107 protein-coding genes (2 of these 107 only partly in view) are annotated in these 114,447 nt (G+C 68.5%); 49 read left to right on the top strand and 58 right to left on the bottom strand.

Annotation, left to right across the window (positions count from 1 at the left end; genetic code table 11):
* The 3 genes from OG555_RS27045 to OG555_RS27035 all read left to right on the top strand — a co-directional run.
* Positions 1-41: the 3' end of a MerR family transcriptional regulator gene (locus OG555_RS27045; RefSeq protein WP_329475357.1), read on the top strand. Its footprint begins 397 nt before the window's first position; only the last 41 of its 438 coding nucleotides appear in the window; its start codon lies beyond the left edge, outside the window; its stop codon occupies positions 39-41.
* 77 nt (positions 42-118) lie between these two features.
* A complete protein-coding gene (locus OG555_RS27040) occupies positions 119-1,093 on the top strand; it encodes an aldo/keto reductase (RefSeq protein ID WP_329475356.1) in 975 nt (324 codons plus the stop codon).
* Between the two features lie 85 nt (positions 1,094-1,178).
* The gene (locus tag OG555_RS27035) at positions 1,179-1,691 is read left to right on the top strand and encodes a GNAT family N-acetyltransferase (protein WP_329475355.1); all 513 of its coding nucleotides are present in this window, start codon (positions 1,179-1,181) and stop codon (positions 1,689-1,691) included.
* On the opposite strand, the gene OG555_RS27030 is transcribed toward OG555_RS27035, so the two are convergent.
* Positions 1,655-2,749, bottom strand: a complete 1,095-nt coding sequence (locus OG555_RS27030) for an S-(hydroxymethyl)mycothiol dehydrogenase (protein ID WP_329475354.1) — start codon at positions 2,747-2,749, stop codon at positions 1,655-1,657. The two genes, OG555_RS27035 and OG555_RS27030, sit on opposite strands and share 37 nt — an antisense overlap.
* 238 nt (positions 2,750-2,987) lie before the next feature.
* Here OG555_RS27030 and OG555_RS27025 point away from each other — a divergent pair, with 238 nt between their 5' ends.
* Genes OG555_RS27025 through OG555_RS27010 form a run of 4 tightly spaced genes read left to right on the top strand, consistent with a single transcriptional unit; the run spans position 2,988 to position 6,665 of the window.
* Positions 2,988-3,878, top strand: coding sequence for an ABC transporter ATP-binding protein (locus tag OG555_RS27025; RefSeq protein WP_329475353.1), 891 nt, complete (start codon positions 2,988-2,990; stop codon positions 3,876-3,878).
* Positions 3,878-4,696, top strand: coding sequence for an ABC transporter permease (locus tag OG555_RS27020; protein ID WP_329475352.1), 819 nt, complete (start codon positions 3,878-3,880; stop codon positions 4,694-4,696). Before OG555_RS27025 ends, OG555_RS27020 begins: the two co-directional genes overlap by 1 nt.
* Positions 4,696-6,024, top strand: coding sequence for a sensor histidine kinase (locus OG555_RS27015; protein WP_329475351.1), 1,329 nt, complete (start codon positions 4,696-4,698; stop codon positions 6,022-6,024). The genes OG555_RS27020 and OG555_RS27015 overlap by 1 nt, the downstream gene beginning before the upstream one ends.
* Complete coding sequence (locus OG555_RS27010) at positions 6,021-6,665, top strand: response regulator transcription factor (protein WP_328522291.1); 645 nt, start codon at positions 6,021-6,023, stop codon at positions 6,663-6,665. The genes OG555_RS27015 and OG555_RS27010 overlap by 4 nt, the downstream gene beginning before the upstream one ends.
* Here the strand turns inward: OG555_RS27010 and OG555_RS27005 are convergent.
* The gene (locus OG555_RS27005; RefSeq protein WP_329475350.1) at positions 6,659-7,492 is read right to left on the bottom strand and encodes an isoprenyl transferase; all 834 of its coding nucleotides are present in this window, start codon (positions 7,490-7,492) and stop codon (positions 6,659-6,661) included. The genes OG555_RS27010 and OG555_RS27005 overlap by 7 nt on opposite strands.
* 435 nt (positions 7,493-7,927) lie before the next feature.
* Between OG555_RS27005 and OG555_RS27000 the strand changes: the two genes are divergently transcribed.
* The 5 genes from OG555_RS27000 to OG555_RS26980 all read left to right on the top strand — a co-directional run bounded on the left by OG555_RS27000 (position 7,928) and on the right by OG555_RS26980 (position 10,856).
* Complete coding sequence (locus tag OG555_RS27000) at positions 7,928-8,239, top strand: hypothetical protein (protein WP_329475349.1); 312 nt, start codon at positions 7,928-7,930, stop codon at positions 8,237-8,239.
* 302 nt (positions 8,240-8,541) lie between these two features.
* Complete coding sequence (locus OG555_RS26995; RefSeq protein ID WP_329475348.1) at positions 8,542-9,228, top strand: hypothetical protein; 687 nt, start codon at positions 8,542-8,544, stop codon at positions 9,226-9,228.
* 74 nt (positions 9,229-9,302) lie between these two features.
* Complete coding sequence (locus tag OG555_RS26990; protein WP_329475347.1) at positions 9,303-9,722, top strand: hypothetical protein; 420 nt, start codon at positions 9,303-9,305, stop codon at positions 9,720-9,722.
* Positions 9,719-10,540: a PIN domain-containing protein gene (locus OG555_RS26985; RefSeq protein ID WP_329475346.1), complete on the top strand. Its 822-nt coding sequence runs from the start codon at positions 9,719-9,721 to the stop codon at positions 10,538-10,540. The genes OG555_RS26990 and OG555_RS26985 overlap by 4 nt, the downstream gene beginning before the upstream one ends.
* Positions 10,524-10,856: a hypothetical protein gene (locus tag OG555_RS26980; RefSeq protein ID WP_329475345.1), complete on the top strand. Its 333-nt coding sequence runs from the start codon at positions 10,524-10,526 to the stop codon at positions 10,854-10,856. The genes OG555_RS26985 and OG555_RS26980 overlap by 17 nt, the downstream gene beginning before the upstream one ends.
* 237 nt (positions 10,857-11,093) lie before the next feature.
* On the opposite strand, the gene OG555_RS26975 is transcribed toward OG555_RS26980, so the two are convergent.
* Genes OG555_RS26975 through OG555_RS26960 form a run of 4 tightly spaced genes read right to left on the bottom strand, consistent with a single transcriptional unit; the run spans position 11,094 to position 14,816 of the window.
* Positions 11,094-12,182: an IS630 family transposase gene (locus OG555_RS26975; RefSeq protein WP_329474876.1), complete on the bottom strand. Its 1,089-nt coding sequence runs from the start codon at positions 12,180-12,182 to the stop codon at positions 11,094-11,096.
* 57 nt (positions 12,183-12,239) lie between these two features.
* A complete protein-coding gene (gene recO / locus OG555_RS26970; RefSeq protein ID WP_329475344.1) occupies positions 12,240-12,989 on the bottom strand; it encodes a DNA repair protein RecO in 750 nt (249 codons plus the stop codon).
* Positions 12,970-13,830 carry an NAD(P)H-binding protein gene (locus OG555_RS26965; RefSeq protein ID WP_329475343.1) on the bottom strand — a complete coding sequence of 287 codons (861 nt, stop codon included), beginning with the start codon at positions 13,828-13,830 and terminating at the stop codon, positions 12,970-12,972. The genes recO and OG555_RS26965 overlap by 20 nt, the downstream gene beginning before the upstream one ends.
* Positions 13,827-14,816 (bottom strand): aldo/keto reductase, encoded by a 990-nt coding sequence (locus OG555_RS26960; RefSeq protein WP_329475342.1) that lies wholly within the window; start codon positions 14,814-14,816, stop codon positions 13,827-13,829. Before OG555_RS26960 ends, OG555_RS26965 begins: the two co-directional genes overlap by 4 nt.
* 168 nt (positions 14,817-14,984) lie before the next feature.
* Between OG555_RS26960 and OG555_RS26955 the strand changes: the two genes are divergently transcribed.
* From OG555_RS26955 to OG555_RS26945, 3 genes are read left to right on the top strand one after another with little or no spacing between them, the layout of a single operon-like run.
* Positions 14,985-18,074: an FtsX-like permease family protein gene (locus OG555_RS26955; RefSeq protein WP_329475341.1), complete on the top strand. Its 3,090-nt coding sequence runs from the start codon at positions 14,985-14,987 to the stop codon at positions 18,072-18,074.
* On the top strand, positions 18,071-18,934 hold the full coding sequence (locus OG555_RS26950) for an ABC transporter ATP-binding protein (RefSeq protein WP_329475340.1): 864 nt from the start codon (positions 18,071-18,073) through the stop codon (positions 18,932-18,934). The genes OG555_RS26955 and OG555_RS26950 overlap by 4 nt, the downstream gene beginning before the upstream one ends.
* Positions 18,931-19,593: an ABC transporter ATP-binding protein gene (locus OG555_RS26945; RefSeq protein WP_329475339.1), complete on the top strand. Its 663-nt coding sequence runs from the start codon at positions 18,931-18,933 to the stop codon at positions 19,591-19,593. The genes OG555_RS26950 and OG555_RS26945 overlap by 4 nt, the downstream gene beginning before the upstream one ends.
* Here the strand turns inward: OG555_RS26945 and OG555_RS26940 are convergent.
* From OG555_RS26940 to leuA, 9 genes are all read right to left on the bottom strand, one after another.
* Positions 19,552-19,857, bottom strand: coding sequence for an SAV_915 family protein (locus OG555_RS26940; protein WP_329475338.1), 306 nt, complete (start codon positions 19,855-19,857; stop codon positions 19,552-19,554). The genes OG555_RS26945 and OG555_RS26940 overlap by 42 nt on opposite strands.
* 75 nt (positions 19,858-19,932) lie before the next feature.
* Positions 19,933-21,390, bottom strand: a complete 1,458-nt coding sequence (locus tag OG555_RS26935) for a GNAT family N-acetyltransferase (protein ID WP_329475337.1) — start codon at positions 21,388-21,390, stop codon at positions 19,933-19,935.
* Between the two features lie 46 nt (positions 21,391-21,436).
* Positions 21,437-23,278 (bottom strand): ABC transporter substrate-binding protein, encoded by a 1,842-nt coding sequence (locus OG555_RS26930; protein WP_329475336.1) that lies wholly within the window; start codon positions 23,276-23,278, stop codon positions 21,437-21,439.
* Between the two features lie 60 nt (positions 23,279-23,338).
* On the bottom strand, positions 23,339-23,542 hold the full coding sequence (locus tag OG555_RS26925) for a hypothetical protein (RefSeq protein WP_329475335.1): 204 nt from the start codon (positions 23,540-23,542) through the stop codon (positions 23,339-23,341).
* The gene (locus tag OG555_RS26920) at positions 23,542-24,615 is read right to left on the bottom strand and encodes an ABC transporter ATP-binding protein (RefSeq protein WP_329475334.1); all 1,074 of its coding nucleotides are present in this window, start codon (positions 24,613-24,615) and stop codon (positions 23,542-23,544) included. The genes OG555_RS26925 and OG555_RS26920 overlap by 1 nt, the downstream gene beginning before the upstream one ends.
* Positions 24,612-25,697, bottom strand: coding sequence for an ABC transporter ATP-binding protein (locus OG555_RS26915; RefSeq protein ID WP_329475333.1), 1,086 nt, complete (start codon positions 25,695-25,697; stop codon positions 24,612-24,614). The genes OG555_RS26920 and OG555_RS26915 overlap by 4 nt, the downstream gene beginning before the upstream one ends.
* A 2-nt stretch (positions 25,698-25,699) precedes the next feature.
* The gene (locus OG555_RS26910) at positions 25,700-26,602 is read right to left on the bottom strand and encodes an ABC transporter permease (RefSeq protein WP_329475332.1); all 903 of its coding nucleotides are present in this window, start codon (positions 26,600-26,602) and stop codon (positions 25,700-25,702) included.
* Between the two features lie 13 nt (positions 26,603-26,615).
* Positions 26,616-27,593 carry an ABC transporter permease gene (locus OG555_RS26905; protein ID WP_329475331.1) on the bottom strand — a complete coding sequence of 326 codons (978 nt, stop codon included), beginning with the start codon at positions 27,591-27,593 and terminating at the stop codon, positions 26,616-26,618.
* 361 nt (positions 27,594-27,954) lie between these two features.
* Positions 27,955-29,628 carry a 2-isopropylmalate synthase gene (leuA, locus tag OG555_RS26900; RefSeq protein WP_329484876.1) on the bottom strand — a complete coding sequence of 558 codons (1,674 nt, stop codon included), beginning with the start codon at positions 29,626-29,628 and terminating at the stop codon, positions 27,955-27,957.
* Between the two features lie 373 nt (positions 29,629-30,001).
* Between leuA and OG555_RS26895 the strand changes: the two genes are divergently transcribed.
* The 3 genes from OG555_RS26895 to OG555_RS26885 all read left to right on the top strand — a co-directional run bounded on the left by OG555_RS26895 (position 30,002) and on the right by OG555_RS26885 (position 32,298).
* On the top strand, positions 30,002-30,751 hold the full coding sequence (locus tag OG555_RS26895; protein WP_329475330.1) for a DMT family transporter: 750 nt from the start codon (positions 30,002-30,004) through the stop codon (positions 30,749-30,751).
* A gap of 59 nt (positions 30,752-30,810) precedes the next feature.
* Complete coding sequence (locus OG555_RS26890; protein ID WP_329475329.1) at positions 30,811-31,230, top strand: PPOX class F420-dependent oxidoreductase; 420 nt, start codon at positions 30,811-30,813, stop codon at positions 31,228-31,230.
* A gap of 78 nt (positions 31,231-31,308) precedes the next feature.
* Positions 31,309-32,298 (top strand): GNAT family N-acetyltransferase, encoded by a 990-nt coding sequence (locus tag OG555_RS26885; protein WP_329475328.1) that lies wholly within the window; start codon positions 31,309-31,311, stop codon positions 32,296-32,298.
* Here OG555_RS26885 and OG555_RS26880 read toward each other — a convergent pair.
* The 7 genes from OG555_RS26880 to OG555_RS26850 all read right to left on the bottom strand — a co-directional run bounded on the left by OG555_RS26880 (position 32,295) and on the right by OG555_RS26850 (position 40,033).
* On the bottom strand, positions 32,295-35,030 hold the full coding sequence (locus OG555_RS26880; RefSeq protein WP_329475327.1) for an ATP-binding protein: 2,736 nt from the start codon (positions 35,028-35,030) through the stop codon (positions 32,295-32,297). The two genes, OG555_RS26885 and OG555_RS26880, sit on opposite strands and share 4 nt — an antisense overlap.
* A gap of 316 nt (positions 35,031-35,346) precedes the next feature.
* Complete coding sequence (locus tag OG555_RS26875) at positions 35,347-36,012, bottom strand: GNAT family N-acetyltransferase (RefSeq protein WP_329475326.1); 666 nt, start codon at positions 36,010-36,012, stop codon at positions 35,347-35,349.
* A gap of 19 nt (positions 36,013-36,031) precedes the next feature.
* Positions 36,032-36,961: a GTPase Era gene (era, locus tag OG555_RS26870; protein ID WP_329475325.1), complete on the bottom strand. Its 930-nt coding sequence runs from the start codon at positions 36,959-36,961 to the stop codon at positions 36,032-36,034.
* Positions 36,945-37,277: a cytidine deaminase gene (locus OG555_RS26865; RefSeq protein ID WP_329475324.1), complete on the bottom strand. Its 333-nt coding sequence runs from the start codon at positions 37,275-37,277 to the stop codon at positions 36,945-36,947. Before OG555_RS26865 ends, era begins: the two co-directional genes overlap by 17 nt.
* A gap of 23 nt (positions 37,278-37,300) precedes the next feature.
* Positions 37,301-38,605: a hemolysin family protein gene (locus tag OG555_RS26860; protein ID WP_329475323.1), complete on the bottom strand. Its 1,305-nt coding sequence runs from the start codon at positions 38,603-38,605 to the stop codon at positions 37,301-37,303.
* Positions 38,606-38,635: 30 nt separating this feature from the next.
* The gene (gene ybeY / locus OG555_RS26855; protein WP_329475322.1) at positions 38,636-39,109 is read right to left on the bottom strand and encodes an rRNA maturation RNase YbeY; all 474 of its coding nucleotides are present in this window, start codon (positions 39,107-39,109) and stop codon (positions 38,636-38,638) included.
* A gap of 9 nt (positions 39,110-39,118) precedes the next feature.
* Positions 39,119-40,033, bottom strand: a complete 915-nt coding sequence (locus OG555_RS26850) for a PhoH family protein (protein ID WP_329484875.1) — start codon at positions 40,031-40,033, stop codon at positions 39,119-39,121.
* 524 nt (positions 40,034-40,557) lie between these two features.
* Between OG555_RS26850 and OG555_RS26845 the strand changes: the two genes are divergently transcribed.
* Positions 40,558-41,067, top strand: coding sequence for a SigE family RNA polymerase sigma factor (locus tag OG555_RS26845; protein ID WP_329475321.1), 510 nt, complete (start codon positions 40,558-40,560; stop codon positions 41,065-41,067).
* Between the two features lie 76 nt (positions 41,068-41,143).
* Positions 41,144-42,298, top strand: coding sequence for a Gmad2 immunoglobulin-like domain-containing protein (locus OG555_RS26840; protein ID WP_329475320.1), 1,155 nt, complete (start codon positions 41,144-41,146; stop codon positions 42,296-42,298).
* 21 nt (positions 42,299-42,319) lie between these two features.
* Here OG555_RS26840 and OG555_RS26835 read toward each other — a convergent pair whose 3' ends face one another.
* The 10 genes from OG555_RS26835 to OG555_RS26790 form a co-directional block, all read right to left on the bottom strand.
* Positions 42,320-43,735 carry a sensor histidine kinase gene (locus tag OG555_RS26835; protein WP_329475319.1) on the bottom strand — a complete coding sequence of 472 codons (1,416 nt, stop codon included), beginning with the start codon at positions 43,733-43,735 and terminating at the stop codon, positions 42,320-42,322.
* Positions 43,735-44,475, bottom strand: a complete 741-nt coding sequence (locus tag OG555_RS26830; protein ID WP_329475318.1) for a response regulator transcription factor — start codon at positions 44,473-44,475, stop codon at positions 43,735-43,737. The genes OG555_RS26835 and OG555_RS26830 overlap by 1 nt, the downstream gene beginning before the upstream one ends.
* The gene (locus OG555_RS26825; RefSeq protein ID WP_329475317.1) at positions 44,444-44,665 is read right to left on the bottom strand and encodes a hypothetical protein; all 222 of its coding nucleotides are present in this window, start codon (positions 44,663-44,665) and stop codon (positions 44,444-44,446) included. Before OG555_RS26825 ends, OG555_RS26830 begins: the two co-directional genes overlap by 32 nt.
* Positions 44,665-45,081, bottom strand: coding sequence for a hypothetical protein (locus OG555_RS26820; RefSeq protein WP_329475316.1), 417 nt, complete (start codon positions 45,079-45,081; stop codon positions 44,665-44,667). The genes OG555_RS26825 and OG555_RS26820 overlap by 1 nt, the downstream gene beginning before the upstream one ends.
* Before the next feature lie 527 nt (positions 45,082-45,608).
* On the bottom strand, positions 45,609-45,938 hold the full coding sequence (locus OG555_RS26815; RefSeq protein ID WP_329475315.1) for an ArsR/SmtB family transcription factor: 330 nt from the start codon (positions 45,936-45,938) through the stop codon (positions 45,609-45,611).
* Positions 45,939-46,020: 82 nt separating this feature from the next.
* The gene (locus tag OG555_RS26810; protein ID WP_329475314.1) at positions 46,021-46,737 is read right to left on the bottom strand and encodes a 16S rRNA (uracil(1498)-N(3))-methyltransferase; all 717 of its coding nucleotides are present in this window, start codon (positions 46,735-46,737) and stop codon (positions 46,021-46,023) included.
* The gene (gene dnaJ / locus OG555_RS26805) at positions 46,738-47,880 is read right to left on the bottom strand and encodes a molecular chaperone DnaJ (RefSeq protein ID WP_329475313.1); all 1,143 of its coding nucleotides are present in this window, start codon (positions 47,878-47,880) and stop codon (positions 46,738-46,740) included.
* Positions 47,881-47,908: 28 nt separating this feature from the next.
* Positions 47,909-48,931, bottom strand: a complete 1,023-nt coding sequence (hrcA, locus tag OG555_RS26800) for a heat-inducible transcriptional repressor HrcA (protein WP_329475312.1) — start codon at positions 48,929-48,931, stop codon at positions 47,909-47,911.
* 106 nt (positions 48,932-49,037) lie between these two features.
* Positions 49,038-50,141: a Gfo/Idh/MocA family protein gene (locus OG555_RS26795; RefSeq protein ID WP_329475311.1), complete on the bottom strand. Its 1,104-nt coding sequence runs from the start codon at positions 50,139-50,141 to the stop codon at positions 49,038-49,040.
* A complete protein-coding gene (locus OG555_RS26790) occupies positions 50,126-50,767 on the bottom strand; it encodes a ThuA domain-containing protein (RefSeq protein ID WP_329475310.1) in 642 nt (213 codons plus the stop codon). Before OG555_RS26790 ends, OG555_RS26795 begins: the two co-directional genes overlap by 16 nt.
* A gap of 155 nt (positions 50,768-50,922) precedes the next feature.
* Here OG555_RS26790 and OG555_RS26785 point away from each other — a divergent pair, with 155 nt between their 5' ends.
* The 3 genes from OG555_RS26785 to OG555_RS26775 all read left to right on the top strand — a co-directional run bounded on the left by OG555_RS26785 (position 50,923) and on the right by OG555_RS26775 (position 54,927).
* The gene (locus OG555_RS26785) at positions 50,923-51,693 is read left to right on the top strand and encodes an MBL fold metallo-hydrolase (RefSeq protein ID WP_329475308.1); all 771 of its coding nucleotides are present in this window, start codon (positions 50,923-50,925) and stop codon (positions 51,691-51,693) included.
* Between the two features lie 104 nt (positions 51,694-51,797).
* On the top strand, positions 51,798-53,333 hold the full coding sequence (locus tag OG555_RS26780; protein ID WP_329475307.1) for an NCS1 family nucleobase:cation symporter-1: 1,536 nt from the start codon (positions 51,798-51,800) through the stop codon (positions 53,331-53,333).
* A 769-nt stretch (positions 53,334-54,102) separates the two neighbouring features.
* Positions 54,103-54,927 carry a DUF3097 domain-containing protein gene (locus tag OG555_RS26775; RefSeq protein ID WP_329475306.1) on the top strand — a complete coding sequence of 275 codons (825 nt, stop codon included), beginning with the start codon at positions 54,103-54,105 and terminating at the stop codon, positions 54,925-54,927.
* Here OG555_RS26775 and OG555_RS26770 read toward each other — a convergent pair.
* Positions 54,902-57,481 (bottom strand): DUF3376 domain-containing protein, encoded by a 2,580-nt coding sequence (locus OG555_RS26770; protein ID WP_329475305.1) that lies wholly within the window; start codon positions 57,479-57,481, stop codon positions 54,902-54,904. The two genes, OG555_RS26775 and OG555_RS26770, sit on opposite strands and share 26 nt — an antisense overlap.
* Positions 57,482-57,607: 126 nt before the next feature.
* Here OG555_RS26770 and OG555_RS26765 point away from each other — a divergent pair, with 126 nt between their 5' ends.
* The 6 genes from OG555_RS26765 (at position 57,608) to OG555_RS26740 (ending at position 63,019) form a co-directional block, all read left to right on the top strand.
* A complete protein-coding gene (locus tag OG555_RS26765; RefSeq protein ID WP_329475304.1) occupies positions 57,608-58,198 on the top strand; it encodes a hypothetical protein in 591 nt (196 codons plus the stop codon).
* A gap of 11 nt (positions 58,199-58,209) precedes the next feature.
* Positions 58,210-58,989: a hypothetical protein gene (locus tag OG555_RS26760; RefSeq protein ID WP_329475303.1), complete on the top strand. Its 780-nt coding sequence runs from the start codon at positions 58,210-58,212 to the stop codon at positions 58,987-58,989.
* A gap of 3 nt (positions 58,990-58,992) precedes the next feature.
* Positions 58,993-59,829 carry a hypothetical protein gene (locus OG555_RS26755; protein WP_329475302.1) on the top strand — a complete coding sequence of 279 codons (837 nt, stop codon included), beginning with the start codon at positions 58,993-58,995 and terminating at the stop codon, positions 59,827-59,829.
* Positions 59,830-59,906: 77 nt separating this feature from the next.
* Positions 59,907-60,221: a hypothetical protein gene (locus tag OG555_RS26750; protein ID WP_329475301.1), complete on the top strand. Its 315-nt coding sequence runs from the start codon at positions 59,907-59,909 to the stop codon at positions 60,219-60,221.
* Positions 60,218-62,212 (top strand): TOMM precursor leader peptide-binding protein, encoded by a 1,995-nt coding sequence (locus OG555_RS26745; RefSeq protein ID WP_329475300.1) that lies wholly within the window; start codon positions 60,218-60,220, stop codon positions 62,210-62,212. Before OG555_RS26750 ends, OG555_RS26745 begins: the two co-directional genes overlap by 4 nt.
* Positions 62,213-62,221: 9 nt before the next feature.
* Positions 62,222-63,019: a SagB/ThcOx family dehydrogenase gene (locus tag OG555_RS26740; protein WP_329475299.1), complete on the top strand. Its 798-nt coding sequence runs from the start codon at positions 62,222-62,224 to the stop codon at positions 63,017-63,019.
* A 5-nt stretch (positions 63,020-63,024) separates the two neighbouring features.
* Here OG555_RS26740 and OG555_RS26735 read toward each other — a convergent pair whose 3' ends face one another.
* From OG555_RS26735 to OG555_RS26710, 6 genes are all read right to left on the bottom strand, one after another.
* Positions 63,025-66,000, bottom strand: a complete 2,976-nt coding sequence (locus OG555_RS26735; protein WP_329475298.1) for a helix-turn-helix transcriptional regulator — start codon at positions 65,998-66,000, stop codon at positions 63,025-63,027.
* A gap of 19 nt (positions 66,001-66,019) precedes the next feature.
* Positions 66,020-66,376 carry a hypothetical protein gene (locus OG555_RS26730; RefSeq protein WP_329475297.1) on the bottom strand — a complete coding sequence of 119 codons (357 nt, stop codon included), beginning with the start codon at positions 66,374-66,376 and terminating at the stop codon, positions 66,020-66,022.
* 40 nt (positions 66,377-66,416) lie between these two features.
* On the bottom strand, positions 66,417-66,803 hold the full coding sequence (locus tag OG555_RS26725) for a hypothetical protein (protein WP_329475296.1): 387 nt from the start codon (positions 66,801-66,803) through the stop codon (positions 66,417-66,419).
* A 130-nt stretch (positions 66,804-66,933) separates the two neighbouring features.
* Entirely contained in the window at positions 66,934-67,941 is a 1,008-nt protein-coding gene (locus OG555_RS26720; protein WP_329475295.1) for a LacI family DNA-binding transcriptional regulator, read from the bottom strand.
* 69 nt (positions 67,942-68,010) lie between these two features.
* The gene (locus OG555_RS26715; RefSeq protein ID WP_329475294.1) at positions 68,011-69,333 is read right to left on the bottom strand and encodes an ABC transporter substrate-binding protein; all 1,323 of its coding nucleotides are present in this window, start codon (positions 69,331-69,333) and stop codon (positions 68,011-68,013) included.
* A gap of 187 nt (positions 69,334-69,520) precedes the next feature.
* On the bottom strand, positions 69,521-70,378 hold the full coding sequence (locus OG555_RS26710; RefSeq protein ID WP_329475293.1) for a LacI family DNA-binding transcriptional regulator: 858 nt from the start codon (positions 70,376-70,378) through the stop codon (positions 69,521-69,523).
* Between the two features lie 72 nt (positions 70,379-70,450).
* Between OG555_RS26710 and OG555_RS26705 the strand changes: the two genes are divergently transcribed.
* The 6 genes from OG555_RS26705 (at position 70,451) to OG555_RS26680 (ending at position 77,228) form a co-directional block, all read left to right on the top strand.
* Positions 70,451-71,665: an ROK family transcriptional regulator gene (locus tag OG555_RS26705; protein WP_329475292.1), complete on the top strand. Its 1,215-nt coding sequence runs from the start codon at positions 70,451-70,453 to the stop codon at positions 71,663-71,665.
* Between the two features lie 165 nt (positions 71,666-71,830).
* Positions 71,831-73,525: an ABC transporter substrate-binding protein gene (locus OG555_RS26700; RefSeq protein ID WP_329475291.1), complete on the top strand. Its 1,695-nt coding sequence runs from the start codon at positions 71,831-71,833 to the stop codon at positions 73,523-73,525.
* 13 nt (positions 73,526-73,538) lie between these two features.
* Positions 73,539-74,528, top strand: a complete 990-nt coding sequence (locus OG555_RS26695; protein WP_329475290.1) for an ABC transporter permease — start codon at positions 73,539-73,541, stop codon at positions 74,526-74,528.
* 14 nt (positions 74,529-74,542) lie between these two features.
* Positions 74,543-75,505, top strand: a complete 963-nt coding sequence (locus OG555_RS26690; RefSeq protein ID WP_329475289.1) for an ABC transporter permease — start codon at positions 74,543-74,545, stop codon at positions 75,503-75,505.
* On the top strand, positions 75,502-76,413 hold the full coding sequence (locus tag OG555_RS26685) for an ABC transporter ATP-binding protein (RefSeq protein ID WP_329475288.1): 912 nt from the start codon (positions 75,502-75,504) through the stop codon (positions 76,411-76,413). The genes OG555_RS26690 and OG555_RS26685 overlap by 4 nt, the downstream gene beginning before the upstream one ends.
* Positions 76,410-77,228 carry an ABC transporter ATP-binding protein gene (locus OG555_RS26680; RefSeq protein ID WP_329475287.1) on the top strand — a complete coding sequence of 273 codons (819 nt, stop codon included), beginning with the start codon at positions 76,410-76,412 and terminating at the stop codon, positions 77,226-77,228. Before OG555_RS26685 ends, OG555_RS26680 begins: the two co-directional genes overlap by 4 nt.
* A gap of 26 nt (positions 77,229-77,254) precedes the next feature.
* Here OG555_RS26680 and hemW read toward each other — a convergent pair whose 3' ends face one another.
* Positions 77,255-78,475: a radical SAM family heme chaperone HemW gene (gene hemW / locus OG555_RS26675; RefSeq protein WP_329475286.1), complete on the bottom strand. Its 1,221-nt coding sequence runs from the start codon at positions 78,473-78,475 to the stop codon at positions 77,255-77,257.
* Between the two features lie 107 nt (positions 78,476-78,582).
* On the opposite strand from hemW, the gene OG555_RS26670 reads away from it, so the two are divergent.
* Positions 78,583-80,604, top strand: coding sequence for an MDR family MFS transporter (locus OG555_RS26670; protein WP_329475285.1), 2,022 nt, complete (start codon positions 78,583-78,585; stop codon positions 80,602-80,604).
* Positions 80,605-80,645: 41 nt separating this feature from the next.
* Here OG555_RS26670 and OG555_RS26665 read toward each other — a convergent pair whose 3' ends face one another.
* On the bottom strand, positions 80,646-82,067 hold the full coding sequence (locus OG555_RS26665; RefSeq protein ID WP_329475284.1) for a DUF2252 domain-containing protein: 1,422 nt from the start codon (positions 82,065-82,067) through the stop codon (positions 80,646-80,648).
* A gap of 109 nt (positions 82,068-82,176) precedes the next feature.
* Between OG555_RS26665 and OG555_RS26660 the strand changes: the two genes are divergently transcribed.
* The 3 genes from OG555_RS26660 to OG555_RS26650 all read left to right on the top strand — a co-directional run bounded on the left by OG555_RS26660 (position 82,177) and on the right by OG555_RS26650 (position 84,296).
* Positions 82,177-82,863, top strand: a complete 687-nt coding sequence (locus tag OG555_RS26660) for a Crp/Fnr family transcriptional regulator (protein WP_329475283.1) — start codon at positions 82,177-82,179, stop codon at positions 82,861-82,863.
* A 111-nt stretch (positions 82,864-82,974) separates the two neighbouring features.
* A complete protein-coding gene (locus OG555_RS26655; protein WP_329475282.1) occupies positions 82,975-83,871 on the top strand; it encodes an MBL fold metallo-hydrolase in 897 nt (298 codons plus the stop codon).
* Positions 83,868-84,296, top strand: coding sequence for an SRPBCC family protein (locus OG555_RS26650; protein WP_329475281.1), 429 nt, complete (start codon positions 83,868-83,870; stop codon positions 84,294-84,296). The genes OG555_RS26655 and OG555_RS26650 overlap by 4 nt, the downstream gene beginning before the upstream one ends.
* A gap of 149 nt (positions 84,297-84,445) precedes the next feature.
* Here the strand turns inward: OG555_RS26650 and OG555_RS26645 are convergent, their stop codons facing one another.
* Positions 84,446-86,281, bottom strand: a complete 1,836-nt coding sequence (locus OG555_RS26645) for an AMP-dependent synthetase/ligase (protein WP_329475280.1) — start codon at positions 86,279-86,281, stop codon at positions 84,446-84,448.
* Between the two features lie 108 nt (positions 86,282-86,389).
* Between OG555_RS26645 and OG555_RS26640 the strand changes: the two genes are divergently transcribed.
* A complete protein-coding gene (locus OG555_RS26640; protein ID WP_329475279.1) occupies positions 86,390-88,018 on the top strand; it encodes a peptide-N4-asparagine amidase in 1,629 nt (542 codons plus the stop codon).
* A 129-nt stretch (positions 88,019-88,147) separates the two neighbouring features.
* Here OG555_RS26640 and OG555_RS26635 read toward each other — a convergent pair whose 3' ends face one another.
* Together OG555_RS26635 and OG555_RS26630 are read right to left on the bottom strand one after the other, a co-directional pair.
* Positions 88,148-89,173: an aspartate-semialdehyde dehydrogenase gene (locus OG555_RS26635; RefSeq protein WP_442914447.1), complete on the bottom strand. Its 1,026-nt coding sequence runs from the start codon at positions 89,171-89,173 to the stop codon at positions 88,148-88,150.
* A gap of 132 nt (positions 89,174-89,305) precedes the next feature.
* The gene (locus OG555_RS26630) at positions 89,306-89,491 is read right to left on the bottom strand and encodes a tautomerase family protein (protein WP_131497191.1); all 186 of its coding nucleotides are present in this window, start codon (positions 89,489-89,491) and stop codon (positions 89,306-89,308) included.
* A gap of 184 nt (positions 89,492-89,675) precedes the next feature.
* On the opposite strand from OG555_RS26630, the gene kduI reads away from it, so the two are divergent.
* Positions 89,676-90,665, top strand: a complete 990-nt coding sequence (gene kduI, locus OG555_RS26625; RefSeq protein WP_329475278.1) for a 5-dehydro-4-deoxy-D-glucuronate isomerase — start codon at positions 89,676-89,678, stop codon at positions 90,663-90,665.
* 10 nt (positions 90,666-90,675) lie between these two features.
* Positions 90,676-91,440, top strand: coding sequence for an IclR family transcriptional regulator (locus OG555_RS26620; protein WP_329475277.1), 765 nt, complete (start codon positions 90,676-90,678; stop codon positions 91,438-91,440).
* Between the two features lie 7 nt (positions 91,441-91,447).
* Here OG555_RS26620 and OG555_RS26615 read toward each other — a convergent pair whose 3' ends face one another.
* The 6 genes from OG555_RS26615 to lepA all read right to left on the bottom strand — a co-directional run bounded on the left by OG555_RS26615 (position 91,448) and on the right by lepA (position 98,210).
* The gene (locus tag OG555_RS26615) at positions 91,448-92,683 is read right to left on the bottom strand and encodes an MFS transporter (RefSeq protein WP_329475276.1); all 1,236 of its coding nucleotides are present in this window, start codon (positions 92,681-92,683) and stop codon (positions 91,448-91,450) included.
* A complete protein-coding gene (locus OG555_RS26610) occupies positions 92,680-93,306 on the bottom strand; it encodes an MOSC domain-containing protein (protein ID WP_329475275.1) in 627 nt (208 codons plus the stop codon). The genes OG555_RS26615 and OG555_RS26610 overlap by 4 nt, the downstream gene beginning before the upstream one ends.
* Positions 93,307-93,348: 42 nt before the next feature.
* Entirely contained in the window at positions 93,349-94,761 is a 1,413-nt protein-coding gene (locus OG555_RS26605) for an MFS transporter (protein ID WP_329475274.1), read from the bottom strand.
* Entirely contained in the window at positions 94,758-95,339 is a 582-nt protein-coding gene (locus OG555_RS26600) for a TetR/AcrR family transcriptional regulator (protein ID WP_329475273.1), read from the bottom strand. The genes OG555_RS26605 and OG555_RS26600 overlap by 4 nt, the downstream gene beginning before the upstream one ends.
* A gap of 72 nt (positions 95,340-95,411) precedes the next feature.
* Entirely contained in the window at positions 95,412-96,323 is a 912-nt protein-coding gene (locus OG555_RS26595) for an aminoglycoside phosphotransferase family protein (protein WP_329475272.1), read from the bottom strand.
* Positions 96,324-98,210 carry a translation elongation factor 4 gene (gene lepA / locus OG555_RS26590; RefSeq protein WP_329475271.1) on the bottom strand — a complete coding sequence of 629 codons (1,887 nt, stop codon included), beginning with the start codon at positions 98,208-98,210 and terminating at the stop codon, positions 96,324-96,326.
* Between the two features lie 117 nt (positions 98,211-98,327).
* Between lepA and OG555_RS26585 the strand changes: the two genes are divergently transcribed.
* The 5 genes from OG555_RS26585 to rpsT all read left to right on the top strand — a co-directional run bounded on the left by OG555_RS26585 (position 98,328) and on the right by rpsT (position 102,312).
* The gene (locus tag OG555_RS26585; protein WP_329475270.1) at positions 98,328-99,227 is read left to right on the top strand and encodes an aminoglycoside phosphotransferase family protein; all 900 of its coding nucleotides are present in this window, start codon (positions 98,328-98,330) and stop codon (positions 99,225-99,227) included.
* 47 nt (positions 99,228-99,274) lie between these two features.
* Entirely contained in the window at positions 99,275-99,802 is a 528-nt protein-coding gene (locus OG555_RS26580; protein WP_329475269.1) for a sigma-70 family RNA polymerase sigma factor, read from the top strand.
* Complete coding sequence (locus OG555_RS26575; RefSeq protein WP_329475268.1) at positions 99,799-100,962, top strand: hypothetical protein; 1,164 nt, start codon at positions 99,799-99,801, stop codon at positions 100,960-100,962. The genes OG555_RS26580 and OG555_RS26575 overlap by 4 nt, the downstream gene beginning before the upstream one ends.
* A gap of 282 nt (positions 100,963-101,244) precedes the next feature.
* Positions 101,245-101,886, top strand: a complete 642-nt coding sequence (locus OG555_RS26570; RefSeq protein WP_329475267.1) for an SRPBCC family protein — start codon at positions 101,245-101,247, stop codon at positions 101,884-101,886.
* Positions 101,887-102,051: 165 nt separating this feature from the next.
* Entirely contained in the window at positions 102,052-102,312 is a 261-nt protein-coding gene (gene rpsT / locus OG555_RS26565) for a 30S ribosomal protein S20 (RefSeq protein ID WP_328522369.1), read from the top strand.
* 246 nt (positions 102,313-102,558) lie between these two features.
* Here rpsT and holA read toward each other — a convergent pair whose 3' ends face one another.
* Positions 102,559-103,557, bottom strand: coding sequence for a DNA polymerase III subunit delta (gene holA / locus OG555_RS26560; protein ID WP_329475266.1), 999 nt, complete (start codon positions 103,555-103,557; stop codon positions 102,559-102,561).
* A gap of 87 nt (positions 103,558-103,644) precedes the next feature.
* Here holA and OG555_RS26555 point away from each other — a divergent pair, with 87 nt between their 5' ends.
* Entirely contained in the window at positions 103,645-104,262 is a 618-nt protein-coding gene (locus OG555_RS26555; protein ID WP_329475265.1) for a cysteine hydrolase family protein, read from the top strand.
* Between the two features lie 147 nt (positions 104,263-104,409).
* On the opposite strand, the gene OG555_RS26550 is transcribed toward OG555_RS26555, so the two are convergent.
* The 3 genes from OG555_RS26550 to OG555_RS26540 all read right to left on the bottom strand — a co-directional run bounded on the left by OG555_RS26550 (position 104,410) and on the right by OG555_RS26540 (position 109,359).
* Positions 104,410-106,980: a ComEC/Rec2 family competence protein gene (locus tag OG555_RS26550; RefSeq protein ID WP_329475264.1), complete on the bottom strand. Its 2,571-nt coding sequence runs from the start codon at positions 106,978-106,980 to the stop codon at positions 104,410-104,412.
* Between the two features lie 283 nt (positions 106,981-107,263).
* Entirely contained in the window at positions 107,264-108,169 is a 906-nt protein-coding gene (locus OG555_RS26545; protein WP_329475263.1) for a ComEA family DNA-binding protein, read from the bottom strand.
* Between the two features lie 347 nt (positions 108,170-108,516).
* Positions 108,517-109,359, bottom strand: a complete 843-nt coding sequence (locus OG555_RS26540) for a DegV family protein (protein WP_329475262.1) — start codon at positions 109,357-109,359, stop codon at positions 108,517-108,519.
* A 113-nt stretch (positions 109,360-109,472) separates the two neighbouring features.
* Here OG555_RS26540 and OG555_RS26535 point away from each other — a divergent pair, with 113 nt between their 5' ends.
* Positions 109,473-110,012, top strand: a complete 540-nt coding sequence (locus OG555_RS26535) for a pyridoxamine 5'-phosphate oxidase family protein (protein ID WP_329475261.1) — start codon at positions 109,473-109,475, stop codon at positions 110,010-110,012.
* A gap of 724 nt (positions 110,013-110,736) precedes the next feature.
* On the opposite strand, the gene OG555_RS26530 is transcribed toward OG555_RS26535, so the two are convergent.
* From OG555_RS26530 to OG555_RS26515, 4 genes are all read right to left on the bottom strand, one after another.
* Complete coding sequence (locus OG555_RS26530; RefSeq protein WP_329475260.1) at positions 110,737-113,301, bottom strand: ATP-binding protein; 2,565 nt, start codon at positions 113,299-113,301, stop codon at positions 110,737-110,739.
* Positions 113,302-113,493: 192 nt separating this feature from the next.
* Entirely contained in the window at positions 113,494-113,700 is a 207-nt protein-coding gene (locus OG555_RS26525) for a hypothetical protein (RefSeq protein ID WP_328522377.1), read from the bottom strand.
* A 101-nt stretch (positions 113,701-113,801) separates the two neighbouring features.
* Positions 113,802-114,221: a YjbQ family protein gene (locus tag OG555_RS26520; protein ID WP_329475259.1), complete on the bottom strand. Its 420-nt coding sequence runs from the start codon at positions 114,219-114,221 to the stop codon at positions 113,802-113,804.
* A 48-nt stretch (positions 114,222-114,269) separates the two neighbouring features.
* Positions 114,270-114,447: the end of a class I SAM-dependent methyltransferase gene (locus OG555_RS26515; RefSeq protein WP_329475258.1), read on the bottom strand. It continues 602 nt past the right edge of the window; 178 of the gene's 780 nt are visible here — the last part of the coding sequence; its start codon lies beyond the right edge, outside the window — the gene reads right to left on this strand; its stop codon occupies positions 114,270-114,272.

Genomic DNA, 114,447 nt, shown 5'->3' with positions numbered 1-114,447 from the left:
AGTACAAGATCACCGTGTACGGCGGAAACGCCACTCCGTAATCCGTTCATCGCTCAGCCGAGGAGCCCTTGCGCGGTCCGCCGGCGGGCAGAGCCATGCCAACTTCTGGGAGATTCTGATGAAACTGGGTAGCAACGGCGCCGAGGTCAGCCGCCTCGGACTGGGCTGTATGGGAATGAGCTTCGCCTACGGCACGACCGACGACACCGAGTCGATCGCGACGCTGCACCGGGCGCTCGACCTCGGCATCACCTTCCTCGACACCGCCGACATGTACGGGTACGGCGCCAACGAGGAACTGGTCGGCCGGGCGATCGCCGATCGCCGGGACGAGGTGTTCCTGGCGACCAAGTTCGGCATCGTCATGGATCCGCGGGACGCCACGAAGCGCGGTGTGAACGGGGCACCCGGCTACGTCCGGTCGTCGATCGACGCTTCGCTGCGGCGGCTCGGCCTCGACCACGTCGACCTGTACTACCAGCACCGCGCGGATCCCGACGTACCGGTCGAGGAGACGGTCGGGGCGATGGCGGAACTGGTGGAGGCCGGGAAGGTCCGGTATCTCGGGTTGTCAGAGGCGTCGGCGGACACCATCCGGCGCGCGCACGCCGTACACCCGATCACGGCGGTGCAGAGCGAGTGGTCGCTGTTCAGCCGGGACATCGAGGAGTCGGTACTGCCGACCTGCCGTGAGCTCGGCATCGGGATCGTGCCGTACTCCCCGCTCGGTCGCGGCATGCTGACCGGCGCGGCGCCGAAGAACCTCGCCGCCGACGACTTCCGGCGTACTCTGCCGCGCTTCAACGACGAGAACCTCGAGGCGAATCTCGCGCTGGTCGACGAGATCCGCGCCGTCGCCTCCCGGTACGACGCGACGCCCGGGCAGGTCGCCCTGGCCTGGGTGCTTGCTCAGGGCAACGACGTGGCGCCGATCCCGGGAACGAAGCGACGCAAGTACCTCGAGGAGAACGCAGCGGCGCTGGAGCTGCAACTGTCGGCGGACGACCTGGCCGCGCTCGCCAAGTTGACGCCGGCGGGCGCGCGCTACCCGGACATGACCTGGGTCGACCGGAGTACTGCCGCGCTGGACTGATAAACTGACCGCAGTAAGCCTTCCGTACCGGATCTCCTTCCGGCGGGAGGCTTTTCTGCGTTCTCAGATCCTTATGAGGAGACCTATGTTCGTACGACGAGCCGACGCGGGGGACCGTGTCGTCCTGGAGCGGTTCTGGCTGATGTTCCGGCACGACATGTCGGAGTTCCAGGGCCAACTGCCGCGGCCGGACGGCAGTTACCGGACCGAGTGGCTGGAGAAGGTGCTCACCGGGGACCCGAACTGGGCCGGGTACTTGTTCTACAGCGGCGAGAGTCCGGTCGGCTTCTGCTTCATGCGGGCGCTCTCGCAACCGGTGCGGGTGCTGAACGCGTTCTTCATGGTTCGACCGGTGCGGCGCAACGGACTAGGGCTGCGGGCGGTGCGCGAAGTCCTCGCACACCACCCCGGCCCGATTGACGTCGCATTCCAGGAGAACAACCCGAAGGCCGTCCGGTTCTGGCACCGGGTCGCCACCGAGGTCTCCGGCGACCTGTGGACGTCGGAACGCCGCCCGATCGCCGGGAAGCCCGACGCGACACCCGATGTCTGGATCTCCTTTCAGAACACCACGACCGAGCGCAGCACATCGCCGTGATGCATCTTGGTGAACGCGGCCTCCACGTCGTCGAGGCCGATCGTCTCGGAGACGAAGCGATCCAGCGGTAGCCGACCCTGGAGATGCAGGTCGATCAGCAGCGGGAAGTCCCGGGTCGGCAGGCAGTCGCCGTACCAGCTCGACTTCAGCGAACCGCCGCGGCCGAAGAAGTCGAGCAGCGGCATCTCCAATGTCATGTCCGGCGTCGGTACGCCGACCAGGACGACGGTGCCGGCCAGGTCACGGGCGTAGAACGCCTGCTTCCACGTCTCCGGACGGCCGACCGCGTCGATCACCACATCCGCACCGAACCCGCCGGTCAGCTCCTGGACCGCCGCGACGACTCCGTCGTGGTCGAGGCCCTTGGAGTTGATCGTGTGGGTGGCGCCGAGCTCCTGGGCCACCGTGAGCTTGCGGTCGTCGATGTCGATGGCAATCACTTTCGCCGCCCCGGCCAGGCGGGCTCCGACGACAGCCGCCGTGCCGACTCCGCCCGAGCCGATCACGGCGACGCTGTCACCGCGTCCGACGTTGCCGGTGTTGATGGCGGCACCGAGCCCGGCCATCACACCACAGCCGAGCAGGCCTGCGACCTCCGGCTTGGCGGCCGGGTCGACCTTGGTGCACTGGCCGGCCGCGACCAGGGTCTTGTCGGCGAAGGCGCCGATGCCGAGGGCCGGGCTCAGCTCGGTGCCGTCGGTCAGCGTCATCTTCTGCTTGGCGTTGTGGGTGTTGAAGCAGTACCAGGGACGGCCGCGCAGGCAGGCCCGGCAGTTGCCGCAGACGGCCCGCCAGTTCAGGACGACGAAGTCGCCCGGCTGAACGTCCGTGACGCCGTCGCCGACCGACTCCACGATGCCGGCCGCCTCGTGACCTAGCAGGAAGGGGAAATCGTCGTTGATGCCGCCCTCGCGATAGTGCAGGTCCGTGTGGCAGACGCCGCACGCCTGGATCTTCACCACCGCCTCCCCCGGACCGGGATCCGGGATCGTGATCTCCTCGATCGACACCGGTTGGCCTTTGCCCTTCGCCACCACACCACGCACCGTCTGAACCATTCCCCGACGCTATCCGCCACCGGGCGATCCCGTCATCCTTCGCGGGCGTGGCGGCGTGCGTAACGACAGGACGTAGTCGTGTGCGTACATGCCCGCGCCCGCATGAGCAACCACCGGCGACCCCTCGCCGAGCCGACTACCACCTATTCTTACGTACGCCTCTGTCCACCGGTCGGGGGACACCGAGTCCATCGGGCGGTGCTCCCGGGGGACGGTGCCGGAACGGGAAGGTTGAGGCATGCAGACAGACAACGCAGTGCGGGTGCGGGGCCTGGTGAAGCGATACCCCGACAAGGTCGCGGTCGACGGCGTCGAGCTGGACATCCATCGGGGTGAGGTGTTCGCCCTGCTCGGGCCGAACGGGGCCGGCAAGACGACGACCACGGAGATCCTGGAGGGGTATCGCCGGGCCGACGAGGGTGAGATCAGCGTGCTCGGCACCGACCCGGGGCACGGCGACCGGCAATGGCGCAGCCGGCTCGGGATCGTGCTGCAGACGTCGCGCGACGAGGCCGAGTCCACGGTGGCCGAGCTGGTCAACCACTACGCCGGCTACTATCCCAACCCGCGCGACCCGGACGAGGTGATCGCCTCGGTCGGGCTGGAGGAGAAGCGCAAGACCCGGCCGCGCAAGCTGTCCGGCGGACAACGCCGGCGGCTCGATGTGGCCCTCGGTGTGATCGGCAACCCGGAGCTGCTGTTCCTGGACGAACCGACGACCGGGTTCGACCCCGAGGCGCGGCGGCAGTTCTGGACGCTGATCGATGGCCTGCGGACGAGCGGTACGACGATCCTGCTGACCACCCACTACCTGGACGAGGCTGAGCATCTGGCCGACCGGGTCGGGGTGATCGCCGACGGCCGGATGCTCGAGATCGCAACACCGGAGACGCTCGGCGGACGCGGAGCCCGGACCGCGCGGGTCTCCTGGAGCGACGCCGACGGCCCGCACGAGCTGCGCACCGACCAGCCGACGGCCGAGGTCACCGCGCTGATGCAGCGCTTCGGCGGCGAAGTACCGGAGCTCGAAGTACGGCGCCCGAGCCTGGAAGACATCTACCTGGACCTGATCGGCAACGTCACCGCCGCCGACCCGGCCGCTGTTGCGATCGAAGCTGGAGCACTCTGATGGCCGACACGTCCGCCAAGCCGCTGCCGTCGACGCTGTCGATCGGCCTGGCCCGCACCAAGCTCGAGGTCCGCGAGTTCTTCCGGGAGCGGGAGGCGCTGATCTTCACCTTCTTCTTCCCGATCATCTTCCTCGGCATCTTCTCCGCCGTCTTCGGCAGCACCGACTTCAACGGCGTCAACGCCGCGACCTACTTCACGCCCGGGATGATCGCCTCCGGCATCTTCCTGAGCAGCTTCCAGTCGCTCGCGGTCAGCATCGCGCTGGAGCGCGACGACGGCCTGCTGAAGCGGCTGCGCGGTATGCCGATGCCCCCACAGTCCTACTTCGTCGGCAAGATCGGCCTGGTCCTGATCACCTCGATCGCGCAGATCGCGTTGCTGCTGACGATCTCCGGGGTGCTGCTCGGCGTCGACCTGCCGACCGACCCGGCCAAGTGGGCGAACTTCGTGTGGATCTTCGTTCTCGGTACCGCGTCGGGGTCGGCGCTGGGGATCGCGTTCAGCGTCGTACCGAGATCCGGCAAGGCGGCGTCCGCGGTCGTCGCTCCGGTGGTCCTGCTGCTGCAGTTCATGTCCGGCGTGTACTTCGTCTACAGCAGCCTGCCGCCCTGGATGCGCGGCGTCGCCTCGGCATTCCCGCTGAAGTGGCTGGCCCAGGGCATGCGGTCGGTGTTCCTGCCGGACGGGTTCGAGGTGAACGAGCCGGGTGGCTCGTGGCAGCTGGGCACCTGCGCGATCGTGCTCACAGTCTGGCTGATTGTGGGCCTGTTCGTCGCCCAGCGCGTCTTCCGCTGGACCCGGCGGGACGCGGGCTGATGAACGAGCTCTCCGGGACGACGCCGGCCGCATCGGCTCGGCGTCGTCCCGTGCCGGCCGCCTGGAGCGCGCCGCGAGCGTGGGTCCTGCTGTGGAGGAAGATGGTGGCCGTGGAGAGCTCTGGCAGTGGGGTCGACCAGCCCGTGTGGACGCGGACGCTGGTCGGCTGGCACATCGTGTTCTGGGTGCTGCTGGCGATGACGCTGGCGCTGTCCTTCTCCGGGGACCTGAACCCGACGCGGCAGGCGGGGTTCGTCGGGGCGGCGGTGGTGCTCGGGGCGGCGTACCAGTTCATCGGGATGCCCGCGATCCGGTCCCGCCGGGCGCTTCCGTCGTACGCCTATCGGCTGGTGCTGATCGCCTGCCTGGTGGTGCTGGTCGCGCTGCATCCGCAGTCGGTGTTCCTGATGTTCATCGCGTCGGCGCAGATCTGGCTGCTCTGCGAGGACGTGCGCGAGGGCGCGGCGCTCAGCCTGCTGCTAGTGGTCGGCGTCGGCGCGGCGCAGCTGTGGAACGTCGGATGGGGCTGGGGCGCGTTCTGGGACATCCTGCCGTGGATGCTGGTTAGCTTGGTCGTAAGCCTGCTGTTCGGGATCTGGATCGAGAAGGTGATCACGCAGAGCCAGCAACGGGCCGAGCTGATCGAGCAACTCGAGTCGGCCCGGGACGAGCTCAACGAAGCGCATCACAGCGCCGGTGTGATGGCCGAGCGGGAGCGAATGGCGCGGGAGATCCACGACACGCTCGCGCAGGGGATGACGAGCATCGTCATGCTGGCCCAGACCGCCGCGGTCGAACTGCAGCGCGGCGGGACCGACGGCGCCGCGGCCCGGCTGGCGGCGATCGAAGACACCGCCCGGGAGAACCTGGCCGAGGCCCGCGCGCTGGTTGCCGCGTTCACCCCGGTTGCGTTGTCGGAGGCAACATTGTCCGAGGTGCTGCGGCGGCAGGCCGAACGGTTCGCGGCCGAGACGGGCGTCGACGTACAGGTGTCGCTGGACCTACCGGACGAGGAGGTCGCCGCGCTGCCGCAGGCGCAGCAGGTGGTGTTGCTGCGATCCGCTCAGGAGGCGCTGGCAAATGTGCGCAAGCACGCCCGGGCGACGCAGGTACGGATCACGCTGGGGCTGTCGGACGGCGGGGTGTGGATCGAGATCCGGGACGACGGGTCCGGGTTCACGCCGGCCGCGGTGTCCGGTGGCTTCGGGCTGACCGCGATGCGCGGGCGGGTCGAGGAGTCGGGTGGTTCGGTGCAGGTGGAGAGCGCGCCGGGGCGGGGTACTCGCGTTCAGGTGCTGATACCGGCTACGGCGCAGGAGGATGCGTGATTCGGGTTCTGGTGGTCGACGATCATCCGGTGGTGCGGTCCGGGCTGATCGGCATGCTCGCGGTGACCGACGACATCGCGGTGGTCGGCGAGGCCGGTGACGGCGCGGAGGCTCTCGCGCTGGTCGAGTCGACGCGGCCTGACGTCGTACTGATGGATCTGCGGATGCCTGGGCGCGACGGGGTGTGGGCTACTGGTGGGATCGTGGCCCGGTACCCGTCGACGCGGGTGCTCGTGCTGACGACGTACGACACCGACACCGACATCCTGCACGCGGTCGAGGCGGGCGCGGCGGGGTATCTGCTGAAGGACACTCCGCACGCTGAGTTGTTGGATGGGATTCGCTCCGCGGCCCGTGGTGAGACCGTCCTCGCGCCGCCGGTCGCGGCGCGCCTGATGAACCGCCTGCGTACGCCGGCCGCGCCCGCCGCGGCCCAGCCGTCACCTCGCGAGCTCGAGGTCCTCGCGGCGGTGGCTCGCGGCCTCAGTAACGCGGAGATCGGCCGGGAGCTCTTCATCGGCGAGGCGACTGTGAAGACGCATCTCCAGCGGCTGTTCACGAAGCTGGATGTGGACGACCGCACCCGAGCCGTCACTGTTGCGATGGAGCGGGGCCTACTTCCGAATCCCCGCGCTCACTGAGACACCTCGTTGGGGATGGCGCCGCCGTACCGGCGATCGCGCTGGGCGTAGAGCTCGATCGCGCGCCACAGGTCACGACGGTCGAAGTCCGGCCAGAGTGTGTCGAGGAAGACCATCTCGGCGTACGCGAGCTGCCAGACCAGGAAGTTGCTGGTCCGCTGCTCACCGGAGGACCGGACGAACAGGTCCACCTCGGGGATGTCCGGCGCATAGAGATGCCGCGCGATCGTCTGCTCGGTGATCCGGTCCGGCTTGAGCTTGCCTGCGGCAACATCCCGCGCGATCGCCTTCATCGCGTCGGCGATCTCCGCGCGACCGCCGTAGTTCACGCAGAACTGCAAGGTGATCGTGTCGTTGTCCTTGGTCCGCTCCTGCGCGTACTCCAGCTCGTCGATCACGGTCTTCCACAACCGCGGCCGCCGCCCGGACCACACCACCCGGACCCCCATCGCGTCCAGCTCGTCCCGCCGACGGTGGATCACCTCGCGGTTGAACCCCATCAGGAACCGCACCTCTTCCGGCGACCGCGCCCAGTTCTCCGTCGAGAACGCGTACGCCGAGATGTACTTCACCCCGATCTCGATCCCACCTTTGATCACATCCAGCAGCGAAGCCTCCCCCGCCTTGTGCCCCTCGGTCCGGGGCAGCCCCCGCTGCTTGGCCCACCGCCCGTTCCCATCCATAACAATCGCCACATGCTTCGGGACAAGGTCCACCGGTATCCCCGGCGCACGAGCCCCCGACGGATGCGGCTCAGGCGCCACCACCGCCTTCTTCTCCCCCACCCGAGCGCTACCCCAACCCCGACGACGACCAATAGGCGACATACCCAAATCCTCCCGCACTCCCCGCCGAAGCCCCGCGCAGACCCCCGATGCAACTTCCTGCAACCTGTGGATAACTGCCCCGGACGAACACCCTCCGTATGACACTCTTACACCAACCGCACACAGATCGGAGCCCGAATGACCCGCCGACCGGCCCTCGGCCGCGCCACCGCAGCCCTCTGCGCCCTCCTAGCGCTGACGGCCTGCCAAGGCTCCCCCGAAGCCGGCCGCCCCAACACCACCCCCAAGACCCCTAGCCCAACCTCGACACCCACCAGCCCCTCCACTCCAACCTGGACCCCAGAAGAAGCAACCGCCATAACTGCCGCGAAAGCTCGCTACGTCGCAGCGAGAGCAGCTGTCGACAAGACCTTGTCGGCGCCGACCAAGGCCGATCGGACAGCATTGGAGAAGGCGGGTAACGGTGGCGCGTGGATGCTGACCGTCCTCGAGGACGTCACCAACTATCAGGACTACGGCTGGTATCAGACCGGACAGACGAAGATCACGGACACCGTTGTGACGTCGGTCAAGTTGAACCTCGAGCAGCCGGAGGTGCGGCTGACGAGTTGCGTCGACAGCTCGGCCATCGTCATCCGGTTCCAGAAGGACGGCAAGCCGGTTCCGCTTGGCCCCGGCAACGGCAGGCGGCACAAGGTCGCATCACAGCTGGTCTACGCGCCGGCGTCTGCCGGAGGGACCAAGATGTGGTGGCTGATGACGGACAAGGCGTCAGGCACATGCTGACACGGGGCCTGCGCGTCGTCATCGCGTTGCTCGGCGCGTTGACATTCATGACTCTTGCGCTGACAGCGAATGCCGATGAGAAGCGACCGCCCAAGCCCGGACCTGACTATGTCTGGGCATGCGTCGGGAGCGGTCCGTACTGCATGTGGGTTCTCAAGAGCTACGTGCACAAGCCGGGGACGACACAGCCTAAAGGCGGATCGAAACCCACGAGGGCAGGCAAACGGGTATGCCAGCACGGAGGTGCGGCACAGGCATGCACCTCGACCCTTGGCAACTGGTCGAACAGTCAGCAGTGCTACATGAAGCGCGAGGCGCCGCAACCGCCATTCAGCGATCCTCGGTGGAAAGGGCATACGGACGGATCCATCTGGGCTTGTCTGACAGAGCAGGGATACGACCAGGGGCAGCATCTGGTGACGAAGTGGGTCTGGCTGCCTGGGGAACCTGACATCGTCGTGATTGACCCGGTGACGCTGGCCTATCGGGCAGTGGCGTTGATGCAGCTCGCGCCGCCGTTGGTTAAGTCGGCGCCGGGGGTTGGGCAGGTCGGGCTCGTGAATATGCCGGTGTGGTTCTGGGTGGACAAGACGGAGAACACCTGGGGACCGATCGTGCGGAGTGCGAGTGTGCCGGGGTTGTCGGTGACGGCTACTGCTCATGTGAAGGCCGTCAACTGGTCAATGGGTGACGGGAACACCATCAGGTGTGAAGGGCCGGGTACGCCGTACACGCAGGCCAGGGGAGTTAAGGACTCGCCTGATTGTGGGCATCGGTACAAGAAGACGTCTCGGGAGTTGCCGAAGTGTGTGTATCCGGTGACGGCTACGGCGCAGTGGGACATTACGTGGCAGAGCACGTTGGGTGATACGGGGCAGATTTCTTTGACGCAGGAGGCAGGCACTCAGCTGCGGATCGGGGAGGCGGTGCCGGTTCTTGTGGATCCTGACGGGTCGGAGGTCGCGGCGCCGGCGAAAGTCGGGTGCTGAAGGTGTTGGTGTCGCAGCGCCGGGGGCGCGCAGCTTCGGGGGACGTGAGGGCGGCCTTGACTAGACTTCGGGATATGCCAGGACCTACGACCGACGCGCGGATCTACCTGCTGGATGCTGACGAGCGTCAGGTCTCGCCCGGTGGGCCTGCTGTCGTCGGGCCGGACGGCACGCTGGAGGAGATACCGCTCGCGGTGTATCGCGCGGTTCAGCATGTGCTCGAAGCCATGCGCGCCGGGCGGGGTGTCAAGATCGTTCCGTTACGGGCCGAGCTGCCGATCGACGAAGCGGCGGATGCGATCGCGATGGGGCGGGACGATCTGCGGAAGTATGTGGCCGAAGGCGCGGTTCCGTTCCGGTCGTCGGAGTACGTCGACTGGGTCCGGCTCGCCGACGTGATCGCCTGGGACAACCAGCGCCGGGAGGAGCGGAGTGCAGCCCTCGACGAACTGATGGGCGACGACTCCTCAGACGATGACGAGCAGCGGTTGTGACCGAGTCCCGCTCACCCAGCGCGACCCGCCCTGAGCGCGCCTTCCTCGACGCCAATGTGATCCGTGGGCAGCAGACCACCGACATCATCCTGTCGCTGGCGCACCGCGACGTCTTCGAGCCGCGCTGGACCCAGAACGTCATCGACGAGATGCGCCGGAACCGACCTCCGGAGCTGTCCGAAGCGGACATCGACCGACGCATCCGGACCATGAACAAGGCGTTTCCACGCGCGATGACGAGCGAGCCTCCGCAAGAACTGCAAGACCAGATGCGGGCCGACCCGAAGGACAAGCACGTCCTCGCAGGAGCCGTCCACAGCAACTCGGACGTGCTAGTGACTGACAACCTCAAGGACTTCGACCCGCCGTCCGCCGGTCCGAATGCCATGCGAGTCCAGAGCCTGAACCAGTTCCTCAGCCGCAAACTGGAAGAGGACCCGGAGCACGTCCAAGCAGCCCTCCAGGAGATGCTTCAGCGCTACAAGCGCGACCCGCGCACTATGTCCGCGCTGATCGACACGATGGCCGAGGGGCAGGAACTCCGGGGCTTCGCGCACAAGCTCAACACAATGGTGCCACCTGAGCAGCGCGGCACGTCCGAGGCGCTGACCGCCAACCAGCAGGGCTCGGCCAAGTCCGTCGCTTTGGACGGCGTAGCTGACGCCGGCGGCGGCTCTCAAACCACACCGAAGGCGACCGAATCCCAGAGTGCGCACACTCCCAAAGGCCCCAGCCGCGGCCAGGGGAGCGAGCGAGCTCTGATCCGCCATGGAAATCCTGCCGAGCCAGTCAGAAGTCTTCGTGCTCTCAGAGGATAGGGCCGAGCACGATCTCCCGCCCGCGGGCTTCGCGGCGATGAAGTTCGTCGAGGATGCGATGCGTCAGGGCTTCGCAGTTCAGATCACCGCGCTGCGGCACGAGTTGCCGATCGACGAGGCAGCCGGCGTGGTCGGGATGGGGGCGGACGAGCTACGCAGGTACGCCGCCCAGGACGCGATCCCGGTCCGGGCCAGTGAATACACCGACTGGGTACGGTTCACCGACGTACTCGCGCTGGACGAGCGCCTACGCGTCCAGCGCCGAGAGGCCCTCGACGCCATGCTGGCCGAGTCGGACTACGACGAACTGCCCTGACGGCTGTGGACAACCCGCTGGGCGGGTGGACTCGCGAGCATCGATGTGACGCCGGGAGAGCCTGCAGTCTTTCTATTGGGCGACGGAGAGGGGAAGGTTGTGCGTGGCAGGCCCGGGCTGGTCGACGCCACGGGAGGTCCCGGCACCCTGAACGCCCGCGTCAACGCCGCCCGCGAACAGCCCTCCAGGACATCTGAGGCTGGCTTCTTCCGTCAGGTTGTTAGGTCTAGTGCCTCGTCAAGCAACGTTGGGTAGGTAATCGGGGCGGCGGATCTTGGAGTCGATGGCGAAGTGTCGTTTGGGTTGGGCGTGCTTGTTGCGCCAGCGGACGTAGCCGGCGATCGCGGTTTCCTGGGCGGTGTGGCTGGGGTAGTCGCTGCCGTCGAGGGTGAAGTACCGCAGCGCGGTGAACTCGCACTCGATCCAGTTCAACCACGACGCGTTGCTCGGGGTGAACACCAACTCGACGTCGTTCAGACCGCACCAGTCGACGACCTCGGCCTTCTTGTGCGGCCCGTAGTTGTCACACACGACATACAGCTTCCCGGCCGGGAACCGGTCCCGGAGTTGCTTGAGGAACCCGAGGAACTCCCGCCACCGCTTGCGGTCGCGGAACCGGTAGAACATCTGCCCGGTGGCCAGGTCCAGCGCGGCGAACATGTGCCGCACCCCGCCGGTGCGGTTATAGGTGGCCCGCAGCCGCGCCGGACCAGTGGCGGGGAACCAGCCCCGGCCCGGCCTGGGCTGAAGGTTCAGCGGGCCGAACTCGTCGGCACAGATCACGTGCCCATCGGCTGGTGGATCGTCGTACAGGTTAAGAACGCGGGCCATCTTCTGGGCGAAGTCCGGGTCCTTGCTGGCCTTCCACGTCTTGGTCGCCTGCCACCTGATCCCCGCCGCACGGAGGATCTGGCGCACAGACTCCCCGCTGATGCTGATGTGCTTGTAGTCGGCCAGGTATTCGACCAGCTTCGACAGGCTCCACGTCGTGAACGGGAGCCCCAGTTGCTGCGGCGGGGTCTTCGCGACCCGGCAGACGGTCTCACGAACTGGGGGGCCGAACCTCTTCGGTCGGCCCCCGCTCCATTTTGGGTCCAACGCCGCGAACCCCTGCTCGTTGAACGCGTGGATCACCTCCCGCGCGTACTGCGGCTTCATCGCGAACATGCCCGCCGCCTCCACAGCACTCCGCCCTTGGGCCGACGCCAGCACGATCCCCGCCCGGCGAAGCCGAACCCGATCCCTCGTCGTCCGAGTGATCCGCACCAGACGCTGCGCCTCCTCAGGTTCCAGCGAGCGCACGAACACCTCAGGCTGTCGAGCCATCACCACCTCCGCCAGCAAGCCTCCAGACTCACCACCAGACCGGTCAACCCGACACGGCTACAACCCCAACGTTTCTTGACGAGGCACTAGGTGCGGAAGGGAGCGGAGTTGGTGGTCCTGGTGGTAGGTGAAGAAGGCGGCGGTGAGGCTGGTGGCTTCTCGGCGGGTTCGAGGGTCGGCTTGGAGGGCGGTGGGCCAGTCGCCGGTGAGGAGGGCGGCCAGGTGGGTGACGGTGGCCGGGGAGGGCATGGCTGAGGCTGGGGGGCGGCAGGAGGAGCAGACCATGCCGCCGGCAGCGGGGTTGAAGGCTCGGTGGGGGCCCGGTTCGCCGCAGCGGGCGCAGTCGCCGAAGGACGGGGCGTAGCCGGAGATCGCCAGGGAACGGAGCAGGAAGGAGTCGAGGACCAGGCCTGGTTCGCGTTCGCCGGTGGACAGGACGCGGAGGGCGCCGGCCAGTAGCAGGTGATGCTGGGTGGCGGGTTCCTTCTCCTCGACGACGAGGCGGTCGGCGGTCTCCAGGAGTACCGTGCCGGTGGTGTACCGCGCGTAGTCGCCGACGATCCCCTCGCCGTACGCCGCGATCGACTCGGCCTGGGTGACGACGTCGAGGGTGCGGCCGGTAGCGAGTTGCAGGTCGACGTGGCTGAACGGCTCGAGCCGCGCGCCGAACCGGGACGACGTACGGCGGACTCCCTTGGCGACCGCGCGGACCTTGCCGCGCCCGCGCGTCAGCAGCGTGGCGATCCGGTCCGCCTCACCCAGCTTCTGGGTGCGCAGCACGATCGCCTCATCCCGGTAGAGCGGCACGCGGCCAGTCTCTCACCCGCGACCGACATACTCCTCGAGGCTGATGGGCCGAGCACCCGTGATGTCCTCGACGGCCGTGGAGAGGTGACTGAGCTCGCCGCTCGCGATCGCGGCGTACGACGTGACCCACCCGGCGACCTCCCACGCCGGAGCGCCGAAGCACTCGCGGGAGCGGTACGCCTCGTCCAGCGTCTCGGGCTCGTAGCGGACCTTCCGCCCCCACGCCTCCGTGAGTACGGCGGCCGCCTCGGCGAGCGTGAACGCGGCCGGCCCGGTCAGGTCGTACGTCGCCCCGGAGTGCCCCGGAGTCCACCAGCACCCGGGCCGCTACTGCCGCCACGTCATCGCGCGCGACCGCGGCCGTCCGCCCGTCTCCGGCCGGACCGCGAATCACCCCGTCCTCGCCCGCGAACCCAGGCACGAAGTCGATATACAAGTTGTCCCGCAGGAACGTGAAGCCGACACCGGTCGACCGGATGTGCTGCTCCGTGTGCCAATGGTCCCGCGCGAACGTGAACGTCGCCCCTGGCGCCGCGCCGGCGAACGACGTGTAGACGATCCGCCTGACTCCCGCCGCCACCGCCGCGTCAACCGTTGCCTTGTGCAACGCGACCCGATCCGCCGATTCCGTTGCACTGAGCAACATCAACGTGTCGACCCCGTCGAGCGCGTTCAGCAGCGCGGCGTGCTCGCCGTACGCCGCCTGCGCCACCTCGGTGTCCGGCAACGACGGAGCCCGTCCGGGATCCCGGACGATCAGCCGCTGGCGTACGCCGGAATCCGCCAGCCGCCGCGCGATCCGGGACCCGAGGCCGCCGGTCGCAGCGGTGACGCCGATCACTTCCCCACCAGGTCCATTCCACCGTCGGTGTATCGCTGCCCGGACACCGCCTCCGCCGGGAACGCCTCGTCGAGCGCGGCCAGTTCGGACGCCGTCAGCGTGACGTCGACCGCACCGAGATTCTCGGCCAGGTACTTGCGCCGCTTCGTCCCCGGGATCGGCGCCACATCGTTGCCCTGAGCAAGCAGCCAGGCGAGCGCCAGCTGGCCGGGCGTGATCCCCTTGGCCGCCGCCAACTCCTGCACCTTGGCGACCAGGTCGAGGTTGCGCTGGAAGTTCTCGCCCTGGAACCGCGGCAGCCCGCGCCGCATGTCGTCCGGCTCGAAGTCCTCCGGCGACTTGAGCTGCCCGGTCAGGAACCCGCGCCCGAGCGGGCTGAACGGCACGAACCCGATCCCGAGCTCCCGAAGCGTCGGCAGTACGACGGTCTCCGGGTCGCGCGTCCACAGCGACCACTCACTCTGGACGGCGCTGATCGGGTGCACCGCGTGCGCGGCCCGGACCGTGTCACCGTTCACCTCGGACAGCCCCAGGTACCGCACCTTGCCGGCCTGGACCTGCGAAGCCATCGCACCGACCGTCTCCTCGATCGGCACCTGCGGGTCACGCCGGTGCAGGTACCACAGGTCGACGTGGTCCACGCCCAGCCGGCGCAACGATGCGTCCAAGGCCTGTACGGCGTACTCCGGCGAACCGTCGACCTGGTTCGCGAGGCCGAGGCCGGCCCCAGGCTTCTTGAAGCCGAACTTGGTGGCGAGTACCACCTCGTCGCGACGGCCGGCCAGGGCGCGGCCGACGAGTTCCTCGTTCTGGCCGGCGCCGTACACGTCGGCGGTGTCGAGGAAGGTGCAGCCCGCGTCGATCGCCGCGTGCAGGGTGGCGACGGACTCGGCCTCGTCCGAGGTCACGCCGTACGACTGGGACATCCCCATGCAGCCGAGGCCGAGGCAGGAAACGGTCAGATCGCCGAGTTGGGATTCACGCATGCCCCGAACCTACCGCCGTCACTCGATGCACCGGGCAACCCCCTCCCGCTCAGTCACCGTCCGTGATCCGGATTGCTGCCTAGACAACAACTCTGTGACATTTCGGCACGGTCCGGTACAGCCATCGGCCGGTTCCGTATCTTCGGGCGGGCGGGCGAGACGCTGGGGGTGGCTGAACAGATGTTCCTACGACGGGCGCTGCGGTACCGGTGGTCCCAGGCGCTGGTGCTGGCCGGTATCAGTCTGCTGATCGGGACCTGCGCTGTGTTCGGGCCCTGGTTCGCGCGCGCCGTCGAGCAGACCGTGATGACCGAGACCCTGACCGGGCAGCGCCTGTCGGCCGCGTGGCAGCTCGAGACGAGCCCGACCCGGAGTTCCGCCGGCACCCAGTCCCGACCCGAGGACCTCAGCAAGCTGGTACCGGCCGACCTCGCGCCTCTCTTCACCAAGCCCGTACTCGGCATTCACAGCGACGTCGTCTGGCGCGACGCGGACCCGTCGATCGTCAGCCGGCTGCTGTGGCGCGAGGGGTACTGCGACCAGATCGTCGTGGTCGCGGGCCGGTGCCCGCACGGACCGAACGAGGTGATCGCGTCGACGGTGGACCAGGCGACCTGGGGTGTCCAGCTCGGCGCGAGGGTCAACGCCGTACCGGACACGTACGCCGGTGGCGGCACGCTCACCGTGGTCGGGTTGTACCGCCCCAAGGACGTCGGCGCGGACTACTGGTTCGGCCGGCCGCCGATCGGTCATTCCAAGCCGCCGGGAGACAAGGCGCCGGGCGAGACCGACTATCTGCTGACCGACCGTACGACGTTCACACCCGACATCTGGAATCAGCACACGACGCTGGACACCCGGCCGGCCCCCGGGCTGGCGAGGCTCGACGACCTGGACCGGCTGGAGGCGGCATCGACTGCCGTGAAGAGCCAAGCCACCGAACTCGGCGCCGACAACACCTCCGGGCTGATCGGCGTGATCGACCGGATCCGCGACGAGCGTCAGCAGGCCGCGACGATCATCCCGCTCGTGATGGTCCAGGTCGCTCTGTTCGGACTGGTCGTCCTCGCCTTGGCCCTCGCCGTAGTGGTCGACCAGCGCCGGCCCGAGATCGCGGTCGCCCGCCTCCGCGGATCCACCGCACGCCGTACCAGCCGGTTGTTGTCGGTTGAGCTGGGCGTGCCGGTGCTGGCCGGAACGCTCGGGGGTGCACCGGTCGGCTTCGCGCTCCTGCTGATCGTCCGAGCGACCTGGCTGCACCGAGGCTCTCCCATCGAGCTGCCGTGGACGGTGCCCGTCGCGCTGCTGGCGGTTGCGGTGGTTGCTCTCGGCGTCGTGGTGCCTCAGGTCCGCGGCGTCGTACGGCAGCATATCTCCGCGCTGCTGCGGCGAGTGGCGCCACACCGGGGCGGCAGGACGCTCGGCATGGTGGACCTGGCGATCATCGTGCTCGCCGTCGCGGGACTCGTCTCGGCGCTGACCGGTTCGGGCCGAGGCCCGTTGCCCGTTCTCGCGCCCGCCCTCCTGGCGCTGGCAGTCGGGCTTACGTTCGCCCACCTACTCCTGCCGGTCGCGGGATTCATCAGCCGGCGAGCCTTGCGTCGGGGACGTCTGGGTCTGGCACTCGGAGCTTTGCAAGTCTCGCGCCGACCAGCTGTCACCCGCATCGTCGCGGCGGTCGCGGTAGCGGCCGGGCTGGTCGCCTTCGCCGGCCAGGCCGCGTCGGTCGGCGAACACAACCGGCAGTCCCGCGCCGGCTACGAGACCGGCGCCGAGGGTGTGCTGCGGGTGAACGCCGGTAGCCTCGGCGCCTTCACCCAGGCGATCAACCGGATCGACCCGGACCGGCAGTGGTTCACACCGGTCGTCGTGGCCCGTCCGCCGTCGCCCGACGCGCTGCAGACGATGATGATCGAACCGGACAGCTTCCGGCGGATCGCGTACCGCGGCGATCGGCTCACCGACGCCCAGGGATTCGGCAGGCTCGCGGCACCAAGCGTCCCGCCGATCGAGTTCCGCAGTACTCAGCTGACCATCACCGCCTCCCCCGGCCCGATGACGCCGGTGCGGGCGAAGACCACGAACGGCGAGGAGCCGGCGACTCAGCCGGCCGCGAAGTCCGTCCTCCTGGTGGCGAACCTCGTCAGCCTGCGCAATGGTGCACGCACCGACATCACCTTCCCGCGGCTGCCACTGATCCCCGGACGGCAGACCGAGCTACAGGCCAAGGTCGACTGCACGGACGGCTGCCAACTACTCCGGCTCGGCGTCACCCGCGACCTGAACGACCAGGCCGGGATCCGCGGCGACATCCAGCTCGGCAAACTGTCGAGCGACGATCACCCGTCGATCCCACTCGGCGACCCCGACGACTGGCAGCCCATCAAGCAACTCGAGTCAAGTCAGGACTCCATCAAAGCGGCCGGCGGCGGAGCACTCACCCTGGTGGTGACGAACCTGGGCGGCGACCAGTACCTGCAGTACGCGACCGTGCCACAGGTGACACCTGCGCTGGTGACGCCGGACTACCGGTACGACGCCTCCGCCACGAGCCCCGCGCTCGACGGCACCCCGATACCGCTGGCCAAGCTCGACCGGCTGGGCGGTCCGGTCAACCGTTTCCCGCTCCGCACCGCAGTCGTCGATCTGGAGACGGTACGGCGACTGGCCGGGACCGTGGACGAAGCGTCGACCGAGTTCGAGCTCTGGCTCGACGCCGACGGACTGGCGAAGGCCGACACGATCATCGACCAGCTCACCAAGGCTGGGTACGCGGCCGAGGTCGTGGACCGCAGGGCCGATCGGATCGCGTCGTACGGGCGATCGGCGAGTGCACTGGCGTTGCAACTGACACCAGTGGTCGGGATCGCGGGCTGGGCGCTGGCGATCGTCGTACTGCTGCTCACCGTGGTGACCTCGTGGCGGTCGCGGGCCCAGGACTACGCGAGCCTGCGGATCACCGGCGTACCGGCCAACACCACCGGTCGGGCGGCACGGTGGGAGCAGACCGGTCCGGTGGCGCTGGCGGTGCTACTGGGATCGGTGTGTGGTGTGGTCGGGGCACAGATCGCGTTGCCACTGATACCGCTGTTCGCTGACACCGGTGGGCCGATACCTCTGGAGCTCAGCACCAACTGGCCAGTCGCACTGCTGCTCTGGCTCGCAGGTACGGCGGTACTCGCGGCCGCGACCCTGTTGCTGGGTACCGGGGTCAACAGGCGAGCCGGGTTCGCCCGCATCCGCGAGGAGCTCACATGACGGTGTCATTGCCGCGCCTCCGGCGCGGCGGGCTGGCGATCAGTACGACGGGACTCGTGCATATCTACCGTGCACACGGGCACGACGTCGCCGCGTTGTCCGGCATCGGGATCACTGTGCGTCCAGGTGAACTGGTCGGGCTGCTCGGACCATCTGGTGCGGGAAAGTCGACGCTACTGCAGTTGTGTGGCGGTCTGCTGACTCCGAGCGCGGGCCGGTTGCAGATCGGTGAGCACAACGTGGCCACGATGACCGAGGCCGAGCTCGACCGGATGCGGGCCGGTGACGTCGGCATCGTGCTGCAAGGTGCCGGACGCAACCTCATCCCCTACCTGACGCCGGTGGACAACGTCCGCTACGCACAAGGAGCCGCATCGCGCGACCGCGACCTCCCACCACCGGAGTCCGTACTAGAGCTCGTGGGACTTCGAGAACACGCCACCTCGCCCCTGTCCTCGCTGACGCCGGGTCAGATCCAGCTGTGTGCGGTGGCCGTGGGCATTGCGACGTACCCAGGACTGTTGCTGGCCGACGAGCCGACCAGTCAGCTCGATCACCAGGCGCGCGACGAGATCCTCGCGGCGATCCGGACGATCAACGCGGAGACCGGGATGACGGTGCTGCTGATCACCCACGACCCCGAGGTGGCGGCGACGCTGCCGCGGACGATCACGATCCGGGACGGACGCATCGCCTCGGAAGGACGCTCGGGCGAGGAGTACGCCGTGGTCGCGACGGACGGGTCGTTGCCCCTGCCACCACACGTCGCCGAACTGCTGCCGGCCGGGACGCTCGTGCAGGTCACCACCGAAGACGGCGAGATCCGGCTCACCCCGGTGGACCAGGAGGGATCGCGATGATCGAGGTCGATCAGGTGACAGTCAGCTACGGCGAGCTCATCGCGGTGTCCGACGTGTCGTTCCGGGTCCCCCCGGGCTTCGTGCTCGCGATCAGCGGGCCGTCCGGCGCCGGCAAAAGTTCGTTGCTCTGGGCAATCGCCGGCGCGGTGCCGGTGAAATCCGGTCAGGTCGAGATCGACGGGCTGGTGATCACCGACCGACCGTCGGCCGCCGCGCACGGCGTCGTACTCATCCCCCAGGGCAACGGCCTGGCGCGCGTCCTGACCGCGCGGGAGAACCTGTCGATGCCGCTGCTCGCAGACCGCAGGCCGGCCGACGACGAGGCACTGGAGGAACTCGATCGCGCGATCGAGCAGGCACTCTCCCAGGTCGGCCTCGAGGAGAGCGGCGACCACCTGGTCGAGGAGCTGTCCGGTGGTGAACAGCAACGGGTCGCGGTCGCTCGCGGCATCGCCCAGCAGGGCCGGGTGATCCTGGCCGACGAGTCCACCAGCGAACTCGACAGCACCAACCGCGAGCGCGTCCTCGACCTGCTCCGGGCCGAGGCTGACCGGGGCGCCGCCGTCGTCATCGCCACCCACGACCCCAATGTCGCGGACAGCGCCGACGGTCACGCCTTAATGGACGAAGGCCGGCTGACCTGGGTACGGCGTCTTTGACGGACGGCTGCTGACATCGGGACCGACCAGGACCGGGTCGAGCTGGATCCTGGTGACGCCGAGCGGAGCGAGCGTCTCGCGCAAGGCGGCCTCGGTGAGGCGCATCCACTCCTGGCGCGGACCTGTTGCCGCCCGCAACTGCGCGAGAGTCGTGAACGCGATGCCGACCCGGCGACCATCGGGCAGGCGCCCGGTCTGCAGTGCCGCTGCGGCACCGGTCGAATGAACAGGGACAAACCAGTCAAGGCTATGTCGAGGCTTCACACTTCGACGTTAAGTCGCCGGCCTGGCCCCGATCATCCTTCCTCACACACCTCCCACAACCTCCACACGCACTTCTCACAGACCCAGTCGGGTCGGCGTGGTCGGTGGGCCGCTCTCCAACAGAACCCGGACCAGCTCGGGGAGATCCCGAGGGGCGAAGCGGCCTTCGTGGGAGCGGAGTTCGTCGAGGGTCCACCAGCGGTGGCCGTACAGATTCTCTGCCTGGAGCTCGGCCTCGGTGAGCGTCCCACCGACGGTGAACGACTCGGTGCGGACCAGGAAGTAGTCGTTGATGACGCCGTCGTACCCGGGAGCGTGGCCCTCGGCAACGACCTCCTGGTGCCAGAGCTGCGGTGGGTCGTCGGGACAGTCCAGCCCGATCTCCTCGATGAGCTCGCGGCGCAGGCCCTCGACCGCCGACTCGCCGTCCTCGATGCCGCCGCCGGGAGTCGCCCAGAGCGGGCCGGAGTCGAACTCGAAGCGGACCAGCAGGATGCGGTCGTCGTGATCAACGACGACGCCACGGGCGGCCGGCCGCAGGCGCGGGTAGGTCAGCTCGAGCTCGCGGTGTTCCTCGACCGGACGGAAGCCGAAGCGGGCGTTGACCTTGCGCATCGGCGCGTTCGACAGCGCCGTCCACGTGTGCAGGAAGCGCTGCGTGGTCCGGTGCTTGTCCAGTTGTGCGAGATTGGCCAGCTTCAGATGTGTGCCCAGGTTGTGCCCGCGATGATCCCGCAGTACGAGCGTGTCGTCCTGCTGGGCATGCTCGGCGTCGGCGCGCGGCAGATACAGCAACGTGTAGCCGGCCGGCTCCCCGGACAGCGTGTGCGCCATCGTCACGAGCGCGAGATAGTTGCGGTCGATCCGCTGCTCACTCGCCTGCAATTTCTCGACGGTCCACGGCACAACCTCCCGCGTCATGCCACCCGTCGGTACGTCGTGATCCATCGCCGTGTGCAGGTCGGCGTACGCCTGCTGGTGCTCCGGGGGACACACGCCCGCCCACGACATGAGCTGGTAGCCATCCAGCGGACCCGCCTCGAGCAGCAACTCGTCCAGCCGGAGCGCGTCGTACGGCAGCGGTACGACGAGTTGTTCCTCGACATGCTCGACCGTGAAACCGAGCCGAGCGGCGAACTCTGCACCCGGCCACGGCTCCGACGGCACGCCGAGCCCGGTCTGGAAGATGGTCCGCCCGAGCTGTGCCGCCCGCGTCACCGCCCACTGCCACAGCGCCGTACCGATCCCCCGCCGCCGGTGCTGCGGGGGTACGTCGATCTCGACCTCGACCGTGTCGAGGTTGTCGGTCAACCGGTACTCGAACAGCATCGCGCCGAGCACGCGATCGTCCTCGAACGCACCGACCGCGAGGCGTTGCTTCAACGGCCCCGGATTGCGCAGGGAGTACCCGAGCGCCTCCTGGCCGACCACGAGCGCGGCCGTCCGGCCCGCGACCGCACCGGCACGGAGCGCGTCGTACCACTCGTCGAACAGGGCCAGGTCGGCCGGGTCGATCTCGCGAACGCTGATCACCCGGCCGACCCAACCAAACAATCGGGTCAGTCCGCCAGTGGATAACCTAAACCGGCGCGACCTTGCCCTGGTACATGTACATGATCACGAAGTTGTCCGCGTACGGCGCGTTCTTCAGGATCGGGTCGTCGTCCGCCGGGAACTTGGCGACTCGGACCCCTTCCAGCGCCGGGTTGTTACCGTAGCGCTCCCAGAGCGGCATGATCGGGAGCAGTTCGTTGAACGCCAGCGCCGCGGCGGTGACGTTCTTCTTCTGCTCGTCGACGTTCAGGCCCTGGGCGGACTTGTCGACGACGGCCTGCAGGTCGATCGGACCCGCGGACGTCGTCTGCTTGAGCGGGAAGTTCATTCCCTTGCCGCCGGAGTTCGCCGCGGTCACGTAGTTGAACGTGTAGAGGTCCTGGACGAACGAGAAGTACGGGTGCGGGTGCGACGACGCGCCCCAGCTCTGGATCGCCATGTCGAACTTGCCGGCCAGGACGTCCGGGTTCAGCTGGGTGAAGGTGATGCCCCGCTTGGTGATGTTGAACCCGAACTTGTTCAGCTGGTCGGCCGCGTTGGTGGCAGCCGGGTTCCAGTCGGCGAACTCGGTCGGGAACTTGATGTCGTACGCCGCAGGCTTGCCCGACGGCAGCTGCCACTTGTCGCCGGCCTTCTTCCAGCCCGCCGCCTGCAGCAGCTGGGTGGCCTTCGCCTCGTCCTTCTCGTAGGCCTGCAGCTTCTTCTGGTCGGCGTCGGAGATCCAGTCCGGTACGGCGATGTCGGAGAAACCGGCCATGAACTTGCAGGCCTTGCCGGAGTCGCCGAGCGCGACGGTGCCGTTCTCGTTGCGGTCGATGATGTAGGCGATCGCCTGCCGCACCCGGACGTCGCTGAACTCCGGGTGGGTGGTGAAGTTGTACACCAGGGCCGGACCCGAGTACACCGGCGGACGGAGGATCCGGAAGCCGGTGGACAGGAAGGTCTTCTCGCTGGCCACCGCGAAGCCGTGGGTGGCGTAGTCGACGTCCTTGTTCATTACCGTCGGGGTGATGTCCGAGGTCTCACCGTTGTACAGCAGGACCTTGCTGAAGCCGATCTTGTCGGCGAACAGGCCCTTGTCGTTCTTGACCAGGCTCATCTGGGAGTTGGTCATGGTCTTCGTGTCGTAGTTGAACGGGCCTGACACGACCGGGTTCTCCGGGCGGAACTTCTGGAAGTCGCCGTTCAGCGCCTTGCCTTCGGCGCTGTCCAGGCTGGTCTTGGCCTTGCGCATCGTCTCGGCCTTGGTGGCCCACTGACCGTAGACGGAGTCCGGCAGGATCGGCGCCCGGAGAATGTAGCGCTCGAGCACCGTCGACGGCGTGCCGATGGTGAACAGGACGGTGGTGTCGTCCTGCGCCTTGACGTCGGACAGGAACGTCCACGACTGCTGGCGCATCAGCCAGTGCAGGTTGAACGTGGAGACGACGTCCTTGGCGGTCACGGGTGAACCGTCACTCCAGGTCAGGCCGGACCGGAGCTTCATCGTGTAGGTGTTGGCCGCCTCGTCCAGCTTGCTGGACTCGGCCATCATGTATTCCCACTTCTTGTCCTGCCAGTAGTACAGACCGCCGCTGGGGTAGATCAGATCGAGATACGGGCTCTGCTGCTGGATGCCGTCGGTGACGCCGGCGGCCAGGTTGAAGTGACCCTTGGGTGGCAGCTGGTAGGGGTACGCGCCGTGGAACTCCTTGTTGCCACCCGACTTGCTGCTCTCCGCGGTCGGAGAGCTCGGTGAACACGCCTCCAGCGACCCGACGCCGGCGATGCCGACGCCGGCGATGCCGAACAGCTGGAGCACGTGCCGGCGAGAGACCGCGTTGGTCCGGTCGCTAGCGCCGGATTCGTTGGTGCCGGTGGGACTCATCCTTCGTCCTTTCCTGAACTGACCGCACGCCCGCGTGGTCAGGCACTACTACTGGTGTTACTAACCGTCCTCGCGTTTCTCCCGGCGCCTGGTCAGGACGACCCCGGCGACGACGATCAGGCCCAAGAGCAGGCCCAAACACAAGGTGAACAGGGTGATCACGAACTCCGGTGTCCCCGGCGTCAGCGTGAACAGCAGAACCACGCTGGCCAGGACCAGGAACGTCGCCCAGCCGAGAGCAACTCGGCCGATCTCGGGCGGCATCAGCCGGCCGGTTCATCCGGCCGGAGCTTCTCGACCGGCCGGAGCTCGTCGGCGCCGTCGCGGGCCACCACGTGGCACGCGGCCGACTGACCAGAACGTACTTCGACCAGACCGGGCACCTCGCCGTCACACAGGCCGCCCTCGAACCGGCCGCAGCGCGGATGGAATGCACACCCGGGTGGCAGGTGCGCCAGACTCGGGATCTCCAGGCTGCGCAGCGAGCCGGCGCCCTTGGTCTTGGTCAGGTCGGGATCAGGCTCCGGGATCGCGTCGATCAGCGCCTGGGTGTACGGATGCGTGGGCGCGTTGATGATCTGCCGGGTCGGCCCGAACTCGACGATCCGGCCCAGGTACATCACCGCGGTCTTGCCGTTCCAGCCGAAGTACTTCGCGATTGCCAGGTCGTGGGTGATGAAGAGGAACCCAACGCCGAGGTCGTCGCGCAGCCGGCCGAGCATCGCCAGCACGCTGATCCGGATCGAGACGTCGAGCATCGAGGTCGACTCGTCGGCGATGATGAGCTTCGGGTCCAGCGTCAGCGCCCGGGCGACCGACGCCCGCTGCCGCTGGCCGCCGGACAGCTGGTGCGGGTACTTCTGCAGGAAGTTCTCCGGTGGCGTCAGGTCGACCTTCTTCAGCAGCTCGGCCGCGTGCGCAGCCGCGGCCTTCGAGCCTTTGACCACCCCGTGCTTGAGCAGCGGCGCGGTCAGCGTCTGCTGGATGGTCCGGGTCGGGTTCAGCGAGGCGTACGGATCCTGGTGAACGTACTGGACGCTGCGCCGGAAGCGGCCGAACTCCTGCCGCTTCATCGACCAGATGTCGGTGCCGTCGAAGGCCACCTGCCCGTCGGTCGGCCGGGCCAGACCGGCCGCCATCCGGGCGGCCGTGGTCTTGCCGGAGCCGCTCTCGCCGACCAGGCAGAGCACCTCACCGGGATTCACGGACAGGTCGACGTGATCGACCGCGCGGATCGGGCCGGCCTTGGTGTCGAACACCTGACTGACCCCCGCGAGCGTCATCAGTGGCTTGCGCCCCTCAGCCGTCGCGTCCGGGGCCGTCTCCGTCGCGGTCATGCGGGCGTCTCCAAGTCGTCGCTTCGCACCCGTCGATCGAGGTGCACCTCACCGGAATGGATGCAGGCGACCTCGTGCGCGTCGCCCGACTGGTCGGTCACCGCAAGCAGCGGCGGGTCGGCCGCCTTGCACTCCTCCGTGGCGAACTTGCAGCGCGGGTGGAACGTGCAGCCCCGCGGCAACGCGGCCAGACTCGGCGGACCGCCCGGGATCGACTCGAGATCCGGCAGGTCGCCGACGATCGGCGGCACGGCGTTGATCAGGGCGAGCGTGTACGGATGCCGTGGCTGGTAGAACAGGTCCCGGACGCCACCGGTCTCGACGATGCGACCGGCGTACATGGTGGCGACCCGGTCGGCGAGCTCCGCGGCCAGCGACAGGTCGTGCGAGATGAAGATCATCGAGAAGCCGAGCCGCTCCCGGACCTCGTGCAGTACGTCGACGATCGAACGCTGCGTGAGGATGTCCAGGGCCGTGGTCGGCTCGTCCAGGATCAGGACCTCAGGCTCGAGCAGCAGGCTCATCGCGATCAGCACCCGCTGCCGCATGCCGCCGGACAGTTCGTGCGGGTAGCTGTCCATCACCCGGGCCGGCTCGAGCCGGACCAGTCGCAGCAGCTCCCCGGCCCGGTCCTCGATCTCCTGCCTGCTGGCCTTGGTGTGCGCCCGCATCGTGTCGTGCATGTGCCCGCGGATCTTCAGCAACGGGTTGAAGGCGTTCATCGCGCCCTGGAAGACCATCGCCGCGTCCCGCCAGCGGAACTGCCGCAGGTCGCGGCCGTCGAGACCGAGGATGTCGATCTCGGCGCCGTCGCCGCGGTTGAACGTCACTGTTCCGGAGGCGTGGCCGAGGCGGGGCAGCAACCGCAGCAGACCGAGCCCGAAGGTCGTCTTGCCACAGCCGCTCTCCCCCACCAGCGCGAGGCTTTCGCCGGGGTAGAGATCCAGGTCGATTCCCCGGACGGCGTGCACCGTGGCGCCGGCTCCGGTCCGGTACTCGACCTTGAAGTCGCGGATGGACAGCAGTGGCTTGCCCTGGCCGCCGCGCACCGCGCGGGTCGCTCCCGCTGTGCTGGTCACCATGCTCACCGGTCCCGGAGACGCGGGTTGAGGATTTCTTCGAGCGATCTCGTCATCATCACCAATCCGAGCAGCAGGAGGACGATCGCCACGATCGGGGCCAGGATGAACGCCAGGCTCGCGTCGTTGAAGATGGCGCCGGCGATCCAGGCGCGGTTGAGCATGATGCCCCAGTTCGATCCGGTCAACGGCGCCAGACCCAGCAGGTAGAGGCCGACCAGCGCGTAGATCGCGTTGGTGACGGCGATCATGAAGTTCATCAGGATGAAGCTGGCCATGTTCGGCAGGATCTCGACGAAGATCACCCGGGGCGTGCCGAGGTCGAGCAGCCGGGCCGCCTCGACGAACTCACGTTCCTTCAGTGAGAGCACCAGCGACCGCACCGCCCGAGTCAGCACCGGCCACGCCAGAGCGCCGACCAGCAGGGCGAGCAGGAGCGGCGAGTCGAGCTTGAACATCGCACCGAGCACCGCGAGCAGGACGATCGTCGGGATCGTGAGCGCGACGTCGGCGGCGGTGACCACCACCGAGTCGACCCACCCGCCGAGGTAGGCGGCCAGCGACCCGAGGACGATCGCGATGACTGTCGAGATCGCCGCGGCGAGGAATCCGATGAAGATGACGGCCCGGCCGCCGTCGATCATCTGGATCAGCACATCTTTGCCCTCGTTGTCGGTGCCGAGCAGGTGCCCGGGCGAACCTGCGGGCAGCATGATCGACTTCACGTCGGGCACCACGTCCGGGGTGAAGAACGGCCCGATCGCGGTGATCAGCACCAGCAGCGCCACGATCACGAAGCCGATGAAACCGGCCGGGCTGCGCCGCAGCCCCCGGAGGATGCTGGAGAATTTCCCGATGCTCGTCGTACCGATCGCGGTGTCGGTATCGCCGATCACTGTGTCAGTCATGTCGGACATCTCGTCACCCCTTCGACTTGCCGCCGACGCGGATCCGCGGATCCAGCCGGCTGTAGAGGATGTCGGCGACCAGGTTGGCCAGCACCACCGAGATGGTCAGGACGAGGAAGATCCCCTGCAGGACCGCGTAGTCGCGGCCGTTGAGCGCGGTGAAGAGGCTGTAGCCGATGCCCTGGTAGCCGAAGATCTTCTCGACGAAGATCGCGCCGCCGACGACGAATCCGAGCGACACCGCGAGCGCGCTGAACAACGGCAGTACCGCGTTGCGTCCGACGTACCCGGTGCGGATGCGCCCGTCGGTCAGGCCGCGGGCCCGGGCAACGGTCACGTAGTCCTCGCCCAGGGTCTCCACCGTCGACGACTTCATCACCAGCGCCCAGGACCCGACCGTGGTCAGTGTGTAGGCGAGGATCGGCAGCGTCGCGTGGTACAGCGCATCGTTCAGGAAGCTCAGGCTGAACGACGGCTCCACGCCGGGCGAGAACGAGCCGCGGGCCTTGGTCAGGTCGAACAGCTGCAGCTTCACGCCGAGGAAGACCACGATCAGGATCGCGAGGATGTAGTTTGGGATCGCGTGCAGCAGCGCCCCGACCGAGGTCAGCAGGTGGTCGATCCAGCTCTCCCGGCGGTAGGCCATCACCATCCCGGAGATGATGCCGATGATGAAGGCGAGGGTCGTGGCGATGCCGACGGAGAACAGCGTCCAGGGCAGGTAGGTCTTGATGACCTCGGCCACCGTGGTGCCGGGTGACAGCAGCGAGTTCCCGAAGTCACCGTGCAGCATGTTGAGCATGTACTGGAGGTACTGCTGGATCAGCGGCTGGTCCGGATCGAGCGAGAACAGGCTCTGCGCCTGCGCGGCGGCGTCGGCGTAGGAGACACCGGTCTGCGCGATCTGGGTCGAGATGAAGGTGTCGACCGGGTTCCCCGGCAGCAGCCGGACCAGGAAGAACGTCATCGTCGTGACCAGAAAGATGGTCAAGATCGCCTTCGCGAATCTTCGGACCAGCCAGGCACTTGTGAAGCGTCGAACGACTGTCGGTCTCGGTTGTTCGGCCGGACCTTCGATCAGTTTCGACGCGGGTGTCTCGACCGCACCGCTCACTGCTCACCTCCACGCGACTGCCAGGGAAAGTCGGTGGCGCAGACCCCTCAGACCACAAGACTTAGTAATGCTGTCTTGCAAGGATCTGCGCATAGTGACGACAGTGTGCGCAACCCCAGTCATCGAGTCAACGTCTTGAGGCAACGTTGAGACAACGTTGCGAACCGTGACGCAACGGTATCGGGGAGTGCTGGAATCGCACGCCTCCGACACGGGGAGACGGGCGATACCTGATTGCTCAGCGAGTGGCGCGGTTGATGGCGGACACGACCGCCTTGAGCGAGGCGGTCAGGATGTTGGCGTCCCGCCCGACGCCCCAGAAGACCTCGTCGCCGACCTCGCACTCGACGTACGCCGCGGCCAGCGCGTCACCGCCCGCGGACAGCGCGTGCTCGTGATAGTCCAGTACGCGGATGTCGTACTTGAGCGGCTTGATAGCGTCGACGAAAGCCGAGACCGGGCCGTTGCCTTCGCCAACCAACTCGTGTGGGACCCCATTGGAATAGACCTGAACGCGCAGCTGATCGCCTTGGCCCTCGCCGGATGTCGAGTTGACCGTGAGCAGTGACAGCTTGCCAGGGGCCAGGTACTCGGCCGCGAAGATGTCCCACATCTGCTGCGGGCCGACCTCGCCGCCCTCGGAGTCGGTGTGCTGCTGGATCACCCGGCTGAACTCGATCTGCAGCCGGCGCGGCAGGTCGAGCCGGTGCTCGGACTTCATGATGTACGCGACGCCGCCCTTGCCGGACTGCGAGTTGACCCGGATGACCGCCTCGTACGACCGGCCGACGTCCTTCGGGTCGATCGGCAGGTACGGCGCCTCCCAGGCGATCTCGCCGACCGGCCTGCCCTCGGCCGCCGCCTGCTTGTCCAGCGCCTCCAGGCCCTTCTTGATCGCGTCCTGGTGCGATCCGGAGAATGCGGTGTAGACCAGGTCACCGGCGTACGGCTGCCGCTCGGGAACGCGCATCTGCGTGCAGTACTCGACCGTGCGGCGGATCTCGTCGATGTCCGAGAAGTCGATCTGCGGGTCGATGCCCTGGCTGAACAGGTTCATCCCCAGCGTGACCAGGTCCACGTTGCCCGTCCGCTCACCGTGGCCGAACAGGCAGCCCTCGACCCGGTCCGCGCCGGCCATCAGGGCCAGCTCGGTGGCGGCCACCGCCGTCCCGCGGTCGTTGTGCGGGTGCAGGCTGATCGTGCTGTGCTCGCGCCGGGTCAGGTTGCGGCCGAACCACTCGATCTGGTCGGCGTACACGTTCGGGGTGGACATCTCGACGGTGGCCGGCAGGTTCAGGATGATCTCCCGGCCCTCGGCGGGCTGCCAGACGTCGGAGACCGCCTCGCACACCTCCAGCGCGAACTCCAGCTCGGTGCCGGTGAAGATCTCCGGGCTGTACTGGTAGCCGAACTCGCAGTCGCCCAGGATCTCGTCGGCGTACTTCATCACAGTCTCGGTGCCGCGGACCGCGATGGTGCGGCACTCCGCCTTGTCCACGGCGAAGACGACCCGGCGGAACAGCGGCGCGGTCGCGTTATAGAGGTGGATGGTGGCCTTCGGCGAGCCCTGCAGTGACTGCACGGTCCGCTCGATCAGCTCGTCGCGGGCCTGGGTCAGCACCGAGATCGTCACGTCGTCGGGGATGACGTCGTCCTCGATCAGGCTGCGGACGAAGTCGAAGTCGTACTGGCTGGCGCTCGGGAAGCCGACCTCGATCTCCTTGTAGCCCATCGACACCAGCAGGTCGAACATCCGCCGCTTCCGGGCCGGCGACATCGGCTCGACCAGCGCCTGGTTACCGTCGCGGAGGTCGGTGGACAGCCAGCGCGGGGTCCGGTCGACGGTTTTGGTGGGCCAGGTGCGGTCCGGCAGGTCGATCGGCGGGAACGCGCGGTAGCGCTGGATCGGCATGCCGGAGGACTGCTGGACAGGCTTGGGCTGGTTCTTGGGTGCCACGGGGGTTCTCCTCGGGAGGGTGTACTGCGGGTGTCGTGAGGGACGACCGGCGTACGACGAGACTCCGCGGCGAGGGAACCGGCCTGGTCAGGCCTCGCCGCGGCAGCGAAGGAGGAGAAGCTGGTGCCGCATGATGCCAGGGAGTCTATGCACAACCCGGTTACCCCGTCGAACCCGGGGTCTCGATCGCCGAGACACAGAGGGTGATGGGCGCGCCGCGGAATGGTTGGTAGACAACGTCTAGACCGATCCTGTAGACACTGTCTACGTGATCGCCCTGGGCCTTCTGACGGCATCCGCGTGCTGCCATGCCGCGTGGAATCTACTCATGAAGACGTCCCGTGCGGGAGGTCCGGCGTTCGTGTGGCTGTGCGGTCTGGTGACCCTGCCGGTATCGCTCGTACTGCTGGTCCACTCGGCGACCCGCGGCGCTCTCACGGGGACCTGGTGGGCCGGACTGGTGAGCATGGTCCTGCACACCGCGTACGCCGTCACACTGCAGAAGGCCTATGCCGCTGGGGAGTTCTCGACGGTTTATCCGGTCAGTCGGGGGACGGCTCCGGTACTGGTGACCGTGGCGGCGATTCCGTGGCTGGGCGGATCCGGTCCGTGGGTGTTCGTCGGTGCCGCGCTGGTGCTGGGCGGCGTACTGCTCATGGACGGGGTGCACTCGCGCCGGTTGGGGCGCGGGATTGCCCTGGGCCTGGCCGTGGCGAGCTGTACTGCTGCTTACACCCTGTGGGACGGCTTCTCCGTCACGTCGCTCGGCGTCGGCGTCCTGACGTATCTCGCCGTGGCGAATGTGGCTCAGGTTGTCGTGTTGTCGGCACTGGTCCGGAAGCTGGACTGCACTCAGTGGCGGCGCGCGGTGCCGATCGCTGTCCTGACGCCGGCGAGCTATGGCCTTGTTTTGCTGGCGTTGTCGGTCGCATCGGTCGACACGGTGGCGATCGGCCGCACGCTGAACGTCGTACTCGGCGCCTTGCTCGGTGCGGTCGTGCTGCACGAGCGGCTCACTCCAACCCGCATCGCCGGCCTCACCACGATCATCGCCGGCGTCTTGCTTGTCAGCACCTGAAGACGTTGTTCCTGGTCTGAGGTTGCCTTCAAGGGGGCTTGAATATTTAGGCTTCAATCATGACTGATTCCCTCAGCGACCGGATCGGCAGCCACGGACTCGGCGTCCTGGTCACGATCAAGCGGGACGGACGACCCCAACTGTCGAACGTCACCTATGTTTACGACGGCACCCGGATCCGGGTCTCACTCACCGACGACCGGGCCAAGACGAAGAACTTGCGCCGCGATCCGCGAGCCAGCCTGTACGTCGGTGACCCGCGCGGCCGCTCGTACGTCGTACTGGAAGGGAAGGCCGAGCTCAGCCCGGTCGCCGCCGACCCGCACGACGCGGTCGTCGAGGATCTTGTGGATTACTACCGGACCGCTTCGGGTGAGCACCCGGACTGGGACGAGTACCGCGCGGTCATGGTGCAGGACAAACGGCTGATGTTCTCGATGACCGTTGACCACGCGTATGGAATGCCTATGCCGAGCTGACCTACGCGGCGGCCGTGGAACTTCTCGACGGCGAATAAACCACTCGCGATAACCGCCCGGCTGATGGACGCTGAGGGCGTGGAGATCACGAGACTGTCACCCGACGACGAGGCCGGGTGCACGGAAGCCGTAGCCCTGCTGACCGTAGCGGCGAAGCTGGACTGCCCGGAGTGGTTGCTGCCGACACCGCGCAGCTACGCCGCCCATTTGAAGTACGGCTGGGACGGCGACCCCGGCCAGGCCTACCTGGCCCGCGACGACGACGGCGTGACCGTCGGACTCCTCGGCCTGCACACCCCGACGTACGACAACACCCATCTCGCGTGGCTCGAGGTCCAGGTGCATCCGGATCACCGGGGGCACGGGATCGGCTCGGAGCTGGTCGCGTACGGCGAGCGGTTGGCCCGCGAACTGGGCCGGACCTCCGTCGGCACGGACAACTGGGACCTGCCGAAGGCGAACGCGTTCTCGCTGCGGCACGGGTTCGAGCAGAAGGCGATCGAGGTCAACCGGCGGCAGGACATCGCCGGCCTCGACTGGTCCGTCGTACAGCGCCTGTACGACGAGGCGGTGCAGGCATCGACGGCGTACGAGCTGCTGCGGGTGATCGGGCCGGTGCCCGAGGAACTGCTGGGCGGCATGGTCGCACTGACCGAGTCGATCAACGATGCGCCGAAGGACGACCTGGACATCGAGGACGACGTGTTCACGCCGGAGCGGCTGCGCGCGTACGAAGCTGCTCAGATCGCCCACGACCGGACCGTGTATCGCGTGATCGCGCGGGAGCGTTCGACCGGCGAGCTGGCCGGGCACTCGGTCGTCGCGGTCGAGCAGGAACGACCGAACATCGCCGAGCAGCACGACACCGCCGTCGACCGCAAGCACCGCGGCCACCGCCTCGGCGCCCTGGTCAAGTGCGACATGCTCCTGTGGCTGCGCGAGCAGGAGACCGCCGTCACCCAGCTCGACACCTGGAACGCCGAGTCCAACGCCCACATGATCGCCATCAACGAACAGCTCAACTACCACATCGTCGCCCGAGCCATCGCCTACCAGAAGCCGCTCTAGTTGTCGTCGTCCCCGTCGAGGGCGTCCCGGAGGGCAGCTCGGGTAGTGATGCCCAACTTCGGGAAGATCCGGTAGAGGTGTCCGCCGATCGTGCGCGGCGACAGGTAGAGCTGTGTCGCGATCTCCTTGTTCGTCAGCCCGGAGGCGGCGAGCCGGGCGATCTGGAGCTCTTGGGCAGTCAGCGCGGGGAGGCTCGGCGCCGCCAGGGTCGGTGCGAGACCAGCGGCGCGTAGTTCACGCTCGGCCCGTTGGGTCCAGGGATCGGCGCCGAGCGTCCGGAACGCGGCCAGGGCTGTCTGCAACTGGACCTTGGCCTCGGTCAGCGCCCGGGCGCGCCGCAGCTGCTCGCCGTACACGAGACGAACGCGCGCGACATCGAACGGCCACTGCTCGGCCGCGGGCAGGCTGAGCGCGTCCTCGAAGAGTGCGCTCGCCTCCTCCTCCCCTGCCACCATGGCCGCGGATCCCGCCACGAGGATCGCCAGTCTGGGAGAAAGCTTGCTGATCTGAGCCTCTCGCAGCGCGTGGACGTGGCGTTCCGCTTCGATTCGCCTGCCGGTGTGTACGGCGGCCTCGACGAGGTCCATCGCGATCCACAGCGCGTGCGGAACGTGGGACGCCAGGGTGCCGGCCGGGCTCACCGCGGCCGCGTTTCGGTATGCGCTCTCGAAGTCGCCGGCGCCGAGATCGGCCAGCACCAGGGCGTGGTGCGCGTAAACACGTGCGGTACCCACGCCTCTGGGTCCGGCCCAGCCGATCATCTCGTGGGCGAGCGCCCGGCTGGTCTCGAACCTGCCCTGGACCGCGGCGAGCAGCGCCTGGTGATAACGGAAGTACCAGCCGAAGAAACGGCCGGTCCGCTCCTCGGTCACCGACAGTCCTTCGGCCGCAAGCTCGGCGGCCTCGTCCCACTGGCCGCGGTGGAAGTCGTCGACGCAGAGGTCCATCAGGGCCACCAGGTGCCGTCGGGCCGGGCCACCTTCGCGACCGTTCCGGACGGCCCGCCACAAGGCCTCGCGAACCTCCACGAGACGATCGGCGTACATCGCCGCACCGGCGAGGTCGTCCACGATGTTCGGATCGCTCTCGTGGTGCACGGACCGCAGCGCGGCGCGGAGACGAGGCAGCGCGGCCACTCCGGTGCGTGCCGGGTCGGCGAACATGTCCAGCGTGAGCGAGAGCAGCGGTGACGGTCCGCCCGAGAGTCTCGCGATCGCGGCGTACAGCTGCTCCCACAACTCCCGCCGGCCACTCACGAAGCACACGAGTGCGAGTGTCCAGAGCGCCCGGACGACCTCCGGGTCGTCGGCGTTCTGCTGCTGCGGACTGCTGTCGAGGGCACTCACCAGGAGCCGGTGCGCGGTGTCGACCTGTCCGTCCCCGTTCAGCATCACGAAGGCGGCGGCGGACGCGTAGTACAAGGATGTGCTCGCTTGACCGCCGGCGAGCCGGCTGCCTTCGAGCAGTTCCGCCGTACTCGTCATCTCGCCCGTGCTCTCTGCGCCGATGTACGCCGCCGCGGCCAGCCGGCGACCGCGCTCCGCGGGGTCAGGGCTGAGATCGGCGGCGCGCGTGAGCAGGCTCACCACCGACTGGTAGTCGCCTCGCGGGAGCAGGCGCAGCGCCGCGTCTTCCAGGACGCCGGCAACCTGCTCGTCGGCCCCGGTCGTCGCCTCGCCGAGGTGCCACGCCCTGCGGTCGGGCCGATCGACGAGCGCCGCGGCCAGCGCGCGATGGGCCTGGCGGCGCTCCGCTGCGGTCGTGGCGTCGACGACCGCGGATCGGATCAGCGGGTGGCGAAACACGACTCGGCGCGAACTCACCTGCACCAGTTGGTCCTGCTCGGCCGGTGCCAGGTCGTCGATCTTGTACACACCGGCGCCGGCCGCCTCGAGGACTCCGAGCTCCCCGGTGCCCTCCAATGCGGCCGTGAGCAGGAAGGTTCTGGTCGTGCCGGGCAGCTTCGCCACGCGCGACGTGAAGTACCTCTGCAAATGCCGGCCAAGAGGCAGCACCGGGGGCAGTGGCTCCGCTCCGGTGCGCTGAGTCTGGCTCAGCGCCCGCGGAAGTTCGAGCAACGCCAGCGGGTTGCCTTGCGCGGTCTGGAGCAGCCGGGTCCGGACGGCCGCGTCGAGGTCGGGGAACCGGTCGGACAGGAGGCGGCCGGCCGCTTCGTCGTCCAAGGGCTCCAGCCCGAACTCCGGCAGCCCGGTCCGGTCGAAGTACCCCCGGTCCTCGCCGCTGCGGGCAGCCACCAGCAGTCCGGCTCGGCTGCCGGCGAGCCTTCTCGCGACGAAACTCAGAACCCCTGCGCTGGCCGGGTCGATCCAGGGCACGTCGTCGACGATCAGCACCAGGGGCGCGCGGGCTGCCGCCCGCCGGAGCAGAACAGCGGCGGCGTTGGATACCAGCAGTCTGTCCGGGGGTGGTCCGTCACCGAACCCGAGCGCCACCTGCAGCGCGTCGCGCTGGGCCGTACCGAGCTGCTCGACGTCGTCCAGCAGTGGGTACAGCGCCTGGTTCAGAGCGGCGTAGCTGATCTGCTCCTCGAGCTCGGTGCCCGTCGTCCGCAAGACATCTCCCCCGGACGCCCTGGTGTAGTCGGCCGCGGCGTCCAGCAGCGTGGTCTTGCCCACCCCGGCGTCGCCGGACACCAGCAGCACCCCTCCGGTGACGGCGACTTCGCGCACGAACGTCTGCAGGTACTCGATCTCCCGCAACCGTCCGATCATCACGCCCTCCATGCTGTCGAAGGCCACTCGATGCCCCGGGATCGAGTCGGATGACTAATCCGCGAACCGCGGGCCGGCCCACACAGTGATCGTGACCCCGCAACCACCCTGCCGAGAAGGGACCGACCATGCCGCGCTGGTCGACGCCGGGACCTGCCCAGTCGTGCCCGCCAAGTGGATCGGCGCCAGCAGGTTCGTACCTAAGAACAGGTGGTAGTTGCCTCATCCCGCCGGGCTCCCGCCTGAAGACACCATCAAGTCCTCGCGCGAGCCGACTACTACCTGTTCTTAGGTACGCCAGCGGCGCGGATGTCGGTCATGCGGGCTCGACGATGGTTACCTTCATTTGGTTGGTGAGGGTGAAGCCGAGGGATTCGTAGAGGCGGATGGCGGGGGTGTTGGTGCCGCCGGTGTGGAGGAAGGGCTGGCGGCCGGTTGAGGTGATGTGGGCTGCCACGGCTCGGATCAGCCGGCTGCCGAGACCTTGGCCTCGGTACGACGGGTGGGTGCAGACGGCGCTGATCTCGGTGTGGTCGGGGAGGGCGAAGCGGGTGCCGGCCATGGCGATCAGCTCGTCGTTGCGACGGATGCCGACGTAGGTGCCGAGTTCGATGGTGCGGGAGCGGAAGGGGCCGGGGTCGGTCAGGGCGACCAAGGCGAGCATTTCGGGTACGTCGTCGGGACCGAGGGCGACCGTCTCGGGGTCCTCGGCGGCCAGCGACTCGGGTGCGACGAACTGGACGAGGTCGAACTGGCGGTCCAGCTTGAAGGTCTCCGGCAGCGGGAAGTCGGGGCGCATCAGGGCCGCGGTGGTGCCGGGGCCGAGGAGCGTCGCGGCGTCCGCCCAGTCCTGGTCGGTCGGGTTGTCGGGCAGGCCGAGGAACGGCGCGACCGCGGTCGGGTAGCGCCGGGCGTCGCCGCGGGTTTCGGCGAAGGTGGCGTGCGGGCCGGTCAGAGCGGCGTACACGGGGTTGGTCAGCACCGAGGATCTCTCCAAGTCGTCAGAAGCCGAGCTTGCGGAGATGCTTGGCGTCTGTCTGCCAGTTCTTCGCGATCTTGACGTGCAGGTCGAGGTAGACCGGCGTACCCAGCAACGCCTCGATCTGGCGGCGGGCGGACGCGCCGACCTCGCGCAGGCGGGCGCCCTTGTGGCCGATCACGATGCCCTTCTGGCTGTCCCGCTCGAGGTAGATGTTCGCGTACACGTCGAGCAGCGGCTTGTCCTCGGGCCGGTCCTCGCGCAGGCCCATCTCTTCGATGGTGACCGCGATCGAGTGCGGCAACTCGTCCCGGACGCCTTCGAGCGCGGCCTCGCGGATGAGCTCCGCGACCAGCGTCTCCTCGGGCTCGTCGGTGATGTCGCCGTCCGGGTAGAGCGGGAAGCCCTCCGGCAGCAGCTTGATGAGCTCGTCGGTGACGACGTCGACCTGATAGCCCGACGTGGCGGAGACCGGGATGATCGAGGCCCACTCGATCCCGGCCGACTCCCCCAGCGTGGCGATCTCGGCCAGGTGCTCGAGCATCCGGTCCGGCTCGACCAGGTCCGCTTTGGTGGCCAGCGCGACCTTCGGGGTCTTCGCGACCTTCGCCGCCTCGGTGACCAGGAACCGGTCGCCGGGGCCGATCTTGTCGCTGGCCGGCAGGCAGACCGCGATCACGTCGACCTCGGCCCACGTGGTCTTCACCAGGTCGTTCAGCCGCTCACCCAGCAGGGTCCGCGGTTTGTGCAGGCCAGGCGTGTCGACCAGGATCAGCTGCGCGTCCGGCCGGTGCACGATCCCCCGTACGGCGTGCCGCGTGGTCTGCGGCTTCGACGACGTGATGACGATCTTCTGGCCGACCAACGCGTTGGTCAGTGTGGACTTGCCGGCGTTGGGTCGTCCGACGAAGCAGGCGAAACCTGACTTGAAGGGCTCAGGTGTGGACGACATCGCGGACCTCTCCGGTGCCTTGGGCAAGTACTACGGGAATGGCGGCACCAGCGAAGTGGCGGACGACGCCGACGTCGACGGACTCCGAGTCGGTGACCACCGCGGCGGCCTCCAGGCCTTTCACGCCGGACGCCAGCGCCATCGCGACCGCCAGCTGCAGGGCGGTCAGGTCGACGGTGTCGAGTGCCACCGTGCAGGCGGCGTACGTCCGTCCGTCGGAGTCGCGGACAGCGGCTCCTTCAGCGGCCCGGGTACGTGCCCGGGCGGCGCGGGCGAGCGTCACGAGTTTGGCGTCCTCGGCCGAGAGGTCTGACAAGAAAACTCCAAAAGCAGAAGTGGTTACGCGTGCTGGTGGTTCTGGTCCTGCGGGGTGGCGGCGGACTGCCCCCGCCGTACCAGCACAGTACCGACCTGGTTGCGCCGGCCGGACGGCCGCTCCGCCGTCAGCGACAGGCCCGCGATCTCCACCTCGGCGCCGGGGATCGGCACCTTGCCGAGCAGCTTTGCCATCAGGCCGCCGACGGTGTCGACGTCGTCGTCGTCCAGCGGTACGCCGAACAGCTCACCGAGCTCGTCGATCGGGAGCCGGCTGGACACCCGGTACGCGCCGTCGGACAGCTCCTGGACCGAGTCCGGGTCCTCGTCGTACTCGTCGGTGATCTCGCCGACGATCTCCTCCAGGATGTCCTCGATCGCCACGAGTCCCGCCGTACCGCCGTACTCGTCGACGACGATCGCGAGGTGCATCCGGGCCGCCTGCATCTCCCGCAGCAGCTCGTCGACCGGCTTGGAGTCCGGCACGTACATGCACGGCCGCATCACCGACTCGACCCGCTCGGTCGACTCGGCCGAGGAGTTGTCGTAAACCCGGCGCATGACGTCCTTGAGGTAGGCGACGCCGAGGATGTCGTCGAGGGACTCGCCGATCACCGGGATCCGTGAGTACCCGGACCGCAGCGCCAGCGACGTGAGCTGGCGGAGCTTCTTGTGCCGCTCGATGTAGACCATGTCGGTGCGCGGCACCATCACCTCGCGGACGATCGTGTCGCCGAGCTCGAACACCGAGTGGATCATCTGCCGCTCGCCGGACTCGATGACCGCGGACTTCTCGGCGTAGTCGACCAGCGCGCGCAGCTCGGCCTCGGTCGCGAACGGGCCCTCGGCGAACCCCTTGCCCGGGGTGAGCGCGTTGCCGATCATGATCAGCACCTTGGGCAGCGGGCCGAGCACCTTGGTCAGCGCCATCACCGGACCGGCCGAGACGATCGCGAACCGGTCCGAGTGCTGCCGGCCCAGCGTCCGCGGCGCGACGCCGATGATCACGTACGAGACCAGCACCATCACCACTGCGGTGATCAGGATGTGTACCCAGGTGAGTTCGAAGACTCCGGACAGGGCCTGCGTGACGAGCACGATCGCGGTGATCTCGCAGCTCAGGCGGAGCAGCAGCAGGGAGTTCAGGTACCGGGGCGCGTCCGAGAGCAGGTCGCGGAGCCGGACCGCGCGCAGGTTGCCCAGCTCGACCTGCTCGTTCGCCCGGACCTTGGAGTACGACGACAGTGCGGCCTCGGCGCCGGCGAACAGACCGGCGAGCAGGACGAGCACCGCGGCCACAACCAGCAGAACGAGGTCGTGGGAGCTCAACAGAACGTCACTCCTGTCCTGAGGGAACCATCAGGCATCCACTAGTCGGTTTCCAGGGGCTCGCCATGCTTCCAGAAGGCGGCCCTGGACGTCCCACATCTCCGCCTTCTCGGCGGGTTCCGCATGGTCGTAGCCGAGCAGGTGCAGGATGCCGTGCACGGTCAGGAGCTCCAGCTCGGCCCACGTGCCGTGGCCGGCCTTCGCCCCTTGCGCGGCCGCGACGGTCGGGCAGAGCGCGATGTCACCGAGATGCCCGAGCGGCGGGTCGGCGTCGTCCTCGGCACCGGGCCGCAGCTCGTCCATCGGCCACGACATCACGTCGGTCGGACCCGGCAGGTCCAGGAACTCGACGTGATATCGCGCCATCGTGTCCTCGTCGACCAGCTTGATCGACAGCTCACATTCGGGGTGCAGGCGCAGCGACGACATCACGAATCGGCTGAGCCGCATCAGTCCGTGTGCGTCGATCTCCACGCCGGACTCGTTGTTGACCTCGACGTTCATCGGTTCGGCTCAGCGCTGCCCTTCGAAGTTCTCGTACGCCGAGACGATCCGGCCGACCAACTTGTGCCGGACCACGTCGTGCGAGGTCAGCCGGCAGAAGGTCAGGTCCTGGACACCCTCGAGGATGTCCTGCACGACGCGCAGTCCGGAGTTGGTGCCGCTCGGCAGGTCGACCTGGGTGACGTCGCCGGTGACGACCATCTTGGAGCCGAAACCGAGCCGGGTGAGGAACATCTTCATCTGCTCCGGCGAGGTGTTCTGCGCCTCGTCCAGGATGATGTAGGCGTCGTTCAGGGTCCGGCCGCGCATGTAGGCCAGCGGCGCGATCTCGATCGTGCCCGCCGTCATCAGCCGCGGGATCGACTCCGGGTCGAGCATGTCGTGCAGAGCGTCGTACAGCGGGCGCAGGTACGGGTCGATCTTCTCCGACAGGGTGCCGGGCAGGAACCCGAGCCGCTCGCCGGCCTCGACGGCCGGCCGGGTCAGGATGATCCGGGTGACCTCCTTGGCCTGCAGCGCCTGGACCGCCTTGGCGACGGCCAGGTACGTCTTGCCTGTACCGGCCGGGCCGATGCCGAACGTGATCGTGTTCTTGTCGATCGCGTCGACGTACCGCTTCTGGTTCAGCGTCTTGGGCCGGATCGTGCGGCCGCGGCTGGACAGGATGTTCTGGGTCAGGACATCGGCCGGGCTCTCGGCCGTGGCGGACTTGATCATCGCGATGCTGCGCTCGACCGAGTCGGCGGTCAGCCCGTGCCCGGTGCGGATGACCGCGATCAGCTCGTCGATCAGCCGCTCGGCCAGGGCCAGCTCGGCCGGCTCGCCGTTCAGCGTGATCTCGTTGCCGCGGACCATGATGTCGGCGGCGAACTCCTTCTCGACGATGCGGAGGAACTCGTCCCGGGCTCCGAGCAGGGCCACCATGTCGATGCTGTTCGGCACGACGATCTTGTGCGACGCCTGCGTGCTGGTGGCGGTGTTCGATCGGGACAGCTCATCGCGTCCGCGACCGTTCGCGCGCGCCTCCGGTTCGATACTGCGTGGCCTGGACAGCCTGTTCCCTCCTGATGCCGGTGAAGTAATCACCCCATGCTAGCCGCCCCCACCGACAGCCTCACTTGTAATTCACCCAGACACGCTCAGTGACCACAGTCCGCCGCGGTCATGGGGCCTCCCGCCCTGGACTGAGGAGCGTAGGGAGCCCGGTCATGGGGCCCCGGTCTGGACTGAGGAACGCAGGGAGCGAAGCGACCGGAGAGACGAGGGAAGACCGGGAGCCAGGCCCCATGACCTGCCGCGCCGGAGGCGTGGCATCCAATGCAGCGACCGGAGCGACGAGGGAAGGGCGGGAGCCAACGCCCCATGACCGCCAACAACACTGTCAACCTGGAAGGTGATTGCCGCGTCTTCGTGTCGTGGCTCAACCGGCCGTGGTGTACGAAGAGTGCGTGACACATGAGTCCTCGTGGGATGCCGACGAGGCGCTGACGGCTGTCTATACCGCGCACTACACGTCGCTGGTTCGCCTCGGCGCCTTGCTGCTGCGCGACACCGGCGCGGCGGAGGAGATCGTGCAGGACGCGTTCGTCGCGATGCACGGCCGCTGGCACCGGCTGCGCGACCCCCACAAGGCGCTCGCGTACCTTCGCACCGCGGTCGTCAACCGCTGCCGCTCCCGCCAGCGACACCTGGTGGTCGTCGACAAGCACACCCCGCGCACGCTCCCCGACGAGCCGAGCGCGGAGCAGGCAGTACTGCGAACCGCCGAGACCGACCGGGTCATCGAGGCGATGCGCACCCTGCCGGAGAAGCAGCGGACCGTGATGGTGCTCCGCTACTACGGTGAGCTCTCGGAGGCCGAGATCGCCGACACGATGGGCATCAGCCGGGGATCCGTGAAGAGCCATGCCGCGCGGGCGACCAAGTCGCTCCGCCAGGTCCTGGAGCAGAGCGTATGAACGAGCGGAGCGAGTTCATCATCAAACACAGGACGACTTGTGCCTCAGCCGCGCCCGGAGCGAAGCGAGGACGCGGATGAACGACCATCCGAACGAGCCGTTCGACGAACTGATGCGGCGGGCCCTCTCCGAGGAGGCGGACCGGATCGAACCGGCCGACGCCCTGCCGGAGATCCGCGCCCGCGCGCACGCCCAACGCCGGCCCGCGGCCCGGCGGCCCTGGCTCCTGACCGTCGGCGCGGCGGCGGTCGGCACCGCCGCGGCGATCGGCGCCTTCGCCGTTTTCAACGGCAACCAGAACTCCGCGAACGACGGCGACGAGGTAGCCGGCCCTGGCACGACCACGACCGCCACCGGAGTCCCGTCCGCAAAGTCCCCGGCCACCACGTCCGCGCCATCCGCCCTGCCGACCGCCGCCACCCTCGCACCGAGCACAAGCGCCGCGCCGACCGTCGTCCCCACAGAGCGCGGCGAGCCGGAGCAGGCCGTCAAGAGCGCGCTCGTACCGGTCTACTGGCTCGGCAACAGGACCGGGACCCAGGCCGGTGCCGACCCGACGCCGACCGTGAAGGCAAAAGCCGTCAAGCTGTACCGCACCTGGGCGAAGGTCAGCGGCCGGCCGGCCGAGCAGGCGGTCCGGATCATGACGTCGAAAGGGCCGTCCGACCCCGACTACTACACGGTCTGGCGCGGCGCCGAGGTCAACGCCGTCACCCGCACGGATGGCGTCGTGACGGTCGATTTCAAGGAGCTCCCGGCGGCCTCGCTCGACCCTGACGTCGCGGACGTGGCCGCGCAGCAACTGATCTACACCGTCCAAGGCGCCCTCCACACCAGCACCGAGCCGGTCCAGATCACCCGCCAGGGCCGCGCCGGCGCCAAGCTCTTCGGCCAGATCGACACCAGTACGCCGCTAGGCCGCGCCCAAGCCGCTGACGTCCAGGCGCTCGTATGGATCGACTCCCCGGCTGACGGCGAGATCACCGCAAACCCTGTCACCATCCAAGGCACCGCAAACGCCTTCGAGGCAACCGTCAACTACCAGGTCACCAACCTGAAGACCCGCAAGACGTCGAAGAGCGTCGTCAACACCAAGGAAGGCCAGAAATTCTCGCCCTTCCTCATCGAACTGAAGCTCACCCCCGGCCCCTACCAGATCGACGCCTACCTCATCTCCGACGCCGACGGCACCATCAGCGACTCCGACTCCAAGTCGATCATCGTCAGGTAGTTGGTTGGTGGAGGTCGTCGATCATCGTGAGGTAGTCGGGAGCTGGATGGTGAAGGCTGCGCCGCCTTCGGGGGCGGGGGCGGCGGTCAGGGTGCCGCCGAGTCTGGTGATGAGGCCGTGGGCCAGGGCCAGGCCGATGCCGGAGCCTACCGGGCGGCGGCCGCGATACTTCTGGTTGAGTACGCCGCGTTCGAAGGCGACCGCGTAGTCCTCGGGGGCCAGTCCGGGGCCTCCGTCGCGGACTTGGATCGCCACGACACCTGGACCGAGCTGGGTGAGTGACATGGTGAGGTGGGCGCCGGGCAGGGTGACGCGGAGTGCGTTCTCGGCCAGGCCGTCGAGGACCTGGCGGATTCGGCGGGGGTCGGTCGTGGCCACGGCTGGCATGGGCGGCAGGTCGAGGCGGAAGTGCACACCTTGGCGCTCGCAGCGCACCCGCCAGACCTCGGCGCACGCGCTGAGTGTTTCGCGCAGATCCACCTGCGCGAGATCGAGCTGGAACTGGTCGGCCCCGATCCGGGCCAGGTCGAGCAGGTCGCTCACCAGCCGCTCGAGCCTTTGCGACTCCTGCTGGATGACCTGCCCGGCGTGCCGCGGATCCGTCGCCACTCCATCGGCAAGCGACTCGGCGAACCCATGGACGGCGGTCAGCGGTGTCCTGAGCTCATGCGAGACCGAGAGCAAGAACTCCCGCTGCCGCTCCTCACTGTGCTGCAAGGCAATCGAGAGCTCATTGACCGCCTGCGCCACTTCAGCCACCTCAGCCGGTCCCTCAACCGGTGCACGCAGATCCCGTCGCCCCTGACGCATGGCCGCCGCGACATCCGCCGTACGACGTAGTGGCCGGCCGAGCAGTCGGCCGAGGAGGGCACCAGCGAGCGCCGCCACCAGTAGACCGGCGCCGAGCGCGAACAGGATGTTGCGGATCAGGATCCGCTGGGTATCCGCCGCCAGCCGCACAGGCTCCACCAGCGCGAAGCCGGAACTCTCGCCGATGCCGCGCGCTTCGACCAGATAGTCCGTGCCGTCGACGCTCACCGTGGCCGAGATCCGTTGCGTTCTCCCGATGTCGTTCAGCCCTGCCATGGTCGCGGCTTGGATGGACCGCTGGTCCGTCGGCTGGATCCGGCTCCGGGGCAGCAGAATCACCACGACGATCCCCTGCCCGCGCACCACTTGGGCGACCCGCCCGAGGCCCACCGTTCGCGACCCGGCACCCCGCTCGTCCACCTGACTGGCGATCACATCAGCTTGCGCGGCCAGCGAGTCCTGCAACACGTTCTGAGCCGACCGCCGGGCCAGCCCCGCCATCACCACGCCCGCGACCAGCACGGCGATCCCGGCCACCGCGACGCAAGCGACCACGATCCGGGTCGCCAGTGATCCCCGCCCGACCTCGTCTCCTGCTGAGCGGAGATCGGGTGGCACGGACGCCATCAGTCGAGATCCGCGGCGTACCCGACGCCGCGGACGGTGCGGATGGGACTGGACGATCCGAGCTTGGCCCGGAGCTGAGCGATGTGTACGTCGACTGTCCGTGTCCCGGCCGACGCCTGGTAACCCCACACCGAGCTCAGCAACTCATCCCGCTCGAACACCCGTCCTGGCCGCCGGAACAACTGCGCGAGCAGATCGAACTCGGTCGAGGTCAGACTCACCTCGGCGTCACCGGCCCACGCCCGCCGCCGACTCACATCCACCCGCACCGCCCCCACCGACAGCACGTCTCCCGCAGGCAACGTGCCGGCCGATCGCCGCAGTACGGTCCGCACCCGCGCGGCCAGTTCGCGCGGACTGAACGGCTTGGTGACGTAGTCGTCGGCGCCGAGCTCGAGGCCGAGCAGCCGGTCGACCTCGTCGTCGCGCGCGGTGACGAACAGGACCGGAGTCCAGTCCCCTGCCGCGCGCATCGTCCGGCAGATGTCCGTGCCGTCGCGTCCCGGCAGCCCGATGTCGAGGATCACCGCGACGGGATGGAGCCGCCGCCAGGCGGCCAGCGCGCCCTCGCCGTCGGACTCGACCTGTACGCCGAACCCGTCACGCCGCAGGTACAGCGCGATCACCTCGGCGATCGCCACCTCGTCCTCCACGACCAGGACCAGCCCGCGAGCGGCTGCGGTCATCATCTGCTCCTGGAGTGCCTGCTCAGGGTGAGCCGTCTGCTGCCAGCTCGCCATCGATCGCGTCCAGGGTAGACCCGATCCCCGCCAGCTCCTGCTCCGGCGACCCCACCTGCTGAGTGGCCGCCGGAGCAGAAGCGGGCTGTCCGGTTCCCTGCCGACCGGACTGCTCGGCGGAGTTCCCACACGACGACAGTCCGATCACCATCGCCGCAGTACCCGCGAGCACGACCAGGACCTTGCGCATCACTTCGCGACCTGGCAGTGCTGGGACTTGAAGGTCTCGAGCTTCGTCTTCATCGTGCCGAGCTGGGTGAGCCGCTCGGACCGGCGATCGGCCCGCTTCTGGAGCTGGGCGGCGATCTTCTCGTGCCCCTTGGCCTTCTGCTTCTCGGCGCGCGCCTTCAGCCACGCGACCGAGCCCTTCACGTCCGCGCCGCCGCTGATCCGCTTCGCCAGCTTGTCGCGGCGCTCGATCAGCTTCGGCAGCTTCTCGGCACACAGCCGCTGCGACTCCTCCGGGCTGAGCGTGACCTGCTTGTACGTCGGAGTCGGCGTCGGACTCGGATCGGCCGACGCAACCGTCGTACCTCCGACCAGACCGCCCACCAGTAGGACGGCCGACGTACCCACCGCCACCGTGCCGCGCACAGACCTGCGCATCTCTGCACTCCTCGTTCTCGGTCAACCTGACCAGAACGACTCTCCCCGAACCCCGTTCGAGGACCATCGGCGCGATGTTCGGACTCTGTAAGGATCACGGCATGGCTGCCCGTCCACCCGGGTCGGCGCACGGGCTTCGGCGACGGGAACCTTCTCGATGGGTGGGTACAGCTCGTCGTGGGCTGGGACAAGGAATAACGGCTCCCGGCTCACCACCTCTCGTCCGAGGCCCCAGCAGTTGGTTAGCGGCTGGCGCAAAGACGATCCCCGCCATCCGTTCACAGCTCCGATCCACCCGGGCCGAGGACGGCGCGGCGGGGCAGTGGATGGAGCGGACACGCTCCCGGCATGGGGCGGTTCGGATCCGCGGAGCGGATCTGTGCCACTCACCAAGCAGGCATCACCCGGACCGGTCACGCTCAGACCTGCGCTCGTGATGACGCGGCGGCGGGGTTGGTGAGTGTCTCAGGTCCGCACCGCACGCCCGCAGGTCCCGGCCGCTATCAACCGGCTGGCGCGAGCAACTCCTAGTCCGCGCGGTCGATGGTCGCGGCGAGGAGGCCCGGGAAGGCCTGGTCGAATTCCGGGCGGCGGAGGCGATTGAGGCGGCGGGCGCCCTCGTCGCGTTGCTCGATCAGGCCGGCGGCGCGCAGTACGGCGAAGTGGTGGCTGCGGGTCCCCTTCGTCACGGGCAGGTCGAAGGTGCCGCAGGCACGGGTCCAGTCGTCGTGCCCGGCCAAGTCACGAAGGATCGACCGGCGGACCGGGTCGGCGAGCGCGTCGAGCGCCGCCTGCAACGGCACCCCGGCCGGGTCGGCGTGGCTGAGCGCGCGCGTTCGAGCGGATTCCACAGCCATAAGTGCTCGATCCTCGTCGCACAGGGAGGTTCGGTTGGTGTCTAGCAGTCTAGGTCGTCTCTGGCCTGCGGACAGCGCGCGGTCAGATCCAGCGCGAGCGCGCGAGGAGCGCGGCAGCCGCGGCGACCCCGGCCGTCGAGGTGCGCAAGACGGTGTCGCCGAGCCGGACCGGCTCGACCCCGAAGGCGGTCAGCTCGTCCGGGGCAATGCCACCCTCGGGGCCGATCACGATCACGACGTCGCCGTCATCAGGTACGTCGAGGGCAGCGAGCGGGACTGTGGCTTCCTCGTGCAGCACGACCGGCAGCGCGGCAGCGGCGAGCAACTGCGCGACCTCGGCGGTGGAGGCGATCGGCGCGACCTCGGCGAACCACGACCGCCGCGACTGCTTGCTCGCCTCGAAGGCCCACGCCTGCCACTTCGCGAGCGTCTTGGCGACCCGTTCCGGGTTGGCGCGGAACTGACTCCGCTCCGCGTTCCACGGCACGATCACGTCGGCGCCCACCTCGGTGAGCATCTCCACCGCAAGCTCGGCCCGCTCCCCCTTGGGCACCGCCTGCACCACAACTACCCGCGGCCGCGCCGCCGGCACACTTCCGCGCTCATCCACGGCCACGGTCACCCCAGCCTTGCCCGCAGCAACCACCGGCCCTTCGGCCCAGGCCCCGCGCCCATCGGTCAACCGAACCCGCTCGCCGGGCCCGATCCGCCGAACCACGGCCGCATGCCGGCCTTCGGTTCCTTCCAGGGTCAGCTCGTCGCCGTCCAGCTTCTCGGCGAAGAAGACCGCGACTCCCATCTAGTGGGCGCCGAAGGCGTCGCGGAGCCGGCCGAAGACGCCTTTGTGGGTGGCTTGGACGTGGCCTTGCGGGCGCTCCTCGCCACGGGACTCGGCGAGTTGCCGGAGCAGGTCGGCCTGCGAGTCGTCGAGCTTGGTCGGGGTCTCGACGATCACCTGGACGATCAGGTCGCCGCGCCCCGCGTGCCGCAGCCGCGGGACACCGCGGGCCGTGAGCGTCTGCGCGGTGCCGGACTGCGTGCCCGGCCGGATCTCCAGCGGGGTCGTCTCGCCCTCGAGGGTCGGCAGGTCGATCGTGGTGCCGAGCGCCGCCGCCGTCATCGGCAGCGTGACGGTGCAGTGCAGGTCGTCGCCGTTGCGGGTGAAGATGTCGTGCGGTTCGACCTCGATCTCGACGTACAGGTCGCCGGCCGGGCCGCCACCGGGGCCGACCTCGCCCTGGCCGGACAGCTGCACCCGGGTGCCGCTGTCGACGCCGCCGGGGATCTTCACGGTGACGGTACGGCGGGACCGGACACGACCGTCGCCGGCGCACTCGACGCACGGGTTCGGGATGGTCGTGCCGTAGCCGCGGCAGTTCGGGCACGGCCGCATGGTCCGCACCTCACCGAGGAACGACCGCTGCGTGTGGGTGACCTCGCCCCGGCCGTGGCAGATCTCGCAGGTGACCGGCTCGGACCCGGCCGCCGCGCCGGACCCCGAACAGGTCGGGCACAGCACGGCGGTGTCGACCTTGAGCTCCCGGGTCGTCCCGAACGCCGCCTCGGCGAGGTCGATCCGCAGCGGGATCAGCGCGTCCTGGCCACGCCGGGTCCGCGGCCGCGGCCCGCGGGTCGCCCCGCCGGTCTGGCCGAAGAAGGCGTCCATGATGTCGGTGAAGGTGAAGGCCTGACCGAACCCACCGGCCCCGCCGCCCGCGCCGGCGGTCGCGAACGGATCACCACCGAGATCGTGCATCTGCCGCTTCTGCGGGTCGCTCAGCACCTGGAACGCGCGGCCGATCTCCTGGAACTTGTGGTGCGCGTCCTCGGAGTCGTTCACGTCCGGGTGGTACTGGCGCGCCAGTTTGCGGTACGCCTTCTTGATCTCGTCCGGTGAGGCGTCACGGCTGACGCCCAGGACGGCGTAGTAATCGGTGCTCATACTCCAGACCAGGGGTTGATAGCGATAGTCATGAGTCGGCCAGGATCTGGCTGACGTAACGCGCGACGGCGCGGACGGCGCCCATCGTGCTCGGGTAGTCCATGTGGGTCGGGCCGACGATGCCGAGCGTGGCCAGCGCCTCCGACTTGGACCCGTACCCGGTCGCGACCACCGAGGTGGTGGCCAGTTCCTCGTACGGGTTCTCGTGCCCGATGCGGACCGTCAGGGTCTGCGGGTTGGTCGCCTCGCCGAGCAGCTTGAGCAGGATGACGTGCTCCTCCAGTGCCTCCAGCACCGGCTTCACGTTGCGCTCGAAGTCGTCGCCGTACCGGGTCAGGTTGGCCGCGCCGCCGACCGCGATCCGCTGCTCGCCGCCTTCGTCGGTGAACGCTTCCATCAGGGTCGTCACGATCGCCGCCACCAGGTGGCGGTCGGACGGCTGGAACGCCTCCGGAACGGCTGCCAGCGAGGTCGCCGCCTCGGTCAGGCGCTGTCCGGCCAGGGCCGTGTTCAGCCGCGATCGCACGTCCGCGATCAGTTGCTCGTCGACGTCGTGCGGCGGCTCGACGATCCGCTGCTCGACCCGGCCGGTACTGGTGATCAGGACCAGCAGCAGCCGGCGCGGGGTCATCGTGACGACCTCGATGTGCCGGACGCTCGACCGGTTGAGCGACGGATACTGCACGATCGCGACCTGACGGGTGATCTGCGCGAGCAGCCGGACGGTACGGCGGACGACGTCGTCCAGGTCGACCGCACCGGCCAGGAAGGACGTGATCGCCTTCTTCTCCGCCGGGGACAGCGTCTTGACCGTGCTCAGTTTGTCCACGAACAGCCGGTAACCGGCGTCGGTCGGGATCCGGCCGGCGCTGGTGTGCGGCTGGGTGATGTACCCCTCCTCCTCCAGCGCGGCCATGTCGTTGCGCACGGTCGCCGGCGACACCCCGAGGTTGTGCCGATCCACCAGTGTTTTGGAGCCGACCGGCTCGTGGGTCGCCACGTAGTCCTCGACGATGGCGCGCAGTACATCCAGCTTGCGGTCGTCCAGCACGCGCACCACCCTCTCTCAGCGTCGACCCTTGGCACTCCAGCGCTCAGAGTGCCAGTCTACCGAGCCGTAGTAGCTCGCACCGACGCGTTGCGGCGTGGGACGGGTCTCAGGCGGACTCGGGCGACGCCCCCAACGGTACGGCGGCCGGGCGGCCGACCGTGCTCGCGACGTCCACCGGCTGGTCCTGGGCGGCCGCTTCGAGGAGTGACTCGAGTACGTCGAGCACGTGGTAGGCCAGTGCGCCGTCGGCCCGGTGTGGCTCACCGGTGCGCAGCGCACGCGCCATGTCCGCGACCCCGACTCCCCGGCCGGCTCCGGCGTACCCACCGCTGACCGGGACCTCGGTCCAGTCACGGTTCGTGGCCGTGGCGATCTCCACCGTGCCGTCGAAGCCGTTCGGGTCCGGCACCGACACACTGCCCTCGGTCCCGTGCACCTCGATCCGCGGCAGCCGTGTGGCCCAGATGTCGAACGACATGAACACAGTGGTCAATGCACCCGACTCGTGCTCCAGTACGCCGGTCACGTGCGTCGGCACCTGGACCGGGAAGATCTCGCCGGCCCGCGGACCGGTGTGGATCTTGCGCTCCTCCTTCGACCGACCGCTCCACGCGGTGACCCGCCGTACCGGACCGAGCAGGGTGACCAGGCTGGTGATGTAGTACGGACCCATGTCGAGGACCGGACCGCCGCCGGGCTGGTAGTAGAACTCCGGCGCCGGGTGCCACAGCTCGTGTCCGGGCGTGACGAAGGACGCGGTCGCAGCATGCGGTACGCCGATGTCACCGCGGTCGATGACCGCCCGCGCGGTCTGGGTGCCGGTGCCGAGCACGGTGTCCGGTGCGCAACCGACGCGCAGGTTGTTGGCAGCGGCGTACTTCAGGAGGGGCTCGGCCGCGGCGCGGTCCACGGCCAGCGGCTTCTCGCCGTACACGTGCTTGCCGGCTTCGAGCGCGGCCTGATGCACCGGCGCGTGCGCGGCGGGGATCGTCAGGTTGAGCACGATGTCGACGTCGTCCGCGGCGTACAACTCCTGCGGCGACAGTGCGCGGATGCCCGGGTTCTTGTCGGCGATCGCCTGGGCGCGGCTGACGTCCAGGTCGGCGACCGCGACCACGTCGACACCCGGCAGCTTCGCCAGGTGGTCCAGATAGGTGCCGGAGATGACTCCGGTGCCGACGATGCCGATGCCTGTCACTTGCTCGCCCACAGCAGCCCCCGCTCGATGATCGTGCGCACCTCGGGAACCTCGAGGTCGTCCAGCTTGTGACCGACGGTGCAGACGAAGACCTTGCCCTCACCCCAGGTCCGGGTCCAGATGGCCGGCATCACCGCGCCCTCGATCCACGGGTAGTCCGGGTGCGACTGGAACGTAGTGGTCGCCAGCACCGTGTCCGTCGGGTCGTAGTGGATGTAGTACTGCTCGGTGTGAACGTCGAAGTGGCTGATGCCCTCGACGATCGGGTGCTCGGCGACCACGTCGACGCGGTAGTCGGTGAAGCCGTGCGGGTGCGAGATGAACTGCCCGCCGACGATGAAGTTGTAGTCCGCGCTGTTCCGGAACGAGTCCGCGATGCCGCCGTGCCAGCCGGCCAGGCCGGTGCCGTTCCGGATCGCCGCGTCCAGGCCCTTGACGTGCTCGGCGGGGATCTCGCTCATGGTGACGCACTGCAGCACCAGGTCGACACCGTCCAGGTTCAGGTAGCTCTCGGTCGTGTCCGAGACGGTGACCTCGTAGCCGTTCTCCCGCAGGTACGGGATGAACAGGTCGGTCGCCTCGACCGGGGAGTGACCTTCCCAGCCGCCCCGGACCACCAGTGCACGTCGTGTCGTCAAAACGTCCGCCCTTCGAAAGTTTTCGGAGCAGCGCCGAAAATTGCGAGCCGCCACCGTGACACTAAGCCCGTCCCGGGCCGCCTTCAAGTCCGATTCCGCTCCCTGGATCAGGGTGGCTGTCGGCGGGCGATGTGCTGAGCAGTAATCTCGGCGCCATGAGCGAGTGGGTCGAGGTCGGGGATCGGTGCTGGGTCCGGCGGTACGACGAATGGGACCTGAACATCGGCCTGGTCGCGGGGACCGACGGCGCACTGCTGATCGACACCCGGGCCACGACCGAGCAGGCCGAGGAACTCCGTGACCACCTCCGCGAGGCCACCGACGTACCGGTGCGCTGGGTCGTCAACACGCACGCTCACTTCGACCACGTCGTCGGCAACAGCGTGTTCGAGCAGGCCGAGGTCATCGCGCACGAGAACACCGCCGCCGCCGCGAAGCTGACTGCCAGCACCTTCTCCGTCGCGAAGGTCGTCGACCTCGGTGATCGCCGGGTCGAGCTCCTGCATCTGGGCAACGGACACACCGACGGCGACGTGGTGGTCGTCGTACCGGATGTGGACGTGTTCTTCGTCGGCGATCTCGTCGAGGAGTCCGCATGGCCGTCGTACGGCGACGATTCCTATCCGCTCGAATGGCCCGAAACGCTCGACCGCGTGATCGGCCTGTTGTCGGACACCGCGAAGGTCGTTCCAGGACATGGCGCCGTCGTGGATGCGGAGTTCGTCCGCACCCAGGCCGGTGATCTGGGGACGGTCGCCAACACCATCTCGGGGCTCCATTACGCCGGCACCTCGCTCGACGACGCACTGCAGCACACCGACGACTGGCCCTGGCCGCTCGAGAAACTGCAGGACGCGATCAAGCGCGGTTACGAGGTTCTCGGCACCCCGCGCCGACCGACGCTGCCGCTGCTCGGCCCCGGCTGATGGCCTGACGGCGCATTGTTGTAGTTGTCCGTTGACAGGACGTCACGTCGTACCGCACGTTGTTCCGAAGCGGAACGTCCTCGACGGATCGGGTGGTGGGGCCAATGACCACGACAGAGCAGACCGTTCATTCCGATGGGCGGGTCGAGCTGAGCGATCAGGACGCGATCGCCAACAGCCCGTACGCCAACGCCGAGCTCGCGCCGACCCGGTTGCCCGAGCGGACCTGGACGACGTACAACTACGCCGCCCTGTGGATGGGCATGGCGCACAACATCCCGAGCTATCTGCTGGCGGCCGGCCTGGTCGCGCTTGGGATGAACTGGCTGCAGGCGTTCCTCACGATCACCCTGGGGAACCTGATCGTCCTGGTCCCGCTGCTGCTGAACAGTCATGCGGGGACGAAGTACGGCATCCCGTTCCCGGTCTTCGCGCGCGCCTTCTACGGCGTCCGCGGCGCGAACTTCCCGGCCTTGCTGCGGGCCTTCATCGCGTGTGGCTGGTTCGGCATCCAGACCTGGATCGGCGGGCAGGCCATCTACGTGATCCTCGGTGAGTTGTTCGGCAAGGGCTGGACCGACGCGTCCGCGATCGGCGGCCACCCGTGGACGATGTGGCTCAGCTTCGCGTTCTTCTGGGTGCTCCAGATGGGGCTGATCTGGCGTGGCATCGAGGGCCTCCGACGGTTCGAGAACTGGGCGGCGCCGCTGGTCACGGTCGCGTTCCTCGCGCTGATGATCGCGATCCTGGTCAAGGCCGGCGGGCTCGGGCCGATCCTGGACCAGCCGTCGAAACTCGGCTGGGGCAGCGACTTCTGGAAGATCTTCCCGCCGGCGCTGATGGGCATGATCGCGTTCTGGGCGACGCTGTCGCTGAACATGCCGGACTTCACCCGGTTCGGGAAGGGCCAGCGGCAGCAGGTCTGGGGCCAGATCATCGGCCTGCCGACGACGATGTCGTTCATCGCGCTGGTCTCGATCATCACCACGTCGGGCACGGTGCTGGTCTACGGTACGGCGATCTGGGACCCGGTCGAGCTGACCCGCCGGTTCGAGAACCCGGTGGTCGTCACGATCGGCCTGGTCATGGCGATCCTCGCGACGATGTCGTGCAACGTGGCCGCCAACGTCGTCAGCCCGTCGTACGACTTCGCCAACGCGCTCCCCCGGTGGCTGAACTTCCGCACAGCGGGACTGGTCACCGGCGTGGTCGGCATCGTGATCCAGCCGTGGCGGCTGATCTCGGATCCGTCCATCTACATCTTCGTCTGGCTGTCCTTCTACGGCGGTCTGCTCGCGTCGGTGGCCGGAGTACTGATCGCGGGGTACTGGCTGATCGACCGGACCAACCTGTTCCTCGCCGACCTCTACCTGACCGACGGCCGCTACTGGTACTCCGCCGGCTGGAACTGGCGCGGCGTCGTCGCCACCCTGCTCGGCTCGCTGCTGGCCGTCGGCGGCGCGTACTCGAACCCCGGCGCCGGCCCGTTCCCGCAGGACGGCCTGATCCCGATCCTCAAGCCGCTGTACGACTACTCGTGGGCGGTCGGTCTGGTCGTCGGCTTCCTCACCTACCTGGTCCTCACCATCACCGCACCAACCCGTCAACCCACCGCGACCCACGCCGCTCCCACGTACTAATACCCCGTACGCCGCTGTGGTGGGACTCGTGCATCCAGGGGCCTACCGGGTCCGTTCCCGGCAGTTGTCGGGACCTGAGACAGGTTGTGGCGGGGCGATACCTGCTATTCCGGCTCTTGTGACGTTTCCGTGGGTGACGGGTCCTACCGGTGTCGGGGCCGGCCCGCTGGATCGTTGCTGGTGCGGACCTGAGGCACTCACCAACCCCACTGCGACGTCATCACCGGCGCAGGTTTGAGCGTGACCGGTCGGGGCGGTGTGTGCTTGGTGAGTGGCCCAGATCCGCCCCCGCGGATCCGAACCGGCCCCCTTGCCGTGGTCACGTCCGCTCCATCCAACGTCCCGCGCCCGCGCCGTCCTCGGCCGGCGCGGATCGGGGCTGCAGACGCCGGCCAGGGTCGACTTTGTGCACCAGATCCGTACGCCGAGGCGGGCGCGGTACGGATCTGGTGCACAAAGTGAGCGATCCCGACGACGCGTGGGAGCCGGGCTGCTGTGAAGCCGGGCGGGGTGGTGTCCGCTGGCGGGGTGGTGTCCGCTGGGATGGGGTTGGGCCAGCCGCTAACCAACTGCCGGGGCCTCGGACTAGACGTGGTGGGCCGGGACAGGTTATTCCCTGTCTCAGCCCCCAAGCCGGGATCCCAGCCCCCGACAGCTGGCCCGGCACCCAAGCCAACGCGCACCGCGCCACCGGACCTCGATCGATCCAGTGCAGGTGGCGTGGGTGTGGTTGAACTGGAAGACAGGCCGCGGCGCATACGGTTGTGCGGTGGCTGATCGGTATGGGAACGACGTACTCAGTGGGGATTGGCGCAAGCCCAAGAACGGGCGGACCGTCGAGGTGGAGATCGAGAAGGGGATGGTCGTCGAGGAGCCGAGTTCGGGGTTCGTCGGTGCGATCGTGCGCTGGGAGCACGGGGTCGTCGATCTGGAGGACCGGTTCGGCAAGATCAAGACCTACCCGCTCGGTCCGGGGTTCTGGCTGGACGGCAAGCCGGTCAGCCTGAAGGCGCCGAAGAAGGCCGGGCCGGCGAAGAAGACCCGGACGGCGTCCGGCTCGGTGGCCGTGGACAACGTCCGGGCCAAGGTGGCCCGGGCCAGCCGCATCTACGTCGAGGGCCGGCACGACGCCGAACTGGTCGAGCGGGTCTGGGGCGACGACCTGCGGATCGAGGGCGTCGTGGTCGAGTACCTCGAGGGCGTCGACGACCTGCCCGGGATCGTGAACCGGTTCCAGCCCGGTCCCGGCCGCCGGCTCGGCGTTCTGGTGGACCACCTGGTCGAGGGCTCTAAGGAGTCGAGGATCGCGGCCCAGGTCACCGACCGCCACGTGCTCGTGGTCGGGCACCCGTTCATCGACATCTGGGAAGCGGTCAAGCCGTCGTCGGTCGGGATCAAGGCCTGGCCGACGATCCCGCACGGGCAGGACTGGAAGAAAGGCGTGCTGCAGGCGTTCGGCTGGCCGGCCACCGACCAGGCCGACGTGGCCGCGGCCTGGAAGCACATCCTGTCCAAGGTGAACAGCTTCGCCGATCTCGACCCGGCGCTGCTCGGCCGGGTCGAGGAACTCATCGATTTCGTGACGCTGGACTGATCTCCGGCATCCGGTCCTCGATCCAGGCCTGGATCCGCCGTCGCGCGCGCCGGACGTACCAGGTGACCACGCCGAGTGCCGCGGCGACCGCGAGTACCGCACCGGCCAGCACCGCGAGGATGATCCGTACGGCGGCCATGTCGACGATCCCGGCGACGACGAGGAGCACCACGCCTGCCCCAAAAGTTGCCAACGGCAACCACGGCTCGAACAGCAGCGGCCGCTGCGCCGGGGTCAGCTTCACGCCCCGCACCATCCGCTCCCAGGCCGTTTGCCGGGCCGGCTCGGTGAACCAGCGGGCGCAGCGCAGCAGCCACGACCCGGGCTGATGCTTGCGGCCGGCCGCAGCCTTGACCCAGCCGCCGACCTGCGGCCCGAGGCCGCCGGAGACCTCGACCATCCGGTCGGCCAGCCCCTTGGTGGTCGCCCGGCCCTCGGCCGAACCGTTCAGTTCGTCCCGCATCGTCACCAGCGCACCCAGGCCGGCGTCGGCCGGGAAGTCTTCGGCCAGCCGCTGGATGCATTCGGTGACGGTCTGGATCTTCCAGTCCTCGGCCTCCAGCACCTGCCGCTGGGTCTCGCGGATCCAGTCCGCGTCGGCGCCGAGCATCGCGCCGAGATGGGCGACACAGTGCAACCGGCCCATCAGCCAGTCCCACCGCCGCCAGTCCGCCGCACCGAACGCGCCGAAGTGCCCGACCTGCGTCCCGTACAGGATGCGGTCCTTGAGGTCGTTGGCGATCGAGCCTTCCGGCTGGTCGTCCAGCAGGGTCAGCGGGATGTCCGGCCCCAGCCGCAGGAACTGGAACGGCGCGCTGCGTTGCTGCGGCGTCCGCGCCGACGTGCACCGCGACACGATCTCGACCTCGAGCGCGGTGTCGATGAGCTCCCAGCCGATGGCAGCGATCAGGTCGAGGAACGTGTCACCCAGCGCACGCTGGATCTGCAACTCCTCGAAGATGTCGTTCAGCCCGATCGCGACCGCCTCGGCACCACCGGCCGGACGCAGATCGAGATCGGCCTTGGCCAGCCGCTCGTTCAGCGCGTCCCGCACCGCTTGCACCTGGAGCAAGCAGTCACTGGCCGCCTTCAACCGCCGCTCGAGTTCGGGGCGCTCGGCTTGCGGCGCGTCGCTGACCCGGCTCCGCAGCGAGCGCAGGATCAGGCGTACGACGCGCTCCGCCGCACCGGTCCCCCACAACCAGCTCGGGTTGCCGTCAGCATCGTCCTGCAACGCGGCCGTCGAACCGTCCGGCCCGGGCACCCACGGATGCTTCGTCGCCAGGATCTCGTCGATCTCCGGCTCCGACAGCGCGGTCGCCGCGTCCAGCACGGTGGACTGGTCGTGGTTCGCGATCGTCACTGCCTCCCACACCCCGCCGGCCGCCCGGCCCCGCGAGTACACCGGCTGCAGTGCCGCGGCCGCCGCCTTCAGCCGGGTCCGCTCCTCTGGTTGCTTCATGCAACGATCAAAGAGCCGCTGGGTGTCGGACCAGGACGCGTCCGCCTCCAGCAGCAGCCGCTCGAGCTGCTCGACGTCGGACCGGAAGTCCACCTCGCGCGGGAACTGCACGGCCGACAGCGCCGCCACCCGCCAGCTCGGCTCCTTCGCCTCGGGCAACGCCGTCGCCGCACTCCCGATCCCCGAGGACGGTACGACGTACAGCACGTACCGGGTCGCCCGTCCGGCCACCGGCCGCCGCGCGACCACGTCGAGCACCGGACCGAACGGCGCGTTGTCGAGGACGCCGCCGTCCACGAGCCAGGCGCCGGCCTCGCCGGTGGTCGGCTGCGTCCGCGGTGGGCTCGCGGCCAGCCTGGGTGTCTCCAGCACCGGCCCGAACGCGGCCGGGAACGACGCGGACGCGCGGGCCGCCCGGGCGAGCAGATTGGTGTCCTTCAGTCCGTTCTTGTCCGCGACGGAGTACGTCCGGGTCTTGCCGTCGTACGTCGCCGCGTTCTCACTGGTGAAGGCATACAGATACCGGTGATCCGGTACGACGAAGGCCTGTCCAGCGGCGTCCCTGGCCTCGAACTGCTGCACACCCAGCCCGGACGCCGTCACGAACAGCGTGACGGGCTCCTCCGCCGCGGACTCACCCGCGTCGGCGACCCCTTTGATCAGGGTGTCCAGCTCCTGCAGGAAGTACTTGCCGTCGAGCACCGAGGTCGACTTCTGATCCGAGGGCACCAGCTTGCCGACCTCGAGCGAACCGAGCGCGACCCACTTCTGCCGCAGCCACGGCCCGTCCTCACCGTCGGGGTCCAGTGTCGAGCCGTTCGAGATCGCGGTCGCCAGCAACGACCCGTTCAGACCGCCGGCACTCGTCCCCGCGATCACGTCGACCACGACCCTCCGGTCCTCGTCACCCTGCCGGCACAGATCACGCCATCGCTTGGCGAGTTGCTCGTCGTACGGCTGCGACTTCGGTGCCGTCCCGTCGCCGGACGCGCGCCGGATCAGATCCAGCTCGTGCGTCACTCCGCCCATCCAGACGGCCAGGCTGACCCCGCCGTTCAACACCAGCGCGATCCGGATCTCGTGGTCGGTCATGCAGGCCCCCCTTTCACTCAGAGATACCACGGCCATTACCTGGATTGACAGTTGTCGCAGCGGAGAGTGAACAAAAGGTTGTCGACGTCTGCACGCAGGGTCATTCTGTTGCTGGGGGTGGTCGACATGCGCGAACTCACCGTGGGGATCGCGATGGTCGCCGTACTGCTGGCAGGGTGTTCGGACACGAATGACGGCGGTACGCCGACACCCGGGGTGCTCACGACCCCGGACAACACCGGCGAGCCGGCGCCCGAACCGACCAGCCCGGAGAGCAGCCAGGCACCGCAACAGCAGCCGGCGATCGAGCTCGCGTCCGCACCGATCGGCGGCAACGTCGATGTCGACGGCAGCAAGCAGTGCGCCGAGGTCAACTGGCTCGGGCGCAACCCGATCCCGGACGGGACCACGATCAAGCTCGGCACGCCCGGCCTCGATCCCGGCGGTGTCTTCGACTGGGATCAGTCGTCCTGTGCCGGCGATCTGCGGCCGTGCACGGACGTCCAGTGGCAGTCGAGCAGCTTCCAACCCTGCTACGTCGGCGTCCGTCAGGTCGCCAACGGCTCCAAGGACGTCAGTCTGATCATCCCGGTCGCGGCGACCTGCGCGAGCCAGGAGGACTGCGACAGCCTGGCCAACGGCAGCCACGGCAGTCAGATCACCTTCTCCCCGGACGTCCTCGACAGCCCCACGACCGAAACCTCCGCCGGCGGCTGACGATGACCGTCATGATCTGGAGGTTGCTGGCGATCGCGGCGCTGGCCGTATCGGCGGTGAGTTGCACCCATAGGCCGAGCAGCGGAGATACACCGAACGCCGCAGGTACACCGAGCAGCGCGGGTTTGCCGAGCAGCGCAGGTACACCCAACACCGCAGGTACGCCGAGCAGCGGGGCTACGCCGACGCAGGAGCAGACCGTCCAGGACTCCCCCGGCGAACCGGCGCCCGAGCCGAACGTCACGGAGTCCACCGGTGCACCGGCGCCCGAGCCGACCGATCCGGAAAGCACGCAGACCAAGCAGCAGAAGCCGTCGATCAAGATCGCCAACGCGCCGATCGGAGGGGACAACCCCTCCGTCGACGGCGTCGACCACTGCGCGATCGTCAACTGGCTGGGCAAGAAGCCCATCCCGGACGGTACGACGATCACTGTCAAAGAGATCCACCTCGAGTCCGAGGGGGTCTTCACACTGCGCCAATCGGCCTGCGGCGACCGTCGGCCGTGTTCGGGCATCAAGTGGCAGTCGGCCGATCCAGTGCCCTGCTACGTCGGTGCCCGCCAGATCGTGAGCAGCAGCGACGAGGTACGCCTCATCATCAAGGCGAGCGCGGTCTGCGCCACCAAGGCGGACTGCCAGAGTCTCACCGCGGGTTTCGGCGAAAGTCAGATCTTCTTCTTCCCCGAGGAGCTCGAGACGACCCCGAGCGAGACAGCCTCGAACGAGACCTCGCCGAAGGTGACGCCGTCGGCCGAGACCACGCCGGACGAGACGCCGTCGGGTGGCTGACGGATGGCTGACGAGCGGTCGCAGGCTGAGCGGTGGGTGAGTTTCGCCGCGGGCATCGTGGCGCCGGTGACGCTGATCAGCGCGCTGCTGTTCTACTTCGGCTACGTCTCGTCACGATCGCAGTACGAGTACTTCGGGATCGACGTCGACACGATCGGGCTGAGTACGCAGGACTACGTGATGCGCAGTCCGCAGCCGCTCCTCGTCCCGCTGCTCGGCATCACCCTGCTCGCCGTCGGCGGTCTGCTGCTGCACAAGGCGATCCATCCGACGGCTGTCGCCGTACGGCGATCCGCCCGGGCGGCCGCCGCCGTACTGGTGGTCGGAGTGGTCGGCCTGCTCGCCTTTCCGCTGATCGGGCACCTCCCGTACTACGCCCTCGTCGTGCCGGCCGTGATCGGGCTGGCCGCGGCCGCGCTCGCGTACCTGACGTACCTGCGTGGCAAGGTCGATCCGGAGTTCGGCACACAGCGAGTGCTGATCGCGTTGCTCGCGGTCGTGACCGTGACCTGCGCGTTCTGGGCGACCGCGACGACAGCGCAGTACTCGGGTCGTGGGCTGGCGAAGTCCGACGCTCGGCACCTGGATCGCTTCCCCGTCGTCATCCTGGACACGAAGGAGAAGCTCGCGCTGCGGTCACCGGGTCTGGAGGAGACCGCGCTCCGAGCGGGCGCGGGTCAGACGTTCCACTATCGCTACCGCGGTCTTCGGCTGCTCGTGGTCGGCCAGAACCGGATGTTCCTGGTCCCACAGCACTGGAGCGCGTCCAACACGACCGTCGTCCTGCCCCTGGACGACTCGATCCGGGTGCAGTTCCAGTTCCAGAACGACCCGCCCTAAGCCTCGGACGAACCCTGGCGGCCAGGCATCACCGGGTCGATACTCGATGCAGGGTGGGACGACAAGAGGGGGAAGCGATGTCGGCTCCAGAGGATTTCGACGCGTTCAAGACCCAGATCGCCGAGCTGAAGGACGCGCTGGACGGCGTCAGCCCGGAAGAGTGGCAGGCCTACATCAAGGTCCGCAACATCCTGGGGACCACGACGGGTGGTCTCCAGCTCGAGAACGAGTTTGCGGACGCGACGGCTTTTGCAGCGGGAGGAACGGTCTCCCACTTCAGGTTCGTCCACAAGTGCGCGATGTCGGGTCTGTTCGAGCCTGGGCTCGGATCGGGCACCAGCGGTGCCTACGACCCCGCCACCGTTCAGCGGTTCGCCGATCTCGGCGGATGACCTCGGTCCCGGACCGGCAGTCCCTGGTGTCGTCAGACCGCGAGCGCAGAGTGCTCGCCGGTCGGCCGGCGGCGCTCCGTGTCGTGCTGATCGGGCGGCCGGATCTCGCTGACGCGGTGAGCGCGGCGTTGACGAGCTCGAGTGTCGGTCCTGGCGGCGTGGTACGGCTTCCTTATCCGCGCAAGCGCGATGAACTGCCGGAGGTGATGACGGGTGCGGATCTGGTCGTCGCGGCCGGTGATGGAACGCTTCCGGTCCTCCATCCGTGGGTCAACACGACCGGGCTGATGCTGGACGTACCAACGTTGCACGCCGAGCTCCAAGGCACCCAGGCAACCATCGGTCCACTGGTGTTGCCCGACGAGGGCCCCTGCTTCCTGTGCTGGCGGATGCGCGCGCTCGCCTGTGCGGATGATTTCACCGCGGCGATGGCGGACGAGGAAGCACTTGACGCCCTCCGGATCCCGGATGCCGCGCCGAGGCCCGTGCTGCCTGCATTGCTGCCGATGGTCACCAGCAGGCTCGTGGCGGAGGTGTTCGCGCAGACGCTCGCGATCGCCCCGCCACGGCTGGCGGGCGGCGTCCTGACGCTCGACGCATCCGGCGCCGAGGAGCTGCACCCGGTACTGCCACGCCCCGACTGTCCGGCGTGCTCAACAAAAGGCCGCCGGCCACGGCCCGCTGAGGGTCAGGCCGACCTGATCGTCCAGCGCGCGGTCGACCCGCTGTGCGGCGTGATCCGCACGGTCGAGCTGATGCCGAAGGCACCGACCGAGCCAGAGCGGCCGTTCATCGTCCGCGCCGAGCTTGCCAACTCCCACTTCCGCACCGGTGTCAACGCCTTCGTCTCGTGCTCCGGCAAGGGGTGGAGTCGTCAGCAGGCTCGAGACAGCGCGGTCGGCGAAGCCCTGGAGCGGTATGCCGCAACGACCTGGCAACCGGAGCGCAGGATCAGTTCGACGTACGACGGATTGGACCGGACCGGGCTGCATCCGCGCGACCTGGTGCTGTTCGCCGACCATCAGTACGACGTCGTGCCGTACCAGCGGTGGCGGCCGGAGACCGAGCTGGAATGGGTGCCGGCCCATTCGCTGGTGACCGGCGAGGAGGTATGGATTCCGTTGCTCGCAACGCATCTGGGCTACCTGCCGTCGACCGAGGCCGCGCTCTTCCCGGCCACGTCCACCGGCTTCGCGGCGTGGCCCGACCTGGCCGGCGCGACGCTGCGGGCGTTGCTCGAGGTGGTCGAGCGGGACGCGTTCGCGATCGCGTGGTCGCATCGGCTGCCGGGACGGTGTGTGGCGGCCGGCGACGTTCCGGACGAGCAGACCAGCGCGATCGCCGCGTTGTACGCACGTCGCGGTGTCGAGGTCGTGGTGCATCTGTTGCCCTGCGACACGGTGGCGACGGTCGCGCTCGCGATCATGTGGTCCGACCAGGCACCCGCCGCGGCGATCGGCGTCAGTGCGGCACTGGATCCGATCGCCGCCGCGCGGTCCGCGGTGCTCGAGGCCGGCCAGGTGCGGCCGATCCTGGGCAGCAGCCTCCGCGACCCCGCGGTACGGGCCCGAGCGGCGGAACTGGCTGCGATGGCGTCCAAGGTGACAACCGTCGACGACCACGATCTGCTGTACGCCGACCCGCGCGCGGCCGCGACCGGGATGCGGTTCCTCCGCGACGCGCCGCGGCAACCCTGGCCGGACGCCACGCCAGTCCTTGCCGAAGGCAATGATGGCCTCACGGACATGACCCGGTCGCTGGCCGCGGTGGCGCCGGACGTGCTCGCTGTGGACCTCACGCCGCCGGATGTGGCCGCTCTCGGGATCCATGTGGTGCGCGGTCTGGTCCCGGGATTCGTCCCCATCTGGTTCGGTGCGGACCGGGCCCGGCTCGGCGGACGCCGGCTGCTGGAGATGCCGAGCCGACTAGGTTTGCGCCCTGGGCCGGCGCGTTTGGACGAGCTGAACCTCGACCCCCACCCATTGGCGTGAGGCCGGCAGATGACGACAGAACCCACCACTTTCCGCACCGATCAGCCGCTGGCCTGGATGTACCACCGTGGATCCACCCGCTCGGCGTTCGACACGGCGGACGCGCCGGTGCAGCGTCCGGGGCCGGGGCGGGAGGACCCGAAGGCGCCGTGGTTCCCGTTGCCACCCGGCGTACCGGTCGGCGCGTCACTGGCCGACCTGGTGCGGGAGCGGGTGTCCTGCCGCGCATTCCGCGACCAGCCGATCAGCCTGGCCGAACTGGCCACACTGCTGCGTGCCGGGTACGGCATCACCGGAGTGACTGACGGCGGCCCGCTGCAGATCGCCGATCGCCCGGTGCCGTCCGCCGGTGGGCTCTATCCACTCGAGGTGAGTGTGTTGGTGCGTTCGGTGGCCGGCCTCCCCGCCGGGATCTACCACTACGTGCCATTCGCCGACGGCCTTGAGCAGGTCCACGAAGAAGCAGTGCCTCCACCGCTGGTCAGCTCGCTGTTCCTGGGACAGCCTTGGGCCGGCGAGGCCAACGTCGTCCTGCTGCTGTCCGCCGTCTGCGAACGCAGCCTGAGCAGGTACGGCGACCGCGGCTACCGCTACCTACTCCTGGAGGCAGGGCACGTCGCGCAGAATATGGTGCTCGCGGCAACCGGGCTACGCCTCGGCGCCGTCAATCTCGGCGGCTTCCTGGACGACGAACTGTCCGCGCTGCTGCGCGTCGACACCGACGAAGAGATCGTGCTGTACGGCACGGCCGTCGGCCGCCCGGTACCCGGTAACCGGCTCACGCAGCGCGCCATCGACCGGCTGTAGGCCGGTCAGTCCTTGCTGTTCGGGGGCTGACCGAGTCTGACGGCGAGAGCAGCAACCTCGCGCCGGGACGACGTACTGGTCTTGTGCAGCAGGTTCGACACGTGCACGCTGACCGTCTTCTCACTGATGAACAGCGCCGCGGCGATCTCGGCGTACGTCCGGCCCGCCACCAGGTGGGAGAGCACCTCCTGCTCGCGCCGGGTCAAGGAGTCGAAGGGAGCCGGCGGCTGCACGGGCGAGGGATCGGCCGGCTCCTCGAGCCGGATCCGGCCGAGGGCGGCGAGTGTCTCGACCTGCTGCCGGAGCGGGGCCGCACCGGCTTCCACAGCGAAGCGGTACGCCGATCGCAGCGGTACGGCGACAACAGCCCGAGTGGCCCCCTCGTCGAGCAAGGCCTGCGCGCACCGCCAGGAGGCGACGGCCTCGTCCAACCGCAGTCCGGCTTCGTCACACCGGCGTACCGCTTCCGTCCAGACGACCGACGTGGGCTTGTCGGCCATGCACCGTGCTGTCTCGGCGGTGAACAACGCATGCATCGCCGGCTGGACAAGGTCGTCGGGACCACTGACCTCGAAGGGTGCCGGCTGCATGGTGCTCCGCACGGCCAGGAGGTCGTCGAAAGCCGCTCGGGTTCTCGCGAGGGCTGCGCTGTCGTTGCGGTCCCGCGCCGCCTCCATCAGGTCGGCGGCTGCCCGGGCACCCCACACGAGCATCTCGTCCGCGTCCCGGGTATCGGCGAAATGGGCGACCATCGTGCGCGACAGCAGGTCGAGCGCCTGCTCTGCCGCGTCCGTGGCGAGCAGGTACTCGGCCAGGATCGTCTGTGCCGCCAACCCGGCCCTGCTCTCGAGGCCCATCAACTCCTTGGCCCGTTGCAGGTGCAGCCCCGCCACCTCCAGCTCGCCCCGCCGTACCGACAGCCAGGCTGCTCCCAGCCGGACCGTCGCGCCGGCGATCGGCAGTGCGGCCAGCGAAAGCCCTTCGCGGAGGACGACGCTACTCTCGTGCAGGCGCCCCAGCATCAAGAGGTGATGGGACAGCAATCCAGCCGCGAAGACCGCCACCGAGTGCGCGCCGACATCGAGCGCGACGGAGAGGAACTCTCGGAGGATCTCGACGCATTCCAGCACGCGACCTCGCCGGATCAGATAGTTGTTCCTGATCACGACAACCCGCCAGGTCAGTTCCGGGTCACCGGTCAGCTTCGCGAAACGGAGGCCCTCCGCGGTATCGGCATCGGAGCGTTCGCCGTGGACATCCCCGTTACCACGGACCGCATAGGCCAGGGCCAGTGCCGCAGTGGACCCGGATCGATGGGCTGCCAGGACCGCGTCTTCCGCGTACGTCCCGGACAGTCCCAGCTCGTTCATCCACCATTGACACCAGCTGAGATACGCGAGTGCGTCGGCGTACTCGTGGCTGTCCGGAAACGCCCGGCTCAGTTCGACCGCATGCTCTGCCTCCGCGACCGGCCTGCCCTTGGTTCGGCCGGTGGCCCAAGCCGAGTCCGCCCAGCGCCTCAGCACGCGGCAGGCGCGGAGCGGGTCGGTTCGCTCGTCGACGAGTTCGAGCGTGCGACTCCACGCCGCGAAGCTCGCCTCGCCGTCTCCGAGCAGATCGTTGGCCCGGGCAACGCGCTCCAACAGGTCTGCCTCACTTCCCCGGCCGGCATCGTGGTGGATCATCGGCCACAGGCGCGCAGCACGGCGTAGATGGACCGCCTCTTCATGCGGCGACCGGATCCCCTTCGCAAGATCGGCTGCTCGCAGGGATGCGTCGAAGCAGGCCTCCAGGTCACGTGCGCGCTCATAGTGCAGCGCCAGGTCACCCTGCCGTTGCAACTCGTCCAGGCCGCTGGCCGGCCGGGCCTCCAGCGTTGCGGCCCAGGCCGCGTGCACGGGCTCGGCCTCACCCGGAACGAAGGTGGTGTAGAGAAGCTCGGCGAGCAGCGGATGCCGGAACCAGCACAGGTCACGACCTTGCGCCACGCTGATGCCGGCGTTCGTCGCCTCGGCCAGCGCACTGGTCAAGGCCTCGCGGTCGATCCCCCGCGCCGCGGCGACCTCACGCAGGTCATCGATCGACGTCGGCCGGCCGGCGACCGCCATCAACCGCATCACCTCGCGGCCCGGGGGCGAGAGCCGATGCCAGGCAGCGAGCAGGGCTCCGGTCAGCTCTGCCGCGAGATCGGTGGGCAGTCCTTCGGCGGTGCTCGTCAGCCCTTGCACGAGCAGCTCGGTGAGGTACGGATTGCCGTCGGACCGTCGTACGACCTGGTCCACCAACCGGCGGTGCGGCACACCGCCCAGCAAGAGCGCCAACTGTTGCTCGGTCTCGTCCCAGCTCAGCCGGTCCAACCGCACGTCGGTGACCGAAGGCAGCCGACGGAGGTCGGCCAGCCATGTGTGCATCGGGTCACCAGACACCATTTCCTCGTCCCGGTAGGTGGTCAGAACCGCCAGTCGCTGACTGCGGAAGCCGGCAACCAGGTAGGCGAGCGCGTCGCGTGACGCCAGATCGGCCCATTGCACGTCGTCCACCACCAGCACTGTCGGACCATGTGAAGCGATCGCCTGGATCAGCGCGTCCACCACGGACAACAGCCGGACCGCGCTGTCGGACGTGTGACCGCCCAGTGAGGGCAACAACTCGCCCGCGGCTGGGACCGCATCGAGTACCTCGGACCGCTCACGGGCCTCGGCCGACTCGGCCCAGCCCTCCAATGCGCCGATCAGCGGCACGTACGGCGCATCCACCGCGCCGAACCGCACACATCGGCCCCACAGGACCGCGAAACCGTTCGCCGCGGCCTCGTCACACACTGCTCTGGCCAGGCGGGTCTTGCCCACGCCGGCCTCGCCGTGCACGAACACCGCACACGGCCGTCCTTCGACCGCTCCCTGGATCGCCGCCCCCAGAATCCGTCGTTCCTCGATCCGGCCGACCAATCCAGGCGAGCGCGCGACCGCAGTCCCTCCCACGGCTCCCAGTCTGACGTGGTCAGGCCGGACCGGCCACCTTCGGCGGCGTACCGGTGGACGCCTGCCAGTCGAACACCGCTCGCGCCGGCGTCATCGGATCGAACCTGATCGGGACCCGCTGACCCGCCTGCGGTACGGCTCCTGGGAGCGGGTACCGCACGTCGTTGTGGATCAGCGAGGTCCCGACCACATAGCGGACCAGCAGGAATGTGGAGGTGCTGGTCCGCAGGACCGAGACCACTTCGGCGTTCACCCGGCGCCAGGTCTCGGTGTCCGGATCCTGGCCCTGGCCAACCCCGCCGGACACGCTGGCCAGGACCAGAACGCCGGCCCCCAGAGCCACCCCGCTCATCAGTAGCAGAACGATTCCCGACATCGGTCCGTCCTCCTCACCTCAGGGTTTGCGGCTTGCCGGACTACGTGGTCGGCGTCTGGCGACGCCGGTACATCCAGATGCAGCTCACTGCGACGGCTGCACCAGCGGCTGCGGATGCACCGGACTGCACGAACTGGAATCCGTTGCCGTCGGACGTGCTCTGCGCCGTCTTCGTGGCGGCCGCGGCGGCGGGTGTGGCCTTGGCGGGTGCCACCTCGGACTTCCGGTCGTACTTCGGGTAGTTGAACTCCCGGGTGTCCTGCGACCCGGGGTAGCCCGACCCTTCGTCCGGCCAGTCCGGCGCGACTTGGGTCGTGGGCCTGGGCTGCGGGTCGTTCATCGTGGCCGAGGCCTCGGTTGCGGTGAAGACGACCGCACCCATGGCGACTGCGGATACTGCGAAGGCTGAGTAGTACTTGCGGTTCATGACTTCTCCCAGGGGACTGTGCAGCGTGGATCGCTGCTACCCCTTCACGGTCCGTCCGCACCCCTGGCAGCCACATCCGAGGAAACCCCTCAGATCAGAGCCGCAAACCCTCAGATCCGGCGCGCAGCGCCTAAGCCGAGTCGCGGACGATGAGCTCGGTGCCGTAGATCTCCGGGCTGTGCAGGTCGGCGCCGCCGATCTTGGCCAGCAGGATCTCGGCCAGTCGCGCGCCGAGCTGCTCGACCGGCTGGCGGACCGTGGTCAGCTTCGGCGTCGTCGTGGTCGCCAGCACCGAGTCGTCGAACCCGACCACCGCGACGTCGTCCGGCACCTTCCGGCCGCGCTGCGAAAGCACCCGGAGTGTCGCGGTCGCCATCAGATCGGACGCGACGAACACCCCGTCCAGGTCGGCGTGGTCGTCGAACAGCCGAAGCGCCGCCTGCTCACCACCGTCGGCGGTGAAGTCGCCGTACGCGATCGCCGTCGGCAGACCGGCTTCCTTCATCACGTCCTGGTACCCGGTCAGCCGATCCAGCCCCGCGGTCATGTCGAGCGGACCGGTGACGGTCCCGATCTTCCGCCGGCCGATCGACAGCAGGTACTCGACGCCGGTCCGGGCGCCGGCGACATTGTCGACGTCCACACTCGCCACCGGTACGTCGACGCCGAGCGGGCGGGCGCTGAACACGATCGGCAGTGGCAACTGCGCGAGCTCCTGCAGCACGTTGTCGCGCCCGTGGTGGCTGATGATGATCGCGCCGTCGACGTGCCCGCCGCGCAGGTAGCGCAGCAGGCGCTGGTCGTCGCCCTCGGCCGGCTCGATCAGCAGCACCAGCTGGGACGAGGTCGGCGCCAGCGTCCGGCTCACCCCGGCCAGCATGCCCGCGAAGAACGGGTCGGAGAACACCCGGCTGTCCGGCTCCGGCACCACGATCGCGATCGAGTCGGTCCGGCGCGTCACCAGCGCACGGGCGGCCCGGTTCGGCACGTAGCCGAGCTGGCCGATCGCCCGCTGGACCACGGCGACCGTGTCCGGCAGCACCTTGGGCGATCCGTTCACGACCCGCGACACGGTCGCCCGGGACACCCCGGCGAGCGCCGCGACCTGCTCCAACGTCGGAGAACCAGACTCGTTCATCGGTCCTCCCGGGGTTGGTGAGCTTGCGTTCACACCGTAGTACTTACCCGGTCGAATCCGCCCGAACGTTTAGTTGCCCTTGCGCGTGTTGGCGGCCTTGTCGGCGAGGTCGAGGGCCTGCTTCCAGGCGGCGTCGGGGGCTTGTTTGCCATCGTCCACGCGAGCCAGGGCGGCGCTGAAGACCTGGTTGATCTCGCCGTCGCGCGGACCCTTGTGCTGTTTGAGGATCACGTTCCGGGCCCGGTTGATGAAGATCTGGCCGACCGGCGCGTTGTTGAAGTACGAGTTGACCTGCGACTTCACCTGCGGGTCGTCGTACGCGTCCAGCGTGGACGGGAACGAGCCGATCTTCTTGAACACCTTGACCTGCTGCTCCGGCGCGGTCAGCCAGGCGGCCAGCCGGGCCGCCTCGACCGGCTGCTGCGACTGCTTCGGGACGGTCAGGTACGACCCGCCCCAGTTGCCGCCACCGCCGGGGAACACGTCGGCGACGTCCCACTTGCCCTTGCCATAGGTGCCCGCGTTGTCCTGGATCACTCCGAGCAGCCAGCCCGGGCAGGCCATCGTCGCGAACTTGTCCGTGCGGAACGCCTGGTTCCAGGCGTCGCTCCAGGCCGGCAGCCGCGCGGACAGTCCGTCCGCGCTGCCCTGGACCACCTGGTCCCAGGTCCGCTTCAGCAACGGGTTCTCCGCACCGAGGAAGCGATCCTGGTTGGAGTAGTAGGCCTGGATCAGCTGGTTGCGCATCGCCTCCCAGGTGAGCACCGCCGAGTCGTACCAGGCCGAGCCGGGTACCTTCTGCTTGAACTTCCGGCCGGTGGCGAAGTAGGACGGCCAGTCGGCGAACAGCTTGGCCACCTGGGCCCGGTCGGTCGGCAGCCCGGCCTTCGCGAACAGGTCGCGCCGGTAGCAGATCGCCTCCGGCCCGATGTCGGTGCCGTAGCCGACGATCTTGCCGTCCTGGGTGGTGGCGCCGGCTACCTTCCAGTCCAGCCAGCGGTCCTTCAGGTCGTCGGCGCCGTACTGACGCAGATCGACGAACTGGTCCGCCTTGGCCAGGTACTTGTAGATCCAGCTGACCTCCATCGCCTCGATGTCGGCCATCCCGGAGCCGGAGGCCAGGTTGGTCTCCAGGTTCTTGATGTGCGCGTCCACGGTCGGGGCGCGGCGCTCGACGATCTTGATGTTCGGGTGCTGGGCCTCGTACTCGCGGTAGAGGTCCTCGTAGCCGAACTCGTTGAAGGTGGCGATGGTGAGCTCGATCTTCGGCGCGTCCGCATCGTCGTTGCCGGAGGCATCGGGTTTGCCCGATCCCCCGCAGGCGGACGCGAACAGGACCGCGCTACAGGCAAGCAGCACTGCAAGGGGGCGATAGCGGGCACTGGGCCGCATGGTGAAAGCTCCCTGGAACTGGACGGAGTTGAGAGCGCTCTCGGATCGCGAAAGTGTGCTGAGCTTCGAGGGTATTCACTGGATATGTCAAGCCCCACTTCACCCAGTGACCGCTGAAGATCACCGCGTGACCGGTGGAGGAAATCGCTCTGTCCGCACGTGTTCGCGTGGGTGCCTTCGTCCCCGTTCAGTCCCGGCTCACGGCGGCGGTCGACTGCGCCAGCCGGATCGTCGGTTTCGGCACCTGGTACGTCGTCACCCCGGCGCCGTCCATCACCGCGAGGATCGCCTCGCCGACGATCGTGCCGAGGCCGTGGACGTCGACGGTCACCACACTCAACGGAGGATGCGCGAGCCGGGCCACCGCGGTGTCGTCCCAGGCGATGACCGACAACTCGTCCGGGACCCTGGCGCCCAGTTCCTTCGCCACCGTGAGACCGCCGATCGCCATCAGGTCGTTGTCGTAGACAACGGCACTCGGGACCCGGCTGCCGGTCAGCAGTTGCCGGGTCGCCGCCCGGCCCGAGCCCTCGGAATAGTCCCCCTCGATCACCTGCCCGGACACCTCCCGCTCCGTGCAGGTGGCGATGAACGCCTCGTCCCGGGCCTGGCAGTGCACCATGTCGCGTGGGCCGCTCACCCGGGCGATGTCGCGGTGACCGAGGTCGGCCAGAGCGCGAACAGCCGCGCGGGCACCTTCGGCGTTGTCGACCAGCACGTTCGTGATCGGCGCCCGCAACTCGGGCCCACCGAGCAGCACCGCGGGCGTCCGCAGACGCTCGAGCTCGGCGAGCCGCGGGTCCCCGCTGCGGAGATCCACCATGACGATTCCGTCGACGTGGTCGTTGGCCACCCATCGACGCCAGATCGCGATCTCGCCGGCGATGGAGTGAGTGAACTCGATGAGCAGGCTGCAGCCGCGCCCGGCGAAGTACTCCTCGATCCCCTGGACGACGTCGGCCATGAACGGTTCCATCCCGAGGACCCGCCCAGGACGCGCCAGGACCAGCCCGGCGATGCGATCCCGGGACGTCATGTCCTGCATACACTGCCCTCCTAGGCAACGGATCCCACTATATTCACAGATCTAACTAACCGGGCAGAGGCGGATGTACCGATGCAGCAGGTCAGCGACTCCTCGCGGTCGCCGGGCTACGGTCCGGCGCCGACGAGCAGCCGCGCCGTCATCGTCGACCGTATCCGCTCCGCCGGCACGCTCAGCCGCGTCGAACTTACCCAGCTCACCGGCCTCACCGCACCGTCTGTCACCGCGGTCGTCCGCCGGCTGATCGACGACGGCCTCGTCACCGAGGCCGGTCGCGGCACGTCCACCGCTACCGGCGGCAAACCACGCACGTTGCTGCAGATCCAAGCGGCGGCGCGGTACGTCGTCGGCGTCCATCTGAGTGCGGACAGCCTGACCTACGTACTGGTCGACTACGCCGGCGGCGTGGTGGCCCGCTGGCGACGGGACGGGCCGGGCGACGAGAGCGACCCCGAGGAGGTGGTCGAGCGGGTGGCGATCGAGACCGGCGAGCTGATCGAGCGGGCCGGCGTCGATCGGGCGCTCGTCCTCGGCCTCGGCTTCGTCTGTCCCGGTCCGCTGATCCGCAACCGCGGGGTGACCTCGGCCCCGCCGTCGATGGCGCGCTGGGTCGGCTTCCCGGTCCGCCGCCGCCTCGAGGAGCGACTCGGCCTGCCGGCGCTGCTCGAGAACGACGCCACCGCGGCGGCCGCGGGCACTCGCCTCACCACCAGCCACGACGTCTCGGTGATGGCCGCCCTGTTCATGAGCGAGGGCATCGGATCCGGCCTGCGGCTCAACGGCAACGTCTATCAGGGCGCGCACGGCAACGCCGGCGAAGTCGGGCACATCTGCGTCCAGATCGGCGGTCCGCGCTGCTGGTGCGGAGGTACCGGCTGCCTGGAGGCACTCGCCGGACCGGCCGCGGTCGTCGCCAAGGCCCGCGCGGCCGGGCTCGACCTCGGCTCGCACCGGCACTCCGGTGTCGCGGCCTTCGCCGCCATTGCCCGCCTGGCACTGAGCGGAGATTCCCGCGCCGAGGCCATCATCCGGGACTCCGCGGCGTGGATCGCGCTGGGCGCGCAGACGATCGCCAACATGTACGACGTACAGCTCCTGGTCCTCACCGGCCCCGCCTTCGCCGTCGCCGGAACGATCTACCTGCCGATCCTCCAGGAGCGGATCCTGAGCTCGGTCTTCGGGCGCAGCGTGGGCACGGAGGTGGTCCTCGACGAGCGCGGCCACGACGCGGCCGCGATCGGGGCCGCGCTGCTGATGCTCAAGTCCGAGCACGCCGTCTCGGCCTAGCCGCCCCGCCCTGCACCCAGCGCGGTCGAATCGTTACCGTCGCGAACCCTTGCGCCAAGTTTATTAGGCCAACTAAGTTACCGCCCAGCTTCCCTGGCCGGGTGCCGGGTGACGCGTTCCAAGGACCGCGTTCGTGCGGATCCCTGCCCGGAAAGGAATCGATCGATGCTCCGGAACCCGACGAACCGTACGAGGACGCGGCGCCTGGTGAGCGTCGCGGCCACCGCGACCGCCACCGCCCTCCTGCTCGGTGCCTGCTCCAGCACCGCCACCGGCGACCAGGCCGCCGCCAAGGACGCCTCCATCACTGTCGCGGCCGGCGATATCACCGCCAAGAACTTCAACCCGTTCAGCACCACCGCGCTGCAGCCGACGCTGGGCGTCATCTACGAGCCGCTCTACTGGTACAACTTCGCGAAGCAGTCGGACCCGACGCCGGTCCTCGCCACCGGCTACTCCTGGAACGCGGCCGGAACCGAGCTCACCATCAAGCTCCGTCCGGGCGTCAAGTGGAACGACGGCCAGCCGTTCACCGCGAAGGATGTCGCCTTCACGTTCAACCTGGTCGCGACAACCCCTGCGCTCAATCCCTCGGGCCTCGCCGCCACAGCCAAGGCCACCGCGGACGACACCGCGGTCCTCACGTTCAAGTCGAAGTCCCTGATGCAGGAGCCCGCCGTACTCGCCAACCAGGCGATCGTGCCCGAGCACATCTGGAAGGAAATCAAGGATCCGACGACGAACCTGAACGAGAATCCGGTCGGCACCGGCCCGTTCAAGCTGAAGTCGTTCACGCCGCAGAGCTACGTGCTGACGAAGAACGACCAGTACTGGGAGCAGGGCAAACCCATCATCAAGGAGGTGCGCTACCTCCCGGTCCAGTCGGCGGACGCCGCCAGCGCGGCCCTGGTCGCGGGCAAGGTCGACTGGGCGAGTGCCTACCTGCCCGGCATCGACAACATCATCAAGTCCAACAAGAACCTGACGTACGTCAACACTCCGGTCATGACGACGGTGCTCGTGACGTGTTCCAACTCCGGCCTCGGATGCACTGGACCGCAGACCGACCCTGCCGTTCGCAAGGCGATCTACCTGGCGATGAACCGCGAGCAGCTCGCCAAGCTGGCCGGCGGCGGAGTCGCGGGCGTCGGATCGCCGACGCTGTTGCTCCCAGGCCGCGACGACGACTGGATCGCGGACGCCGGCTCCGCCAAGCTTCCGCAGAGCGCCGGCGCCGACGAGGCGAACCAGGCCCTCGACGCGGCCGGCTGGACCAAGGGCAGTGACGGCGTACGGACCAAGGCCGGCAAGCGTCTGTCGCTGACCGTCCAGACCGTCACCGGCTGGAGCGACTACATCTCGATCAACGACACACTCAAGCAGCAGCTGGCCGCGGTCGGCATCGAACTGAAGCCCAGCCAGGTCTCGTGGAACGAGTGGAACGCCGCCCAGACGAACGGGAAGTTCCAGCTGTCGCTCGACTCCGTCGGCCTCGGTGCGTCCACCAACCCGTACTTCACCTACGACGGCAAGCTCGCGACCGCGAACACGATGCCGGTCGGCAAGAACGCCACGGCCGGCAACCAGGCGCGGTTCTCGAACCCGGTCGTCGACGCGGCGCTGAAGGTGGCGGCCGGTACGACGGACAAGGCCGTCCAGAAGGCGGAGTACGCCAAGATCCAGGCGGTCATCGCAGACCAGCTGCCCTACATCCCGATCTACGTGAACTCGATGCTGACCGAGTTCAACACTTCGCGCGCGACCGGCTGGCCGACCAAGGACGACACCTACGTGCTGCCCGCGGCCTGGAAGGCCTGGGACGCCGGGATCGTCCTCAAGACGATCAAGCCCGCCAACTGAGCGCGGGCCGGCCGTGCACTACCTGCTGCGGAAAGTCGCCTTCTACGTCGTCGCCCTCTGGGCGGCGCTGACCCTGAACTTCCTGATTCCCCGGCTGATGCCGGGGAATCCGGTCGACCTGATGCTTTCCAAGCTGGCCACCAAGGGCCCGGTCACGCCGACCACCCGAGCAGCGATCCAGGCGCTGCTCGGGACGGACACCAACGCGTCGTTGTGGGACCAGTACACGAAGTACCTGCACCAGCTCGTCTCCGGCAACCTCGGTACGTCGATCGCGTACTTCCCGGTGCCGGTCTCCCAGGTCATCGGCCAGACGCTGCCCTGGACCGTCGGCCTGATCGGTCTGGCGACGGTGATCTCGTTCGCCGTCGGCATCCTGCTCGGCCGGGCCGCCGGCTGGCGACGCGGTTCGTGGATCGACAGCCTGATCCCTGTCACCACGATGCTGCAGTCGGTGCCGTACTTCTGGCTGGCGCTGCTGTTGCTGTTCCTCCTCGGCAGCACCTGGCCGGTCTTCCCGCTCAACGGTGGGTACGACGTGTACTCCGTCACGCCGGGATGGAACCTGCCGTTCGCGCAATCGGTCCTGTATCACGGCGCGCTCCCGGCGCTGACCATCGTCATCTCGTCGATCGGCGGCTGGATGCTCGGGATGCGCAACATGATGGTCTCGACCCTGTCCGAGGACTTCGTCGTCACCGCCGAGGCGAAAGGACTCACCCCGCGCCGGATCCGCTCGCGCTATGTCGCCCGCAACGCGATCCTGCCGTCCATCTCGGGGTTCGCGATCTCCCTCGGTTTCGTGGTCGCCGGCTCGATCGTGACCGAGGCGGTCTTCTCGTATCCCGGCATCGGCTCCGCGCTCCTGCTCGCGGTCGGCAACAACGACTATGCGCTGATGCAGGGCGTGTTCCTGATCATCACGCTCGCGGTCCTCGGTGCGAACCTGCTCGTCGACCTGCTGTACGGCGTCATCGATCCACGCACCCGTGCACGGTCCTAGGAAGGGTGAACCTGATGGCCATCACCACTGAAGGGGCGGCGCAGGCGGCCGCCGAGGAAGGGTCGCCGGTCAGCCGGCCGAGGCGCCGGCTGCCGCCGATGACCGTGAAGCTCGGCGTCGGCCTCGGGATCGCCGGTCTGATCGTCGCCTTCGGGCTGATCGGCCCGCTGGTCGTCGGCAGTCCGTCGACGGTCCGGGACATCGGACTGACCGGCCCGGGACACGGCTTCGTCCTCGGAACGACGCAGACCGGTCAGGACGTCTTCGCCCAGCTCGCCTACGCGACCCGTGGCTCGCTGGTCATCGGCGTCGTGGTCGGTGCGATCACACTGCTGCTGTCGTCGTTCTTCGGCGTCGTCGGCGCGTTCGTCGGCGGCTGGGCCGACGAGGCGTTCTCACTCCTCACCAACATCATGCTGGTCATTCCCGGCCTGCCGCTGGTGATCGTGATCTCCAGCTACGTGCCCAACAAGTCCATCTGGCTGGTGGCCGCCGTCCTCGCCATCACGAGCTGGGCCGGTTCGGCCCGGGTGCTGCGCGGCTTCACCCTCAGCGTGCGCAGCCGTGACTACGTGCTCGCCGCGCGGATCAGTGGTGAGAAGCGCTGGCGGATCCTGCTCGTCGAGATCCTGCCGAACCTGATTCCACTCCTCGCGTCGCAGGTGGTCTTCGCGGTGATCTTCGCGATCCTCGGTGAGGCCGGTCTGTCGTTCCTGGGGCTCGGTGCCACCGGATCCTTCACCTGGGGCACGATGCTGTTCTACGCACAGAACGGGCTCGCACTCCGGCTCGGCGCCTGGTGGTGGTTCGCACCTCCAGGCCTGGCGATCGCCCTCTTCGGCGCGGCCTTGTCCCTGATCAACTTCTCGATCGACGAGATCATCAACCCGAAGCTCCGCTCGCAGACGCGTGCCGAACGCGCCAAGTGGAGCATGAGCCGCGACCGGGAGAAGGCAGCGACCGAGGTGGGCGCATGACGACGGACCCTGTGCTCCGCATCGAGAACCTCAGCATCGACTATCTGGCCGAGTCGACCGTGCACGCCGTACGCGAGGTCTCGCTCACGCTGCGACGCGGGGAGATCCTCGGCCTGGCCGGCGAAAGCGGGTGCGGGAAGTCGACCCTCGCGTACGGAATCACCCGCCTGCTGAAGCCGCCGGCGTCCATCACCGGCGGGCGCGTCGTGTTCTCGTCCCGCGAGGGCTACGACATCGACCTGTCGAGCCTCGGCGGCGAGGACCTGCGGGCGTTCCGCTGGGACAAGATCGCGATGGTGTTCCAGGGCGCGATGAACTCGCTCAATCCGGTACTGCGGATCGCGGAGCAGCTCGAAGACGTCTTCCTGACGCACCGGCCGGAGATGTCCAGGACGGAGCGCCGCAGACGCTGCGGTGAGCTACTCGAACGCGTCGGCGTCGATCGCGACCGCCTCCGCGCCTATCCGCACGAACTGTCCGGCGGCATGCGGCAACGCGTCATGATCGCGATGGCGCTGGCACTCGAACCGCAGGTGCTGATCATGGACGAGCCGACCACCGCGCTCGACGTGGTCGTGCAGCGGGAGATCCTCCACGAGATCACTCGTCTGCGGTCCGACCTCGGGTTCGCGGTCGTCTTCATCACCCACGACCTTCCCCTGCTGCTCGAGATCAGTGACCGGATCGCGGTCATGCGGGCCGGGCTGATCGTCGAGCTGGACGACGCGCTGACGCTCTACACGCAACCCAAGCATCCCTACACCCGGCGCCTGTTGTCGTCGTTCCCCAGCCTGACCGGCGAGCGTGGCGGCTTCGTCCGGAACGGCGTACCCGGTGACGACATCGCCCTGGAGGAGACCGAGCAGACGGTGGAGGCCGCAGTGGCCGAGGAGATGGAGGCACGATGACCGTGCTGGAGATGCAGGACGTGGTCAAGGACTACCGGCTGCGCGACGGTCTGCGGACCACGCGACTGCGCGCGGTCGACCAGGTGAGCTTCGTACTGGAACCGGGGCGCACCGTTGCTCTGGTCGGTCAGTCCGGGTCGGGGAAGTCGACGATCGCCAAGTTGCTGATGCAGCTCGAGCGGCCCACCTCGGGCGCGATCCTGGTGGACGGCGAACCCATGCGGTACCGAGGAGCCGGCGCCGCGGCCTATCGCAAGGCCGTGCAGATGGTGTTCCAGGACCCGTTCGCGTCGCTCAACCCCTACCACACGATCGGCCATCACCTCGCCCGTCCGGTGCGCCTGCATCATCCCGGCTTCTCGCGTGACCAGGTGACCGAACGCGTGCTGGACCTTTTGCGCCGGGTACGGCTGGAACCCGCCGGGGATTACGCCGATCGGAGACCGCACGAGCTGTCGGGGGGCCAGCGGCAGCGCGTCGCGATCGCCCGCGCGCTCGCGCCGGAGCCGGCGATCCTGGTCGCCGACGAGCCCGTGTCGATGCTCGACGTGTCGATCCGTCTCGGCGTACTCAACCTGCTCGCGACGCTGCAGCGCGAGGAGAACCTCGGGGTGCTCTACATCACCCACGACCTCGCGACGGCCCGGCACTTCAGCGACGAGATCATGGTCCTGTACCGCGGCGCGGTCGTCGAGTACGGTCCGGCCGACGACGTGATTCTCGATCCGCAGCACGAGTACACCCAACTGCTCGCCGAAGCGGCTCCCGCGCCGGAGCGCCGCCTGGCCGAGCGCGGTGGCCTGCCACCCAGGTAGGCGCTTGTCGTCATCGGTCCTGATCGTTACGGCAGCAGGTCGCGGACCACCGCGTCAGCCAGCAACCGACCCTTGCGGGTCAGCACGAGTCGATCCTCATCGGCCGAGGTGATCGTCGCCAGGCCGTTTCCTACGACCGCGTCGATGGCGGCAAGGCCGGCTTCGTCGAGGACGTCGAGCGGCAGGCCGGCCGCGAGCCGGACCTCGAGGAGCACGCGCTCGACTCGGCGGGTCTCGGCGTCGAGAGTCTCCCGCGCGTACGCCGGACTGTCACCGGCGTCGAGGCGTTCGGCGTACGCGCTGGGGTGCTTCACGTTCCACCAGCGGACGCCACCGACATGACTGTGGGCGCCCGGGCCGATCCCCCACCAGGTGTCGCCGCGCCAGTAAAGCTCGTTGTGCCGGCAGCGCGCGTCCTCGGTGCGAGCCCAGTTGGACACCTCGTACCAGTTCAGGCCCTGAGCGGACAGCATCTCGTCCGCCAGCACGTACTTGTCGGCCAGATCGTCGTCGTCCGGCATCGGCAACTCGCCGCGCCGTACCCGGCGGGCCAGCTGGGTGCCGTCCTCCACGATCAACGCGTAGGCGCTGACATGATCCGGCTGCGCCGACAACGCGGACTCCAGCGAGGCCCGCCACTCGTCGAGCGACTCCCCCGGCGTCCCGTAGATCAGATCCAGATTCACGTGCTCGAACCCGGCCGCCGTCGCCTCCTTCACCGCTTCCAGCGCCCGGCCCGGAGTGTGCTGCCGATCGAGAATCCTGAGCACGTGCGACGACGCACTCTGCATCCCGAAGCTCACCCGGGTGAACCCCGCTTCGAGCAGCGCCTCGAGATACGCCGGGTCCACCGACTCCGGATTCGCCTCGGTCGTCACCTCGGCACCGGGGGCCAGCCCGAACTCGTCCCGTACGGCGGCCAGCATCTTGCCGAGATCACCGGCCGGCAGCAATGTCGGCGTACCCCCACCGAAGAACACCGTCTCGACCGGCTTGTCCAGCTCCTTCAAGACGTGCCTGGCCTGCCGGACCTCGGCCACCGCGGTCTCGGCGTACGACGCCTGTGACCCGCCGCCACCGAGTTCCTTGGCGGTGTAGGTGTTGAAGTCGCAGTACCCGCACCGGGACGCACAGAACGGCACGTGGAGATAGAAGCCCAGCGGCCGGGATCCGGCCTCGCGCACAGCTGCTTGCGGCAACGCTCCGTCCCGGGGCGCAACCTCCCCCTCGGGCAATGTCGACGGCACCCACCCATCCTACGGACCCGCGCCCACCATCCCTTCCCGGCGATTTCGTCACCGGATCTCCGGCGTTCTGTAGTGGCAGACGGTCCGGGAATAGCTACATTCGGCTCATGGACACCGAGGCTCAGCCGATCGGGCGCGGCACCCGGAACGCGGTCGTGGTCGCGATCATGCTCGGAATGCTACTCGCGGCCCTCGATCAGACGATCGTGGCGACCGCGCTGCCGACCATCGTTAGTGATCTGGGTGGTGCGAACCACCTGTCCTGGGTGGTCACGTCGTACCTGCTGGCCGAGACCATCATGACCGCGCTGGTCGGGAAGTTCGGCGACCTCTACGGGCGCAAGCGGATGTTCCTGATCAGCGTCGTGCTGTTCCTCGCCGGCTCCGCGCTGTGCGGGATGGCCAACTCGATGCTGTGGCTGGTCGGCTCGCGCGCGATCCAGGGCCTCGGCGCCGGCGGCATCATGGTGACCGCGATGGCGGTGATCGCGGACGTCGTACCGCTGAGCGAACGCGGCAAGTACCAGGGCGTGATGGGTTCTGTCTTCGGGGTCGCCACCGTGGCCGGCCCGCTGCTCGGTGGGCTGTTCGTCGACCACCTGAGCTGGCGGTGGGCGTTCTACGTGAACATCCCGCTCGGCATCGTCGTCCTGATCGTCGCCTCGATCTCGCTGCCGGCGGTGAAGGCGGCGGTCAAACCCACGATCGACTATCTCGGCATCCTGTTCATCGGGCTCGCCGCGACCGGGCTGACCTTGGTGACCACGTGGGGCGGCAACGAGCACGCCTGGACGTCCACGCTCATCATCTCGATGGCGATCGGGTCGCTGCTCGCGCTCGGGCTCTTCATCCTGGTGGAACAGCGGGCCGCGGAGCCGTTGCTGCCGTTGCGGTTGTTCCGGTCCGGCGTGTTCACGGTGTGCGCGGTGCTGAGCTTCATCATCGGGTTCGCGATGCTCGGTGGGGTCACGTATCTGCCGACGTACCTGCAGTTCGTCCATGGCGCCTCGGCGACCGAGTCCGGCCTGCAGATGCTGCCGCTCGTCGGCGGTCTGCTCGTCGCGTCGGTCGTGGTCGGCCAGTTCATCAGCAAGACCGGCCGCTACCGGCTGTTCCCGATCGTCGGGACCGTCCTGATCGGCGTCGGCCTGTTCCTGCTGTCGCTGATGGACAACCAGACGTCGTACGTCGTGACCGCGGGGTTCATGATCGTCCTCGGAGTGGGCGTGGGACTGTGCATGCCGGTACCGACCGTGGTCGTGCAGAGCACCGTCGACTACGCCGACCTCGGGGTCGCGACGTCCGGGGTGAGCTTCCTGCGCACGATGGGCAGCTCGTTCGGGGTCGCGGTCTTCGGGTCGATCTATGCGCATCAACTGCCCGTTCACCTGGCCGAGGCGGTTCGCACCACCGGTGCTGACCCTCAAGTGGTCACGACTGTCGACGGTGTGCGCTCACTGCCTGACTCGGTCCGGCCGGCGGTGACAGCGGCGTACGCGGACTCCTTGCATGTCGTGTTCCTGTGGGCTGTGCCGGTGGCGGCGCTCGGTCTCCTGGTCGCGCTGATGCTGAAGGAGGTCCCGCTCCGCGAGACCGCGCGGATGGCCGCCAGCGACGTCGGCGAGAACTTCGCCGCCCCCGCGTCGTTCGACTCCGAACACGAACTCCAGCGCCTCGCCGCCCTAGTCGTCCAGCACCACAAACGCAACCCGGCCCCCGAGGTCCTGGCCCAGTCCGGCATCCCCTTGAACGTCGCCCAGGCCTGGATGATCATGCGCGTCTTCCGCGGCGGCGCCGACGCCGGATCCGCCACCCTCGGCGACATCACCGGCGACCTCCGCGTCCCACCCGGCGTCTTCGAACCCATCGCCACCCAACTGGTTGCCGACGGCTACCTCTCCGAGACCCTCGGCCACTACCGGTTCACCACCCTCGGCCTGGAGATGTTCCAGCGTTTCGTCGGCGTCTTCCGCGACTGGATGCTCGACCGCCTCTCCGACTGGGACCCCGACAACTCCGAGGCCTTCTCCCACGCCGTAGACCGCATCGCCGAACAAATGATCGACCAAGGCCAATCCCTGACCACCGGCAAACACGCCGCCCTGCTGGCAACCTCCAGCACCCAGTAGATCCGTGTGTCATCGGCCTGCCGCCCGCCGGAACACCGGGGTCAGGGTGTGGTTGCCGACTTGATTGTGCCTGCGGCGACGGCGGCTGCGAGTCGCTCGTGGTCGCGGTCGTTGACGTCGGCGTAGGTGACGGCGAAGTCGGCGATCGCGTGGTCGAAGGTGTCGGACTTGCCGAGGTAGCCCGCGATGGCCACCTCGTCGCCTCCTCGGCCGTGCGCGCGAGCAAGAGTCCATCCGCACAGGGCGCCGTAGATGCCCAGACCGCCGACAGTCAGCTTCGACGGGTCGATCTCGCCCTTCATGTCCCAGAGCTGGCGGAAGTAGAAATCGTTTCCGTCCGGCATGGTCGACCAGCCGAGGAACGAGTCCGGCAGGGCCTGGAGCAGACGCTGGCCGGCCACCACCCGATGCCCGTGATTCGGATAGCTGCTGACCCCCAGATGAGGCTCGAGAACCGATGCCTCCGCCTGCTTGACCTGCAGAAACAGCACGTCCTCCCGGCTCTTGCCCCGCAGCAGGACCACGTAACAGCGTGTGCCGACACTGCCGACACCCACCACCTTCCGCGCCATGTCGACGATCTCGAACTGGTCGAGCAGCGCCCGCCGGGCGTCGCTGACGCTCGCCCGATAGTTGTCAAAGGCCAACCGGATGCCCGCAGCAACCCGACTCGCGCCGTCGCCGGCCGACAGCTGCCGGACTGGAACCAGCAGCGGCGGATGGCTGGCGAGCCGTACCGTCTCGCCGTCGCTTTGGCACAGCTTGGCGAAGGCGCCCAGACTGTCGCGGGCCCGGGCTCTCGCGAAGATCTTCTCCAGCCGGTCGGGAGCAAGCTTCGGTGCCTCGATCCCGAACTCCGCCTCCAGTTGGCCGGCAATGTCGGTCAACTGCTCGGACGACATGTGCAGAAACCACAGGTCCGTCGTCGCCAACCCAGCGAAGTCCAGCATGGCCTCTCGGTAACCGCGCACCGTCAACCGAGCCACCTCACGCTGCTGATGGCGTGGGAGCCCCTTCTGCCGCGCGGCGATGGCAACACTCGCCGCCAGGCGCTTCACATCCCATTCCCACGGCCCCGGCAGCGTCTCGTCGAAATCGTTCACGTCGAAGACGAGGTCCCGCTCCGGCGAGGCGAACAGTCCGAAGTTGACCAGGTGCGCATCACCACACGCCTGGACGGAGATGCCACTCGTGGGACTCGCGGCGAGATCACTCGCCATGATCGCCGGACCGCCGCGGTAGAACGTGAACGGCGAGGCGAGCATCCGGCCGTAACGAATCGGGACCAGGTCCTTCTCCCGGGTCGCGGCCTGTGCCTGGAGGACGTCGAGGGGATCCGGCCGATCGGCCGCCGGCTCCCAGTCAGCATGGATCCGCCGCGGCGCCCGCTTCCGAGCGGCCTTCCCCATCGCCCATCGAGCCTGCGAACTCAGGTCGCGCGGGCCGGCCGCGCTCTCGTCCATGACTCCAGAGTCGCAGGTCCGCTCGCCTGACGACAGGCCGAAGGCAACCATGACCTCCGCCGCCGGAACCGGTTGGCTCGGGGTGGGGTGAGTGGCGGATGCTTGGACGGTGGGCGATGGGGATGTCGCGGCGGCGATGGCTGGGAGTTTCCTTGGGAGACTGCCGGCCGAGTTGATCGAGCGCTTGCTCGCCACAGGTGATCGGATCGAGTACCCGGCGGGTAACACGCTGTATCGGGAGCGGTCCGCGCCTCGGGCGTTGCTGGTAGTGCGCGGGCTGTTGCGCGTCTACATGTCGTCACCCGAGGGGCGTCAGGTGACGGTCCGGTACGCGCGGGCTCGCGACGTACTCGGGATTGCGGTGCTCGTCGCGGGTCCGGCCGATGTCGGCGTACAGACGCTCGCCGACTCCACCCTGTTCCGGATCGACGCCGGCCTGTTGACGACCGCCGCGCGTAAAGACAGCCGCGTCGCGTGGGCGATGGCGGAGGAGCTCAGTCGCCGGCTGTACGAGAACCTGCAGCAGACCGCGGTCAACGCGTTCGGCACCGTGCGACAGCGGGTCGCCGCTCACCTGCTGGACCTGGCCTCCACCCAGCAGAGTCCGCGCGGCGAGCTCGTCGCCCAGGTGTCTCAGCAGGAGCTCGCGGATGCCGTCGGTTCGGTCCGCGAGGTGGTGGCGCGAGTACTGCGAGATTTCCGGCTGGCGCGGTTGGTCGCCACCTCGGCGGACAGCGTCCACATCCTCGACCCCACCGGGCTCCACGACCAGACCTGGAACCCGGACGACGAGTGACCTCGGTTACTCCCGCGCACTACAAAAGTCACAGACATGCCGCGACCGCGGGCGAAGACTGATGCCCTCGGCCCCGAACCCGTCGGGCCGATGAGCACCTCAGGAGTCCACATGTCCACGGAAGCGACCAGATTGCCGGCGCGCACCGGTACCGGAGACCCGGTCCGGGCGGTGTCGGTGATCAGCACCGGCAGCGTCGAGATCCACCCCGAACACGCCCACGGCTCGAAGAAGCCGCTCTACTGGTGGCTGCTCACCTCGCGCCGGTGGCTGCCGCCCCGGCCGATCAATGTGTACGTCGTCGAGCACGCGAACGGACTGGTGTTGTTCGACACCGGCCAGGACCGTGCGTCAGTGACGGATCCGTCGTACTTCCCCGGCGGATTCAACGGTGTCGTGTACGACCGGCTGGCCAAGTTCCACATCGCCGAGCACGAGACGCTCGACGCGCAACTGGGCACCCTCGGGTACTCGACCGCCGACGTCGACAAGGCGGTCATCTCCCACCTGCACCAGGACCACATCGGCGGGATCCCGCAGCTCGGCGGCAGCGAGCTCCTGATCACTGCGGCGGAGTGGGCCCAACTGTCCGGGTTCTCCCCCGAGGCCCGCGGCTTCCTCCGCACGCATATCGACGTACCCGGCGCGCGCTGGAAGCACGTCACCTTCGCCGGCGATGTGGGCGTCGAGCCTTTCACCGAGGCGTACGACGTGATGGGCGACGGCTCGATCGTCCTGCTCCCCACGCCCGGTCACACGCCCGGCTCGATCTCGATGCTCGTACGCCGACGCGACCTGCCACCACTGCTCATGGTCGGCGACCTCACCTACGAGTCGAGCCTGCTCGAACGCCGCCAACTCCCCGGAGTCGGTGACCGCGGTGCACTCGCCCACACCACCGACAAAGTCCTGGCCCTCGCCGAGCACCTGCCCGGCCTGGTCGTCCTTCCGGCCCACGACCCGACCGCAGCACAACGCCTGGTCGACAGCTCGCGGCGGCCCCGATGAAATTCACCAACACGATCACCATCGAACGTCCGCCGGCGACGGTCTTCGCCTACCTGGCCAACCTCGAAAACCTGCCCCAATGGAACTACGCCCTCGCCGAAACCCGACAGCTCACCTCCGGCCCGCCCAGCGTCGGCACCCGCTACCTGCAAACCCGGACGATCCCTGTCCACGCAGAGGAAACCCTGGAAATCATCGAGCTCACCCCCAACCACAAGCTCACCGTCCAAGGCACCCTCAACGCCCTGCCCGCCCATCTCACCTACACACTCCACCCCGAAGGAACCGCCACCACCCTCACCAACACCGTCAACCTGCAAGCCCCCCGCCCCCTGAACCTCCTGGCGCCCATCGCACTCGGCCGCGTCAAGTCCGCGGTGGCCGCAAACCTGGCCGCCCTGAAACAGCTCCTCGAACAGTCATAGACGGTACGGAACAACGGGTAGTGGTTGCTCAGAACCACGCTCGCCAAGGTCGGCTCCACACGACGACGCCGCAAACGCCACACCACTACCCGTCCTTCGGTACACCCCGTGCGATTCGCGTGGCGCGCGTGGGTCGGCTTCCCCGGTTGTTACTCGTACATCTTGTCGAGGAGGTCGGCGTACTGGGCTTCTACGTATTTGCGTTTGAGCTTGAGGCTGGGGGTCATTTCGCCGGATTCTATGGTGAGGTCCCGGTCGAGGATGGTGAACTTCTTGATGGTTTCCCAGCGGTTGAGGCCGGCGTTCAGTTCGTCGACGTAGCCCTGGACCATTGCGCGGGCGGCGTCCGACGTGACGATCTCGGCGTACGGCCGGCCGGTCAGGCCGTTCGAGGTGGCCCACGCGACGATGGCGTCGGGGTCCAGGGTGACCAGCGCGGAGACGAAGTTGCGCTTGTTGCCGTGGACAACGAATTGGCTGGCGTAGGGGCAGATGGTCTTGAACCGGCCCTCGATCACCTGGGGGGCGACGTACTTGCCGCCGGACGTCTTGAAGAGGTCCTTCTTACGGTCGGTGATGAAGAGGAACTCGTCCTCGAAGTGCCCGATGTCGCCGGTGTGGAACCAGCCGTCGGAGTCGATCACCTCGGCGGTCTGCGCGGGCTGGTTGTGGTAGCCGCTCATCACACCGGGGCCGTTGATCAGGATCTCGCCGTCCTCGGCAATCTTGACCTGGGTGGCGGGAAAGATCGGGCCGACGCTGCCGAGCCGGTACTGCGTGGGCCGGTTCAGCGACGAGCCGGCCGCGGTCTCCGACAGTCCGTACCCCTCGAGGATCAGCAGCCCGGCGGCGTGGAACCACTCCGCCAGCTTCTTGTCCAGGGCGGCCGACCCGGACACGAAGAACCGGATCCGCCCACCGAAGCGATCCCGGATCTTCGAGAGCACCAACCGATCAGCCGTGGCGAACTGCGCCGCGAGCAACCCGCTCGGCTCCTTGCCGGCCTGGCGCAGCGTGGACACGCGCGCGCCCACCCCGAACGCCCAATGGAAGAGCCGAGCCTTGACCCCACCATCGGACTCGATCATCGTGACGATCCGGGCGTGCGCCTTCTCGAAGATCCGCGGCGCCGCGGCCATGAAGGTCGGTTGGACGATCGCCGCATTATCGACAATCTTGTCGATCCGCCCGTCCACCGCCGTCGCGAACCCGATCTGGCACTGTACGGCGACCAGCACCTGACCGAACACGTGTGACAACGGCAACCACAGGAACTGCAGGTCGTCCGGACTGAGCACCCGGATCCCCTCGACCGCCGCGCCCTCGTACGTCCACACCGAGTGCGGCAACCGCACGCCCTTGGGACGCCCGGTCGTGCCGGAGGTGTAGATCAACGTGCAGAGGTGATCCGCCTTGATCTGCGCCACCCGCTCGTCGACCACCGCGGCATGCTCGGCCAGATAGGCGTCACCCAGCGAGTCCAGCGCGGACAGGCTGATGACCCAATCCCCATCGCTGTCCAGTGGAGTGCCGTCGATCAGGACGACCTTGTGCAGCGACGGCGTCTCGGCCCGGTGCTCCCGCAGCTTGTCGACCTGCCCCGCGTCCTCGGCGATCGCGACCTGCACGTCGGCATCCGCGACGATGAACGCCACGTCCGACGACATCGTCGAGGGGTAGATCGTGGTCGTCGCGGCCGCGGCCAGTACGGCGGCCAGGTAGCAGTCGATCCACTCCATCCGGGTGCTGGACGCGATCGCGACCCGCTGCTCCGGCTCGACGCCGAGCGCGATCAGCCCGGCCGCCCGGCGGCGCGCGAGCTCGTCGGTCTCCCGCCAGGTGACGGACTTCCATTGGTCCCCGGCCGGATACCGGAACGCCTCGCGCTGCGGGGTCGCGGCGACGCGGTCCAGGAACATCTGGGCCATCGTGTCCTTGCGGTTGCTGAGCAGGGCGAGCTGGCCGGAATCGGCGACAGGCTTCATAACTGGCCTCCATCGGGGGTCAAGTAACCGGAGGGTAATTGCTGCGAGGCATGCCTGACCATGGCACTCGCTTGCCCGCCTGAACCTTCTCCATTACGTTTCCGCAACATGCGCATACGGTCGGTGGCCTTCGTCTCACTATCCGTTCTACTCCTCGGCTGGCTGCCTCTCGCGCCCGCCACCGCGGCGACCCCAGTGGCCCCCGCCACAGCGGTGACGCCGCCGCCGGAGTTCGGCTCCGACTACGACGATCCACGCACGCCGGCGCCACCGGTCGCCGTACCGAACACCAAGCACTGCGAGGTGCAGATCGTCCGCAACCAGTTCCGGAACTTCGACCCGTACCAGTCGACCTACACTCCCCCGGCCGCATGCCAGGGCCCGTGGTCCAAGGTCGTACTCCGGATGCACGGCGAGGTGAAGGGCGTCCAGTACGACCGCCTCGGCCACATCACGATCGGCGGCGTCGGCGTCTTCCGCACGTCCACCCCGGAGCCGAGCACGGACGGCATCGCCTGGGACGTGCAGAAGGACGTCACCGCCTACATCCCCTTGCTCCGTACGCCGCAACCGGTCGTGATGGAACTCGGCAATGTCGTCGACGACACCTACACCGGCGTCCTCGACATCACCGTCACCCTCGACTTCTACACCACCGGGAGCAACGCTCCCGCCGCCAAGACCGCGGACGCCGTACTGCCACTGCAGGACCAACGCCGCGAGGACTCCGACCTGATCGGTACGGCGACCCTCCCGCGGAACACCACGCGGTTGCTCGGTGAGATCTATGTCACCGGATCCGGCGGCGGCTGCGAGGAGTTCTGGGACACGTCCGCCCCGGCCGAAACCGGATACTCGTGCCCGGACGGATCGCCGTACCGGGAGGTCGACGTCTCGATCGACGGCAAGCCGGCCGGCGTCGCCCTGCCGTACCCGTACATCTACACCGGCGGCTGGTCGAATCCGTACTCCTGGCGCCCGTCCCCGGCCCCGCGCGCGTTCGACATCAAGCCCTTGACCTACGACCTCACCCCGTTCGCCGGCCTCCTCACCGACGGCAAACCGCACGAGTTCCGCGTCCACGTGGCCGGAGTGCCGGCCGGACAGAGCGGCTGGTTCACCGTCCCGAACCTCCACGTGTGGAAGGACCCCCACCGCACCCAGACGCACGGCGGACTCACGTCGTACGCCGTCTCGCCGCTCAGCAAGACCGATGACGTGTCCGGCGCCCCGGGCGAGGCAGGAGCCGTGCGCACCAAGGCATCCCGCAGCCTGAAGATCAGCGGCTATCTCGACACGTCCGAAGGCCGGATCCGTACGACGGTCCAGCGCACGCTGACCAACGTGTCCGACCACGTCTGGGAAGCCGGCGAGTCGCGCGACTCGCTCACAGCGAGCTGGCGTGACACCTCGACAACCATCAGCGGCGGCAAGGTCGACCGGACCGACCTGAGCTACGGCAAGACCGGCGTACTCACGTTCTTGCCCAACGCAACCATCCCCGGCGGGTACGACGTCGTCACCGACCTCTCGATCTACGACACGACCCGCACCACGCAGTCGATCACCACCGAGACGTACGACGGCCGCGCGTCGTGGATCTACGGCGTACCGCGTGACCAGCGGCACGCGACCGGCACCCAGACCGTCCGCTACCGCTCGATCGGTCATGGCTGCTATGACCACACACTCAGCGCGGTCAACGGCGTTTACACCAAGGACTTCTACCGCTGCTGATCAAGACAGTTTGCGGGTGGTCGCGTACCGAAGGACGGGTAGTGGTCGGCTCCAGGGCACAATCGCGCGGGGCGCGGGGCAGGAGGCGGCGGGACGGCTCCGACTACTACCCGTCCTTCGGTACAGGGATCAGCGCTGGGCGAGGAGTTCGGCGATCTGCACCGCGTTGAGGGCGGCGCCCTTGCGTAGGTTGTCGTTGGATACGAACAGAACCAGACCACGGTTGCCGGGGACGGACTGGTCCTGGCGGATGCGGCCGACGTACGACGGGTCCTGCCCCGCGGCGAGCAGTGGCGTCGGGAGGTCGGCGAGCGCGACGCCGGGGGCGCCGCCGAGGATTTCGGTCGCGCGTTCCGGGGTGATCGGCTCGGCGAACTCGGCGTGGATGCTCAGCGAGTGGCCGGTGAAGACGGGCACGCGCACGCAGGTGCCGGCGACCGGGAGGTCCGGAATGTGCAGGATCTTGCGGCTCTCGTTCCGCAGCTTCTGCTCCTCGTCGGTCTCACCGGTGCCATCGGCAACGATCGAGCCGGCCAGTGGGAGCACGTTGAACGCGATCGGGCCGGCGTACACCTTGGGCTCGGGCAGGGTGATCCCCTCGGTGCCGCGGGCCAGCTTGCCGCCGGGCTCGACCAGGGCCCGCGCCTGGTCCTCGAGCTCGCTGACACCGACGCCGCCGGAACCGGAGACGGCCTGGTACGTCGAGACGACGAGCCGGGTCAGCGCCGCCTCGCGGTGCAGCGGGGCGAGCACCGGCATCGCGGCCATCGTGGTGCAGTTCGGGTTGGCGACGATGCCCTTCGGCAGGTGGTCGAGGTCACCCGGGTTCACCTCGGAGACGACGAGCGGTACGTCGGGATCCATCCGCCACGCGGACGAGTTGTCCACCACGACGGCCCCGGTCGCGGCCACCTTCGGCGCGAACTCCCTGGACGCCGTCTTCCCGTTGGAGAACAACGCGAGCTCCAGCCCGGCGAAGTCCGCCATTGCGGAGTCCTCGACCGTGATCTCCGTGTCCCCGAACGGCAGCCTGCTCCCTGCCGACCGCGCCGACGCGAAGTACCGCACCTCGTCCACCGGGAACTTCCGCTCGATGAGCAGCTCCCGCATGACGCTACCGACCTGCCCCGTGGCTCCGAAAACTCCTACTCGCATGCCTCGCAGAGTAATAGCTCGACCGGCCGGGCGCCGCGGGATTTCAGGGACCGGACCTGCGCAACGGCACCGAGAGGGCGGCGCGGCCCGGCACCTTGGGGCGAAGAGGTGCCGGGCCGCGGGAGGGACGTCCTACGCGTCGGCGACGAGGGTGCCGCCGTTGGCCACGTCGGTCTTCTCGATCTCGGTGAAGACGATGCGGACGGACTCGCGCTTGGCGCCGAGGATGGCGATGGCGGAGTCGGTGACGGCGGCAACGAACTCGCGGCGCTGGTCGAGCGTGCGGCCGGAGAGCAGTTCGACGGTGATGTTCGGCATACGGGATCTCCTGGGGTTGGGCCAGAAAAGTTGCCAACGGCAACGCGACGACGGGATGAGCGAGTCCCGGAAAGGGTTCCATCAGTCAGAACTAAGTGTCAAGACACGGAACCCGGACAACTCCTGCGCCAGTTCCCCCAAGACGATGATTGACAGGAGGTTCTGTGGAATAGAACCTTGTTCCGTGAACGCACAGCCGCCCCTGCAAGTCAGATATGCCACCCACCCCGCTCAGGTGCCCGGCTTCGACACCGCCGCGCTGCGCTCGCACTACCTGGTCGACGACCTCTTCACGCCGGACGCGATCACCGCGGTGCTCACCCACCACGACCGGATCGTCCTCGCCGGCGCCCACCCCGCCGGCGGCCCGCTGACGCTCGGCACGTGGCCCGAGCTGCGCAGCGAGTACTTCCTCGAACGCCGCGAAGCCGGCATCGTCAACGTCGGCGGCTCGGGCACGGTCACTGCCGACGGCACCAAGTACGAGCTGACCACCGGCGCCTGCCTGTACGTCGGCCGCGGTGTCCGTGAGGTGATCTTCGACGGACCGGACGCGGCGTTCTACGTCTTCTCGGCACCGGCACACACCGACTTCCCCACCACGCAGGTGAATCCCGGTGAGGGCAACCGCCTCGAGCTCGGCGACCAGCAGACCGCGAACCGCCGTACGATCGACCAGTACATCCACGCGGACGGCGTACGCAGCGGCCAGATCGTTCTCGGCGTGACCACGCTGCACCCCGGCAGCACCTGGAACACCATGCCCGCCCACACGCACGACCGCCGGACCGAGTGCTACCTGTACTTCGGCCTCCCCGAGACCGGGAAGATCGTCACGATCGCGTCGCTGCTCAGTTTCCAGGGCGGGGTCACCGTTCCGGCCTACACTGCCAGCAAGCATGCGGTCGCGGGACTGACCCGGGCGCTGGCCAACGAGTGGGGGCCGGCCGGGGTGCAGGTGAACGCGATCGCGCCCGGGTACATCAGTACCGACAACACCACCGACCTCCGCGCGGACCCGGTCCGCGAAGCGGCGATCCAGGACCGCATCCCGGCCGGCCGCTGGGGGCGGCCGGAGGACGTGGTCGGCGCCGCGGTCTTCCTTGCCTCGGCGGCGGCGGACTACGTCAACGGTCACGTGCTCGCGGTCGACGGCGGCTGGCTGGCCAGATAGGAGTGGCAGGATGACGGACCAGAACTCGCCCTCGGCGATCGACAAGACGCTGATGGTGCTGGACGCCGTACTGGAACACTCGCGGTTCACCGACGTGGTCAACGCGACCGGCCTGGCCAAGTCGACGGTGCACCGGATCATGGCGTCATTGGTGGAGCACGAGTTCGTCGCGCAGGCCGAGGACGGTTCGTACCATCCGGGGCCGAAGGCGCTCCGGCTGGCCGGTCACGCCCTCACCAACGTCGACCTCGCGACCGTCGCCCGCCCGGTCCTCGCCGACCTGGTCGCGCAGACCCGCTGCACAGTGCATGTCGGTTTGCTCAACGGTGACGAGGCGATCTATGTCGCGCGGCTCGACGGGCCGAAGCCGTACCGGATGCCGTCCCGGGTGGGTAAGGCGTTCTGGCTGCACTGCACCGGCATCGGCAAGGCACTCCTCGCCGAGAAGGACGATGACGCGCTCGACGCGCACATCACCCGGACCGGCCTACCTGCCCGCACTCCGCTGACGCACACCACTGCCGCCGCTCTCAAGGCCGACCTCGCGCAGGTCCGCGCCCGCGGCTACGCGCTCGACGACGAGGAGAACGAACCCGGCATCCGCTGCGTGGCCTCGGTGATCCACGATCACACCGGCACCGCGATCGCCGCGGTCAGCATCTCCACACTGTCGCTCGAGCAGTCGATCGCCCAGGTCGCCCTGATGGCACCGGCCGCGATCGAGGCCGCCCGCAAGATCTCCGCCGCGCTGGGCTACCGCGAACCCACCAACTGACGCGCTGCTACGTCGCAACCAGCATCTGTTCGCGGCGAGCGGCGGCCCAGCGGACGACCGGGACGAACAGGACGCCGATCAGGGCGAACCAGACGCCCAGGATGATCCAGCCCGGAACGCCGAGACCGAGCGGGAGCAGGGCCAGGACGCTCGGGGCGAGCATCGTGCTGATGGACATGCTGGTGTTCCAGACGCCCTGGTACTGACCCTGCGCGTGCTCGGCGGCGAGGTCGAAGCTGAGCAGGAACGAGCCGGACGACTGCAGGAGCTCGCCGATCACCTGGACCAGGGCGCCGAGGGCGAGCAGGCCGACCGCGATCGCGGCGTTGCCCCAGGACGCGCCGGCGAAGAGCACCATCGATGCCAGGAGCAACAATCCGGCGGTGCGGGTGGCTCGCGCGGCCGCGGGCGGGTCGGAGATCCCGCGCGAGGATCGAACCTGGAAGAGCGCGACCACGACGGTGTTGATGATCAGCGTCAGCGCGACCGTCCAGCGCGGTGCGTCGGTGTGGTCGACCACCCACAGCGGGATCGCGACGTCGAACACCGCGTAGTGGATCGACATCCCGGCGTTGAGCGCTGCCACTGCGAGGTACCCGCGGTCGCGCAGGGCGACCCAGACCGGTCCGTCGTCGCCACGCGGATTCGGCGCCACCCGTGGCACCGCCAGGATCACGAACGCCGCGATCGCACTGAGCACCGCGTCGAGCACGAACATCAGGCGGTACGCCGTACCCGTGTCGAAGTGCAGCGCGAAGGCACCGATTCCGGCGCCGGCCATGATGCCGATGTTGGTCACCGCGCGCAGATAGGCGCGGGCCGCGACCCGGTCGGCGCCCTGCGTGATGGCAGCGATCAGCGCGGCCCGGACGGCGCCCGCTCCCCGGTCGATCACGGTGAGCACCACGGAGACGATCAAGAACTGCCAGAAGGTGTGCACCAGCAGATAGAGCAGCGATACCGCACAGAGAATCAGGCTGAGTACGACGAACAGCGTGCGCGGACCGCGGCGATCGGCCAGATGCCCGAGCGGCACCGCCGACAACAGCCCGAACAACCCCGCAATGGTCAGCCCGAGTCCAACCTGAGCAATCGACAGCCCGACGATCCGGTTGAAATACAACACGCTGACCGTCATCAACAACCCATTGCCCACCCGGCTGAGCAAGGTGGCGAGAGCGAGCGGCCGGAGCGGTCCGGGTGCGGGTAGTAGTCCTCTGCCGGCCGTCTGCTGCGCGCTCACGCGCGAGCCGCGGCGCGGTGGGCGGTGGCTCGGAGTTCGTCCATCAGGTCGACGCCGGAGTCGAGCATGCGTTGCATCTTCGGTGGGTCCTGGGCGCCGAACATCTCGCCGATCGTCACCTCGTGATCCGGTCGGCTCAGCACCTCGACCGGGTCGCCGGCGCCGATAGTCCCGGTCCGGAGCACCTTCAGATAGGCACCCGGGCGACCGGCCTGATGGAAGCGTTTCACCCAGTGCGGCACCTGCATCCGGTGCTGGAAGGTGATGCACGGGATCCGCGGCGCCCGGACCATCACCTCGACCTCGTCGCCGATCCGCCACACCTCACCGAGCAGCGCGCCGGTGATGTCGAGTCCCTCGGTGCGCAGGTTCTCCCCGAACAGGCCGGTCGGGATCTCCCGGCCCAGTTGCGCGGCCCACCAGTTCGCGTCCTCCTCGGCGTACGCGTAGATCGCGAGGTCGGGACCGCCGTGGTTCTTGGTGTCGCATACCCGGTCGCCGGCCAGCCCGAGTTCACCGACCGGCACGCGCCCCGGCTGCGGTCGCTTGTCGATGGCCGTGAAGCCGGTCTCCTTCGGACCCGGAATCAGCTTCTCCACCACATTGACCGTCAGCAACCGCATACCCCGCATCCTCCCTCCCGGTGTGCCACCGGTTCCACCGATTTACCGCCGTTGCGCCGGTAGAGCGGCGATGACGAGCAGGGTGGCGGCGGTGGTGGCCGCGCCGGCCCAGGCTGCGGTGGTGTAGCCGGTCTCGTGCGGGAAGACGTCGGTGGTGTACGCCGCGAGGATGAACCCACCGAGCGCGCTGCCGATGGAGAACCCGACGCTGCGCACGACCTGGTTGACGCTCATCGCACTCGCGGTCTCGGCCGCCGGCGTCGCGGCCAGGATGACGGACGGCATCGCGGCGGAGAACGCGCCGACGCCGACCCCGAGGATGCTGATCGCGATCACCGGTTCGGCCAGGTGGTCACGGGCGAGCGCGAAGAGAACGAAGGCGATCAGTACGACGGTTGTGCTTGCCGCAAGCAACGTCCGCGCACCGAACCTGCTCTTCAAACCGGGCATGAGCCGCCCGGCGACGAACCCCAGCAGCGAGAACGGCACGAGCACGAGACCGGCCTCGAACGTGTTCAGTCCGAACCCGTACCCGGCCACGGCAGGCGTCTGGACGTAGCGCGTGATCAAGCTGAGCAGGAGATACATGCCGACACCGCCGGTGAGCATGACGAGGTTGGCGGCGGCAACGGCCGGGTGGCGCAGGAGCCGGATGTCGACGAGCGGCTTGTCGGTGCGGGCTTCGACGATCGTCCAGGCTGCGAGCACCAGCAATGAGACGACGAGGATGAGCACGGCGAGGACGGTGTGCTGTTGCCAGAGGCCGACCTGGCTGATCACGAGGAGCAGGGCGAGCAGACCGACGGTGAGCAGCAGCGCACCGCGCAGATCGACGCGGTTGGCCGGTCGCGCCGGCGCCTGCGGAATCACGGCGACGGCTGCGACCAGAGCAGCGGCAGTCGCGACCAGTCCCAGGCCGTACGCCGCCCGGATGCCCGCGAGATCCGTCAGCCACCCAGCCAGCGGATATCCGATCCCGATGCCGGCGGTCGAGGCGACGGACAGAAACGCGATCGTACTGGCCGAGCGCCGCTCGTCGAGGTGGTCCCGGGCGATCGCCATCATCAGCGAGACCAACCCGAGCCCCGCACCTTGAGCAGCACGCCCGACCAGCAGCACGGCGAACGGAAGCGGGAGCACCGTCAGCAGGCTGCCCGCCACGACGATGCCCAACGTCACCAGTACGACGCTCCGCCGTCGGGGTCCGGAGCCGAGCCGTCCCAGCACCGGCGTTGTCACCGCACCCGACAGCAACGCGATCGTCAGCGTCCACTGGGCGGCGGCCAGCGACACGTTGTAGTGCTGCGCGACCGCCGTGATCAACGGCGCGCCAAGACTGCCCACTACGGCGACGAGCAGCCCGAGAGACACGATCACGCCGACGAGAGCCCGGTCCGAGCTGGGTCTGCCGGTGGTCGTCGACATGAGGTGATCGCGGGACGGCCGGTCGTTCATCGGTTGGTCTCGCTGGTGATGTGGGTGAACAGACCGGGCCGGATGCGGGTCCGCGCCTGCTCGGCCCAGGGCTCGTCGACCGCGGGCAGATCGAGGGCGGCGTTGGTGTTGAGGAGCATGCCGAACGCCAGGAACGCCTTCACCGTGACCGGATCCAGGCCGGCGGTGTCGGCGACGGCCTGCCACAGGCGGCCGAAGCTGGCGCGGACCGCGTCGCGGACTTCGCCGTCACCGGCGGCCGCGGCAGCGGTGCCCTGCAACTGGAGCAGCAGAGTGGTGCGGTCGGCAAGCATCTCGTTGTACTCGCGGCCCATCGCGGTCAGCGCGTCGATCCCGGTCGCACCGCCGGCGGCGGCCAGCATCGCCAGCGTCATCCGCCCGAACGCGGCGTCCACACACTCCAGGAACAGCTGCTTCTTCGTGCCGAACAACCGGAACACATAGGCCTGGGTGATGCCCGCTCGACGGGCGATCGTCTCGGTCGACGCGCCGTACAAGCCGGCTCCGGCGAACTCGTCCTCGGCCAGCGCGAGGATCTGCTCGCGGCGCTCCTGCCCACTCATCCGTGTCGGCGACATGACCCCGAAGTTAGTAGGTAGTAACTACTTACTTCAAGCGACTGTCTGCTACGTCACGCGGCGCGGGCACGCTCAGTCCTGGATGGCCTTGACGATCGCGATGTTGCGGGTGAGCCAGTCCTGCGGGAGGGATTCGTCGCCGCCGGCGTCCTCGAGCGTCCACAGCACGTTGAGCATCTGGCGGACGATCACCCAGTCGCGGGCCCGGTCCTCGTTCAGACCGGCCGCGTCGATCGCGGTGTAGAACCGCTGCCGGACCGCGAACCGAAGGTCGCCGGAGGCAACGACCTCGTCCCACCGGTTCCAGATCAGTGGCGCGACCTCGAAGTGCGGGTCGCCGGAGAGCGGCTTGGGGTCGATCACCAGCCAGGGTTCGCGGTCGGCGGCCAGCATGTTCTCGTAGTGCAGGTCGGTGTGGATCAGCCGCCCGTCGGTGGCCGGGTCCGCGACGAAGTCCTCGGACAGCGAGATCGCCTGCTCGACGTACCGATGCGGGACCGGCGCCGACGCGGGCAACTGCCGGAGGCGTTCCAGCCACCGCGTCAGCTCGCCCGACAACGTCCGGTACTGCGGCCCTGCTGGGACATGCAGCCGCTTGTAGGTGCTGCCAACGATCTCGCATGCGTCGAGAGCGTCGACCGTGGTGAGGTCGCGCGGCTCCAACCGCTCGAGCAGCAAGGCGAACCGACGCGGATCCGCCCGCAACAACAGCACCGCGCCGTTCCCGCCCCAGGCCCGGAGCGCGAGATGCTCGGTCTCCGCCTCCCAGTGTGGGAACTGCACCTTGAGTACGGCGCTCTGCCCGTCGGCCGTCGTCACCGGCACGACCAGCGCGCAGTTGCCGTAGAACGCCGTACCGTTGACCCGGAGATCCCACTCGTCGAGCAGTTCCCGGGTCAGCTTCGGCAACCGGTCGAGCCAGGCGGCCCAGTCCGGACCGCGTGAGCCGACGACCAGCAGGCCTTCCGGAATGTCGACGGGCACCTACTTCTTGGCCTTCTCCCCGGTGTCGGTGGTCCGGAGCGCGGCGATGAAGGCCTCCTGCGGCACCTCGACGCGGCCGACCATCTTCATCCGCTTCTTGCCTTCCTTCTGCTTCTCCAGCAGCTTGCGCTTCCGCGTGATGTCACCGCCGTAGCACTTGGCCAGCACGTCCTTGCGCATGGCGCGGATCGATTCGCGGGCGATGATCCGGGACCCGATCGCCGCCTGGATCGGCACCTCGAACTGCTGCCTGGGGATCAGTTCCTTGAGCTTGCCGGCCAGCGCGACGCCGTACGAGTAGGCGTTGTCGCGGTGCACGATCGCCGAGAACGCGTCCACCGTCTCGCCCTGCAACAGGATGTCGACCTTGACCAGCGCGGCGGCCTGCTCGCCGGTCGGCTCGTAGTCCAGCGACGCGTAGCCCTTGGTCTTGGACTTCAGTTGGTCGAAGAAGTCGAAGACGATCTCGGCCAGCGGCAGCGTGTAGCGGAGCTCGACCCGGTCCTCGGACAGGTAGTCCATCCCCTGCAGGTTGCCCCGCTTGGTCTGGCAGAGCTCCATGATCACGCCGATGAAGTCCTTCGGGCTGAGGATCGTCGCCTTCACCACCGGCTCGTAGATATCGGCGATCTTGCCTTCCGGGAACTCGCTCGGGTTGGTGACGACGAACTCCTTGCCGTCCTCCATCTCGACCCGGTAGACGACGTTCGGCGCGGTCGAGATCAGGTCCAGATCGAACTCGCGCTCGAGCCGCTCCCGGACGATCTCCATGTGCAGCAGCCCGAGGAATCCGCAGCGGAACCCGAACCCGAGCGCACCCGAGGTCTCCGGCTCGTACTGCAGGGCCGCGTCGTTCAGCTGCAGCCGCTCCAGTGCGTCGCGCAGCGTCGGGTAGTCGTCACCGTCGATCGGGAACAGGCCGGAGTACACCATCGGCTGGGGGTGCTTGTAGCCGCCGAGCGCCTCGGTCGCACCGTGGACGGCAGCCGTGACGGTGTCACCGACCCGGGACTGGCGGACGTCCTTCACGCCGGTGATCAGGTAGCCGACCTCGCCGACGCCGATACTCGGGGACTTCATCGGCTCGGGCGAGATGACGCCGACCTCGAGCATCTCGTGGACCGCGCCGGTCGACATCATCTTGATCCGGTCGCGGTGGGTCAGCTCACCGTCGACCACCCGGACGTAGGTGACCACACCGCGGTAGGTGTCGTAGACGGAGTCGAAGATCAGCGCCCGCGGCGGTGCGTCCTTGACGCCCTTCGGCGGGTCGACCTGGGCGACGATCTCGCTCAGCAACTCCTCGACGCCCTCGCCGGTCTTGGCCGACACCCTCAGTACGTCGGAGGGGTCGCAGCCGATGATGTGGGCCAGCTCGGCGGCGTACTTCTCCGGCTGCGCGCTGGGCAGGTCGATCTTGTTCAGCACCGGGATGATGTGCAGGTCGGCGTTCAGCGCGAGGTAGAGGTTCGCCAGCGTCTGCGCCTCGATGCCTTGCGCTGCGTCGACCAGCAGCACCGCGCCCTCACACGCCTCGAGCGACCGCGACACCTCGTAGGTGAAGTCGACGTGCCCGGGGGTGTCGATCATGTTCAGGATGTACGTCGTACCGTCCGGGGCGAGCAGGCCGCCCGGGGAGTCCGGGCCGGGCGCGAACGGGAGCCTGACGGCCTGCGACTTGATCGTGATGCCGCGTTCCCGCTCGATGTCCATCCGGTCCAGGTACTGGGCCCGCATCTGACGGCCGTCGACGACCCCGGTGATCTGCAGCATCCGGTCGGCCAGCGTCGATTTGCCGTGGTCGATGTGGGCGATGATGCAGAAGTTCCGGATCAGCGACGGGTCGGTGCGACCCGGCTGCGGCACGGTCGTGGGGCCTACGGGCACGGAGGGGATCCAGTTCGTCTCGGGTATTGCAGGTCAACCGGTCAATCATCCCATGCGGAGCCAGCGGATTCTAAAATCGCGGGCGCTCGGACCGCTGGGCACCTACCGTCTTGACGCATGGCGCACGCTGCTGGGGTCCGGTTGCCCTTCGAGGAGGCGCCCGCCGCAGTGCGGGCCTGGGTGGAGCGCGCACTCGGGTCCGTGGTGGTCTCCGCCGCGACCCAGCAGGGCGGCTTCTCCCCCGGCGTCGCCGCCCGCCTGGTGACCGCCTCCGGCCGCCGCGCGTTCGTCAAGGCCGTCGGTACGTCGCTCAACCCGAAGACCCCGTCGTTGTTCCGCCAGGAGATCGTCGCCGTCCAGGCCATCGGCAGGTTGCCGACTGCCCCCGCGCTGTACGACGTGTACGACGACGGCGACTGGGTCGGCCTGCTCTTCGAGGACATCGAAGGGCGGCTGCCCGCTCACCCGTGGGAACAGCGTGATGCTGATCGCGTCCTGGAGGCGGTTTCGGAGCTGTCCGAGGCCCTGGACCCGTCACCGTGGCCCGACGCGCCCATTGCCGCCGTACGGAGTGTGGAGTTCCTGAGCCGGTGGGACAACGTGATCGCTGACGACCTCTCCGTACCCTCCTGGGCGGCCGGCCGGGAGGAAGAGCTCGCAGAGCTCGCCCGGATCGGGGTGCGTGCGCTGGCGGACGGGAAGGCGCTGGCGCACTGGGATCTGCGGGCCGACAACATCATCCTGACCGACGACCGCGTGGTCTTCATCGACTGGGCACATCCGGCCCTCGCGCCACACTGGGCCGACACCGTCATCCTGCAGGCCGACATGCGTGAAGCGGTCAGCCTGCCCGCGCTGTCTGACGATGTCGCGATCACCGGGTTTCTGGCGGCCATCGCGGCCGGACTGTGGTGGGGAGCATTCCAGCCGCCCCCGCCCGGGTTGCCGACGATCCGTGCCTGGCAGCGTCGGCATGCGCTCATCCACCTCGACTGGGTCCGCGAGCGGCTGGCTTAACGCAGCGTTTCGGGGAGCTATGCGTCTTTAGGGGTGTGACGAATCCAATGGTAAGCATCAGAGATCCGCTCCGATCTCTGGCGCACGACGGGGCGCCTGACGCGGTGTCGGAGCTCTACCGCCGGCACTGGGTCGGGCTGGTCCGCCTGGCCGTGCTGGTGGTGGACGACCGGCAGGCAGCGGAGGACGCCGTACAGGAGACCTTTGCCGACCTGTACCGGCATTGGCCGCTGCGGGACAACGACAAGGCGTTGGGGTGGCTGCGCACGACGCTGGTGAACCGCTGCCGCTCTGTACTGCGGCGTCGCCGGACGGCACGGCTCTACACGCCACCACACGAGGAACCGAACGCATCAGCAGAGAGCAGCGCCATGCTCGGGGAAGACCGGCTGCAGGTCCGGCAGGCGCTCCAGGCACTGCCCAGGCGTATGCGGGAGGTCTTGGTCCTGCGCTACTACCTCGACCTCCCCTTCGCTGAGATCGCAGAGACGCTCGGGATCAGCCAATCCAGCGCCCGCTCCACCTCCTCGCGCGGAATCGCGATCCTCACCGAGAAGCTCAAGGAGTTCCGATGAACGAGACCGAGACCCGCCTCCGCGACTACCTGCACGCCAAGGCCGGCACCGTACCGGCCTCCACCCACGGCCCCGGCCTGGAGCTGGACACGACCGGCACCTCCACCCGCCGTGGTTGGGTCCCGATGGCCCTCGCCGCAGCCGGCATCGCCGCCGTCCTGACCCTGGCCGTACCTTTCCTGCACGGCCTGGCCAAGCCGGACCAGCCGTCCGTAGCCGCCCACCCGACCCCGGGCCCGCTCCCGACCGGGGCGCCCCGGATCCCGTACACGATCACCGACCCGAACAGTAACCCGGACAACCCGCTCGACACCTGGTGGTCCGTCCTCCACGACGGCGGCCAGACCGTCAAGAACCCGGGTCTGAAGGGCAACGTCGTCGCGCGGACCGATGGCGGCTGGCTCGCCGACACCGGCTACCCAGATCCGGACAAGTCTCAGATCGTCGTTGTCTCGCCGGGCGGCCAGGTCCGGCCGATCGGACCGCTCGGGGCCGACGGCCCACGGGTCTCACCCGACGGCCGGCAGATCGCCGTCGCGGACTCGAAGTACGGCAGGACGGACAATCGAGTGGTCGTCGTCGACATCAGGACCGGCAAGGAGGTGACGAGCCTCACCGTCAAGACTCCCAACCTCGAGCTCCTCGGCTGGAACAAGGACGGCATCTGGATGCACGAGCACGCTCCGAACGCTGTGCCGGTGAAGGTATGGCAGCCCGGATCGAAGGACCTCCGGACAGTCGGGACCTTCAACGACCAAATCGAGGTGACGCGCACCAGCGGCACAGTCCTGAAGACGAGCTACAAGAGCGACGGGACGTCCTGCGTCACAGCCGCCACGCTGGGAGACAAGGGGCTCGATGTGAGGCGTGAGTACTGCTTCAAAGCCCCGGTGGCCGCGCCGTACTTGTCGCTGTCACCGGACGGAGCGACGATGACCATCAGCAACATCGGGGTCGCCGTCGACATCGCTACCGGGAAGGTCACCAAGCTGCGGCTGCCGGCCAAATCGAAGTGGTGGGACCGCGCGCTTTTCGAGGACTCGGCCAACGTCATCGTGCCCGGCCAAGACACCCTCTCCCGGTGCGCCGTCGCCACCGGCGAGTGCAAGCAGGTCGCGGTCGCCAAGCCCAGCGGGACGATCCAGCTGGTACGGCCCTGATCCACGAACGTCGGCTCAGCACACTGGTTGCGTGCTGAGCCGATGTTGCGTCAGGTGTCGACCCGCACGATGGTGGAGCCGGAGCCGTCGGCTCCGGTGGAGTAGTGAGTCCTCCAGTGCTGGGACGGAGCGATGGTGGCACTTGGCTCGCTGTCTTTGATCGGGGTGACGGGCGCTCGGCGCCTGCGGTGATCACCGTCACGCAGGCCCGGGTATACCGGTCAGTGTTGGCGATGTCACGCTCGGGTACGCATGTGTCAGCTGACAGCAAGGGAAACCCCTATGGCCGACCTCACAGAGTCCATCGCGGTCGAGGCATCACCTGCGGACCTCTACGCCCTGGTCAGCGACCTATCCCGCATGGGCGAGTGGAGCCCCGAATGCACCCACGTCACCTGGTCCTCCCACCCGCCGGCACCGACCGGCGACACGTCGGTCCCGCCGGGCGCCGCCACCGGGCGAGCCGGTAGGCCGGGAGCCGGTGCCGGGCCGTCCACTACCCCAGGAGCCGTGGCCGGATCGTCCACTGCCCCAGAAGCCGTGGCCGGATCGTCCACTGCCCCAGGAGCCGGTGCCGGGTCGTCCGCGGCGCCCTGGCCCACCGTGGGCGCTCGTTTCGTCGGGCACAACCGGATTGGTGCGGTGCGCTGGCTCACGTTCGGCCGGGTGGTCGACGCCGACCCCGGCCGCCGGTTCGCCTTCTCGATCCACTTCGGCCCGATCCCGATCTCTTTCTGGGCCTACGATTTCACCCCGACCGCCACCGGCTGCGTGGTCTCCGAGTCCTGGACCGACCACCGCCCGGCCACCCTCCGCCTCCTCTTCCGCCCCGTCTTCGGCAACCGCACTCCCCGCAACGCCCAAGGCATCCACACCACCCTCACCCGCCTCAAATCCACCGCCGAAGCCGCCGCGACCGCCTGAGCCCCGCCTGAGGCCTGAGGCCCGGCGAGAGCTCGCGAGAGTGAGTTTGGAGGTGGCGGGGGCTTGTTGGTAACCTGGCTCTTCGCGCACCCACGGGTGGTGTACAGCCGTGCGCGCGACACTTTCCTGTAATGACCGCAAACTCCTGATCGAGGCTCTGCTCACGTGGCGAACATCAAGTCCCAGATCAAGCGCAACCGCCAGAACGAGGCTGCGCGGCTTCGCAACAAGTCGGTGAAGTCGACCCTGAAGACGGCTGTTCGCCGCTTCCACGAGGCCGTCGACGCCGGCGAGGCCGACAAGGCGCAGGACACCGCTCGCAAGGCCGGCCGCTTGCTCGACAAGGCCGTCAGCAAGGGCGTCATCCACGCGAACCAGGCCGCCAACCGCAAGTCGGCCATCTTCAAGAAGGCCGCTTCTCTCTGAAGCAGCCCGCCAACGATCGGCCAGTCCTCCGACCGGCCGATCGTTTTTGCGTGCCCGAATCCAGCCCACACCACCCCGCGCGCACGCCATACCTGCGAACGTCGCACCGGCGCTCCCCGGCTGGACCACCTTCCCGGGCAGCAGCCAGCCTCACCCAGTCGACGTACCTCCGGCTCGCCCCCGTCAAGCTACCTCGGTCCAATCCGACGGCGGCCCGCGTACCTGACTCCCGCCTCCGCCTAGGTGTCAGCGGCGGCCGTGGGCTCGGCTTACGGTGATGACCATGCGCTCGAGGGCGTAGCCGGCGTCACCTGAGGCGCCTTTCACGTCGGCGTCGGCCTGGGCCACCGCCTTGATCGCGGTCGCCAAGCCTCCCGGGGTCCAGCCGCGGGCCTGTTGCTTGAGTTGCTTGAGCTTCCACGGCGGTACGCCGACCTCCCGCGCCAGATCCGTCTCCCGCAAACCGCTCGGCGCACTCGCGAACTTCGCCAGCCCACGCAAACCGCCCGCCATCGCACTCGTCACCAGTACCGGCGCGACCCCGCAGTCCAGCGCCCACCGCAACTGCTCCAACGCCGGCTCGGTCCGCCCCGCGATCGCCGCATCCGCGACCGCGAAACTCGTCACCTCCGCACGACCGCCGAAGTACTGCCCGATCAGCTCAGCGGTGACTGCCTGTCCACCGGCGTCGGACACCAACTGCGAACACGCCCCCGCCAACGCCCGCAGATCGTGGCCGACTGCGTCGACCAGCGCCGTCGCCGCCCGCTCGTCCAAAGTCCCGCCGTGCAAGCGGATCTCACCCGCCACGAACTGCGGCAACTCCCACGCCTTCGGCGCGGTCGCCACGACCTCGTTGACTGATGCCTTCCGCAACTTGTCGAGGACGGCCTTGCCCTTCTGTCCGCCCGAGTGCACCAGCACGACGAGTACGTCGTCCGACGTGGCGCCGGCGTACTCGATCAGATGTGGCACCATCTCGCTCGGCAGATTCTCCAGCGCACGCAGCACCATGACTCGCTCGGTGGCGAACAGCGACGGCCCGGTGAGCTCCGCGAACACCCCGACATCCAGCGTGGACGCGTCGACGTCAGTCACCTCGATCTCGGCATCGCCGTTCGACGCCGCGCCTTTGGACACTGCCGCGATCGCGGAACGCACCGCGCGATCCGCCAGGAACGCCTCGGCACCGGTCACCAGCAACACATCGCCCAGCTTCGGCGCAGAACCCCTACGAGCAGCCACCCCGTCAGCATCCCACGCCCCACCGACAACCCCCGCTCCGGGGAAACTCTGTGGAGGCGTCCTGCCTCGACCAGTGAGGATGGCGGCATGAGTCACGTTGAGCGGGACAGTCTGCCGTCGCCGGTACGGCGAGAGGTCGGTGGGAGCGTGGTCACTCCTGTTGACGCGCTGATCGTCGTGGACATGCAATCCGCCTTCGTCTCGGGTGAGAACGCCGTACCCGACGCTTCTCGACTTCTCGACCGCACGACCCAGCTGCTCGACCGGGCTCGGGAGGCCGGCGCGGTCGTCGTACACCTCCAGAACGACGGCCCACCCGGCGCCGACGACGAGCCCGACACCCCTGGCTGGGAGCTGTATCTCGCCGTCAAACCTGGCCCCCGTGAGCAGGTGATCCGCAAACCCCGCGACGACGGCTTTGACGCCACGTCACTCGGCCAGATCTTGATCGCCGGCGGCGTCCGCTCGGTTGCCATCTGCGGAGTGATGTCCGAGATGTGCGTCCACGCGACCGCCCGCACTGCGCTCGCCCGTGGCTACCGCGTCGTCCTGCCGTACGACGCACACGGCACCTACAACATCCCGGCGGTCCCGGGCGTCAGTGAGGAGATCCCCGCCCACGTCGTCTCCCGAGTCGCCGCCTGGTCCCTCGGCGACCAACCCGAGAACACCATCCCCACCACCGCCGTCACCTTCACCTCCTAGACCCGGACGGGTCGTCGCCCGTGGTGATGAGACCAGACCGAACACCATCCCAACCGCCGCGGTCACCTCCGCGTCCCTGGCCCGGACGGGTCGTGGCCGTAGTGATGAGACGAGACCCGAACACCATCCCAACCACCGCCCTCACCTTCACCTCCTAGGCCCGAACCCGTCGTTACCCGTGGTGGTGAGGGCCAGGTGGTTGTCGGGGTTTGTGACGGTCAGGGTCCCGGTGGTGTTGGTGGTGGCGGTTCGGGTGGATTGGTGGGACAGGAGGGTGAGGGTCCGGGGCGCGGGGTGGCCGTAGTCGTTGTTGCGGCCGGCGGAGATGAGCGCCAGGCGGGCGTTGGTTGCCGCGATGAAGGTGGGGTCTTGCTGGGCCGAGCCGTGGTGCGGGACTTTGAGGACGTCGGCACGGAGGTCGTCGCCGGTGGCAAGGATCGCTCGTTGGGATTCGGGTTCGAGGTCGCCGGTGAGGAGGATTCGGAGGCCGGACAGTTCGACCATCATGGCGATGCTGGCGTTGTTCTCCGGGGAACCTTCATCGGTCGACGTCGCGGAGGATGTACCGGGCGGAGGCAGCGCCGGTACGCGCGCGGGCCAGAGGGTCGTCCAGCTGATCTGACCGACGACGCGTTTCTCGTGGTAGGTCACCGTGCGCAGGCTGATGCCGTGATGCGACGCGAGGTCGGCGACACGGTCGTACTCCGCGCGCGGCGAGAAGTAGGGCGTCACCTCGATCTCGTCGATGCGCCGATCCTTCAGTACTCCGGCTAGCCCGCCGACATGATCCGCGTGGAAGTGACTCAGCACGAGAACCGGGATGTGCTCGACCCCGAGATCACGCAGGCACCGATCCATTGCGGCCGGATCCGGGCCGGTATCGACGACAACCGCCGTACGCTCGCCTGCTCGCAGTACCAAGCCATCGCCCTGACCCACGTCGCACATCACGAAGAGCCAGTCGTCCGGCGGCCAACCCAGTGAACCGACTGGACGCAGTACGACGACCGCGAGCACAACCACCGCGAGGACCATGGCGATCGGGCGGGCCAGGATGCGGTGCAGCCCGAGTACGAGCGCGAGACAGAGCAGGGTCAGTACGGCGACGCCGACCGCAGTGGCCGGCCAGGGGTTCGCCGCGCCGGGGAGACCGGCGCCTTCGCGGGCAACGAGGATGATCCACCGGGCCGGCCAACCCGCTGCCCAGCCGACGAGTCGAGCTGCCTCCGTGCTCGCGAGCGCGACACCTGCCGCTGCGAACCCGAGAATGGTCGCCGGACCGACGGCGGGACCGGCCAGCAGATTGGCGGCGACCGCGACCATCGACACCTGACCCGACAGCCACGCGACGACCGGCGTACACGCGAGTTGTGCGGCGAGCGGGCACGAGATCGCCTCGGCCAACCACCTCGGCAACCACTTGGCCAAAGCGTCGCGCCAACCAGGACCGAGCAGGACGATCCCCGCGGTCGCGAGCACCGACAGCGCGAACCCTGCGGATCGCGCGAGCGACGTGTCAAGGAGAAGCAGGACGATGACTGCGACCGACAGACTGCGTACGGCGCGCCGCCGCGCTCCACCACTCGTCATCGCGGCCAACGCGATCAGCCCCATCGCGCCCGCCCGGAGCACGCTGGGCTGCGGTCTGGCGAGGATCACGAACACGACGACTGTCATCACGCCGATCACGGTCAGCCCGCGAGCGCGTACTCCGATCAGTCGCGAGCACGGGAGGATGAATGCCAGCAGCAAGGTCAGATTGGTGCCCGACACCGCCGACAAGTGCGTGAGTCCGGTCGTCTGGAAGTCCTCTGTCAGCTCGGCGGGCAGGCCGGACACGTCACCCATCACGAGCGCCGGCACCAGTCCGCGTACGTCGTCCGGTTGGCCGGCGACGGATTCACGGAGGCCGGCGCGGACCTTCTCTGCCGCACGTAACCACCAGGGCGGCTCGTCGACGATCCGCGGTGGTGAACGGACCGAGAGCATGGCAGCGACGTCCGAGCCGGCCTCGACCGCCTCGAGGCGACCATTGGCGTCGACATGTTGGCCATACCTGACCTGTTGCCACTGCGTCGTACCGATCACGAACACCGGAGTACGCACGCGAGTCACACTCCCCCGCGCCCGCACCTCCACGATCGTTGCCTTCAGCACCACATACGGAGGCCGCCGGCCACCCGGAGTCTGCCGAACCGACGGATCCCCCTCCACCTTCAGCCGCACCCCCACCGTCGCGCTGTCGGTCGCCAACCCCTGCACCGGCCCAGCCCGAAGACTCGCCACCTGCAGACCAGCCGCAACCCCCATCCCCGCAACAACAACCAGCACCCCCACAACCGCCCACGCCATGCGCGCCCACACCGCACCGCCAACCCGCGCTGGTCTGCCTGCCCGCGCATGCCAGAGCTGACCCAGGTGGGGCCGCGATGGTCTGCGCGAGGTGACGTGGTTGGTGGGAGCTGGTCTGCGGAGGATCAGGCCGAGTGCGCAGGCGACAGTCAGCGCGACGGCGGCCATGATCAGGCCGGCAAGCGGGCGCTGTCCGACGAGCAGAACCGCCGCGAGCCAGCCCGCGCCGGCCGGCACCAACAACCGCGCGTCAAGCGGCTCACCACCCACCGGAGCGGGCGACGCACCACTCTCCGGCGAGGCATGCGGACCACGGACCTCCGCCGAGGCATGCGGACCATCGACCTCCGCCGAGGTAGGCGACACACCAGGCTCCGGTGCAGCAGGCGGGTCATCAGCCTTCGGCGAGGCAGGCGACTCATTGGCTTGCTCGGTGGCAGCGCGCTGAGCGTCGAGTGGATCGGCGGGATGGTCGTCGGCAACGTGCCCGTCGGAGAAGGGGTCTGCGGCGAGCCCGTCCGCGAAGGGGCCTGCGGCATGCCCGTCGGCGAACGGGTCGACGGCGTGCCCATTAGCGACGGGGTCAGAGCTGCGCCCGTCGGCGAGAGGGTCGGCGGTGGATGGCTCGGTGTGGGGGGTTGGTGGGGGGTCAGATGCGGACATGAGGTTTTAGGGATTCGAATTTCTTGGGGCCAACGCCGGGGACCTCTTGGAGTTGGTCGATGGTGGTGAAGGGGCCGTTCTGCGTGCGGTAGTCGAGGATTCGCTGGGCCAGGACCGGGCCCACTCCGGGGAGGGCGTCCAGTTGGTCGAGGGTTGCGGTGTTGAGGTTGACGGGCGAGTTGGGTGGTGCGGTGGGGGCGGATGAGGTGGTCGCGCCTGGTGCGGTGGTGGATGGAGGTGGTGCGGGTTGGCCGACGATGATTTGCTCGCCGTCGGTGACTTGGCGGGCGAGGTTGAGGGTGGTGAGGTCGACACCGGGGAGTGGGCCGCCGGCGAGGGTTAGTACGTCGGCGACCCGCGAGCCCACCGGAGCACGGACCAGGCCGGGGCGGCGGACCTTGCCGGCGACGTCTACGACCACGACGCCTGCCGTTTGGCCAGGGACGCCAGGTGAGCTTTGGGAGGGCTGTGCGGCACCCGACGACGGCTGGCTGCTTGGCTGGCCGGAGCCGGGTGTCGGTTGTGCGGCACCTGGCGACGAGCCGGTAGTTGAGGCACCTGGTTGGGTGACGGGTGAGCCTGTGGTGGCGGTGGATGGGCGGGTGTCGGGGAGGGTCTCCGGGCGGGCGCGGAAGACGGACCAGGCGGCCCAGGACAGTCCGATGACCAGTACGGCGGCCAGAACCATGACGTGCCGTGGAGACAGGGTCCAGCGGGCATCTCGTAGTCGCTCGGGTCGGACCGATTCGGGGATCCATCCACCTCGCACCTCCTCATCACGCTCCTCCAGGTGTTCGTCGGGTGCGTGCTTCGGTGGGCGGGCGCCGAGACGTGCCAGCGCACGCTCACGCGCGCCCGGGGCGGGCGCTGGAGCACGACGGAAGACCTTCACGCCAGAGAAAGTACGAGTCTGTGAGCCTGCTGGAACTCCGAGTTGAAACCTGTGGACAACCCACTCGCCGGGTGCCGAGGTTCAAGCTGGCGCCGGCGGGGTTGTGGCAGTCGTTCGGTGTGCGGTCGGCGCTGGGTGTTCACGCTGAGGCCGGGGTCGTGCGTCGGTGAGTGTCTTGCTCGCGCTACCGGGCCGAGTCCGATGGCCGGGGTCACCCTCTCGGGAGCGAGGACATCTCATGACATGTCCTGGCTCTCGATTTGCTGTCCTAGGTCCCGATGGGCAGCCCAAGCCTGACGCTGCCCACTGCGGGAATCCCCGCCCGGGCCGGGCTGCGGCCGGGTGGGCTAGCGGGGGGCTATTACTACGGCGAGGAGGCCGGGGCCTACGTGGGCTCCTATTACGGCGCCTACTTCTCGGAGGACTATTTCTTCGGCTTGGGGAAGGCGGTCGGCCAGGCCGTCGGCCAGCGTTTGGGCCTTTTCGAGGTTGGCCAGGTGGTGGACGGCTACCTGGACGGGGGTGTCGCCGGCGCGTTGGACGGCTATGTCGGCGAGGCGGGCGATGGCTCGGGAGGAGGTGCGGACCTTCTCGAGGGGGACGATGCGGCCGCCACTGATGGTGAGGAGCGGCTTGACGGCGAGCGCTGTGCCCAGCAGTGCCTGGGCGGCGCCGATGCGGCCGCCACGGCGCAGGTACTCCAACGTGTCGACGTAGAAGTAGGCCGAGATCGACTTCATCCGGGCGCGGGCCGCGGCCTCGACGCCGGCCTGGTCCTCTCCCGCGGCGGCTGCGGCGGCCGCTGCGAGCACCGGGAACCCGAGGCCCATGCCGAGCGAGCGGGAGTCGACCACGCGGACCGGGATCGGCGACTCCTTGGCGCCGATCATCGCGGCCTCGAACGTCCCGGACATGTCGCCGGAGAGGTGGATCGACACCACCGACTCCGCCCCGTCCTTCGCACACGTCGCGTACGCCTCGGCGAACGTGTGCGGCGCCGGGCGGCTGGTCGATACGGGTGTGAAGGTCTTGAGCGCCTCCGCGACCGCGTCGGCCGAGGTCGCGCCGTCGTCGTACGACGTCCCGCCGATGACGACCTGGAGTGGTACGACGGTCAGCGGGTAACGAAGCACCTCGTGCGTGGACAAGCCAGCCGTGGAGTCGGTGACGACGTGCACGCGGGCTGACATGCAGCGAGGTTACCGGACAGTTTAGGGCGTGTCTCCCGGTCCCACGCCGTCGCGACCAGCTGCTTGGCACGGCACCGACGCCCTTGTCGGCGCGCGGTGCCAGACTGCGGAAGATGAAGGAGACAGCGGCCGAAGTCAGCGCGTTGCAGGAGCTTCTGGATCAGGCGTACGAGCGTTCGACGGAGCATCTGCGCAATATCATCACGGACCCGCGCCGGCTGGACGCCGACGACCTGGTGCGGGTTCTGACCGGCATGTGCACGCTCAATCTGGCCACGGTCACCGCGCAGGGCGAGCCGCGGATCAGCGCGGTCGACGGGCACTTCCTGCACGCGCGGTGGGTGTTCACGACGTCCGGGTCGGCGGCGAAAGCGCGACACCTCAAGGCCAGACCGGCGGCCAGCCTCTCGTACGTCGACGGCGAGCGGATCGGCGTGTTCAGTCACGGCGACGTGGAGTTCCTGACACCCGAGCACCCGGACTTCGCGGAGATCGAGGCACATCTCGCCAACCACTACGGCAGCTCCCCGTCGAGCTGGGGTGACGACATCGTCTACTGCCGCCTCCAACCGAGCTGGATGGTCGGCTACGCCTTCGACAAGGCGGCGGTTCTGCACGACGCGGAGAAGAACTACGACGCGGAGAAGAAGTAGAACCAGCGAGGTGAAGGCCAACCCCGCCAGGGCCTTCACCTCGCTCTCGCAGTGCTGACTCCCCCTCGGCGTCAGCCCACTGTCGTCCCCACGTACGTCAGCGGACCGCCCCCCGCCCGTCAGCGTGCGACTTCCTCATGGCGCCGGAGTGCTGGCTCCCCCTTCTTGCCAGCTCGGCCGGCGTGGCTGTGTCAGGTCCCCGGCGAGCTACTCCCCGTACCGGTCCCGTGTGGACCGGCCTGACCGCGAGCTCGTCGAGGTCCCGGGAGGCCCCAGCGGCCGACCCGCCGGCGGGTGACCAAACCCGTCGGATTCCCCGTGTCAGCCGGGCTCCGGCACTCGTCCCCTGTGTCGTGTGCCTGGCCCGTTGCTGGGACCCCGCCCCGGGTGTGGTGCCCTGACGGCGCACGGCACCCGGTTCAGGCAGGACAGATCCGCACCCGGCAGCACCCCGGAGCTCTCGACAGCCGATCGGCGCCCCCACCGCCCGGCCGCCGGATGCCCTCCGCGTCGCCTTCCCCAAGCTTGACGGGAGTCCGGCGCTGCACCATGGCCTCTTCATGGTTCACCACCCTTTCCCCTGCCCGTACTGCCCGGCGTCGGTCTCTGCTTCGTGGAACCTGTCCTACGGCTGTAATTCTTGGTCCGGCAGCCATGTCAGGACGAGGCAGAACAACCGGCAGTTACCCGGCAGCTTCAGCGGATCCGCGTCATGAAGGAGCAGTCAGGACGAAAGCGCGGCGAGTACGTCGTTCGCCAGCCGCTGGACCGCGGCCGCGGGATCAGGCTCCGGCCACCCATCGGCGACGGACGCACTGTCGCAGGACTCCTGCAGGACCGCCCACGCGGTCGGCAGCATCGGCGGGTCCATAGATCGCTGCCACGCCAGCAGTTGGCCGCACAACGAGTCACCCGCGTCCGCACGCCCGAGCGCGTGCAGGACGGCGACAGCCTCAGGCAGTACTTCGAGCAGGTACACGACCCGGCCTTCGACCAGCAGCCGGTTGACCGCGTCCCGGATGCACACCCGGGCCTGCTCCACCTCACCGGCGTCACGGGCCAGACGTGACCGGTAGAGCATCACCAGGTAGTCGAAGTACCCGCGGTGTCCGCGGATGTCGGCGTCTGCCTCGTCGAGCAGCGCCCGCGCCTCGTCGTACCGGCCGGCCTGGTATTCGACCATGGCCAGACAGCCGGCCACCTTGGTGCGCTCCGGATCGTCTGAGGCCTGACTGTCCCGGGCAAGCAGGGCGAAGCGCCGCGCCTCGGCCAGGTTGCCCAGCTCGAGCTCTACGCGGCTGAGCGCTATGTACGCGATCTCGTCCGGATACACGCCCGGGTTGACCAGTGCGGCCTCCCAAGCGAGCAAGAGCTCCTTGGCTTCGGTCAACCGCCCCCAACGCAGCAGAGCGAGCCCACAGGTGGCCTGGACCGTCGCAGCCCGCTGCACATCGCCATGCTTACGAGCGTCCTCTACCAGCGCCGGGATCTCGGCCAGGATCTGGGCGTCCAGCAGATGCGAGCCGGACGACACCCAACCGCTCCGTGCGAGCAGCCCCATCTCGGTCTCGCCCGGGATCAGACCTCGTGCCTCGCCGTAGTTCCGGCGAGCGCCACGGATGTCACCGGTCAGGCTGGACAGCCGCCCGGCGATCGCGCGGAGTCTGCCGCTGACTTCCTTGTCCGCCACGTTGTCGGCGCACAAGGTCGCCCAGCGGATCCCACTCTCGGCCACGCTCGCCTGGTACTGCCAGGCGATCCGGAAGCCCAGCACGATCCGCGCGGCCACGTCCCACTGCCCGAGCTCGGCCGCCCGCTCCAGCGCCACCTCGAACACAGCGGAGTTGGCATGCGCCGCCCGATACCGCTGATCCCGGTCCGGCGACGACCACGCGCCCTCCAGCCCGGACACGTACGTCGAACACCACGCGACCGCGCGGTCCCGGAAGGCGATCAGGTCATCGCCTTGCGAGGACAGACCGGCGTACGCGTGCTCCCGGATCGTCTCCAGCAGCTTGTAGCGAGCGCCGTACAGCTGCTCGAACTCGTTCACCGGCTGCAGCAGCGACTTTTCCACCAGCTCGGCCAGCAGCATCGGTACGTCGGCCGCGTCGATCGGATCGCCCGTGCACACCCCGGCGACGGCGTCGAGCGTGAACGGCGAACCGAGTACCGACGCCCGATAGAGCAGCTGCCGCGCCGCATCGGACAGCGCATCGACACTCCACGCGATCGTGTCGGCCAGCGTCCGCTGATGTGGTGCACCGAACCGCCGCGGCCCGGACAGCAAGCGGAACCGGTCGTCCAGCGCGGTCAGTATCGTCTCCACCGACAGCGACCCGGCCCGCGCGGCCGCCAGCTCCAGCGCCAGCGGCAGTCCGTCCAACCGCTGGCACAAGCGAGCCACCGTGGACGCGTTCTCCGGGGTCAGGACGAACCCGGGCCGCACCCGCGCCACCCGCCGGCAGAACATCTCCACCGCCGGACTGGCCACGATCTCGTCGAAGTCCTTGTCGTTCCTCGGTACGCCGAGCACCTGCACCCGGCGGACCACTTCGTCTGGCAGGCCGAGCGGGATCCGCGACGTGACCAGTACGCCGATACCCGGGAAGCTGCGGACCATCCGGTTCGCGACTGTGGCGACCCCGTCGAGCACATGCTCGGCGTTGTCCTCCACGATCACGAGGTCCCCCGGCCGGCGCCCGGACAGTACGTCGTCGAGGTCCGACGTACCCGGCGCGGTGCCGAAGGCGTCCAGGATGGCCGACGGTACGGCGGCATCGCGCTGGACCGTCGTGAGGTCGACGACGACCACCGTCGTGTCGACGCCCGAGAACCGGTCGGCCGCGGCCAAGGCGAGCTCGGTCTTGCCGACACCACCCGGACCGACGAGCGTGACGAGACGGTTCTGGCGCAGCAGCGTCTCCAGCTCGAGGAGCTCCTGCTCACGGCCGACGAGACCATCAGGGATCGGCCTGGTGCCGCGCCAGCGCAAACCCGTCGGCGCGGGATCGGCGACCGAGACGACCGGTCGCGCGACACCGTGCCCGGCCGCGGCGAGGAAGCGATCGGTATCAGCGCTCTGCAGTCCGAGCGCGGACGCGAGGAGCCGGACCGAGTCCTTCCGGGGGCGGGCCACCCGGCCGGCCTCGATCTCGCGGATGGACCGCACGCTCAACCCGGCGCGATCGGCCAGCTCCTCCTGGGACAGCCCCGTCTGGACCCTCAGGTCGAGCAGGAGATCGGCGAAGCTCCGCCGACCGTCAGCCCGGCCATCCGCGTCCGACACAGCCCGTCACCCCTCTTGAGGCCTCACGTTCCTGTCACAACATAGCGTGACAGCGGCCCGCGCGCGGGGCGGAACCGAGGCGCGGGATGCGGCCTGGATCACACCAAATTGTTGATGGAGGCAACAAGTTGATTCAGGATGAAATAGCTGAAAGGGCAGAAACCCCGCCCGGGGTGGACTTTGCCAAACGTTTCAAGCAGTCGCCTGAACCGAGATGGATTCATTTTCACCGGTGTAGAGAGAAAGCACCCCGGTCCAGTCGTCGATCCGGGCGCGGGTGTCCGCGCGACCGGAATCGGCATTCAGCACGCTGCCGTCACAAATGCCGCGGGTGGCGCGGATCAGGAGTTCGGTGCCGAGTCCCGCCCACTGGGCCCGAAGGGTGTCAAGCGCTGCCATGCAGGCAATTCAAGCGGAGTCGTGTTTCGCAAACGTAACGCGATCCGCAACATCACAATAAGTCACCAATGTCCGCGCCAATTGAGTTACCCGGTAGTCCGTTAACCGGGGAGCCAGGAAAGGCGGACCTGCCGGCGCGGATTGTCCACATTGGTGTCGACCAGGCAGATCGACTGCCAGGTGCCGAGCATCATCCGCCCGTCGAGCACCGGAACCGACGCGTACGGCGGGATCAGCGCGGGCAGCACGTGGTCACGCCCGTGCCCCGGCGTACCGTGTCTATGCCGCCAGCCGAAATCGGGCGGCAGCAACTGCTCGAGCACCGCGAGCAGGTCGGTGTCGCTGCCGGCCCCGGTCTCGAGGATCGCGATCCCGGCCGTCGCGTGCGGGACGAACAGGTGCAGCAGTCCGTCGCCCTGGGCCTGATGGGCCTCGGAGGCAACGAACTGCTCGCACATGCTCGTCAGGTCGAAGACGACCTCGGTACCGCCGGTCGCGACATCGATCAGCTCAGAGCGCATCTGTGCAGCGTAGTCCGTGGGTGCTACCCCAGCTGCCGACGAGATGCCTCACAGCCGCCGGACGCGCAGCACCCCGGTAGACATCGGGAGGGTGAACTCGCCGCGCGCGGTCTCCGGTCTACTCGCGAGGAACGCGCGAATCCGGCTCAGCGTGGCCTCTTGTTCCTGTTCTGGCATGACCAGCACCCCCGCGCGCGTCGCGATGGTCGCAACAAGAGAGTCGGCG

The sequence above is a fragment of the Kribbella sp. NBC_01484 genome (assembly GCF_036227145.1).
Taxonomy (GTDB): Bacteria; Actinomycetota; Actinomycetes; order Propionibacteriales; family Kribbellaceae; genus Kribbella.
Note: the sequence above shows the minus strand (reverse complement) of the source record. Positions and strands in the feature narration are given on the sequence as shown.

What these genes read in the sequence shown, in the direction of transcription:
- OG555_RS26580 (WP_329475269.1), top strand. Translation starts at nt 99,275, where the DNA reads ATGGTAAGCATCAGAGATCCGCTCCGATCTCTGGCGCACGACGGGGCG.
- OG555_RS26655 (WP_329475282.1), top strand. Translation starts at nt 82,975, where the DNA reads ATGTCCACGGAAGCGACCAGATTGCCGGCGCGCACCGGTACCGGAGAC.
- OG555_RS26575 (WP_329475268.1), top strand. Translation starts at nt 99,799, where the DNA reads ATGAACGAGACCGAGACCCGCCTCCGCGACTACCTGCACGCCAAGGCC.
- OG555_RS26690 (WP_329475289.1), top strand. Translation starts at nt 74,543, where the DNA reads ATGGCCATCACCACTGAAGGGGCGGCGCAGGCGGCCGCCGAGGAAGGG.
- OG555_RS26705 (WP_329475292.1), top strand. Translation starts at nt 70,451, where the DNA reads ATGCAGCAGGTCAGCGACTCCTCGCGGTCGCCGGGCTACGGTCCGGCG.
- OG555_RS26945 (WP_329475339.1), top strand. Translation starts at nt 18,931, where the DNA reads ATGATCGAGGTCGATCAGGTGACAGTCAGCTACGGCGAGCTCATCGCG.
- OG555_RS27000 (WP_329475349.1), top strand. Translation starts at nt 7,928, where the DNA reads ATGCTGACCGTCCTCGAGGACGTCACCAACTATCAGGACTACGGCTGG.
- OG555_RS26585 (WP_329475270.1), top strand. Translation starts at nt 98,328, where the DNA reads ATGGCGCACGCTGCTGGGGTCCGGTTGCCCTTCGAGGAGGCGCCCGCC.
- OG555_RS27005 (WP_329475350.1), bottom strand. Translation starts at nt 7,492, where the DNA reads ATGTCGCCTATTGGTCGTCGTCGGGGTTGGGGTAGCGCTCGGGTGGGG.
- OG555_RS26520 (WP_329475259.1), bottom strand. Translation starts at nt 114,221, where the DNA reads ATGCGCTCTGAGCTGATCGATGTCGCGACCGGCGGTACCGAGGTCGTC.
- OG555_RS26890 (WP_329475329.1), top strand. Translation starts at nt 30,811, where the DNA reads ATGACTGATTCCCTCAGCGACCGGATCGGCAGCCACGGACTCGGCGTC.
- OG555_RS27035 (WP_329475355.1), top strand. Translation starts at nt 1,179, where the DNA reads ATGTTCGTACGACGAGCCGACGCGGGGGACCGTGTCGTCCTGGAGCGG.
- OG555_RS26820 (WP_329475316.1), bottom strand. Translation starts at nt 45,081, where the DNA reads ATGCGCAGGTCTGTGCGCGGCACGGTGGCGGTGGGTACGTCGGCCGTC.
- leuA (WP_329484876.1), bottom strand. Translation starts at nt 29,628, where the DNA reads ATGCCGATCCAGCGCTACCGCGCGTTCCCGCCGATCGACCTGCCGGAC.
- OG555_RS26720 (WP_329475295.1), bottom strand. Translation starts at nt 67,941, where the DNA reads ATGAACGAGTCTGGTTCTCCGACGTTGGAGCAGGTCGCGGCGCTCGCC.
- OG555_RS26960 (WP_329475342.1), bottom strand. Translation starts at nt 14,816, where the DNA reads ATGCGTGAATCCCAACTCGGCGATCTGACCGTTTCCTGCCTCGGCCTC.
- ybeY (WP_329475322.1), bottom strand. Translation starts at nt 39,109, where the DNA reads ATGAACGTCGAGGTCAACAACGAGTCCGGCGTGGAGATCGACGCACAC.
- OG555_RS26895 (WP_329475330.1), top strand. Translation starts at nt 30,002, where the DNA reads ATGAAGACGTCCCGTGCGGGAGGTCCGGCGTTCGTGTGGCTGTGCGGT.
- OG555_RS26915 (WP_329475333.1), bottom strand. Translation starts at nt 25,697, where the DNA reads ATGGTGACCAGCACAGCGGGAGCGACCCGCGCGGTGCGCGGCGGCCAG.
- OG555_RS26670 (WP_329475285.1), top strand. Translation starts at nt 78,583, where the DNA reads ATGGACACCGAGGCTCAGCCGATCGGGCGCGGCACCCGGAACGCGGTC.
- OG555_RS26770 (WP_329475305.1), bottom strand. Translation starts at nt 57,481, where the DNA reads ATGACCGACCACGAGATCCGGATCGCGCTGGTGTTGAACGGCGGGGTC.
- OG555_RS26640 (WP_329475279.1), top strand. Translation starts at nt 86,390, where the DNA reads ATGCGCATACGGTCGGTGGCCTTCGTCTCACTATCCGTTCTACTCCTC.
- OG555_RS27030 (WP_329475354.1), bottom strand. Translation starts at nt 2,749, where the DNA reads ATGGTTCAGACGGTGCGTGGTGTGGTGGCGAAGGGCAAAGGCCAACCG.
- OG555_RS27025 (WP_329475353.1), top strand. Translation starts at nt 2,988, where the DNA reads ATGCAGACAGACAACGCAGTGCGGGTGCGGGGCCTGGTGAAGCGATAC.
- OG555_RS26725 (WP_329475296.1), bottom strand. Translation starts at nt 66,803, where the DNA reads ATGAACCGCAAGTACTACTCAGCCTTCGCAGTATCCGCAGTCGCCATG.
- OG555_RS26685 (WP_329475288.1), top strand. Translation starts at nt 75,502, where the DNA reads ATGACGACGGACCCTGTGCTCCGCATCGAGAACCTCAGCATCGACTAT.
- OG555_RS26715 (WP_329475294.1), bottom strand. Translation starts at nt 69,333, where the DNA reads ATGCGGCCCAGTGCCCGCTATCGCCCCCTTGCAGTGCTGCTTGCCTGT.
- OG555_RS26815 (WP_329475315.1), bottom strand. Translation starts at nt 45,938, where the DNA reads ATGGCTGTGGAATCCGCTCGAACGCGCGCGCTCAGCCACGCCGACCCG.
- dnaJ (WP_329475313.1), bottom strand. Translation starts at nt 47,880, where the DNA reads ATGAGCACCGATTACTACGCCGTCCTGGGCGTCAGCCGTGACGCCTCA.
- OG555_RS26850 (WP_329484875.1), bottom strand. Translation starts at nt 40,033, where the DNA reads ATGGTGGCCCTGCTCGGAGCCCGGGACGAGTTCCTCCGCATCGTCGAG.
- OG555_RS26540 (WP_329475262.1), bottom strand. Translation starts at nt 109,359, where the DNA reads ATGTCAGCCCGCGTGCACGTCGTCACCGACTCCACGGCTGGCTTGTCC.
- OG555_RS26950 (WP_329475340.1), top strand. Translation starts at nt 18,071, where the DNA reads ATGACGGTGTCATTGCCGCGCCTCCGGCGCGGCGGGCTGGCGATCAGT.
- OG555_RS26680 (WP_329475287.1), top strand. Translation starts at nt 76,410, where the DNA reads ATGACCGTGCTGGAGATGCAGGACGTGGTCAAGGACTACCGGCTGCGC.
- OG555_RS26840 (WP_329475320.1), top strand. Translation starts at nt 41,144, where the DNA reads ATGAACGACCATCCGAACGAGCCGTTCGACGAACTGATGCGGCGGGCC.
- OG555_RS26650 (WP_329475281.1), top strand. Translation starts at nt 83,868, where the DNA reads ATGAAATTCACCAACACGATCACCATCGAACGTCCGCCGGCGACGGTC.
- OG555_RS26665 (WP_329475284.1), bottom strand. Translation starts at nt 82,067, where the DNA reads ATGGACGAGAGCGCGGCCGGCCCGCGCGACCTGAGTTCGCAGGCTCGA.
- OG555_RS26730 (WP_329475297.1), bottom strand. Translation starts at nt 66,376, where the DNA reads ATGTCGGGAATCGTTCTGCTACTGATGAGCGGGGTGGCTCTGGGGGCC.
- OG555_RS27015 (WP_329475351.1), top strand. Translation starts at nt 4,696, where the DNA reads ATGAACGAGCTCTCCGGGACGACGCCGGCCGCATCGGCTCGGCGTCGT.
- OG555_RS26990 (WP_329475347.1), top strand. Translation starts at nt 9,303, where the DNA reads ATGCCAGGACCTACGACCGACGCGCGGATCTACCTGCTGGATGCTGAC.
- OG555_RS27040 (WP_329475356.1), top strand. Translation starts at nt 119, where the DNA reads ATGAAACTGGGTAGCAACGGCGCCGAGGTCAGCCGCCTCGGACTGGGC.
- OG555_RS26995 (WP_329475348.1), top strand. Translation starts at nt 8,542, where the DNA reads ATGAAGCGCGAGGCGCCGCAACCGCCATTCAGCGATCCTCGGTGGAAA.
- OG555_RS26700 (WP_329475291.1), top strand. Translation starts at nt 71,831, where the DNA reads ATGCTCCGGAACCCGACGAACCGTACGAGGACGCGGCGCCTGGTGAGC.
- era (WP_329475325.1), bottom strand. Translation starts at nt 36,961, where the DNA reads ATGTCGTCCACACCTGAGCCCTTCAAGTCAGGTTTCGCCTGCTTCGTC.
- OG555_RS26635 (WP_442914447.1), bottom strand. Translation starts at nt 89,173, where the DNA reads ATGCGAGTAGGAGTTTTCGGAGCCACGGGGCAGGTCGGTAGCGTCATG.
- OG555_RS26570 (WP_329475267.1), top strand. Translation starts at nt 101,245, where the DNA reads ATGGCCGACCTCACAGAGTCCATCGCGGTCGAGGCATCACCTGCGGAC.
- OG555_RS26810 (WP_329475314.1), bottom strand. Translation starts at nt 46,737, where the DNA reads ATGGGAGTCGCGGTCTTCTTCGCCGAGAAGCTGGACGGCGACGAGCTG.
- OG555_RS26830 (WP_329475318.1), bottom strand. Translation starts at nt 44,475, where the DNA reads ATGGCGAGCTGGCAGCAGACGGCTCACCCTGAGCAGGCACTCCAGGAG.
- OG555_RS26525 (WP_328522377.1), bottom strand. Translation starts at nt 113,700, where the DNA reads ATGGCAGCGCTTGACACCCTTCGGGCCCAGTGGGCGGGACTCGGCACC.
- OG555_RS26630 (WP_131497191.1), bottom strand. Translation starts at nt 89,491, where the DNA reads ATGCCGAACATCACCGTCGAACTGCTCTCCGGCCGCACGCTCGACCAG.
- OG555_RS27020 (WP_329475352.1), top strand. Translation starts at nt 3,878, where the DNA reads ATGGCCGACACGTCCGCCAAGCCGCTGCCGTCGACGCTGTCGATCGGC.
- OG555_RS26555 (WP_329475265.1), top strand. Translation starts at nt 103,645, where the DNA reads ATGAGTCACGTTGAGCGGGACAGTCTGCCGTCGCCGGTACGGCGAGAG.
- OG555_RS26765 (WP_329475304.1), top strand. Translation starts at nt 57,608, where the DNA reads ATGCGCGAACTCACCGTGGGGATCGCGATGGTCGCCGTACTGCTGGCA.
- OG555_RS26710 (WP_329475293.1), bottom strand. Translation starts at nt 70,378, where the DNA reads ATGCAGGACATGACGTCCCGGGATCGCATCGCCGGGCTGGTCCTGGCG.
- OG555_RS26755 (WP_329475302.1), top strand. Translation starts at nt 58,993, where the DNA reads ATGGCTGACGAGCGGTCGCAGGCTGAGCGGTGGGTGAGTTTCGCCGCG.
- OG555_RS26745 (WP_329475300.1), top strand. Translation starts at nt 60,218, where the DNA reads ATGACCTCGGTCCCGGACCGGCAGTCCCTGGTGTCGTCAGACCGCGAG.
- OG555_RS26825 (WP_329475317.1), bottom strand. Translation starts at nt 44,665, where the DNA reads ATGCGCAAGGTCCTGGTCGTGCTCGCGGGTACTGCGGCGATGGTGATC.
- OG555_RS26600 (WP_329475273.1), bottom strand. Translation starts at nt 95,339, where the DNA reads ATGTCGCCGACACGGATGAGTGGGCAGGAGCGCCGCGAGCAGATCCTC.
- OG555_RS26610 (WP_329475275.1), bottom strand. Translation starts at nt 93,306, where the DNA reads ATGCGGTTGCTGACGGTCAATGTGGTGGAGAAGCTGATTCCGGGTCCG.
- OG555_RS26750 (WP_329475301.1), top strand. Translation starts at nt 59,907, where the DNA reads ATGTCGGCTCCAGAGGATTTCGACGCGTTCAAGACCCAGATCGCCGAG.
- OG555_RS26785 (WP_329475308.1), top strand. Translation starts at nt 50,923, where the DNA reads ATGAGCGAGTGGGTCGAGGTCGGGGATCGGTGCTGGGTCCGGCGGTAC.
- OG555_RS26835 (WP_329475319.1), bottom strand. Translation starts at nt 43,735, where the DNA reads ATGGCGTCCGTGCCACCCGATCTCCGCTCAGCAGGAGACGAGGTCGGG.
- OG555_RS26740 (WP_329475299.1), top strand. Translation starts at nt 62,222, where the DNA reads ATGACGACAGAACCCACCACTTTCCGCACCGATCAGCCGCTGGCCTGG.
- OG555_RS26620 (WP_329475277.1), top strand. Translation starts at nt 90,676, where the DNA reads ATGACGGACCAGAACTCGCCCTCGGCGATCGACAAGACGCTGATGGTG.
- OG555_RS26930 (WP_329475336.1), bottom strand. Translation starts at nt 23,278, where the DNA reads ATGAGTCCCACCGGCACCAACGAATCCGGCGCTAGCGACCGGACCAAC.
- OG555_RS26925 (WP_329475335.1), bottom strand. Translation starts at nt 23,542, where the DNA reads ATGCCGCCCGAGATCGGCCGAGTTGCTCTCGGCTGGGCGACGTTCCTG.
- OG555_RS26920 (WP_329475334.1), bottom strand. Translation starts at nt 24,615, where the DNA reads ATGACCGCGACGGAGACGGCCCCGGACGCGACGGCTGAGGGGCGCAAG.
- OG555_RS26645 (WP_329475280.1), bottom strand. Translation starts at nt 86,281, where the DNA reads ATGAAGCCTGTCGCCGATTCCGGCCAGCTCGCCCTGCTCAGCAACCGC.
- OG555_RS26975 (WP_329474876.1), bottom strand. Translation starts at nt 12,182, where the DNA reads ATGGCTCGACAGCCTGAGGTGTTCGTGCGCTCGCTGGAACCTGAGGAG.
- OG555_RS26880 (WP_329475327.1), bottom strand. Translation starts at nt 35,030, where the DNA reads ATGATCGGACGGTTGCGGGAGATCGAGTACCTGCAGACGTTCGTGCGC.
- OG555_RS26910 (WP_329475332.1), bottom strand. Translation starts at nt 26,602, where the DNA reads ATGACTGACACAGTGATCGGCGATACCGACACCGCGATCGGTACGACG.
- OG555_RS26605 (WP_329475274.1), bottom strand. Translation starts at nt 94,761, where the DNA reads ATGAACGACCGGCCGTCCCGCGATCACCTCATGTCGACGACCACCGGC.
- OG555_RS26780 (WP_329475307.1), top strand. Translation starts at nt 51,798, where the DNA reads ATGACCACGACAGAGCAGACCGTTCATTCCGATGGGCGGGTCGAGCTG.
- OG555_RS26535 (WP_329475261.1), top strand. Translation starts at nt 109,473, where the DNA reads ATGAAGGAGACAGCGGCCGAAGTCAGCGCGTTGCAGGAGCTTCTGGAT.
- OG555_RS26760 (WP_329475303.1), top strand. Translation starts at nt 58,210, where the DNA reads ATGATCTGGAGGTTGCTGGCGATCGCGGCGCTGGCCGTATCGGCGGTG.